The organism is Streptomyces sp. BV286, from assembly GCF_019090165.1.
Taxonomy (GTDB): Bacteria; Actinomycetota; Actinomycetes; order Streptomycetales; family Streptomycetaceae; genus Streptomyces.
In genome coordinates this window covers 1-89,082 of sequence record NZ_JAHRIB010000095.1, presented here as the reverse complement: position 1 = coordinate 89,082, position 89,082 = coordinate 1, and the positions used below count along the sequence as shown (strand labels likewise).

Annotated in this window: 76 protein-coding genes; 28 read left to right on the top strand and 48 right to left on the bottom strand. The window is 71.2% G+C overall.

What is annotated here, in order from left to right; all coding sequences use genetic code 11:
• Positions 1-226, top strand: a 226-nt coding sequence (locus KUF83_RS13065) for a hypothetical protein (protein WP_217454817.1), incomplete at its 5' end; no start/stop codon positions are given.
• A 203-nt stretch (positions 227-429) separates the two neighbouring features.
• Here KUF83_RS13065 and KUF83_RS13060 read toward each other — a convergent pair.
• A complete protein-coding gene (locus KUF83_RS13060; protein ID WP_217454816.1) occupies positions 430-1,437 on the bottom strand; it encodes a stage II sporulation protein M in 1,008 nt (335 codons plus the stop codon).
• 116 nt (positions 1,438-1,553) lie between these two features.
• On the opposite strand from KUF83_RS13060, the gene KUF83_RS13055 reads away from it, so the two are divergent.
• Entirely contained in the window at positions 1,554-2,531 is a 978-nt protein-coding gene (locus KUF83_RS13055) for an RDD family protein (RefSeq protein ID WP_217454815.1), read from the top strand.
• 55 nt (positions 2,532-2,586) lie between these two features.
• Here the strand turns inward: KUF83_RS13055 and KUF83_RS13050 are convergent, their stop codons facing one another.
• Positions 2,587-3,231: a hypothetical protein gene (locus tag KUF83_RS13050; RefSeq protein WP_217454814.1), complete on the bottom strand. Its 645-nt coding sequence runs from the start codon at positions 3,229-3,231 to the stop codon at positions 2,587-2,589.
• Between the two features lie 81 nt (positions 3,232-3,312).
• On the bottom strand, positions 3,313-4,770 hold the full coding sequence (gene ahcY / locus KUF83_RS13045) for an adenosylhomocysteinase (protein WP_217454813.1): 1,458 nt from the start codon (positions 4,768-4,770) through the stop codon (positions 3,313-3,315).
• A 458-nt stretch (positions 4,771-5,228) separates the two neighbouring features.
• Here ahcY and KUF83_RS13040 point away from each other — a divergent pair, with 458 nt between their 5' ends.
• Together KUF83_RS13040 and lepB are read left to right on the top strand one after the other, a co-directional pair.
• Positions 5,229-7,373 carry a fructose-specific PTS transporter subunit EIIC gene (locus KUF83_RS13040; protein ID WP_217454812.1) on the top strand — a complete coding sequence of 715 codons (2,145 nt, stop codon included), beginning with the start codon at positions 5,229-5,231 and terminating at the stop codon, positions 7,371-7,373.
• Between the two features lie 132 nt (positions 7,374-7,505).
• Positions 7,506-8,177 carry a signal peptidase I gene (gene lepB, locus KUF83_RS13035; RefSeq protein ID WP_217454811.1) on the top strand — a complete coding sequence of 224 codons (672 nt, stop codon included), beginning with the start codon at positions 7,506-7,508 and terminating at the stop codon, positions 8,175-8,177.
• A gap of 118 nt (positions 8,178-8,295) precedes the next feature.
• Here the strand turns inward: lepB and KUF83_RS13030 are convergent, their stop codons facing one another.
• The 7 genes from KUF83_RS13030 to KUF83_RS13000 form a co-directional block, all read right to left on the bottom strand.
• Positions 8,296-9,273 carry a cation diffusion facilitator family transporter gene (locus KUF83_RS13030; RefSeq protein ID WP_217454810.1) on the bottom strand — a complete coding sequence of 326 codons (978 nt, stop codon included), beginning with the start codon at positions 9,271-9,273 and terminating at the stop codon, positions 8,296-8,298.
• 144 nt (positions 9,274-9,417) lie between these two features.
• Entirely contained in the window at positions 9,418-10,569 is a 1,152-nt protein-coding gene (gene manA, locus KUF83_RS13025) for a mannose-6-phosphate isomerase, class I (RefSeq protein WP_217454809.1), read from the bottom strand.
• A 75-nt stretch (positions 10,570-10,644) separates the two neighbouring features.
• Complete coding sequence (locus tag KUF83_RS13020; RefSeq protein WP_217454808.1) at positions 10,645-11,772, bottom strand: SIS domain-containing protein; 1,128 nt, start codon at positions 11,770-11,772, stop codon at positions 10,645-10,647.
• Between the two features lie 56 nt (positions 11,773-11,828).
• Positions 11,829-11,999: a Trm112 family protein gene (locus KUF83_RS13015; RefSeq protein ID WP_217454807.1), complete on the bottom strand. Its 171-nt coding sequence runs from the start codon at positions 11,997-11,999 to the stop codon at positions 11,829-11,831.
• Positions 12,000-12,137: 138 nt separating this feature from the next.
• Positions 12,138-13,502 carry a phosphomannomutase/phosphoglucomutase gene (locus KUF83_RS13010; RefSeq protein WP_217454806.1) on the bottom strand — a complete coding sequence of 455 codons (1,365 nt, stop codon included), beginning with the start codon at positions 13,500-13,502 and terminating at the stop codon, positions 12,138-12,140.
• 116 nt (positions 13,503-13,618) lie between these two features.
• A complete protein-coding gene (locus tag KUF83_RS13005; RefSeq protein WP_217454805.1) occupies positions 13,619-15,235 on the bottom strand; it encodes an L-lactate permease in 1,617 nt (538 codons plus the stop codon).
• 191 nt (positions 15,236-15,426) lie between these two features.
• Positions 15,427-15,804, bottom strand: a complete 378-nt coding sequence (locus KUF83_RS13000) for a DUF3499 domain-containing protein (RefSeq protein WP_217454804.1) — start codon at positions 15,802-15,804, stop codon at positions 15,427-15,429.
• Positions 15,805-16,231: 427 nt separating this feature from the next.
• Here KUF83_RS13000 and KUF83_RS12995 point away from each other — a divergent pair, with 427 nt between their 5' ends.
• Positions 16,232-16,684 (top strand): metallopeptidase family protein, encoded by a 453-nt coding sequence (locus KUF83_RS12995; RefSeq protein ID WP_217454824.1) that lies wholly within the window; start codon positions 16,232-16,234, stop codon positions 16,682-16,684.
• 25 nt (positions 16,685-16,709) lie between these two features.
• Here the strand turns inward: KUF83_RS12995 and KUF83_RS12990 are convergent, their stop codons facing one another.
• The 3 genes from KUF83_RS12990 to KUF83_RS12980 form a co-directional block, all read right to left on the bottom strand.
• Positions 16,710-18,221 (bottom strand): DUF5719 family protein, encoded by a 1,512-nt coding sequence (locus KUF83_RS12990; protein WP_217454803.1) that lies wholly within the window; start codon positions 18,219-18,221, stop codon positions 16,710-16,712.
• The gene (locus KUF83_RS12985; RefSeq protein ID WP_217454802.1) at positions 18,218-22,027 is read right to left on the bottom strand and encodes a glycosyltransferase; all 3,810 of its coding nucleotides are present in this window, start codon (positions 22,025-22,027) and stop codon (positions 18,218-18,220) included. The genes KUF83_RS12990 and KUF83_RS12985 overlap by 4 nt, the downstream gene beginning before the upstream one ends.
• 226 nt (positions 22,028-22,253) lie before the next feature.
• The gene (locus KUF83_RS12980; RefSeq protein ID WP_053723761.1) at positions 22,254-22,517 is read right to left on the bottom strand and encodes a WhiB family transcriptional regulator; all 264 of its coding nucleotides are present in this window, start codon (positions 22,515-22,517) and stop codon (positions 22,254-22,256) included.
• A 747-nt stretch (positions 22,518-23,264) separates the two neighbouring features.
• Between KUF83_RS12980 and KUF83_RS12975 the strand changes: the two genes are divergently transcribed.
• The 4 genes from KUF83_RS12975 (at position 23,265) to KUF83_RS12960 (ending at position 27,288) form a co-directional block, all read left to right on the top strand.
• Positions 23,265-23,819, top strand: coding sequence for a cysteine dioxygenase family protein (locus tag KUF83_RS12975; protein ID WP_254643762.1), 555 nt, complete (start codon positions 23,265-23,267; stop codon positions 23,817-23,819).
• 42 nt (positions 23,820-23,861) lie between these two features.
• Positions 23,862-24,821: a 2-phospho-L-lactate transferase gene (gene cofD / locus KUF83_RS12970; RefSeq protein ID WP_217454801.1), complete on the top strand. Its 960-nt coding sequence runs from the start codon at positions 23,862-23,864 to the stop codon at positions 24,819-24,821.
• Positions 24,822-24,847: 26 nt separating this feature from the next.
• Entirely contained in the window at positions 24,848-26,173 is a 1,326-nt protein-coding gene (locus KUF83_RS12965; RefSeq protein ID WP_217454823.1) for a coenzyme F420-0:L-glutamate ligase, read from the top strand.
• 92 nt (positions 26,174-26,265) lie between these two features.
• Complete coding sequence (locus KUF83_RS12960) at positions 26,266-27,288, top strand: DNA-3-methyladenine glycosylase (RefSeq protein ID WP_217454800.1); 1,023 nt, start codon at positions 26,266-26,268, stop codon at positions 27,286-27,288.
• Positions 27,289-27,476: 188 nt separating this feature from the next.
• On the opposite strand, the gene KUF83_RS12955 is transcribed toward KUF83_RS12960, so the two are convergent.
• A complete protein-coding gene (locus KUF83_RS12955; protein ID WP_217454799.1) occupies positions 27,477-28,559 on the bottom strand; it encodes a sugar phosphate nucleotidyltransferase in 1,083 nt (360 codons plus the stop codon).
• Positions 28,560-28,726: 167 nt separating this feature from the next.
• Positions 28,727-30,349 carry an N-acetylmuramoyl-L-alanine amidase gene (locus KUF83_RS12950; protein WP_217454822.1) on the bottom strand — a complete coding sequence of 541 codons (1,623 nt, stop codon included), beginning with the start codon at positions 30,347-30,349 and terminating at the stop codon, positions 28,727-28,729.
• Between the two features lie 110 nt (positions 30,350-30,459).
• Here KUF83_RS12950 and KUF83_RS12945 point away from each other — a divergent pair, with 110 nt between their 5' ends.
• The 4 genes from KUF83_RS12945 to KUF83_RS12930 all read left to right on the top strand — a co-directional run bounded on the left by KUF83_RS12945 (position 30,460) and on the right by KUF83_RS12930 (position 36,493).
• A complete protein-coding gene (locus KUF83_RS12945; protein ID WP_217454798.1) occupies positions 30,460-31,215 on the top strand; it encodes a TIGR03089 family protein in 756 nt (251 codons plus the stop codon).
• Positions 31,216-31,413: 198 nt separating this feature from the next.
• Positions 31,414-32,781 (top strand): LCP family protein, encoded by a 1,368-nt coding sequence (locus tag KUF83_RS12940; RefSeq protein ID WP_374106053.1) that lies wholly within the window; start codon positions 31,414-31,416, stop codon positions 32,779-32,781.
• Between the two features lie 258 nt (positions 32,782-33,039).
• Entirely contained in the window at positions 33,040-34,782 is a 1,743-nt protein-coding gene (locus KUF83_RS12935; protein WP_217454797.1) for an LCP family protein, read from the top strand.
• A 76-nt stretch (positions 34,783-34,858) separates the two neighbouring features.
• Positions 34,859-36,493, top strand: a complete 1,635-nt coding sequence (locus KUF83_RS12930; RefSeq protein WP_217454796.1) for an LCP family protein — start codon at positions 34,859-34,861, stop codon at positions 36,491-36,493.
• A gap of 158 nt (positions 36,494-36,651) precedes the next feature.
• Here the strand turns inward: KUF83_RS12930 and KUF83_RS12925 are convergent, their stop codons facing one another.
• Genes KUF83_RS12925 through KUF83_RS12915 form a run of 3 tightly spaced genes read right to left on the bottom strand, consistent with a single transcriptional unit; the run spans position 36,652 to position 39,979 of the window.
• A complete protein-coding gene (locus tag KUF83_RS12925) occupies positions 36,652-37,920 on the bottom strand; it encodes an ABC transporter permease (protein ID WP_217454795.1) in 1,269 nt (422 codons plus the stop codon).
• A complete protein-coding gene (locus KUF83_RS12920; protein ID WP_217454794.1) occupies positions 37,920-38,615 on the bottom strand; it encodes an ABC transporter ATP-binding protein in 696 nt (231 codons plus the stop codon). Before KUF83_RS12920 ends, KUF83_RS12925 begins: the two co-directional genes overlap by 1 nt.
• Positions 38,612-39,979, bottom strand: coding sequence for a peptidoglycan-binding protein (locus KUF83_RS12915; protein ID WP_308402984.1), 1,368 nt, complete (start codon positions 39,977-39,979; stop codon positions 38,612-38,614). The genes KUF83_RS12920 and KUF83_RS12915 overlap by 4 nt, the downstream gene beginning before the upstream one ends.
• Before the next feature lie 251 nt (positions 39,980-40,230).
• On the opposite strand from KUF83_RS12915, the gene KUF83_RS12910 reads away from it, so the two are divergent.
• Together KUF83_RS12910 and KUF83_RS12905 are read left to right on the top strand one after the other, a co-directional pair.
• Complete coding sequence (locus KUF83_RS12910; RefSeq protein WP_217454793.1) at positions 40,231-40,632, top strand: hypothetical protein; 402 nt, start codon at positions 40,231-40,233, stop codon at positions 40,630-40,632.
• 15 nt (positions 40,633-40,647) lie between these two features.
• Positions 40,648-41,598: a hypothetical protein gene (locus KUF83_RS12905; RefSeq protein WP_217454792.1), complete on the top strand. Its 951-nt coding sequence runs from the start codon at positions 40,648-40,650 to the stop codon at positions 41,596-41,598.
• A gap of 96 nt (positions 41,599-41,694) precedes the next feature.
• Here the strand turns inward: KUF83_RS12905 and KUF83_RS12900 are convergent, their stop codons facing one another.
• Positions 41,695-42,723, bottom strand: a complete 1,029-nt coding sequence (locus tag KUF83_RS12900) for a glycosyltransferase family 2 protein (protein WP_217454791.1) — start codon at positions 42,721-42,723, stop codon at positions 41,695-41,697.
• A 118-nt stretch (positions 42,724-42,841) separates the two neighbouring features.
• On the opposite strand from KUF83_RS12900, the gene KUF83_RS12895 reads away from it, so the two are divergent.
• Positions 42,842-44,299: an LCP family protein gene (locus KUF83_RS12895; protein ID WP_374106052.1), complete on the top strand. Its 1,458-nt coding sequence runs from the start codon at positions 42,842-42,844 to the stop codon at positions 44,297-44,299.
• Positions 44,300-44,580: 281 nt separating this feature from the next.
• On the opposite strand, the gene KUF83_RS12890 is transcribed toward KUF83_RS12895, so the two are convergent.
• Complete coding sequence (locus KUF83_RS12890; RefSeq protein ID WP_217454789.1) at positions 44,581-45,126, bottom strand: acyl-CoA thioesterase; 546 nt, start codon at positions 45,124-45,126, stop codon at positions 44,581-44,583.
• 120 nt (positions 45,127-45,246) lie between these two features.
• On the opposite strand from KUF83_RS12890, the gene KUF83_RS12885 reads away from it, so the two are divergent.
• Both KUF83_RS12885 and KUF83_RS12880 read left to right on the top strand, forming a co-directional pair.
• On the top strand, positions 45,247-46,509 hold the full coding sequence (locus KUF83_RS12885) for an LCP family protein (protein WP_217454788.1): 1,263 nt from the start codon (positions 45,247-45,249) through the stop codon (positions 46,507-46,509).
• 150 nt (positions 46,510-46,659) lie between these two features.
• Complete coding sequence (locus KUF83_RS12880) at positions 46,660-47,115, top strand: hypothetical protein (RefSeq protein ID WP_217454787.1); 456 nt, start codon at positions 46,660-46,662, stop codon at positions 47,113-47,115.
• A gap of 84 nt (positions 47,116-47,199) precedes the next feature.
• Here the strand turns inward: KUF83_RS12880 and KUF83_RS12875 are convergent, their stop codons facing one another.
• Positions 47,200-48,357 (bottom strand): acyl-CoA dehydrogenase family protein, encoded by a 1,158-nt coding sequence (locus KUF83_RS12875; RefSeq protein ID WP_217454786.1) that lies wholly within the window; start codon positions 48,355-48,357, stop codon positions 47,200-47,202.
• Positions 48,358-48,569: 212 nt separating this feature from the next.
• Between KUF83_RS12875 and KUF83_RS12870 the strand changes: the two genes are divergently transcribed.
• Positions 48,570-49,913, top strand: a complete 1,344-nt coding sequence (locus tag KUF83_RS12870) for a UDP-glucose/GDP-mannose dehydrogenase family protein (RefSeq protein ID WP_217454785.1) — start codon at positions 48,570-48,572, stop codon at positions 49,911-49,913.
• Between the two features lie 74 nt (positions 49,914-49,987).
• On the opposite strand, the gene KUF83_RS12865 is transcribed toward KUF83_RS12870, so the two are convergent.
• A complete protein-coding gene (locus tag KUF83_RS12865) occupies positions 49,988-50,494 on the bottom strand; it encodes a CGNR zinc finger domain-containing protein (protein WP_217454784.1) in 507 nt (168 codons plus the stop codon).
• A 140-nt stretch (positions 50,495-50,634) separates the two neighbouring features.
• Here KUF83_RS12865 and KUF83_RS12860 point away from each other — a divergent pair, with 140 nt between their 5' ends.
• Positions 50,635-50,994 (top strand): VOC family protein, encoded by a 360-nt coding sequence (locus KUF83_RS12860; protein ID WP_217454783.1) that lies wholly within the window; start codon positions 50,635-50,637, stop codon positions 50,992-50,994.
• Between the two features lie 47 nt (positions 50,995-51,041).
• Here KUF83_RS12860 and KUF83_RS12855 read toward each other — a convergent pair whose 3' ends face one another.
• From KUF83_RS12855 to KUF83_RS12845, 3 genes are all read right to left on the bottom strand, one after another.
• Entirely contained in the window at positions 51,042-52,193 is a 1,152-nt protein-coding gene (locus KUF83_RS12855) for a dipeptidase (protein WP_217454782.1), read from the bottom strand.
• A 156-nt stretch (positions 52,194-52,349) separates the two neighbouring features.
• Complete coding sequence (locus KUF83_RS12850) at positions 52,350-53,435, bottom strand: LCP family protein (protein WP_217454781.1); 1,086 nt, start codon at positions 53,433-53,435, stop codon at positions 52,350-52,352.
• 153 nt (positions 53,436-53,588) lie between these two features.
• Complete coding sequence (locus tag KUF83_RS12845; RefSeq protein WP_217454780.1) at positions 53,589-54,614, bottom strand: LacI family DNA-binding transcriptional regulator; 1,026 nt, start codon at positions 54,612-54,614, stop codon at positions 53,589-53,591.
• A 233-nt stretch (positions 54,615-54,847) separates the two neighbouring features.
• Between KUF83_RS12845 and KUF83_RS12840 the strand changes: the two genes are divergently transcribed.
• The 4 genes from KUF83_RS12840 to KUF83_RS12825 are packed head-to-tail and all read left to right on the top strand — an operon-like array spanning position 54,848 to position 60,450.
• Positions 54,848-56,212 (top strand): ABC transporter substrate-binding protein, encoded by a 1,365-nt coding sequence (locus tag KUF83_RS12840; RefSeq protein ID WP_217454779.1) that lies wholly within the window; start codon positions 54,848-54,850, stop codon positions 56,210-56,212.
• Positions 56,209-57,153, top strand: coding sequence for a sugar ABC transporter permease (locus tag KUF83_RS12835; protein ID WP_308402982.1), 945 nt, complete (start codon positions 56,209-56,211; stop codon positions 57,151-57,153). Before KUF83_RS12840 ends, KUF83_RS12835 begins: the two co-directional genes overlap by 4 nt.
• A gap of 4 nt (positions 57,154-57,157) precedes the next feature.
• The gene (locus KUF83_RS12830) at positions 57,158-58,063 is read left to right on the top strand and encodes a carbohydrate ABC transporter permease (RefSeq protein ID WP_217454778.1); all 906 of its coding nucleotides are present in this window, start codon (positions 57,158-57,160) and stop codon (positions 58,061-58,063) included.
• A 50-nt stretch (positions 58,064-58,113) separates the two neighbouring features.
• A complete protein-coding gene (locus tag KUF83_RS12825; RefSeq protein ID WP_217454777.1) occupies positions 58,114-60,450 on the top strand; it encodes a glycoside hydrolase family 3 N-terminal domain-containing protein in 2,337 nt (778 codons plus the stop codon).
• A 208-nt stretch (positions 60,451-60,658) separates the two neighbouring features.
• On the opposite strand, the gene KUF83_RS12820 is transcribed toward KUF83_RS12825, so the two are convergent.
• Genes KUF83_RS12820 through tsaB form a run of 4 tightly spaced genes read right to left on the bottom strand, consistent with a single transcriptional unit; the run spans position 60,659 to position 63,162 of the window.
• Complete coding sequence (locus tag KUF83_RS12820) at positions 60,659-60,913, bottom strand: hypothetical protein (RefSeq protein ID WP_217454776.1); 255 nt, start codon at positions 60,911-60,913, stop codon at positions 60,659-60,661.
• The gene (gene tsaD / locus KUF83_RS12815; RefSeq protein ID WP_217454775.1) at positions 60,910-62,019 is read right to left on the bottom strand and encodes a tRNA (adenosine(37)-N6)-threonylcarbamoyltransferase complex transferase subunit TsaD; all 1,110 of its coding nucleotides are present in this window, start codon (positions 62,017-62,019) and stop codon (positions 60,910-60,912) included. Before tsaD ends, KUF83_RS12820 begins: the two co-directional genes overlap by 4 nt.
• The gene (rimI, locus tag KUF83_RS12810) at positions 62,012-62,485 is read right to left on the bottom strand and encodes a ribosomal protein S18-alanine N-acetyltransferase (RefSeq protein ID WP_217454818.1); all 474 of its coding nucleotides are present in this window, start codon (positions 62,483-62,485) and stop codon (positions 62,012-62,014) included. The genes tsaD and rimI overlap by 8 nt, the downstream gene beginning before the upstream one ends.
• A 20-nt stretch (positions 62,486-62,505) precedes the next feature.
• Entirely contained in the window at positions 62,506-63,162 is a 657-nt protein-coding gene (gene tsaB, locus KUF83_RS12805) for a tRNA (adenosine(37)-N6)-threonylcarbamoyltransferase complex dimerization subunit type 1 TsaB (RefSeq protein WP_217454774.1), read from the bottom strand.
• 117 nt (positions 63,163-63,279) lie between these two features.
• On the opposite strand from tsaB, the gene KUF83_RS12800 reads away from it, so the two are divergent.
• Positions 63,280-63,834 carry a hypothetical protein gene (locus KUF83_RS12800; protein ID WP_217454773.1) on the top strand — a complete coding sequence of 185 codons (555 nt, stop codon included), beginning with the start codon at positions 63,280-63,282 and terminating at the stop codon, positions 63,832-63,834.
• 706 nt (positions 63,835-64,540) lie between these two features.
• Here the strand turns inward: KUF83_RS12800 and tsaE are convergent.
• From tsaE to KUF83_RS12760, 8 genes are all read right to left on the bottom strand, one after another.
• On the bottom strand, positions 64,541-65,092 hold the full coding sequence (gene tsaE, locus KUF83_RS12795) for a tRNA (adenosine(37)-N6)-threonylcarbamoyltransferase complex ATPase subunit type 1 TsaE (protein WP_217454772.1): 552 nt from the start codon (positions 65,090-65,092) through the stop codon (positions 64,541-64,543).
• Positions 65,058-66,305 carry an alpha/beta fold hydrolase gene (locus KUF83_RS12790; RefSeq protein ID WP_217454771.1) on the bottom strand — a complete coding sequence of 416 codons (1,248 nt, stop codon included), beginning with the start codon at positions 66,303-66,305 and terminating at the stop codon, positions 65,058-65,060. Before KUF83_RS12790 ends, tsaE begins: the two co-directional genes overlap by 35 nt.
• Before the next feature lie 157 nt (positions 66,306-66,462).
• The gene (gene alr, locus KUF83_RS12785) at positions 66,463-67,602 is read right to left on the bottom strand and encodes an alanine racemase (RefSeq protein ID WP_217454770.1); all 1,140 of its coding nucleotides are present in this window, start codon (positions 67,600-67,602) and stop codon (positions 66,463-66,465) included.
• A gap of 35 nt (positions 67,603-67,637) precedes the next feature.
• Positions 67,638-68,504 (bottom strand): L,D-transpeptidase family protein, encoded by an 867-nt coding sequence (locus KUF83_RS12780; protein ID WP_217454769.1) that lies wholly within the window; start codon positions 68,502-68,504, stop codon positions 67,638-67,640.
• A 146-nt stretch (positions 68,505-68,650) separates the two neighbouring features.
• On the bottom strand, positions 68,651-70,084 hold the full coding sequence (locus KUF83_RS12775) for an NAD(P)H-hydrate dehydratase (RefSeq protein ID WP_217454768.1): 1,434 nt from the start codon (positions 70,082-70,084) through the stop codon (positions 68,651-68,653).
• A gap of 34 nt (positions 70,085-70,118) precedes the next feature.
• A complete protein-coding gene (locus KUF83_RS12770) occupies positions 70,119-70,490 on the bottom strand; it encodes a holo-ACP synthase (RefSeq protein WP_217454767.1) in 372 nt (123 codons plus the stop codon).
• 104 nt (positions 70,491-70,594) lie between these two features.
• Positions 70,595-72,442, bottom strand: a complete 1,848-nt coding sequence (gene glmS / locus KUF83_RS12765) for a glutamine--fructose-6-phosphate transaminase (isomerizing) (RefSeq protein ID WP_217454766.1) — start codon at positions 72,440-72,442, stop codon at positions 70,595-70,597.
• Between the two features lie 121 nt (positions 72,443-72,563).
• Positions 72,564-72,803 (bottom strand): hypothetical protein, encoded by a 240-nt coding sequence (locus KUF83_RS12760; RefSeq protein WP_217454825.1) that lies wholly within the window; start codon positions 72,801-72,803, stop codon positions 72,564-72,566.
• 194 nt (positions 72,804-72,997) lie between these two features.
• On the opposite strand from KUF83_RS12760, the gene coaA reads away from it, so the two are divergent.
• Together coaA and KUF83_RS12750 are read left to right on the top strand one after the other, a co-directional pair.
• Positions 72,998-73,987, top strand: a complete 990-nt coding sequence (gene coaA, locus KUF83_RS12755) for a type I pantothenate kinase (protein ID WP_217454765.1) — start codon at positions 72,998-73,000, stop codon at positions 73,985-73,987.
• Between the two features lie 37 nt (positions 73,988-74,024).
• Positions 74,025-74,960 (top strand): DUF389 domain-containing protein, encoded by a 936-nt coding sequence (locus KUF83_RS12750; protein ID WP_217454764.1) that lies wholly within the window; start codon positions 74,025-74,027, stop codon positions 74,958-74,960.
• A gap of 121 nt (positions 74,961-75,081) precedes the next feature.
• Here KUF83_RS12750 and glmM read toward each other — a convergent pair whose 3' ends face one another.
• The 3 genes from glmM to rplM form a co-directional block, all read right to left on the bottom strand.
• Positions 75,082-76,440 carry a phosphoglucosamine mutase gene (glmM, locus tag KUF83_RS12745; protein ID WP_217454763.1) on the bottom strand — a complete coding sequence of 453 codons (1,359 nt, stop codon included), beginning with the start codon at positions 76,438-76,440 and terminating at the stop codon, positions 75,082-75,084.
• Between the two features lie 329 nt (positions 76,441-76,769).
• The gene (gene rpsI / locus KUF83_RS12740; RefSeq protein ID WP_217454762.1) at positions 76,770-77,297 is read right to left on the bottom strand and encodes a 30S ribosomal protein S9; all 528 of its coding nucleotides are present in this window, start codon (positions 77,295-77,297) and stop codon (positions 76,770-76,772) included.
• 42 nt (positions 77,298-77,339) lie between these two features.
• Positions 77,340-77,783: a 50S ribosomal protein L13 gene (gene rplM / locus KUF83_RS12735; protein ID WP_055614906.1), complete on the bottom strand. Its 444-nt coding sequence runs from the start codon at positions 77,781-77,783 to the stop codon at positions 77,340-77,342.
• Between the two features lie 521 nt (positions 77,784-78,304).
• Between rplM and KUF83_RS12730 the strand changes: the two genes are divergently transcribed.
• Positions 78,305-79,174, top strand: a complete 870-nt coding sequence (locus KUF83_RS12730) for a hypothetical protein (protein ID WP_217454761.1) — start codon at positions 78,305-78,307, stop codon at positions 79,172-79,174.
• A gap of 114 nt (positions 79,175-79,288) precedes the next feature.
• Here the strand turns inward: KUF83_RS12730 and KUF83_RS12725 are convergent, their stop codons facing one another.
• From KUF83_RS12725 to KUF83_RS12690, 8 genes are all read right to left on the bottom strand, one after another.
• The gene (locus tag KUF83_RS12725; protein WP_217454760.1) at positions 79,289-80,041 is read right to left on the bottom strand and encodes a polyprenol monophosphomannose synthase; all 753 of its coding nucleotides are present in this window, start codon (positions 80,039-80,041) and stop codon (positions 79,289-79,291) included.
• A 66-nt stretch (positions 80,042-80,107) separates the two neighbouring features.
• On the bottom strand, positions 80,108-82,006 hold the full coding sequence (locus KUF83_RS12720; RefSeq protein ID WP_217454759.1) for a glycosyltransferase family 39 protein: 1,899 nt from the start codon (positions 82,004-82,006) through the stop codon (positions 80,108-80,110).
• Positions 82,003-84,075 (bottom strand): glycosyltransferase family 39 protein, encoded by a 2,073-nt coding sequence (locus KUF83_RS12715; RefSeq protein ID WP_217454758.1) that lies wholly within the window; start codon positions 84,073-84,075, stop codon positions 82,003-82,005. Before KUF83_RS12715 ends, KUF83_RS12720 begins: the two co-directional genes overlap by 4 nt.
• A complete protein-coding gene (locus tag KUF83_RS12710; protein ID WP_217454757.1) occupies positions 84,072-85,121 on the bottom strand; it encodes a glycoside hydrolase family 26 protein in 1,050 nt (349 codons plus the stop codon). Before KUF83_RS12710 ends, KUF83_RS12715 begins: the two co-directional genes overlap by 4 nt.
• Positions 85,118-86,713: a glycosyltransferase family 2 protein gene (locus tag KUF83_RS12705; RefSeq protein WP_217454756.1), complete on the bottom strand. Its 1,596-nt coding sequence runs from the start codon at positions 86,711-86,713 to the stop codon at positions 85,118-85,120. Before KUF83_RS12705 ends, KUF83_RS12710 begins: the two co-directional genes overlap by 4 nt.
• A gap of 190 nt (positions 86,714-86,903) precedes the next feature.
• Positions 86,904-87,761, bottom strand: a complete 858-nt coding sequence (gene truA, locus KUF83_RS12700; protein WP_217454755.1) for a tRNA pseudouridine(38-40) synthase TruA — start codon at positions 87,759-87,761, stop codon at positions 86,904-86,906.
• Between the two features lie 89 nt (positions 87,762-87,850).
• Entirely contained in the window at positions 87,851-88,384 is a 534-nt protein-coding gene (gene rplQ / locus KUF83_RS12695; RefSeq protein ID WP_217454754.1) for a 50S ribosomal protein L17, read from the bottom strand.
• Between the two features lie 192 nt (positions 88,385-88,576).
• Positions 88,577-89,082: DNA-directed RNA polymerase subunit alpha C-terminal domain-containing protein (locus KUF83_RS12690; protein WP_302828514.1), on the bottom strand; the 506-nt coding region annotated here is incomplete at its 5' end.

Below are 89,082 nucleotides of genomic sequence, written 5' to 3'. Positions count from 1 at the left end.
GATTTTTGGCACGCTGTTGAGTTCTCAAGGAACGGACGCTTCCTTCGTACTCACCCTCTCGGGCTTTCCTCCGGGCGCTTCCCTTCGTGTTTCCAACCTTACCAGATCCGTTTTCCGTTCCGTTTCCGGTCGGAATTCATTTCCAGTGGCCAGTTGGGAGGCCTTTGCCTATTCGATTGCCTTGCGGCTCTCTTTCGGCGAGTCCGACTTTATCAGAAGTTTTTGACCGGACTGACCGGCCACTCGTTCCTGAATTATCGGGAGGTGCTTCTCCGGAATCGAATTCCAGGAAGCTGACAGATGCTAACTGCCGCCGCCGAACTTGTCCAGCTCTAGGCAACTGTTCGAATCTACCTCCCCACACGTCCCGTGTCAACGGTTTTTGTGGGGCGACGAGGAGACTAGCAGCCTTGGCGGGGCGTCTGCACATCAGGCCGCGGTCGGTACGGAGGCACTGCGCTCGGCCTCCTCCACGTCGCCTGTCTCGCCGGCCCGCGCCGCGCGCCCGCCCAGGACGTAGACGTATGCGAGGAAGAGCAGTTCGGCCGCTATCCCTATGCCTATACGGGCCCAGGTCGGCAGGCCGGACGGGGTGACGAAGCCTTCGATGGCGCCGGAGACGAAGAGGACCAGAGCGAGGCCTATCGCCATGCCCAGTGCCGAGCGGCCCTCCTCCGCGAGTGCAGCCCGGCGGGTCCGGGGGCCCGGGTCGATGACGGTCCAGCCGAGGCGCAGCCCTGTTCCCGCCGCCACGAAGACGGCGGTCAGCTCCAGGAGGCCGTGCGGGAGTATCAGGCCGAGGAAGGTGTCGAGGCGGCCTGCCGAGGACATCAGGCCGATCCCCACGCCTACGTTGAGCATGTTCTGGAAGAGGATCCAGATGACCGGCAGGCAGAGGAAGGCGCCCAGTACCAGGCACATCGCGGCGGCCTGGGCGTTGTTCGTCCACACCTGGGCCGCGAACGACGCCGCTGGGTGGCTCGAGTAGTACGTCTCGTACTGGCCGCCGGGGCGGGTGAGCTCGCGCAGGTCGTCGGGGGCCGCGATCGCGGACTGGACCTCGGGGTGGGTTCCGATCCACCACCCCAGGAGGACGGCTACCGCCGTGGACAGGAGCGCCGTGGGAACCCACCAGTGGCGTGACCTGTAGAGCGCGGCGGGGAAGCCCTTCGTAAGGAAGCGGGTGACATCCCTCCAGGATGCGCGGCGCGTACCTGTCACCGCACTGCGCGCGCGGGCCACCAGTTGGCTGAGGCGGCCGGTGAGCTGGGGGTCCGGGGCGCTGGACTGGATCAGGGAGAGATGGGTGGCCGTGCGTTGGTAGAGGGCGACGAGTTCGTCGGCCTCCGCGCCGGTCAGGCGGCGCCGGCGGTGGAGGAGTGCGTCGAGCCGGTCCCATTCGGCGCGGTGGCGGGACACGAAGACGTCGAGGTCCATCAGGTCGGCTGCTCCTCGGCTGCTCGTCGTGTGGTCAGCTTGTCGCACTGCGGCGCGATGTGCCCTCAGCTTGGCAGACTGGCTGTTCTCAGGGCAGTTCGGGAAGGACGGCGGGCGTGAGTGAGCTTGTGACGGGTGAGGCGGTGGCGCTGGAGTTGCGCCCCGCGAAGCTGCCGAGCCGAATACTGGCCGTGCTGCTCGATCTGGTGGTGGCGGTGGCCGCCTATGTCGCGGTGACGATCGCCCTGGTGGCGTCCACGGCCGCTCTCGACGAGGCGGCACAGATGGCGGTGTCGATCGCCGCTTTTCTTCTTCTGCTGGTCGGCGGGCCGATCGCCGTGGAGACGCTCAGTCATGGGCGCTCGCTCGGGAAGCTGGCGTGCGGGCTGCGGGTGGTGCGTGACGACGGCGGGCCCATCCGGTTCCGCCACGCGCTGGTGCGCGGTGCTGTCGGTGTGGTGGAGATCCTGATGACGTTCGGGGTCGTGGCGTGCATCGCGTCGCTGGTGTCGGCGAGGGGGCGGCGGCTCGGTGACGTGTTCGCGGGGACCCTGGTCGTACGGGAGCGGATTCCGGCGGGGCATACGTCCTTTGTGCCTCCACCGCCGCCGTGGTTGTCGGGGCGGTTCTCCGGACTCGACCTGTCCGGGGTTCCGGACGGGCTGTGGCTGGCCGTGCGGCAGTACCTGACGCGGATGCAGCAGCTGGATCCGCAGGTCGGCTGGGCGATGGCGGAGCGCCTCGCGGCCGAGGTCGCCGAGCGCACCGGGGCTCCGGCCCCGCACGGTGTTCCGCCGGCGGCTTTTCTGGCCGCGGTGGTTCAGGAGCGGCAGGCCCGGGAGGCACAGCGGGCGTTCGGTGGTGCGGCTGCCGGTGCAGGCCCCGTCGGGGGCGCGGGTGTGCATCCGGCCGGTGTGCCGGGTGGGGGCGGGCCGGGCATGCCGTACGGGTCGGTTCAGGCCTCGGGCCCGGTTTACCCGGTGGCTCCCCACCTTTCCGCACCTTCGGCGGCCCCGGCGAACGTCCCGGCCCCGCCGCCCCTGCGGGACGCCGATGCTGAGCGCCCCGCCACCGGGTTCGCCCCGCCCGCCTGAAGTCCGGTTCCCTGCCCGGCCCCAGGCCCCCGGCACTGGCCCCTCAGCACTGTCGTCAGGCGAAGACCGACGGCGGCGATTCGAGGTCCTCGAGCTCGATGCCGGGTGCGGACAGCACCACGTCGCCGGAGAGGTGCACGGTGTGCTGTTCACCGGTGTCCAGGGCTGTGACCTGGTACTCCTCCACGGTCAGGGGGCCGTTGTCAGTGGCGTGTGCTTCTCTCGTGATCAGGGCCCAGGACTGGTCGAGGGTGCGCGGGGCGAGGACCGGGTCCGTGAAGGCGACGAGGCGTACACGCGTGGCGGAGGCATCGGGGGTGAGGCGCAGCAGACGTGCGGTGGCGATGAGGAACGCGGGGGACGAGCCGGTGAAGGCGTGGGCGCGGACATTGCCTTCGGTGGCGTGATCTCCCGTGGGGTCGGTGCGGACCCAGGTGACGCCTTCGAGGGCGGCGCCGCGGACCTGCCAGCCCGACGCGTGGAGTTCGAGGCGGATGGGGCGGCCGCGGTCGTCGAGGGCGAGGTCGACGGAACCGGCGGGGGTGCCGGCTCGGGGGGCGTCCCCGGGCGCCGTGCCGGAAGGGGTGGTCAGTTGGGAGACGTAGCGCCAGCCGGAGGGGCCGGGCGCGCAGTGGAACTGTTCTTCGGCGAGGGGGGTGTGGTCGTGCGGGTCATGGAGCGAATATCGGCCGCGGGGCATGGTGGCTCGGGTCCTCGTAGGGGGCAGGCCCCCGCCGATGACGGCGAGGGCCTGCTGACAACCGGCTGGTGAGCGCTGGGCTCAGTAGCGGTAGTGGTCCGACTTGTACGGGCCGTCGACCTCGACACCGATGTACGAGGCCTGCTCGGGGCGGAGCGTCGTGAGCTTCACACCGAGCGCGTCGAGGTGGAGACGGGCGACCTTCTCGTCGAGGTGCTTGGGCAGCACGTAGACCTCGGTCGGGTACTCCTCGGGCTTGGTGAACAGCTCGATCTGGGCCAGCGTCTGGTCCGCGAACGAGTTGGACATCACGAACGACGGGTGGCCGGTCGCGTTGCCCAGGTTCAGCAGGCGGCCCTCGGAGAGGACGATGAGCACCTTGCCGTCGGAGAACTTCCAGGTGTGGACCTGCGGCTTGACCTCGTCCTTGACGATGCCGGGGATCTTCGCGAGGCCGGCCATGTCGATCTCGTTGTCGAAGTGGCCGATGTTGCCCACGATCGCCTGGTGCTTCATCTTGGCCATGTCCGAGGCCATGATGATGTCCTTGTTGCCGGTCGTGGTGATGAAGATGTCGGCCTTGTCGACGACCTCGTCGAGCGTGGTGACCTGGTAGCCGTCCATCGCCGCCTGCAGTGCGCAGATCGGGTCGATCTCGGTGACGATCACGCGGGCGCCCTGACCGCGCAGGGACTCCGCGCAGCCCTTGCCCACGTCGCCGTAGCCGAGGACGACCGCGGTCTTGCCGCCGATGAGGACGTCGGTGGCGCGGTTGATGCCGTCGATCAGGGAGTGGCGGCAGCCGTACTTGTTGTCGAACTTCGACTTGGTGACGGCGTCGTTCACGTTGATCGCCGGGAACAGGAGGGAGCCCTCGCGCTGCATCTCGTACAGGCGGTGGACGCCGGTCGTGGTCTCCTCGGTCACGCCGCGGATCTCCGAGGCGAGCTGGGTCCACTTCTGCGAGCCGTTCGAGATCGTGCGGCTCAGGAGCTCCAGGACGACGCGGTGCTCGTCGGACTCCGCGGTGTCGGCGGAGGGGACCTTGCCGTCCTTCTCGTACTCGACGCCCTTGTGGACGAGCATGGTGGCGTCACCACCGTCGTCCAGGATCATGTTCGGGCCGCCGGTGGGGGTGTTCGGCCAGGTCAGAGCCTGCTCCGTGCACCACCAGTACTCCTCCAGGGTCTCCCCCTTCCAGGCGAAGACCGGGATGCCCTGGGGGTTGTCGGGCGTGCCGTTCGGGCCGACCGCGATGGCCGCGGCGGCGTGGTCCTGGGTCGAGAAGATGTTGCAGGAGGCCCAGCGGACCTCGGCGCCCAGGGCGGCCAGGGTCTCGATGAGCACGGCGGTCTGCACGGTCATGTGCAGCGAGCCGGTGACGCGGGCGCCTGCGAGGGGCTGCGCCTCGGCGTACTCCTCGCGGATCGACATCAGGCCGGGCATCTCGTGCTCGGCGAGGGTGATCTCCTTGCGGCCGAAGTCGGCAAGGGAAAGGTCGGCGACCTTGAAGTCCTGTCGGTTGTCGACAGTGGTCATACGAGCTGCTCCTCGGGTTGGGGCGAGGTCGGGTTCGGCTGGTCTGCGCGGCGGCGGGCACGGAGCGCCCCACGGGGCACACGAATGCCCGGTGCCTTGCGCAGCGCAGTCCGTCGGAGGCCCTCTCTCCCTCGGTCGGCCCGTTGGGACCGCCCGACCGCCATCAGCAGCGACGTCTGGCTCGGTTACGAATCTACACCGATCGGCGCAGTGGGCCCCAGTCCGCCTCCGGACAGATCCAGCGGATTTCGAGGGTCGGCGGGTAAGGGACAAGGAGTAACAGGCCTGGACAACAAGGGACTTTTGGACCTTTGATCCCGGGCGGGGGGCTGTTGCAGGATGCCGGGGATCGGGAACATGTGCGCGACCTCGCGGTCCGTGATCCCCCACACGCGACACCACCACAGACCGCGACGGCAGACCGTGATCCCCCATGACAAAGGCGTTAGGAGATCGACGTGACCAGTCCGGCCGGCCTTCCCCCCACGGGCGGCGGCAGCGACGAGCGGCGGCGACCCAGGCTGCTCGCGGTGACCGCGTGCCCCACCGGCATAGCCCACACCTACATGGCGGCGGAGAAGCTCTCGCAGGCGGCGGAGCGGCTCGGTGTCGACATGAAGGTGGAGACCCAGGGCTCGATCGGGGCCGAGAACGTACTCACTGACAACGATGTCAGCATCGCGGACGGTGTGATCGTCGCGGCCGACAAGGACGTGGACCTGAGCCGGTTCGCCGGAAAGCGGGTCGTGACGGCCGGTGTCGCCGAGGGGATCCACCATCCCGAGCAGCTGATCGAGCGGGTCAGGACCGCGCCCGTCCACGGCGCGGCAGCCGCTTCCGGGGCCGAGTCGGGGGCCGGGGCGGGGGTCGCAGCGACCGTCTCCTCGGGCCGCGGAAGCGCGGGGCGTGGCGGCAGCGAGCGAGGGGTGGCGTACAAGGCGCTGATGAACGGCGTCAGTTACATGATCCCGTTCGTCGTGGTCGGCGGGCTGCTGATCGCGATCTCGCTGTCGCTCGGCGGGCACACCGATCCGTCCGGCGGCCTGGTCATCCCGAAGGACTCCTTCTGGATGGACGTCAACAACATCGGCGTCATCGGCTTCCAGTTGATGGTGCCGATCCTGTCCGGCTATATCGCGTACGCGATCGGGGACCGGCCCGCGTTGGTGCCCGGCATGATCGGCGGGTGGATCGCCAACACCGGTTCGCTGTACGACTCCGAGGCGGGCGCCGGTTTCATCGGGGCGATCGTGACCGGGTTCCTGGCCGGATATCTGGTGCTGTGGATCAAGAAGGTCGAGGTTCCGAAGTTCGTCCGGCCGATCATGCCGATCATCGTGATCCCGATCGTGGCGACGACCGCGCTCGGACTGTTCTTCGTCTACGTGATCGGCCGGCCCATCTCCTGGGTCTTCGAGCATCTGACGGACTGGCTCAGCGGGATGACGGGGACCAGCGCCGTACTGCTCGGCGCGATCCTGGGGCTGATGATCGCGTTCGACATGGGCGGGCCCGTCAACAAGACGGCGTTCCTCTTCGGTACGGGGCTCATCGCGACCGGCAACCAGGACGTCATGGGCATGTGCGCGGCCGCGATTCCCGTGATGCCGCTCGGGCAGGGGCTCGCCACTCTGATCCGCAGGCGGCTCTACACGGAGCAGGAGCGCGAGACGGGTCTTGCCGCGCTGTTCATGGGGCTGTTCGGGATTTCCGAGGGTGCCATTCCGTTCGCCGCGGCACGGCCGGCGCAGGTCATTCCCGCCAACATGCTGGGCGGTGCGGTGGCCGGAGCGGTCGCCGGACTCGCCGGGGTCGAGGACGCGGTCCCGCACGGTGGGCCGATCGTGGCGGTGCTGGGGGCGGTCAGCGGCGTACCGATGTTCTTCGTGGCCGTGGTGATCGGGACCGTGGTGACGGCGGTGACCACGGTCGCGCTCGTCGGCCTCGGTGAGCGGAAGCGGGGCGGCGGGCAGCGGGTGCTGGCCGACGGGTTCCCGTCGCAGGCGGCGCCCGCGTTCGCCGGAGCGGGCGCGGGTGTCGGAGCAGGCGCGGGTACCGGTGCGGGCTCGGGTGTCGTTGCCGTGCGGCGAGCGGGTGGTGCGCGGAGCGACGGGAGCGTACCGACGGCGGCGGTGCCCGCCGCCGATGACGTCCTCTCCGGGTATCTCACTGAGGAGACCGTCAAGGTCCGGCTCGATTCCGTGGACAAGGAGTCCGCGATCCGGGAGATGGCCGGGCTGCTGGCCGCCACCGGGAAGGTCGCGGACGTCGAGGAGTTGGTGCGGTCCGCCCTGCGGCGTGAGGAGCAGGGCACGACCGGGCTCGGCGAGGAGATCGCCGTCCCGCATGCCAAGACGGACGCCGTGACGGCCCCGGTGGTCGGGTTCGCTCGGTCGGCGGACGGGGTCGAGTGGGGTTCGCTCGACGGTACGAAGGCGAAGCTGGTCTTCATGATCTCCGTGCCGGAGGCCGCCGCGGGGGACGAGCATCTGCGCATTCTGGCGTTGCTGTCGCGGAAGCTGGTGGACGCGGGATTCCGGGAGCGGCTGATGACCGCCCCTGATGTGGCGGCGGTTCTCGACGTGCTGCGCGAGATCCGGTAACCGCACGGACCGCAGGGGGCCGCACCTCGTCGAGGCTGCGGCCCCCTGCCGTTCACCGGCGTCTCCTACCCTCCGCACGCGCGCACGCCCCGCAGGACGCGGAAGTGGCGCCAGAAGGGGAGGGGAACAGAGATGCGTGAGGGACACAGACTGGCGCTCACAGCCTGGGTGTTGGTGCCGTTGGGGCTCGTGTTGCTGATCGGCACCGTGCTGTATGTGCGGTCCGCCTATACGAGGGTCACCGTGGTGAGTTCGAGTATGTCGCCCACGTACACCGTCGGGGAGCGGCTGGTCGTGGAGTTGCTGGACGGACACGAGGTGCGCAGGGGCGATGTCGTGCTCGTCGATCAGCCCGGCCCCAACGCCGGGGGGCCTGTGCTCCAGCGGGTGGTGGCCGTCGGCGGTGACCGGGTGGCGTGCTGCGAGGGCAGTGGCACGGGCGAGCGGGTGACGCTCGACGGGCGGCCGCTCCAGGAGTCGTACGTACAGGACGGTGTCGCCGACGGAATCGGGCGGCCGTACGACCTGACGGTTCCGCAAGGGCGGTTGTTCCTGCTCGGCGACCACCGGGTGGACTCGTTGGACTCCCGGTTCTACGGGCCCGGTGACTCGGCGGCCGCGGTGTCGGCCTGGGCCGTGCGGGGGCGGGTGGTGGACGGCCTGGGCGGCGCCGTGTTCGCGTTCTCGGGCGCGGTGCTCGGGCTGGTGCTCGCGCTCGTCGGGCTCGGCTGCGGGATCGCGGCCCGGGTCGTACGGCGGCGGCGGCCGGTGCCTCCGACCCCGCCCAGGCCCGTGCGGGCGTAGGCGGGGGCGAAGGCCGGGACAGACTTAGCGGCAAGCACGCGGAAGGGCCCGCCGAATCGCTCGACGGGCCCTTCGTCGCGGTACGGGAAAGGGGCGCCCTCCCCCGTACCGCCGGAGATCAGTGCTCGGCGGCCGGGGTGGGGCCGCCCGGGGCCGCCTCCGGGTCCGCGCCCTTGGCGGCTTCGGTCTCGCTGTAGATGTCGGGCTCGAGGTAGATGACGCGGGCGATCGGGACGGCCTCGCGGATGCGGGACTCGGCGGCGTCGATCGCGGCGGCCACCTCGGTGGCCGTCTCGTCGTGCCGGACGGCGATCTTCGCCGCGACCAGCAGTTCCTCGGGGCCGAGGTGGAGCGTACGCATGTGGATGATGGCAGGGACCGTGTCGCCGTCGACGATCGCGGCCTCGATCTTCCTGACCTGGTCGATGCCCGCGGCCTCGCCCAGGAGCAGCGACTTGGTCTCCGCGGCCAGGACGATCGCGATGAGGATGAGCAGGATGCCGATGCAGAGGGTGCCGATGCCGTCCCAGACGCCGTCGCCGGTCGCCAGGGCCAGGCTCACGCCGAACAGGGCGAGGATCAGACCGACGAGCGCGCCCAGGTCCTCAAGGAGGACGACCGGCAGCTCGGGCGCCTTGGAGTGACGCACGAACTGCTTCCAGGACTGCTTGCCACGCGTGAGGTTGGACTCCTTGATGGCCGTCCGGAAGGAGAAGGTCTCGGCGATGATCGCGAAGACGAGGACGCCCACCGGCCAGTACCAGTGGTCGATCTCGTGGGGGTGCTTGATCTTCTCGTAGCCCTCGTAGATCGCGAACATGCCGCCGACCGAGAAGAGGACGATCGAGACGAGGAAGGCGTAGATGTACCGCTCGCGGCCGTAGCCGAAGGGGTGTTCCGGAGTCGCCTCGCGCTTGGCCTTCTTGCCGCCGAGGAGCAGCAGGCCCTGGTTGCCGGAGTCGGCGAGCGAGTGCACGGACTCGGCGAGCATCGACGACGAACCACTGAAGACGAACGCCACGAACTTCGCTACCGCGATCGCTAGGTTGGCGGCGAGTGCCGCCACGATCGCCTTGGTGCCGCCTGACGCGCTCATGTGTTCCCGATGTCCCTTCGTCTGCCGTCGGTCGGCCGCCCGGCCGCCGACCGGCTGCCGTCCCGTGCTTTGCCTGGCCTTTGCGGTGGGTCATTGTTGCAGCCTGGACAGGCGGTGGAGTGCCAGGCCGTCACAGTGACCGCTTCAGGTGATGACGGTGGCGCGGAAAACCGTTCCGTTCCCGGACACTTCGAGCTTTTCGCCCGCCGGTACGAAGACCGACTCACCGGGGCCCAGCGGGTGGTCGCCCGTCCGCACGGAGCCCGCGGTGCACAGCAGGATCTGCGGGGTGCGGAGGGTGAGGTCGTGGGCCGGGGCGCCCTCCGGGAGGACGTACCGGGAGAGGCGGAACTCGTCGATGGGGGTCTCGTAGACCTCCTCGCCGTCCCGGGAGGCCTCGGGGCGCAGTACACCCGGGTCGCCGGCCTCGAAGCGGACGATGCGCAGGAGTTCCGGGACGTCGATGTGTTTGGGGGTGAGGCCGCAGCGCAGCACGTTGTCGGAGTTGGCCATGATCTCGACGCCCAGGCCGTTCAGATACGCGTGCGGGACTCCGGCGCCGAGGAACAGGGCTTCGCCGGGCTGCAGTCGCACGTGATGGAGCAGCATCGCGGCGATGACACCCCGATCGCCCGGGTAGTGGTGGGCGATTCCGGCGTACGGCGCGTGGGCGCCGCCGAGCCGGGCGCAGGCCGCGGCGGCCTCGGTGACCGTGGTGGCCATCGCTTCGGGGTCCGCGGTCAGGACGGCGGTCAACACCTCGCGCAGCGCGGCCTCTTCGGGGCGGGCGTGCAGCAGGTCGACGTACGGCTTGAGGGAGTCGACCTCGAGGGCGGAGAGCAGCTCGGCGGCCTCCAGTGGGTCACGGAATCCGCACAGGCCGTCGAACTCCGTGAGCGCGCAGATCAGTTCGGGCTTGTGGTTGGCGTCCTTGTAGTTGCGGTGCGGTGCGTCGATCGGGACACCGCGGCGCTCCTCGTCCTCGTACCCCTCCCTGGCCTGGGTGAGGTCGGGGTGCACCTGGAGGGAGAGGGGAGCGCCCGCGGCGAGGATCTTCAGCAGGAACGGGAGGCGCGGGCCGAACCTGGCGACCGCCTCGGTGCCCAGCTCGCCCTCGGGGTCCGCGTCGATCACCTCGGTGAGGGGACCGCGGGGCGTGCGCGAGGGCGCTCCCGGGTGGGCGCCCATCCACATCTCGGCCTGCGGCTCACCGGTCGGCTCGGCGCCGAGGAGCAGCGGGATGGCCGTGGTGGAGCCCCAGGCGTAGGGGCGGACGGTGTTGTCGAGGCGGTCCATGCTCTGTCTTCTTCTCCGTACGTGCGCTGGTACACGCGCTGATCGGCGGGTCCGGTCAGGAGGCGTGACTCAAGATCAGGCCGTCGAGGCGAGCGCCAGGTAAACGGCGGCGAAATCCGTGATGGCGATCAGTTCGGCGAGGGTTTCCAGGTCGCCGCCCTCCTCCGGGCCGATCTCGCTGATCGCCGTGTCATGGCTGAGGGCGAGCTCGCGGGCGGCGGGGGCCGCGGTGCGGCCGCCGGCCGGGCGGTCCCGCAGCAGCACCACGCGCGCGTGGATGACCTGTGCCTCCTCGACCCGGTCGCGGAAGAAGTCGTCGGGGTCGGCGCCCGCCGCGAGCGCGCCCGCGAGGAGGACGCTGTGCGTGTGGAGCGCTTCGGGCAGCTCGGCGGTGAGCGCGGGTCGCCCCGCGAGCTCGGCCAGGGCGGCGGCGAAGCGACGGCCCGCGGGACCGGCGGAGTCGCCCTCGGTCCAGATCACCGGAAGCGTCTCGGAGAGCTCGGCGGCGAGTGTCTTGGCGGGGTTGCTGTAGGTCGCGATGGCCGGGCCACAGCGCTCGGCCACCCGGTCGAGACGGTCGGCGACCTTCTGCAGGGCCTCGGGAGGAGCGGCCAGGAGGCCGGTGCGGTCGAGAAGGGCGAGCAGCGGGGTGAGCAGCGCCCACAGCGAGCCGGGCGCCGAGGCGGCGGCCGGGGCCTGCGGCTCGTAGGGGGCGGTCGCCATGGGCACGGTGAGGCCGTGGGCGCCGGCGACGGCCTCGGTCAGCGGGGCCCGGGGCGGACAGACGGCGACGACGGTGAGGCCGCGCCGGTAGGCCTGCTCGACGAGGAGCGAGAGGCCGGGCTCGCTGCCGTCGGGCGTGGCGACCAGGAGCAGGTCGACGGGGCCCGCCCAACCCGGCAGTTCCCAGAGCAGTGCGCCGGCCGCGGGGGCCACTCCGCGAGGGGTGAGCCGGGTGACGGGGCAGGCGGCGCCGGCGAGCGAGCCGAGCAGGTCGGCGACGCAGGTGGCGGCCAGGCCGGGGCCGGCGATCAGGATGGCGCGGGGCCGGCCGTCGGGTTTGAGCTCGGCGATCCCGGCCTCGGTGGCGTGCCGGACGGCGGTGCGCACGCGGGCGCCCGCTTCGGCGGCGCCGCGGAGCAGCTCCCGCCGGTCCGCACGGGCCAGCGCCTCCTGGTCGTCGAGAAGTGATTCGTCGAGCATGGTGGGCAGCCTCCGGACACCTGGCGGGGGTCGCTTCCTCGTGGGCGCGACGGGTCTTACGCGGGGCGGCGGGCCTCGTCGACCAGGAGGACCGGGATGCCGTCCCGGACGGGGTAGGCGAGGCCGCAGTCCTGGCCGGTGCAGATCAACTCGGTCTCCCGCTCCTCGAGAGGGGCGTGGCAGGCCGGGCAGGCCAGGATCTCCAGGAGGCCGGCTTCGAGCGGCATGTCAGGTCCCTTCGGGGGCGGAGGAGTGCGAGGTGGTGCGGTGATGTGGCCTGGTCAGGGTACCGCCGCGGGCGGCCGGGCGCCGGGGGTGTCGCACCCTCGCCGCCCGTGCCGTCCCGTCTCTCCTTCGGGGAGGGCTCAGCCTCTGATGATCGCGAGGACCTCGTCGCGGACCTTCGTCATCGTCGTCTCGTCGCGGGCCTCCGCGTTCAGGCGCAGGAGGGGCTCCGTGTTGGAGGGGCGGACGTTGAACCACCAGTCGGCGGCGGCGACCGTGAGGCCGTCGAGTTCGTCGAAGGTGACGTCCTCGCGGCCCTCGTAGGCCGTCCTGATCGCGGCGAGGCGGGCCGTCTGGTCGTCGACCGTGGAGTTGATCTCGCCGGAGCCCGCGTAGCGGTCGTACTGGGCGACGAGGGCGGAGAGCGTGCCCTCCTGGCCGCCGAGGGCCGCGAGGACGTGGAGCGCCGCGAGCATGCCCGTGTCGGCGTTCCAGAAGTCCTTGAAGTAGTAGTGCGCGGAGTGCTCGCCGCCGAAGATCGCGCCGGAGGTGGCCATCTCGGCCTTGATGAAGGAGTGGCCCACGCGGGTGCGTACCGGCGTGCCGCCGTTCTCCCTGACGACCTCCGGTACCGACCAGGACGTGATCAGGTTGTGGATGACCGTGCCCTTGCCGCCGTGCTTGGCCAGCTCGCGGGAGGCGACCAGGGCCGTGATCGCGGACGGGGAGACCGGCTCGCCGCGCTCGTCGACGACGAAGCAGCGGTCGGCGTCGCCGTCGAAGGCGATGCCGAGGTCGGCGGACTCCTCGCGGACGCGCTTCTGGAGGTCGACGATGTTCGCCGGGTCCAGGGGGTTCGCCTCGTGGTTCGGGAACGTGCCGTCCAGCTCGAAGTACATCGGGACGAGGTCGAGGGGCAGGCCCGCGAAGACCGTCGGGACGGTGTGCCCGCCCATGCCGTTGCCCGCGTCGACGACGACCTTCAGGGGGCGGATCGAGGTCAGGTCGACGAGGCCGCGCAGGTAGGCCGCGTAGTCCTCCAGCGTGTCCCGCCGGGTGATCGTGCCCGGTGTCGCGTCCGAGGCGGGGGCCCCCGAGTCGACCCAGGACTCGACGAGCTCGCGGATCTGCGTGAGACCGGTGTCCTGGCCCACGGGGGCCGCGCCCGCCCGGCACATCTTGATGCCGTTGTACTGGGCCGGGTTGTGCGAGGCCGTGAACATCGCGCCGGCGAGGTCGAACGCGCCCGACGCGTAGTACAGCTGGTCCGTCGAGCACAGCCCGATCTCGGTCACGTCGACGCCGCGCGCCGCCGCTCCGCGCGCGAAGGCCCCCGACAGACCCGGTGACGAGGGGCGCATGTCGTGCCCGGTCACGATCGCGTCCGCTCCCGTCACCTGTGCGAAGGCCGCGCCGAACAGCTCGGCCAGCGTCTCGTCCCACTGGTCCGGGACCACCCCTCGCACGTCGTACGCCTTCACGAGCTGTGACAGATCAGCGGTCACGGCCAACCTTCCTGGAGTCCTCAACGGTGACCCCAAACTACCCGTAGGGTCCGACACCCGGCCGTGCGGGATCTGAGCGGTCACATACGGACATCGCACTCGGGCTTCCCAGGGGCTCACGGAAGCATCCATTCCAGGACGGGCGAGCTCTGCGCGACGACGATCAGGCACATGACCAGCAGGAGTCCGAGGCTCCACGGGAGCACCTTGCGCAGCAGGTCGCCCTCGCGGCCCGCGAGCCCGACCGCCGCGCAGGCGATGGTGAGGTTCTGCGGCGAGATCATCTTGCCGAGGACGCCTCCCGAGCTGTTGGCGGCCGCGAGGAGCTCCGGGGACAGGCCGGACTCCCTCGCCGCGGTCACCTGAAGTGCGCCGAACAGCGCGTTGGCCGAGGTGTCCGAGCCGGAGACGGCCACACCGAACCAGCCGAGGACGGGTGACAGGAAGGCGAGTCCGGCGCCGGCCGCCGCCACGAAGTGGCCGATGGTGGCCGCCTGTCCGGACAGGTTCATGACGTAGGCGAGTGCCAGGACGGACGTCACGGTGAGGATCGCGAACCTCAGCTCGTGGACGGTGGCCGCCCACTCCCTGAGGGCCACGCGCGCGTGCACACCGATGACCGCCGCCGTGCACACCCCGGCGAGCAGCACCAGCGTGCCGCCGGTGGACACGACCGGCCAGATGAAGACGTTGCCGCCGACGGGGTCGCCGTCCGGGTTCGCGACGTTCAGGAAGGGCCAGTCGAAGGTGCGGGTCGCCCGCGACAACAGGTCCTTCACCGCCGGGATCTGGGCGACGGAGAAGATCACGACGATCAACGCGTACGGGGCGTACGCCCGCAGCACCTCGGGGCGCGGGTCCTCCTCGTCCAGGTCCTCGCTGCGTACGCCGGTCAGGACCGCGGCCCGTACGGGCTCGGCGGCGGGCCTGCGCGCCTGCGGCACCGCCATCAGGGCGCCCGCGCCGGCCAGGGCGGCGCCGATGTCGGCGAGTTGGGCCGAGACGTAGTTGGAGGCGGCGAACTGGGCGACGGCGAAGGCGAATCCGCACGCCACGGCCGGGATCCAGGTCTCACGCAGGCCACGTCGTCCGTCCACCAGAAAGACGAGCACGAGGGGCACCACGAGGGCGAGCAGCGGGGTCTGGCGGCCCACCACGGAGGCGACGGAATCCAGTGGCAGGCCGGTGACTTGAGCCAGCGTCACGACCGGGGTGCCCATCGCTCCGAAGGCGACCGGCGCGGTGTTGGCGACCAGGGCGACGACCGCGGCACGGACGGGCTCGAAGCCGAGCGCGACCAGCATCACCGAGCAGATCGCGACGGGCGCGCCGAAGCCCGCGAGGGCCTCCAGGAGCGCGCCGAAGCAGAACGCGACGACGAGCGCCTGGATGCGCGGGTCGTCTGAGAGCCGCCCGAAGGAGCGGCGCAGGATGTCGAAGTGCCGCGTGCGGACGGTCATCCGGTACACCCAGAGGGCGTTGACGACGATCCACAGGATGGGGAATAGGCCGAATACGGCTCCCTGCGCGGCGCTGGAGAGCGTCTGGCCGACGGGCATGCCGTACGCGAGCAGGGCGACCAGGGCGGCGGCCGCGAGGCCGGTGAGGCCGGCCAGGTGCGCCTTCATGCGGACCCCGCCGAGCAGGACGAGGACGATGACGAGGGGCAGGGTCGCGACGAGCGCGGAGAGGCCGAGCGAGCCGGCCACGGGCTCGAGCTCCTGGACGTACACGGCGCCTCCCCCGATTCCGCTGTGCGGAAAGTGATGTCTCACGGCGATGACTCACGGGCGGGAAAATGGTCGTGTCCACGCCAAGCGTGCGTCAATGGCCGTGCGTCATCGGGTGAAACGTGCACCGAATGCACACGGAGTGAAGTCCCCGTCGGAGAAAGGGGGTTGCGAAGTCCGGCCCGGAAAGCGGTTCAGGAGTCCGGTGAACGCAGAACCCGCAGGTGGCCGCGTCGGCCGGCTTCCACCGGGTTCGCGGAGCGGGCGCCGGCGCCCCCTGTCTGCGCGGCACGCTCCTGCGGGCGGGCCGCCTCACGGACCGCGTTGGCGAGCGCCTCCAGGTCGTCACCACTGGGACGGGAGGGAGCGGAGCCGTCGGCGAGCCTGACGACCTCCCAGCCACGTGGGGCGGTGAGGCGCGCGGAGTGCTCGGCGCACAGGTCGTAACAGTGGGGTTCGGCGTAGGTGGCGAGCGGGCCGAGGACCGCGGTCGAGTCGGCGTAGACGTACGTCAGCGTCGCGACGGCGGGACGGCCGCAGGCGGTGCGCGAACAGCGACGTACAGGGCTCACGACGTTGGACGGTACCGCACTCTTGAGCGGGCCGCGACGACTCTCCCCCGGGTCACCCCACCGTGTCGTGCTGTGACGCCTGACACAGGGGGTTCCAGGCGGGCCTTATTGACCTGCGGGTACGGGTGTTGACGAGATCCCGGACAGGGCCGGACGCGATCAGGAGTCGACACAAACACTGTCAATTGCCGTGATTCCCGCACCCCGAGAGGGTACGGAAACGAGCCGGACCTTGGCCGGAATGGTCATCCTGCGACATGCCGCCGCACGGGCGCGGGGACGGGGGAGGTCCGGGGTTCGTGCGACCCGTGGCGGTCCGGGTGGCGCGCGCCCGGCGTCACCGCACCGCACAGCCTCCGCGAGCCCCTGGCGGGGCGCGTGCCGTGTGCGGACGGGGGCGGTGGGCGGGGACTACGCTGCGTCAGTGATGGACAACCCCGTACCGCCCCGTCCCGCCGAACCCAGGCCCCGTCGTCGTGATCGACACGGGCGCGGGATGCGTGGTCCGGTGGCGCCACCGCAGGTGCCTCTCTCGGCCAGTCGCGCCGAGGTGTTCGCGGATCTGGTGCAGGACTCCGTGGAGCGACTGGAGCGGCGGTGGCCGCAGCTGGCGGACATCGAGTTCATGGTGCTGGAGGTGCCCCGGTTCGATCCGGCCGACGACGACGGCTGGGGCGACCAGGCCGTGCCCCTGGGGGGCACGACTCCGGCCCACGAGGGCCGTCCCGCCCGGGTCATCGTCTACCGGCGTCCCGTCGAGATCCGCACCAAGGGCCGCGACGAGCGCGCCGCCCTGGTGCACGAGGTCGTGGTGGAACAGGTCGCCGAACTGCTGGGGCTGACTCCGGAGACCGTCGATCCCCGCTACGGGGAGGACTGACCTCCGGGCCGCTCCCGCGCGCCCGTCACCTCTGCAGCACGGACAGGTCCTGCTCCGCGTCCGGTACCTCCACCGTCCCCCGGTCGTCCGGGAGGGTCTGCACGGTGAACATCGGGATGCCGCCCTCGGCCGCTTCGAGCATGCGCGCCGCGTGGACGGGGCCGCCGGACAGCGGCTCGACCGTGAGCGCGTACGTGCCCTTGAGGCCGCTCGGCACGGGCAGCCGCACGTCCTGAGTGGTGCCGCCCTTGATCGTGTACGTCTTCGTGGCGGCCGCTCCGCCGCCGCTGCCCGCGGAGGCCGTGACCCTGACCTTCGCGCTGCGGCCTGGGGCAACCAGGGAGAGCGTGGAGCCCTTGGAGCGGTTGTCGGCGGCCGTCGCACGCGCGCCCACCGGACCCGTGGCCGGGATGAACGCCGTCTCCTGCTTGTCGCCCTTGCCACGTACGACCCGGAGGGCCGCGACGACGGGGGCCGACTTCTCCGTGGGCGTCAGCACCAGGGAGCCCGCTTCCCCGCGCGTGACGTCACCGAGGTCGACGGCGGCCGTCATGCCGGCCTTCACGTGCACCGTCTCGTGCCCGGCGGGAGTGATCAGGCCGGTCGGCGAGGCGAGACGCACCCGCAGATCGGCGTCGGTGTCACCGGGCGCGAAGGCGACCAGACGGACGGAGGTGGCGTCCTTCGGGATGCCCGGCAGCACGAGGCTGCCCGCGGGCGGGGCGGAGGCGGCGAGCCAGTCCCCGCCGAGCGCGTCGTCGACGGCCTGGACGGCGGCGGCCACCCGGCCGCTGCGGACCGTGACGTGCACGGTGAGGTTGGTCTGCGGCTCGTCGATGAGCGTCGACAGGAGCACGGACTCGCTGGAGTGCGGCGGGATCTTGATGCCCTCCCCCACCGTCGACTTGAGGGCGCCGTCCTTGCCGTACAGCTCGATGTCCGCGACGGCGGCGGAGTCGTCGGGGTTGGTCAGGTGCGTGTAGTCCGTGCGCTCCTTGGCCGTGCTGGCGCCCGGGAACCAGAAGTCCGTGTCCGGGGCCGAGCAGGCGGTGCCGAGCAGGCCTCGGCCGCTGCCCGCCTCGACCTCCGTGGTCTGCTGGACGGCCCAGCCGGGCGCGAACCTGCCCTCGGCCGTGCCGACGAGGGCGGGCGACTCGGCGCCGGAGGCCTCGCCCGTGACCGGCTTCCCCGGCTCCTTCGGCGTCAGGACGGGCTTCGCCTTCTTGCCGCCCTCCTTGCCGTCGGCCCCGGATCCGTCGGTCGTGCCCTCGGCCGGTTCCTCGCCCGCGGCCGTCAGTTCGGCCCTGCCGCTCTGGCCGGTGCCCTTGGTGACGGGCGTGAAGGACGTGTACGCGGTCTCGGCGAGGTCCGAGGTGCTCGGAGCCGGGCAGAGCAGGCTGGTGCGCTCCACGGGCAGCTCCGCGGCGGTCTTCGCCGTGTCCCCGCCGGAGGCCTGTGGCTCGGACATCGAGGCGAACCCTGTGACGGCGGCGAGCGCGGCCACGCCGGCGATCAGGGACACGGTGGTGCGGTTCACTGCTGGCTCCCGTCGGGGCGCTCGCTGTCGGTGCCGTGCGGCGGCTGTTGCTGTGGCTGCTGTTGCTGCTGCTGCTGTTGCTGCTGTTGCTGCTGTTGCTGCTGTTGCTGCTGTTGCGCCGGGTCGTACTGCGCGTCGTAGCCCTGGGCGTACGTCTGCGTCGGGTCGTACGCCGCGTTCCCCGTGCCGTAGGCCGCGTACGGGTCGTAGTGGCCCGCTTGGTACGGGTCCGCCTGATAGGGGTCCGCCTGGTACGGCTGCTGCTCGTAGGTGCCCGCCGGGTACTGCGGGGCGCCCTGGTACTGATCGCCGCCGTAGGTGCCGTACTCGGCGCCCGCGTACGTCGTCGTGTCCCTCCCCCAGTCCTGGACGTCCTCACCCGGGACGGCCCCCGTGCCGTACGCCTGCTGCTGCGGGACCGGGACGGCCGCGGGGGCCCCCTCGGGCGCGGGCGGGGAGTCGGGCGGGAACGCGTCGGGCCGGTCCGCTTCCCCGGCCTCCGCCTGGGCGCGCAGACGGCGGGCCCTGCGGCCCTCGCCCGAGGCGGCCTGGACGGGTACGACGGGCTCCTCGGGAAGGTCGTCGTCCACGTCGCGGCGACGGCCGGGCAGGGCGAGCACCACGAGGACGACGGCGAGCGCGCCCTGCGCCCACAGCCAGCCGGTATGGCTCATCGGTGCCTCGAACGTGACGTCCAGCCGGCCCGCGGTGGCGGGCAGTTCGAAGCCCTGCGCCCAGCCGTCGACCGTGGTCCTGGTGAGCGGCTTCCCGTCGAGGGTGGCCGTCCAGCCCTCGTCGGCGGTGTCCGCGAGACGCAGGACACGCCCGGGGGCACCGGCGGGGATCTCGGTGTGCAGTTCGACGGGGCCGGCGGCGATGGGCTGCGGGTCTCCGGACTTCGGGACGACGGCCGCGCGCGCGACCTGCCGGTCGACGCGCCACAGGGCGATGCCGTCCCGCTGGCTCAGCCTGCTCAGGCCGGGGGTGGCGTCCAGGACGCGGCTGACCTCCCGGGGCGCGCCGTCGCGCACGAGGACGTACCGCACGGCAAAGCCGCCGAGCTGGTCGGCCTGGTCGGCGCCGGAACCCGCCACCAGGTTGGCGACGACCTTGTCGAGCAGTCTGTTCTCGCCGTCCGCCGCGGCCAGTTCGGCGTCGCCGAGGCGGGCGCCGGAGCCACGGACGAGCGTGTAACCGACCCTGGCCGCCGAGTCGCTGTCGAGGACGAGCGTGCGGGCCTGGTCGCGGGTGCCGCTCTCCTCGGCGACGAACGCGGGCACCTGGACGGGATCGCGCCGCTCCAGCGGCCCGTCGGCACCGCGGATCATCCATCCGGCGGCGACGAGCAGGGGACCGGCGGCCGCGGCGAAGGCGATGAGCACGGCGACCGGCTGGCGCCAGCCGAAGCTCTGCTCGGCCACGCGCGAGCGGGCCCCGTCGGCGCCGAGCGCGGCGGCGGCGAGGAAGGCGAGGCCGTAGACGAGGGTCGCGGGGCCGGCCCAGGTGGAGCTGTTGGAGAGCGCCGCGAAGACGAGTGCCACCAGTGCCGCGGCCCAGGCCGTCCAGATTCCCAGCTGTCGCTCCGCGCGCATCAGCGCGGCCACGGCGGCGCACACGATGCCGATGAGCATCAGCCCGCTGACCGTGCCGGGACCGCCCGGGCTGGCGCCCAGCAGGTCGAGTGCGGAGGCCGCCCCCGACCCGTACTCCATACCGGCCTCCTGGAAGAAGCCGAACGGGAGCAGGGAGAGCGACCAGGGGGCGAGGACCAGCAGCGGCGTGCCGAGCTGGGCCAGGAAACGCAGCCCGTAGGCAGCGATGTCCCTGCGCAGCACGGCGGGCACGGCGAGCCCGAGCACCAGCGCGATGGGCCACACGATCGGCGTGAACGCGGTGGCGAGGGTCAGCAGCAGCGCGTACGCCCAGGTGGCCCGCCAGCTGCCGCGGCCCGTCTCCGAGGCGAGGCCGCTCGCGGCGATGCCCGCGCGCGCGATGAGGGGCAGCAGGACGGCCAGTACGGCGGTGCCGATGCGGCCGGCCGCGAGCGCGCCGGTGGCTGCGGGCAGGAAGGCGTACGCGACGGACGCCCAGGCGCGCAGCAGGCGGGACTCGACGAGCGGCCGGGAGGCGAAGTAGGCGGCGAGGCCGGCGAGGGGCACCGAGCCGACCAGCAGGACGGTGACCGCGAGCCCGGTGGAACCGAACAGCAGGCTCGCGAGCATCGCGACCAGCGCGAGATAGGGCGGCGCCGACTGCGTACCGCCGGCGCCGACCGGGTGCCAGCCGTCCAGGTAGCGCGCCCACAGCTCGGAGGAGTCCGCGGGGGCGGGCAGCAGCGCGCCGCCCGAGAGGGCGCCGCCGCCGAGGAGTTCACGGCAGGCGACGAGGGAGACGAGGAGGAGCACCACGAAGACCATCGGGCCCGGCTTGCGGGCGATGCGCTTGAGGCGGGCGAACTGCTCGACCTGGAGGAAGTCGGCGTCGTCGTGGCCCGGTCCGGACTCGACGGCGCCGCCGTGCCGGCCGGCCGCGGTCAGCTCGGCGTCGGAGCGGCCCATGAGGCTGCCCGCGGCCTGCTCGACGGTGGCCCGGACCGTGGCTCCGGGGGGCGGGAACAGCGGGCGCAGCTCGCCCTTGTCGACCTGGGGTCTGCCCCGGCCGCGCCGGCCCGCGATGATGCGCTCGGGGCGCAGCAGGGTGCCCAGGAGGCCGCGGATCTCGTCGACCGCCTGTCCGGGGACCTTCCCGACGAGGTACGCGACCGTCCGCAGCAGCGTGCCGAGGACGAGCCGCACGAGGACCCAGGGGAGCGCCGCGCTGCGGGTGTTGACGAGGAGGGTGTAGGTGGCGCCCGCCTTGTCGACCTTGTGCGGGGAGGCGGAGGTGCGGCCCACGCAGTCGACGGTGCGGCGCTCGCGGGAGGACGCCTCGGCGTGCCGGACGACCGCCTCGGGGGCGACCAGGACACGGTGGCCCGCGGACTGGGCGCGCCAGCACAGGTCGATGTCGTCGCGCATGAGGGGCAGCCGCCGGTCGAAGCCGCCGAGCTCCTCGTAGACGTCGCGGCGGATCAGCATGCCCGCGGTGGACACGGCCAGTACGGGCTGTACGTGGTCGTGCTGGCCCTGGTCCTGCTCGCGCCGGTCGAGGCCCGTCCAGCGGCGGCCGCTGTGGGCGATGGTGACACCGACTTCGAGGAGCTGCCGGCGGTCGTACCAGCCGCGGAGCTTGGGGCCGACGACGGCGACGTCCTTGCCGAGCTCCCGCTCGTTCTCCACGACGCGCAGCAGTTGCGCGAGGGCGTCGGGCTCCGGGGCGCAGTCGTCGTGCAGGAGCCACAGCCACTGCTCGGGCTCGCCGTGCGGCAGCTCCGGCATGTCGTAGGCGTCGTCGCGCCAGGTGCGGGTGACCGGGTCCCAGCCGCTGGGGCGCTTCAGGTACGGAAGGTCGTCCGGGGTCAGCACGCCCGCGCTGCGGGTGGCCTCCTCGACGGCCTGGCCGAAGCCCGTGCGCCGGGCGAGGTGCAGCACCCGGTCGGCGCCGAGGGCCTCGGTGACCAGCCGGGCGGAGTCGTCGGCGCTGCCGGTGTCGGCCGCCACGGCGTTCTGCACGGGCCGGTCCTGGCCGAGCAGCCCGGCGAGGGCCTCGGGCAGCCAGCGGGCGCCGTCGTGCGAGACGAGCACGGCGGTGACCACGTGCCTCGGGTACTCGGGCGGGCGCGTGGGGTCGAACACCGCCTGGCCGGCCGGGTCGAACGCTGCGGTGGCAGGGTCGTACCGACCTGCCGAATGGCTGTGCACGGACATCGAGGTACAGGCCCCGGTTCGCTGGACTGCGGTGGACGCCTGTGTCCTCGGGGGACAGCGTGGCGTCTCGGACGGAGGCCCACACTAACGGCTGGACAACAGCGCGGCCCGCCGCCTGTGGACAACCCACATGCGACAGGCCGTTCGTTACGTATCAGTACGTAGGGGTGTGCACCGTCCGGTCGGAGTGCGGCCGGAACGCGATCGGGTCGCGACCGGGCACCGGTCAGACGGCGGCCTTCTTCAGGCGGCGCCGCTCGCGCTCGGACAGGCCGCCCCAGATGCCGAAGCGCTCGTCGTTGGCGAGTGCGTATTCGAGGCACTCGGAGCGGACCTCACAAGCGAGGCAGACCTTCTTCGCCTCGCGGGTGGAGCCGCCCTTCTCGGGGAAGAAGGATTCGGGGTCGGTCTGCGCGCAGAGCGCCCGCTCCTGCCAGCCGAGCTCCTCTTCGGCCTCGTCGACCAGCAGTTCCTGAAACAGCTCGGTCATGTGCGCCCCTCGTCCGTCTCGCGTCCCCGTGATGCTGCCGCTACCGATTTCGGCTGAACGACACGAGTGAAATTACAAGTGTGCCGATCCAGGCCAGTCAAGCCGAGATCTGCTATTGGGCCCCTTATTCACTCTGCGGAACCAAGGCTTTGCGGAAAGTGTTCAAATCGGCATAAACCCTGACAGGCGAAAGAGACCCGGTGAGGCTCCCCCTCCGGCAGGGCCTGTACGGAACAGGACCTGCACAGAAGAGGACGCCCAGGAGTTCGATCTCGTTCCGGCACGGCCGACGAAGCGAACCGGATCACATATGGATCACTGGGATCGCACAGGGATCTCGGGGTCGCTCCACGGTTCGTGCGCCCGGTTGTGCGCCATGTGTCCCGGCAACCTCCTGCACAAACCTTTCACCTTCGAGGAGGCCCGGATGAGGTGAAACATCGCCCACATATCGGACGTGAAGTTGACAGTGCGGGTGTGAGCCGATGTCCTAGTGGGCATGCTCGCGAACTTGGCACTCACCTCGACCCGCACCGCCGGGTCCCCCGGTGCTGCCCACGCTCGCTGTAGCTGTTGCTGTCGCAGCTGTTGAGCCGACCGCGCTCCCGCTGCCGCCGGGTCCACTGAGATCCGGCCGCTGGTCCCCCGCCCGTACCTGGGCACACCTCACGCCCGCGATCCGGGCGGCCGGTACGTGACACCCCAGACCTCCAGCACTCTCTTCCGCCGAGGAAACCACCGCACCCCATGAACAGCGACAGCGACCTCCAGATCGCCGGCGACATCCTCGAAGTACCCCATCTCCTCCAGCCGCCGCGCGAGCACCCGTCCACCGTGGCCGAGTTCGTCGGCCTCGCCCGCTCCATCGCCGCCGATCGCTCCCAGTGGGAGCACCTCGTCCGGTACGACGCCGCCTCCCGCTGGTACCACCGGCTGAGCACCGGACCCGGTTACGAGGTGTGGCTGCTGTCCTGGGTCCCCGGACAGGGCAGCGGACTGCACGACCACGGCCGCTCCTCCGGCGTACTCACCGTCCTGGAGGGCGCCCTGACCGAGCGCACCGAGCGGGGCACGCGCGCGCTCGGCGCGGGCGCTCAGCGGGTGTTCGCGCCCGGCTACGTGCACGAGGTCGTCAACGACTCCCTCGAACCGGCCATAAGCCTGCACGTGTACCACCCGGGACTGACGGAGATGCCGATGCTTCCCCGGACCGGCTCCCAGCCCCAGGCCGAGAGCCTGGCCGGGACCCGGCCGGCCGAGGAGACGCCCCACGCGCGGTGCTCGGGGGCCGACGTCTCGTAACCGGCCGACGCGCGGCCGTGGCCGCCTGCAAGACTGCGTGCCATGCGCATTGTGGTTCTGGCAGGCGGCATCGGCGGTGCCCGGTTCCTGCGTGGTCTCCAGCAGGCCGCGCCGGACGCGGACATCACCGTCATCGGCAACACCGGGGACGACATCCACCTCTTCGGGCTGAAGGTCTGCCCCGATCTCGACACGGTGATGTACACGCTCGGCGGCGGTATCAACGAGGAGCAGGGCTGGGGGCGGGCCGACGAGACGTTCCACCTCAAGGAGGAGCTGACCGCGTACGGCGCGGGGCCCTCCTGGTTCGGTCTGGGCGACCGGGACTTCGCGACGCACATCGTGCGGACGCAGATGCTGAGCGCCGGATATCCGCTCAGCGCCGTCACGGAGGCGCTGTGCGACCGGTGGAAGCCGGGTGTCCGGCTGATCCCCATGTCCGACGACCGGGTCGAGACGCATGTGGCCGTCGAGGTGGACGGCGAGCGCAAGGCCGTCCACTTCCAGGAGTACTGGGTGCGGCTGCGGGCCTCCGTGGACGCGCACGCCGTGGTGCCCGTGGGGGCCGAGCAGGCCAAGCCGGCGCCCGGGGTGCTGGAGGCCATCGCCTCCTCCGACGTGATCCTCTTCCCGCCGTCCAACCCCGTGGTGTCCATCGGCACGATCCTCGCCGTGCCGGGCATCCGGGAGGCGATCGCCGAGGCCGGGGTGCCGGTGGTCGGCCTCTCCCCCATCGTCGGGGACGCGCCCGTGCGCGGCATGGCCGACAAGGTCCTGGCGGCCGTCGGTGTCGAGTCCACCGCGGCGGCGGTCGCCGAGCACTACGGCTCGGGGCTCCTCGACGGATGGCTGGTCGACACGGTGGACGCCGGGGTGGTGGAGCGCGTCACGGACGCCGGCATCCGGTGCCGTGCCGTACCGCTGATGATGACCGACCTCGACGCGACGGCCGCGATGGCCCGTGAGGCTCTGACGCTGGCGGAGGAGGTGCGGGGCGCTTGAGCGACGAGACGTCCCGGAGCACGGGGATGCCGGGCGGCGGGTTCGCGCCGGACACTCCCGGTTTCCGGGTCTGGGCGCTGGCCGGGCTGCCCGAGGTGCGCCCGGGCGACGACCTCGCGAAGCTGATCGCCGGTGCCGGGCCCGGGCTGGTGGACGGTGACGTGCTGCTGGTCACCTCGAAGATCGTCTCGAAGGCCGAGGGGCGCGTCGTCGAGGCGGAGGACCGCGAGGCCGCCATCGACGCCGAGACCGTACGGGTCGTGGCCCGGCGCGGGCCGCTGCGGATCGTGGAGAACCGGCAGGGGCTCGTGATGGCCGCGGCCGGGGTCGACGCCTCCAACACGCCCGCCGGGACGGTGCTGCTGCTCCCCGAGGACCCGGACGCCTCGGCGCGGGCGATCCGGGACGGCCTGCGGGACGCGCTCGGCGTGGAGGTCGGCGTCGTGGTCACGGACACGTTCGGGCGGCCGTGGCGGACCGGGCTCACCGATGTCGCCATCGGGGCCGCCGGTGTGCGCGTGCTCGACGATCTGCGGGGCGGCACGGACGCGCACGGCAACCCGCTCGGCGCGACCGTCGTCGCGACCGCCGACGAGCTCGCCGCCGCGGGTGACCTGGTCAAGGGCAAGGCCGCCGGGCTGCCCGTCGCCGTCGTCCGCGGACTGCCCCACCTGGTGGGCACGGACGACGCCGACGAGGGGACCCGCGGGATGGTCCGGGGCGCCCGCGACGACATGTTCCGGCTCGGGACCTCCGAGGCCGTACGGGAGGCCGTCACCCAGCGGCGTACCGTCCGGGACTTCACCGACGAGCCGGTGGACCCGGGCGCCGTGCGGCGCGCGGTGGCCGCGGCCGTGACCGCGCCGGCCCCGCACCACACGACGCCGTGGAGATTCGTCCTCCTGGAGTCGGCCGCGTCGCGCACGCGGCTCCTCGACGCCATGCGGGACGCCTGGATCACCGACCTGGAGCGGGACGGCAAGAGCGCGGAGTCCATCGCCAAGCGGGTGCGACGCGGGGACGTGCTGCGCAGGGCGCCGTACCTCGTCGTCCCGTGTCTCGTCATGGACGGGTCGCACACGTACGGGGACGCCCGGCGTGACGGGGCCGAGCGGGAGATGTTCGTGGTCGCCACGGGCGCCGGTGTGCAGAACTTCCTGGTCGCGCTCGCCGGGGAGCGGCTCGGGTCCGCGTGGGTGTCGTCGACGATGTTCTGCCGGGACGTCGTGCGGGACGTGCTCGGACTGCCGGAGAGCTGGGATCCCATGGGAGCCGTCGCCGTGGGACACGCGGCCGGGGAACCGAAGGCCCGGCCCGAGCGGGATGCCGGGGTTTTCATCGAGGTCCGCTGACGTCGGCCCTACTCTCGTAGGGCACCGCCCCGATCCCTCCCCTCAGCCCGCTCCCCGGGCCTCCCTTCCCGAACACTCCCAGGACCCTCTCCGTGGCCGGACGCTTCGAACAGCGACCCACGCGTACGACCGTGCGCGGCGGGCATGTCGTCGTGCCCGGGCAGACCCAGGCGCGGGCCCGGACGCAGATGCCGACGGAGGCCGCCGCCGGGCGGAGACGGAGCTGGGCGCCGCCCTGGCCGCTCGACCTGGGCCTGGTGCTCGGGCCGCTGCGGCGTGGCCCCGCGGACCCGGCCTTCCGCAGGACCCCGGACGGGGCCGTGTGGCGGGCCAGCCTCACGCCCGTCGGGCCCGGGACCCTGCGGGTGTGCGTACGCGGAGGTGTCGTCGAGGGGGAGGCGTGGGGGCCCGGGGCGCGGTGGCTGCTCGACCAACTCCCCCTGATGCTCGGTGAGGCGGACGACCCCGGGGCCTTCGAACCCCGGCACCGGCTGGTCGCGACGACCCGGCACCGGCGGCCCGGGCTGCGGCTGACACGTACCGGCCTGGTGCTGGAGTCGCTGATTCCGTCGATCCTGGAGCAGAAGGTCACGACCGACGAGGCCTACCGGGCCTGGCGCTCGCTCGTGCGCAAGTACGGGACGCCCGCGCCCGGGCCCGTCGACGGGCGCATGTTCGTCATGCCGGAGCCCCGGGTCTGGTCGCTGATTCCCTCGTGGGAGTGGCATCGGGCCGGGGTCGACAACAAACGGGCGTCGACGATCCTGCGGGCCGTACGGGTGGCCCGGCGGATGGAGGAGGCCGTGGCGCTCGACGCGGAGGCGGCCCGCGAGCGACTGGAGCTGGTGTCCGGGATCGGGCCGTGGACCTCGGCGGAGACCGTGCAGCGCAGCCATGGGGCGCCGGACGCGGTGACGGTCGGGGACCTGCACCTTCCCGGGATCGTCGGATACGCCCTCGCCGGCGACCGGGACGCGGACGACGCCGTGATGCTCTCGCTGCTGGAGCCGTACGCGGGCCAGCGGCATCGGGCCGCCCGGCTCATTCTGCTGAGCGGGCGGACGCCGCCCCGGCGGCATCCGAAGATGCCTCGTGGGGACATCGGACGGCTGTGACTGCGGGCTCCCCCGCGCCGGAGGTGTGAGCCTGCGCCGTGTGGCGCGCAGGCCCGGGCCCCCCTCCTCGGCCCCCGGCGGTACCGGGGTCCCCCCTTGTTGCTGATCCTTGGTTGCTGATCGTTCGTGCCGATCCCTACCAGTACTTACTGGCGCTCACCGGCGGACTGGTCCGACAAGAAGCGGCGCTACTGGTCAGACGAGAAGCGCAGTGCCGCCTGCGGGATGCGGGCGTCGCACCAGACGCGTACGCCCTCGCGGAGTTCGTTGTCCGGGCCCACCGACGCGCCGTCGCCGACGACCACGCCGGTGAGGATCGAGCGGGCGCCCACACGGGCTCCCACGCCGATCAGGGAGTCCGTGACGACCGCGCCCGGTTCGACGACGGCGTCCGCCAGGATCGTGCTGCCGGAGATGCGCGCCCCCTCGCCCACGGTCGCGCCGCTGCCGATGACCGTGCCGCCGGTCAGTTTGGCGTCCGGGGCGACCGTGGCCGTCGGCAGGACCAGGCGGTCGCCGCAGCGCCCCGGGACCGCCGGGGACGGGGCCCTGCCCAGGACCAGGTCGGCGGAGCCGCGCACGAAGGCCTGCGGAGTGCCCAGGTCCAGCCAGTACGTGGAGTCGACCATGCCCTGGAGGTGGGCCCCGGAGGCCAGGAGGTCCGGGAACGTCTCCCGTTCGACCGACACCGGACGGCCGGCGGGGATCGCGTCGATGACCGAGCGGCGGAAGACGTACGCGCCCGCGTTGATCTGGTCGGTGACGATCTCCTCGGGGGTCTGGGGTTTCTCGAGGAACGCCTGTACGCGGCCCGAGGCGTCGGTCGGGACCAGGCCGTAGGCCCTCGGGTCCGCCACCCGCGTCAGGTGCAGCGACACGTCCGCGCCCGACGACCGGTGGGTGTCGACCAGGGCCGGGATGTCCAGGCCGGTCAGGATGTCCCCGTTGAAGATCAGGACCGGATCGTCGGGGGCGGATCTCAGGCGGGAGGCCACGTTCCGGATGGCGCCGCCGGTGCCGAGGGGTTCGTCCTCGGTGACGTACTCGATGTGGAGCCCCAGCGACGAACCGTCGCCGAAGTAGGGCTCGAAGACCTCGGCCAGGTAGGACGTGGCGAGCACTATGTGCTCGACCCCCGCCGCTCTCGCCCGTGCCAGCTGGTGCGTGAGGAACGGTACCCCGGCCGCCGGAACCATCGGCTTCGGCGTGTGCACCGTGAGGGGGCGCAGCCGTGTGCCCTTGCCGCCGACCAGGAGGATCGCTTCTGTCACCTGTCGTCTCTGCTTCCTGCTGGGGCCGGCCGAACTGTCTTTCGACCGGCCAGTGTGTGCAGACCGTTTAGATGGCTGTGGGGCGCCTCTGGGGGAGGATGGCCGTGGGGAGCCGCCGGGTTTGGGGACCCGGCATGCCGAGCTTCAGCGTTCCCGCCGACCGGACCTCATCGTCCCTGGTAGCGGGCCGAAGTGGCACGGGCACTGCCGAGCTTCGCGTACAGCCGGCCGCCCGGGCATTCGGTGGCGAATCCGTCCCGGTGACCGGAGATTACATTGAGTCGTACGTTCTTTCCTTTTCGGTAGAGATTCCCGCCACCCGACGTGAGGTAGGTCTTGCCCTGCGGGTTCGCTCCGAAGAGGCCGAGCTTCCACGCGGTGAGCCGGGCGACGGCCTTCACCGCGGGGGCCGGCGGGTTGATGCCGCCGAAGCTTCCGAGGACCGCGATCCCCATGCTCTTGGTGTTGAAACCGAGAGTGTGCGCGCCCATGACCGGCTTGGCCACGCCACCGGCCCGTCCCTCGTAGATGTTTCCGCACTTGTCGACGAGGAAGTTGTAGCCGATGTCACGCCAGCCGCTGCTCTTCACGTGGTAGCGGTAGATACTGCGGATGACTGAAGAGGCTTGCGCGCAGCGGTAGTTGTTGCCCGACGCGGTGTGGTGGACGAAGGCGGCCTTCACTGTCTTCGTGTAGCTGAAGTTCCGCTCGCGGATCGTCTCGTCGGCGCCCCAGCCCCGGCGGGTGACGATGCGCGGACGTGCGCCGATGTACGGCTTCGCCTGCTGGCCGGCCGCCGAGCCGGCCGTGTCCGTCGTACCGGCCGTACCGGTCGTGCCCGTCGTACCCGTCGTCTCCTCGCCCTCGCCGCGGGTCGCGAGCAGGTCGGCCCGCGTCTGCCGCTGGCTCAGGGCCGGGATCTCGGTGGCTCCGAGGGGGGCGAGGTCGGCGTTGACGGCGGAGGAGGCCGCGGACTCGGCGGTCAGGGCCGTGGCGCGGGGGACGTCCACCTCGGAGCCCTGGGGCGGGGGCTCGGCGCCGGGATCGACCAGTTCGACGTGCAGTCCCCTGGGGAGGGGCTCGCTCGCGGCGGCCCTCCCGTCGGCGCCCGCCCGGCCGTCCGCCTCCGCCTGGACGCGGACCTCGACACCGTCCGAGGCACCCACCCACAGGGGCGCCGTGGAGCCCCGTACCCGGCCGGAGGTGCGTTCCGCGGTGTCGGGGTCGGCCGCGTGCTCGTGGTTGTGCGTGTCCACGTCCTGCCAGGCGGACCATCTGCCGGTGCCGGTGGCGCGGGTACGGACCTGGACCCGGCCGTGGAGTTCGCTGTCGGGGTTGTCCCAGACGACGCCCACGAGGGAGAAGTGCCGCACGTCCCGCCGGGCGAGGCCCTGGACGGGGGCGGACACGGGGGCCAGCGTGCGGTCGCCGGAGGGGGTGGGCGTGACGTGGGAGGCACCGGGGGCGAGGGGGGCGAGCGGGAGGGACTGGGTGCTGCCGGGGACGGCCCGGTCGGCCGACGCCACGGGGGCTGCCGCCGCGCCCGTGCGGGGCCCCGCCGAGGTGGTGGACGGCCTGGCCGTTTCGGGTCGGGCGCGTGCCGTTCGCCCGGATGCCGGTCCGTCCGGGGTCGTCCACCCGGCGACCGGTCTGCCGTCGGCCGGCCTTCCGGAGGCGAGGGGCGTGGCCGCGGCGTCGGAGGCCAGCGCCAGGGGGAAGGCCAGGGCGGCCGCACACGTGACGGCGATCGAGGAAGCAAGATGTCCGCGCATGCCCCTGATCCTGGACATAGTCATACTTATCTGTCCATCCGGGATATGACGGACCGTCGGCCGCACTCGGCCGAACCGGTGGCCCTCGCTCCCCCGCCCGGGCAGGTGCCCGCGTACGCTTGCGTCCCGTGAACGCCACCGACCGCACCCCCGCCGACCTGCTGCGATCCGCGCTCGCCGCGGATCCCGCACGCCCCCTGGTGACCTTCTACGACGACGCCACGGGCGAACGTGTCGAACTGTCCGTGGCCACCTTCGCCAATTGGGTGGCCAAGACCGCGAATCTGCTCCAGGGCGAACTGGGCGCCGAGCCCGGTGAGCGCGTGGCGCTGCTGCTGCCCGCGCACTGGCAGACGGCGGTGTGGCTGCTCGCGTGTTCGTCCGCGGGCGTGGTGGCGGATGTCGGGGGTGACGCGGGCGTTGCCGATCACGTGGTCGCCGGACCGGGCCGGTTCGAGGCCGGGCTCGCCTGTTCCGGGGAGCGGGTGGCGTTGTCGCTCGCGCCGCTGGGACGCCGCTTCGCGCAGCCGCCGGCCGGGTACGCCGACTACGCCGTCGAGGTGCCCGGTCAGGGTGACGTCTTCCGGCCGTACGGCCCGGTGGACCCGGAGAGTGCCGCACTGGTCGTGGCCGGGGCGGAGCTGACGGGGGCGGAGGTCGTCGAGCGGGCGCGGGCCGACGCTCCCGGGCTCGACCTGACGGGGCCCGGGTCCCGGCTGTTGTCCGCGCTTTCGTACGACACGTGGGACGGGCTGAGCGCCGGTCTCTACGCGCCGCTGGCCACCGGCGGGTCCGTGGTGCTGTGCCGGAACCTCGACCAGCTCGGGGGCGACTCCCTGGCCAAGCGGATCGAGAGCGAGCGGGTCACCTCCACGGCTCGCTGAGCGGGTTCGCCGCGCGGGTTCGCCGCGCGGCGTGGGCGGTTTCCCTCGCCCGCGCGGCGGGCCGGGAGACGTCGGCCTCCGGCCCCGCCGCATCCCCGGTCCCGTCCCCCGTTCGGCCCCTCCCCCGAAGCCCCCCGTCCCCCGCCGGGTCATGGTCGTAGGGGCAGGTTCCGAACGGCAGGAGGGGTGGAGCGTGGCGTGAGCGGCAGCGGAGGCACGCACGGCGAGGGGGTGGTCGGGCCCGGCGCGGGCGCGTCCGCCACCGGAGCCGGTGCCGCCCGGCGCCGCCGGCGGTGGCTGCGGTACGCGGGCATCGGCACCGCCGTGGTCCTCGTGGCCGCGGCGGGAGCCGGGTGGGCGGTGTACGAGAAGCTGAACGGCAACATCACGTCGGACGACGACACCGCCGCCGAGCTCGCCCGGTACGAGAAGGAGCGGCCCACCTCGCTGGTGCGGGACGCCCAGAACATCCTGCTGATCGGCTCGGACTCGCGGTCGGGGGACGGGAACGGCAAGTACGGACGGGACTCCGGCACCGAGCGCTCCGACACCACGATCCTGCTGCACCTGGCGGCGAACCGGCGCAGCGCGACCGCCGTCTCGCTCCCCCGCGACCTGATGGTGGACGTACCGAGCTGCCGCCGGCCCGACGGCACCCGCACGGCGCCCCTGTTCGCGATGTTCAACTACGCCTTCCAGAGCGGCGGTTCGGCCTGCACGATCCGTACCGTCGAGAAACTGACCCGCGTTCGGGTCGACCACCACATGGTGGTCGACTTCCATGGGTTCAAGGACATGGTCGACGCGGTGGACGGCGTCGAGGTGTGCCTCAAGGAGCCGATCGACGATCCCGCGGCCAAGCTGCGGCTGCCCGCGGGCAAGGTGCGGCTCAACGGCGAACAGGCCCTCGGCTACGTACGCGCCCGCAAGACCATCGGTGACGGCAGCGACACCGACCGGATGGACCGCCAGCAGCGTTTCCTGGGCGCGCTGGTCAACAAGGTGCGCAGCAACGACGTACTGCTGAATCCGGTGAAGCTCTATCCCGTGCTGGACGCGGCGACGTCGTCGCTCACCACCGACCCCGCACTGGCGAGCCTGCGGGGCCTTTACGACCTGGTGCGCGGCATGCGCAACATCCCCACCGAACGGGTGCAATTCCTCACCGTGCCCAGGGAGTCGTACGCCTACAACGCCAATCGCGACCAGCTCGTGGAACCCGAGGCGGAGAAACTCTTCGAACGGCTGCGTACGGACGCGCCGTTGGAGGTCACCAAGGAACTTCCGGAAAATTCCGGCACACAGTGGAGCCGTACGGCACCGGATGAGACCGAGGGCACCGAGAACACCGAGGACACATCCGGTGATGCGCACGGCGATTCGTACGGCTACGGGCCTTTTCGGCAGGGTGACGAGGGCCAAGAAGGGCGCGACGGACGCCACTCGGGCCCGGCGGAACCACAGAACGGCACATCAGACGGAAAACGGGCCGCCGACCCTTCGCCCGCCACGAGTCCCGCGCCGACTTTCCGGGGGAACACGGCCGCCGAGGACGCGTGCGGTTGACGCCGGAACGGCCCGCTGAGTAAAGGGCACACCAAGAGAGAGAACGTACGTTCAAAGAATTGGGTGGATTGCCCGGTTGTAGGGACGTGGAATTTGTCACCGTCGTCGCTTGACGCCGAACAGGGCGGATAGTGTGAGCGATCCGGTGCACCCGGCCACGAGGTCTGTCCTGAGGTCGCGCACTGGTTGGACCGACTGACCGAGCGTCTTTTGAGGGGGAAAGACGCCGCGTGGCCCCGACGGAGGACTCAAGCAACCGTGGACGCGCAAGGCCGTGGGCGGGCGGACGATATCGACCCCGCAGACCAGTGGGTACTCAACCCGAGCACCGGCGACTACGAACTGCGACTGCAGGCTTCCGCAGCGCAGTCAGCGGTCCCCGGTCCCCGCGCTCGCAGAACGGCGGGCGGTGCCACGCCCCCGCGGGGGCGCTCCGCTCCCGGCCGGGAGCGGCAGCAAACGCCCGAGGAGGCGCCGGAACCGGGCGTGCCCGGACCGCGCAGACGACGCGCGCCGCAGGGCCCGCCGCCCGGCCGCCGCAAGGGCCGGCCCAAACAGTCCAGGGGCAAGAAGATCCTGGTCTGGACGGGCGGCACGATGGCCTTCCTGCTCGTCGGCGCCAGTACGGCCGGGTACCTCTACTGGAAGCACCTGAACGACAACATCACGTCCGTCTCCGACGACGGCGCGGGTACCGGCGGCTTCAGCAAGGACCGGGCGATCAACGTCCTGCTGGTGGGCACGGACAAGCGCACGGGTGCCGGGAACAGCGGCTACGGCGACTCGAACAGCCCGGGGCACGCCGACACCACGGTGTTGCTGCATGTCTCCAAGGACCGTACGAACGCCACCGCGATGAGCATTCCGCGTGACCTGATCACCGACATCCCGGACTGTCCGACGACCCAGGAGGACGGCTCCACCAAGGTCATCCCGGGCACGCTGAGCACGCGCTTCAACAACAGCCTGGGCCAGGAGGGCCGCACGCCGAGCTGCACCATGCGGACCGTCACCGCGATGACCGGCATCAAGCTGGACCACTTCATGATCGCCGACTTCAACGCGGTCAAGACGCTGACCTCGGCGGTCGACGGCGTCGAGGTCTGTCTGGCCAAGGACATCAACGACCCGGACTCCAAGCTCAAGTTGTCCAAGGGTGAGCACAAGATCCAGGGTGAGGAGGCGCTCGCCTTCGTCCGCACCCGTCACTCCGTGGGCTTCGGCGGCGACCTGAGCCGGATCGAGATCCAGCAGCAGTTCCTCAGCTCGCTGATGCGCAAGCTGAAGTCGAACGACACCCTCACCAGTCCGACGAAGCTCGTGAAGCTGGCCGAGGCGGGCACCAAGGCGCTGACCGTCGACTCGAAGATCGGCAGCATCACCAAGCTCCGCGATCTGGGCCTGGAACTGGGCAAGTTCGACATGAAGAACCTGTCCTTCACGACGGTGCCGGTGGTCGACAATCCGACCGAGGACATCAAGGCGACGGTCGTCTTCAAGGAGCCCAACGCCAAGGAGCTGTTCGCCCTGGTGAAGGACGACGTGTCACTCACCGCCGTCAAGCAGGAGAAGAAGAAGGAGAAGGCCGCCGTGGCCGCCCGGCTCAAGGGCAGCAAGGCCGACCCTTCGGAGGTACGCGTCAGGGTCCTCAACGGCGGTGCCCCCGGCGGGTCCGCGCAGGAGACCCTCAACTGGCTGCAGGTCGAAGAGGGTGTGACCAAGTCCGAGAACGCGGGCAACGCCGGAGTGACGCTGAAAAAGACTACTCTTGAGTACGCTCCTGACCAGGCCGATCAGGCACGCAGGCTCGCCGACCTCATGGGTCTGCCCGGGTCGGCGATGAAGCCGGGCAAGAGCGTGACCAACTCCCAGGGCCTGCCTGCGATTTCGCTGACCCTGGGAGAGGACTTCAAGGGGGCCGGGGTTTCACTGACCGCTCCGTCGGCCGGTTCGGCGGACGTCGAGAAATCGACGGCAGACAAGGTTGAGTGCGCCGGGTAACCCAAAGGGTCCGTCGTGCGTCTAACAGGCGTACGACGGATTCTTTGTGTCGGGCGCAGGGGTGGGAGGCAGGGAGATGGTGCAGAGCAGTGTGCGGGGAGAGGGGACCCGACCACATGACCGGTCGGCCACGGGGGAGGGCGGCTCGCACAGTGGTGGGGCACAGCAGGAGGGGGGTGACGCCGGCGGTGGCCGGCATGGCAGATCACCGCGACCCCGCAGCAAACACGGCATACTCCGGTGGTCCGCCGCGACCCTCGCGGTGCTCATACTCGGGACGGCCGGCGCCGGTTACCTCTACTACCAGCACCTGAACAGCAACATCCAGAAGGGCGAGCGCGCCAGCGGAGACTCCAAGGCGGAGAAGTCGAAGCCGAACGCGGCCGGCCAGACACCGCTGAACATCCTGCTGATCGGCTCCGACAGCCGTAACTCCACGGAGAACGTCAAGCTCGGCGGCAGCCGGGACCAGGTCGGCAGCAAACCGCTGGGCGACGTCCAGATGCTCATCCACCTGTCCGCGGACCGCAAGAGCGCCGCCGTCGTGAGCATTCCGCGCGACACCCGGGTCGACATCCCGAAGTGCACGGATCCCGAGACCGACGAGCAGTACCCCGCGACCAACAACATCATCAACGCGTCGTTGGGCCGCGGCGGAGCCGGCTGCACCCTGGCCACCTGGCAGAACCTCACCGGTGTCTACATCGACCACTGGATGACGATCGACTTCGCGGGTGTGGTGAAGATGGCGGACGCCATCGGCGGTGTCGAGGTCTGTGTGGAGCACAAGATGTGGGACCGCCCGCTGCCCGGCGTGCCCGGCGGCTCCAACCTGCGGCTGGATGCCGGCAAGCAGAAGATCACGGGCAAGAAGGCCCTGCAGTGGCTGCGCACCAGGCACGCCTTCTACAGCGACCTGGGCCGGGCCAAGGCCCAGCACATGTACATGAACTCGATGATCCGCACGCTGAAGGACCAGAACGTCTTCACCGACGGCGGGCGGTTGATGGGCCTGGCCGAGGCAGCCACGAAGTCCCTGAAGGTCTCCGAGGAACTCGGCTCGGTCAAGGACCTGTACGACCTGGGCATGCAGCTCAAGACGGTGCCGACCAAGCGGATCACCATGACGACCGTACCGACCGTCGTCGACCCGCAGGACCCCAACCACCTGGTCCCGGCGGGCGCCGACGCCGAGAAGGTGTGGACGATGGTCCGCGACGACATCGCGTTCGACAAGGGCGGGAAAACGGCGAAGAAGAAGGCCGCGGAAAAGGTCTCCAAGGACCCGGCGGCCGCGGACGACGAGATCGCTGTGGCGGTGCGGAACGGCACGCAGTCGGCCACGCTCGGCCCGGTCGGCGGCAGGGCGAGCACGATCGCCGGGCTGCTCACCCAGAAGGGCTTCACCAGGGCGACGGCCGACAGGTCGGCCGCGGTGGCCGAGGACAGGACGGTCGTCCGCTTCCCGAGCGCCGAGCTGGAGGGCGACGCCCAGGCGGTCGCCAAGTCCCTGGGCATCCCGCTGAGTTCGGTGAAGAAGTCGACCGACGTCTCCGGGGTCACCCTGGTCGTGGGCGGCGACTGGCGGAACGGCACGGCCTATCCGAAGCAGTCCGCGCCGAAGGCCGGGGAACTTCCCAAGGATGCCGACGTCGTGAGCGGTTCCGACAGCGGCGCGTGCATGCCGGTGTACAAGCCCTACCGCTTGTGACGGCCTGACGGCCGGCCTGCGCACCTGAACCCGGCCTTCACCCGGTACTGACGAAACGGGCCCCTCCCCCACCGGGGAGGGGCCCGCACAAGGTTCCACAGACTCTGCGAGGTCGGCGCCGGCCGGAGCCGGGCTGAAGAAGCGGGGAGCGCTGTGCCTCAGCGGCGCAACGCCTCCGCGGGCTGGATGCGGCTGGCGCGCCACGCGGGGTAGAGCCCCGCGAGAACCCCGGTGACCAGGCCGATTGCCGGGGCGGCGACGACGGTCGCCGGATGGATGACCGGTGTCCAGTCACGGACGACCGCCATACCGACCACGGTCACCGTGCCGAGGCTGGTGCCGACCAGCCCGCCGAGCGCCCCCAGGGCGCCCGACTCCGCCAGGAACTGCACGGTGACATGGCGGCCGCGAGCGCCGAGCGCCCTGCGCAGGCCGATCTCCCCGGTGCGTTCGAGGACGGCGACGAGTGTGGTGTTGGCGATGCCGACCGCCCCGATCACCAGGCAGATCCCGGCCATCAGCATGAAGAGCTGGTTCAGGTCGGAGGTGACGTCACCGCGCAGGGATCTCGGATCCGGCGGCGGTACGACCTTGAAGTGGTCGGGGTGCGCGGGGTCGAGGGCCAGCGCCGCCTCGGCGGCGATCTGCCGGGCGGCACCCAGCTCGGTGGAGATGAGCATCTTGGCCCGCTGTCCTGCCTCCGGGCCGCCCCATATCTTCTCGGCCGTGGTCCGCGGCACCACCACCGACAACAGCAGGTCCGCCTTGCGCCGCACGTCGTCGACGATGCCGATCACCGTGAAGGCGCGGTCCTCCACGAAGATGGCCGGGGCCGTCTCCAGCGTGGTGATGCCCAGGCGGGAGGCGAGTCCGGCGCCGATCACGGCGACGTTCTCACCCCGCCGGTCGTGGTACTCGTCGAAGATCCGCCCCTGCGCCAGGTGCGGGCCGGCCGCCGCGAGGACGCCGGGAGACGCGGCGACCACCTGCGTCTGCTCCCCTGTCCCCTCCGTACCGACGGGCGCGGCGCTCACGACGGTGCCGGGTCCGAGGCGCACGGGCCAGTACACACCGGCCTCCCGGACCCCGCCCAGCGCGCCGATACGCCGGTCCGCGTCGGCGGGGAAGGCGTTGGAGAGGAACTCGGGCTGTTCGCCGCCGGTGTCCTCGACGGTCACCTCGGTGGCGGTCAACTCGTTGAAGCGGGAGTCGATCTGTGAGGACGTGGTGGCCGTGAGGCCGAGGACCGCGACGAACGTGCCGACGCCCAGCACGGTACCCAGCGCGGTCAGGGCGGAGCGCGCCGGACGCTGGAGGATTCCGGCGACGGACTCAGACAGCAGGTCGCGCGGACTGAACCGCGACCGGTCGGCTGTCGTTCCCCCGGCCCTCCGTCGCCGCACCCACTTCACCTCGGGGATTCGCATCAGACGGACACCTGCTCGCTGAGCACGCCGTCCCGGATGGTGATCGTGCGGCGACCGCGGGCCGCGACGTCCGGCGCGTGGGTGATCACGAGGAGGGTGATGCCGTCCTGGTGCAGTTCGTCGAGGAGTCCGAGGACCGACTCGGCGGTGTGCGTGTCGAGGTTGCCGGTCGGTTCGTCGCACAGCAGCAGTGAGGGCCGGGCGACCAGCGCCCGGGCGATGGCGACGCGCTGGCGCTCACCTCCGGAGAGCCGGGTGGGCAGCGCGTCGGTCCGGTGTTCGAGGCCGACCCGCACGAGGGCCTCGCGGGCCCGTTCCCGGCGGCCCCGGCGCGCCCCGCCGTTGTAGACCATCGCCAGCTCGACGTTCTCCAGCGCGGAGCGGTGCGACAGCAGGTGGAAGCTCTGGAACACGAATCCGATGCGCCGGCCGCGCAGTCCCGTGCGATCGGCGTCGGCCAGCGGGCCGGTGTCGATGCCGTCGAGGAGGTACTGCCCCTCGGTGGGTGCGTCCAGCAGCCCGGCGATGTTGAGGAACGTCGACTTGCCGGAACCGGAGGGCCCGACGATCGTGACGTACTCCCCCTGCCGGATCACCAGGTCACAGGGTCTGAGGGCCGGTACGGGCGGCGGCCCGGGATACGTGAGACCTGTGCCGCGGAACTCGATGACCGGCGGCACCGCGGGTGTGGTCACTTGACGGCCTCGTCACCCTCCGCGGGCCTGACGCCCACGACGACCTTGTCGCCCTCGGCGAGCCTGGCCCCACCCACCGGGGTCACCTCGGTGTATCCGTCACCGGAGGTGCCGGGCCGCACCTCGACGCGGCGCCGCTCGCCGGAGCGCTCCAGCACGGTGACCCTGGTGCGCGAGTCGGCCCCGGCGGACAGCGCGGAGACCGGGACCACCAGGACCTTCCCGCCCGATGAGCCCGCCTCGACGGTGAGCCGGACGTCCTGACCCGCGAGGCGGCCGGGGAGCGCGCGGTCCGGCTTCACGGTGACCGCGTATCCCTGCCCGGCCGGCGCCGCCGCGGCCGCTCCCTCGCCTTCCGCCTCGGGAACCGTGGGGGTGTTCGCGACGGCGCTGACCGTACCGGTCAGCTCGTCGCCGTACACCTCGGACAGCACCTGGACCTTCTGGCCCGGGCGGATCAGGTCCTTCTCCTGGGCGCCGAGGAATCCCGTGACGACGAGCTTCCCCGCGGAGACGGTGGCGAGCTTCTCACCCGCGGCCGCTCCGACCTTCGCGGTCATGCCGTCGACGCGGGCGGGGAAGCCCGAGAGGAACACCACCTCGGAGGCGGGCACCATCGGCCCCGACACCGCCTCGGCGTCGGCCAGTTCGGACCTGGCCTCGGCCAGGTCCTCGCGGGCGTAACGGATCTCGTCGGCGTCGGCCTTGTCACGCACGAGACCGTCGAGCGCGCGCTGGGCGCCCTTCACGTCGTCGCGTGCGCCCTCCAGCGGGTCGCCGCCGTCCTTGCCGCCGCCCGTGGTCACCGGCTCGTAGCCGATGGACGCGTACAACGCGCCGACGGCTGTCTTGGTGCCCGCTCCGAAGGTGCCCGCGGCGTCGCCGCCCGTGGCATGACCGAGGTCGCGCAGCGCCTCCTGGAGCTGGCGTACGTCGTCTCCGTGGGAGCCGGGCTTGAGGTCCCGGTAGACGGGGAGCTTGCCGCGCAGGGCGAACACCGGGCGGCCCGACACCTCGACGAGGACCCGGCCGCTTCGGAAGGTCTGGCCCGAGCGCACCATGACCTTCGTGACCACGGGCTTGGCGGCGTCCTCCGCGGCTGTGCCGCCCGGGGCGATGTCCACCGTCTGCGATGCCCTGACCGAGCCCCGCGTGACGACCGTGTCGGCGAGCACGCGCCGTTCGACGGACGCGGTGAGCACGTCGGGGGCGGGCGGCTGCGCCTCGGCGGCGGCCTGGGCCGGTGACTTCACGTAGACCGAGGTCCAGAGAGCGGCACCGACGAGCACCACGGACCCCACGGCGAGCGCGGTCAGCGACCGCTTGCGCCGGGTCAGGCCGGAGCTCTCCCCCTGTTGCGACACCACACACTCCCCCAGTTGCGGATGACAGGTGGCGAGTGAGGCCGTCACATGTCATGGCCGCCCAAGAGATGACCATTTGGCTTCGATGACTGTCAAGTCACTTTCATTGCAGGCCATTTACTGAACGATCACTTACGGCCACAGTGATCATTTTCGGTCACATGGACCTGACAAACCTCCTACTTGAACAAAAGTCATGCCAAGATCCTTCGCCGTTGGGCACAGGAAGCCCACACCAACGGGAGGACACCATGAGAGTTCGCTCTTTCTTCGCAGCAGCGGCGCTCGCGCTCGGGACCATCGCGCTGACCACGGCGCCGGCCCAGGCCGCCTACGACGACGGCGTGTGCAACAGCGGTGAGCTGTGCATGTACTACCACTCGACCGAGTACGGAGCGTCGTCCTTCAGGGACTTCTACGACGAGGCCCCGAACCACCACCTCGAGGTGTTCCTCTCCAGCGGCGCCGGCAAGGGTCAGGTCGTCGGCAACAACGCGTCGTCCGCCAAGTGCTCCGGCACCCGCTACAACTACGCGATCTTCTTCAACTCGAACTTCAACGGGCAGCGCCACAACCACACCTGTGACGGTGTGCGCCGCAACACGCCGGGCTGGCTGCAGAACAACAACGCGTCCAGCTACGAGCCCTTCTAGGCAGCGGACGACCACATGTCACGCAGTACCACCGTACGACTGCTCGGGGCGGCGCTCGTCTGCGCCGCCCTCGGGCTGACCGGCTGCGCATCGGGCTCGGACAGCGGCGACGAACCGGGCAGCCGCTCCAAAGAGGCTCCTCCGGTCGACTTCAAGAACCCTCCGAAGGTCACGGCCACCCCGTCCATGTCCGGCGCGCGCAATCTGCAACTGCCGCTGGAGGCGTACGCCTGGACCGACGCCGAGGAGCGCACCAAGCGGCAGGGGGAGGATCTGCTCGCCGCCGAGTGCATGCGCGGCTTCGGTTTCGACCTGGAGCCGCGGCCCCTCTACCGGGGCGACAAGGCGCTGCGCGACGCCCACCGCTACGGCGTGACCGACCCGGCCACCGCCTCGCGCTACGGCTACCACCCGGACCCCACCGCTCGCGGCGCCAGACCTCCGAAGGAGAACTACTCGCCCGCCGAGTCCCTCGTGCTGTTCGGACCGCAGGACGGTCAGAAGGCGCAGGAGCAGAACGGCAAGGCGATCCCGAAGGGGGGCTGCTGGGGCAAGTCCCTGCGCGGCCTGGCCTCCGCGGGGCCCAAGGTCCATCCGGACAAGGAGGAGTTCGCGGACCAACTCGCCGGCTTCACCTATCAGGAGTCGCAGAAGGACTCCCGCGTGAAGAAGGTGTTCGCCGCCTGGTCGGCCTGCATGAAGGAAAGCGGCTACTCCTACGCGCACCCCATGGCCGCCGTGGAGGACAAGCGGTTCGCCAAGGCGCCGAACGCGACACCCGGGGAGCTCCGGGTGGCCGAGGCCGATGTCGCGTGCAAGCGCAAGCACAACGTGATCGGCACCTGGTACGCCGTCGAGGTCGCGTACCAGAACCGGGCCGTCGAGAAGAACCAGCAACAGCTGAACACGCTCAAGGACCGCAAGGCAGCGATCCTCAAGGCCGCCGCGGCGGCCGGCGCCCGCTGACACGACCGGTCGGCCGCACACCCCGGTGACACACAACGGCGCCCGGCGATCACCGCCGGGCGCCGTGACCGGTCTCCGCCCGATCCGCCGTCGCGGTCAGTTCCCGCTCAGTACCGCCGGTCGCCGCGACGCGATGACCTTCCGGGCCAGCGCCTTCGGGCTGGTCAGGAAACCCCAGCCCCACGACATGTGCATGGTCGCCAGGGCCACCGGGATCCGCAGCCGTGCCCTGAGGGGCAGGCCCTTGCCCGCGGGCAGTGAACCCACCGCGATGGCGGCGAGGTAGCCGCCGGGGACCAGGAAGCCCCAGGAGGTCACCGCCGCGCCCACCACGAGACCCGCGGCGATCAGGCAGACCGCCGTCGGCGGAGCCAGGTAGCGCAGGTTGATCGAACCCGAGTGGTAGCGGGCGACGACATGACGCCAACGGCCGTAGTCCTTGTACTGCTTGGCCAGAGCCTGCATCGAGGGGCGCGGACGGTACGAGACCCGCAGCTCGGGCGAGAACCAGATGAGGCCCCCCGCCTCCCTGATCCGGAAGTTCAGCTCCCAGTCCTGGGCGCGGACGAACTCCTCGTTGTAGCCGCCCTGTTGCTCCAGCGCCTCCCGGCGGAAGACGCCCAGGTAGACCGTCTCCGCGGGGCCCGCCACGCCGCCGGTGTGGAAGGCGGCGTTGCCCACACCGATCTTCGAGGTCATGGCGGCGGCGACCGCGTGCTCCCAGTCGTTCTCGCCCTCGGCGTGCATGATGCCGCCGACGTTCTGCGCGCCGGTCTCCTCCAGGAGACGCACGGCGGTCGCGATGTAGTTCGGCGAGAGCATGCCGTGCCCGTCGACGCGCACGACGATCGGGTGGCGCGAGGCCTTGATCGCGGCGTTCAGTGCGGCGGGGGTGCGGCCGGTCGGGTTCGGGACCGTGTGCACGCGGGGGTCCTCGCGCACGAGTTCGGCCGCGATCTCGTCGGTTCGGTCCGAGGAGGGACCGATGGCGATCACGACCTCCATCTCGCCCCCGTACTCCTGGGCGAGGATCGCTTGGACGGCTCCGCGCAGATGCCGTTCCTCGTTGAGGACGGGCATGATCACGGACACGGGGGGAAGCTGCGCGTCGGGCTTGGCGTTCATCGCGGATTACGTTACCGCGAATGGGGGACACGGACGCGCGCCGCCCGGTCGCTGCGCCGGGCAGCAGATCGTATGGGCCTACGGTGCTCACGGACCCCCACACCCGGCCGACGCGGAGGTGTCCGCCTTGCCCACCCCGCCCCGCTCCCCCGCCCCACCCCAGCGGCCGCGCCCAGCGCGGCCGCCCGTACGGCGCGGCCGCGCCCGCTGGGCCACCCGGGTGGCGACCTCGCTGTCCGTGGCGGTCCTCGCGGCGGCCGGCATCGGACACGCGGTGGTCACCGGCCTCGACTCCGACATCAACCGGATCGACCCCTTCAAGGACATGAAGAACCGGCCCGAGCGGGGCCACGGCATGAACGTGCTCCTGGTCGGCACCGACGGACGGGACCGGATCACCCCGGAGGAGAAGGAGAAGTACCGGCTCGGCGGCGCCCCCTGCCACTGCACGGACACGGTCATGATCGTGCACCTCTCCGAGGACCGGCGGCGGGCCAGCATCGTGAGCCTGCCGCGCGACTCGTACGCCGAGACGCCCGCGCACGTCGACCAGACCACCGGCAAACGGCACGGACCGCACCCGGTCAAGCTGAACGCCGCGTACGCGGAGGGCGGGCCGCGGCTGACCGTGCGCACCGTCGAGAACATGACCCACGTGAAGATCGACCACTATCTGGAGGTCGACTTCACGAGCTTCATGAAGACCGTGGACGTCATCGGCGGAGTGCGGATCTGCACGGCCCGGCCGCTGAAGGACTCGTACACCGGGCTCGACCTGCCCGCCGGGACCCACGCTCTGAACGGCGGCCAGGCGCTGCAGTACGTGCGCTCGCGGCACATCGACGGGGCCGCGGACCTCGGCCGGATGCAGCGCCAGCAGCGGTTCCTGGCGGCGCTGATCGCCCAGGCCACGTCGTCCGGGGTCCTGCTCAACCCGGTCAGGTTCCGCGACGTGACGCAGGCCGTGCTCGGCTCCGTGCGCGCGGACAAGGGCTTCGGGACGGACGAGCTGATCGACCTGGGGCGGGCGATGCGGGCCTTCTCGCCGTCCTCGTCGGAGTTCACGACGGTCCCGATCGGGAAGATGGGGTACGCCGTGAAGGGCATCGGCTCGACGCTGAAGTGGGACGAGAAGAAGGCGGGGCGGCTCTTCAGGACCCTGCGCGACGACAAGCCGCTCGCACCGCACCGGGTCCGCTCCAGAGCGCTGCGCGTCGATGTCGCCCCGCAGCAGATCCGGGTCCAGGTCGAGAACGGGACGATGACCGCCGGGCTGGGCGGTCGCGTCGACAGCGGGCTGGCCGCCACCGGGTTCCGTACGACGCGGGCGCCGGTGAACGCCCAGGACCGGTCCGCGCGGCGGACCGTCGTCCTGTACGACCCGCGCTGGGACCGCTCCGCGAAGTCCCTCGCGGCGGCCCTGCCGGGCAGTGAGCTGCGGGCCGTGCCGGGGCGGGGGCCCCTGATGAAGGTGATCGCGGGCGCGGACTTCACCGAGGTGCGGAAGGTGCGGGCGGAGGATCCGACGCAGGGGGAGTTCGACGCGGTGACGGGCGACCAGGTGGTCTGCCCGTAGGGGCGTCGGTCGGGCGGGGCGCCCGATGCCCCCCTTTGACCGGCGGGCCGGGGGGGCTGTGCGCCGTTCCCCGCGCCCCTGAGGGGCGGGGCCTGGCTTCTGCGCCGTTCCCCGCGCCCCTGAGTCGCACTTCGTCCGCGGGACGGTGGGGGCTGAGCGCGCAGTTCCCCGCGCCCCTTACGGGGCGGGGCCCAGCCCGGCCTGTGCGCCGTTCCCCGCGCCCCTTGCGGGGCGGGGTCCAGGCTGGCTTGTGCGCAGGTTGCCTTGTCAGGGGTGGCGCGCTAGTCGAGGCCCTCTGCGGAGCGGCGTTCGCGGAGGTCCATGATGGCTCGGCGGCGGGCCAGGCGGTGTGTGCGGCGGATCTGTGCCTCCTGGTAGCGCCGCTCGTCGCGCTCGGTCTCCGGGCATACCGGAGGGACCCGGCGCGGCTTGCCGTCGGCGTCGACCGCGGCGAAGACGAGGTAGGCCGAGCCGACCTGCTGGGGCGGCGTCGACTCGTTCCAGCGCTCGGCGAGGACGCGGACACCGACCTCCATGGACGTGCGGCCGGTCCAGTTCACCTGGGCCTTCACATGGACCAGGTCGCCCACCCGTACCGGCTCCAGGAACGCCATCTCGTCCATCGAGGCCGTGACGGCGGGGCCTCCGGAGTGCCGCCCGGCCACCGCCCCGGCCGCGTCGTCGACCAGTTTCATGATCACTCCGCCGTGCACCGTCCCCAGAAGGTTGGTGTCGCCGTGGGTCATGATGTGGCTGAGGGTGGTTCGGGACGCCGAAGTCGGCTTGCCCGGAATATCGGACTCCGGGGCGTGGGCCTGGTCTGTCATGCCGCCCACCCTATGCCGGGGGCGCGAAAGGGTCGTTTTGCATCAGATCTGCAACAGCCCTGATCCGATATTCCGAAGACTCTTGTATGCCACGCAGTCGAGCACTGCACACTGGGGCGCATGAACGATTGGCCCCAGGGATGGTCCGGAAACAACGGCGGCGACCGCCAAGGCCGTGGCGGCGCGAGCGCCCAGCCTGAGGGCGCCCGTGTGATGCGGCAGGTGCAGCGCGGCCGGGGAGCCGGCTCGGCACCTCCCCACGGGGTCCCGCCGCAGCCCACGTACACCGACGGTCACGGCGAGGGCGGCTACGACAGCGGCTACAACTCGGGCCAGGTCTACGGCGCGCCCGGCGGCGGCGGTCCGCAGGGGCCGGGCGGCCTGCGGGACCGGCCCGCGCCGAACTGGCGGCGGCGGATCAAGTGGATCTCGATCACGGTGGTCACGCTGCTGGTCGTGGTGTCCGTCGGCACGTACTTCTGGGCCGACTCCAAGCTCAACCGGGACGTCGACCTGTCGAAGGTCATCGACCGGCCCGACACCGGCGAGGGCACGAACTACCTGATCGTCGGCTCCGACAGCCGCGCGGGCATGACCGCGGAGGAGAAGAAGAAGCTCCACACCGGTTCCGCCGAGGGCAAGCGCACGGACTCGATGATGATCCTGCACGTCGGCAGCAACGGGAACACCATGATCTCGCTGCCCCGCGACTCGAACGTGACGATCCCCACGTTCAAGGGCTCCGAGTCCGGCAAGACCTTCCCGGGCACCGGCCGCCAGGTGAAGCTGAACGCGGCGTACGCGGAGGACGGGCCCGAGCTGCTCGTCCGGACGGTCGAGGCCAACACCGGACTGCGCATCGACCACTACGCGGAGATCGGCTTCGCCGGCTTCGCGAAGATCGTCGACTCGGTGGGCGGCGTGGAGATCGACATCCCCAAGGGCGGCATGAAGGACTCCAAGTCCGGCGCCGACTTCGAGGCGGGCAAGCAGACCCTGAACGGCGAGCAGTCCCTCGCGTTCGTGCGGACCCGGTACGCGCTCGCGGGCAGCGACCTCGACCGTACGAAGAACCAGCAGAAGTTCCTCTCGGCGCTCGCCAACCAGACGGCGACCCCCTCGACGGTGCTCAACCCCTTCAAGCTCTACCCGACCCTGAGCTCCGGCCTCGACACCCTCACCGTCGACAAGGACATGTCCCTGTGGGACCTCGGCTCCATGTTCTGGGCCATGAAGGGCATCACCAGCGGTGACGGCAAGTCGATGAACATGCCGATCTCGGGCAACTCCGGCAACGGCAACCTCCAGTGGGACACCGCCAAGGTCAAGCAGTTGGTGGAGCAGCTGAAGAACGACGAGAAGGTCACGGTGTCGGGGAACTGACCCCGGGCCGCCTCCACCTCTCCCTCGTGACGGGCCCGCCGAGCGCACAGCGCGTCGGCGGGTCCGGAAATGATCTCCACTCACCCTCCCGAACATGTCAGGATGCGTCAGGTGTCATGACCTGATCACAACTGAAACGGGAGAAACCTGGTGCGAGTACGCAAGCCGTCCAAGTTCACCAAGTGGCTGACCACCGCCACGGTGCTGGCCTCAGTCGCCGTCGTCGCACCGGTCGTCACGGCGGCGCCGGCCGCGGCGGGCGCCTACGGGTGTGACGGCAATCTGGTCTACTCGAAGTCCGTCAACGCCAACAGGAGCGGCTACACCGGCAAGATCGGAACGGTGTACTCGTACTACGACGGGACGTACAACTGTTCCGTGTTCGTGAAGTCGGTGTACGTCGGGACGGCCACCCAGCTGGACCTCTCCATCTACAAGGAGAACGACGGCACCTTCGACCGCGACCACGGCGCGTTCGGCAGCTACGCGGGACCGGTGAAGATCAAGGCACCCGGCTCGTGCGTGAGCGAGATGCTCATCATGGAGACGCCCGGTGGCACCCTGATGTTCTTCGGCCAGGCCGCTCCCCCGCACAACTGCGGCTGACGGCACAGCGCGGCCCCCGGCGTGACGCCGGGGGCCGCGTGGTCGTCGAGCGGGCCGGAACGCCTTGCGGACCGGCCGGGGAACCTACGGCAGGTTCCGTGCCATCACGATCCGCTGGACCTGGTTCGTGCCTTCGTAGATCTGGGTGATCTTGGCGTCGCGCATCATGCGCTCGACCGGGTAGTCGCGGGTGTAGCCGTAGCCGCCGAGGAGCTGGACGGCGTCCGTGGTGACCTCCATGGCGACGTCGGAGGCGAAGCACTTGGCCGCCGCGCCCTGGAAGGTCAGGTCCTTGTCACCGCGCTCGGACTTCGCCGCGGCGGCGTACGTCAGCTGGCGGGCGGCCTCGATCTTCATGGCCATGTCGGCGAGCATGAACTGGATGCCCTGGAAGTCGGCGATCGGCTTGCCGAACTGCTTGCGCTCCTGGACGTAGCCCTTGGCGTAGTCGAGGGCGCCCTGCGCGATGCCGAGCGCCTGCGCGGCGATCGTGATGCGGGTGTGGTCCAGGGTCTTCATCGCGGTGGCGAAGCCCGTGCCCTCGTCGCCGATCATGCGGTCGGCCGGGATGCGGACGTTGTCGAGGTAGACCTCGCGCGTCGGGCTGCCCTTGATGCCGAGCTTGCGCTCGGGGGCGCCGAAGGAGACACCCTCGTCCGACTTCTCGACCACGAACGCCGAGATGCCCTTCGAGCGCTTCGTGGGGTCGGTCACGGCCATCACCGTGTAGTACTCCGACTCGCCCGCGTTGGTGATCCAGCGCTTCACGCCGTTCAGGACGTAGAAGTCGCCGTCCCGGACCGCCCTCGTCTTCATGCCGGCCGCGTCCGAGCCGGCGTCCGGCTCGGAGAGGCAGTACGAGAACATTCCGTCACCCTTGGCCAGCGGCGTCATGTACTTCTTCTTCAGGTCCTCGGAGCCCGAGAGGATGACGGGCAGGGAGCCGAGCTTGTTCACCGCGGGGATCAGGGACGAGGACGCGCAGACCCGCGCCACCTCCTCGATCACGATGACCGTCGCCAGCGCGTCCGCGCCCGCGCCTCCGTACGACTCCGGTACGTGCACGGCGTGCAGATCGGCGGCCACCAGGGCGTCGTGGGCCTCCTGGGGGAACCGGGCTTCCTCGTCCACCGCCGCGGCGTGCGGCGCGATCTTCGCCTCGGCCAGTGAGCGGATCGCGTCCCGGAGCATGTCGTGCTCCTCGGACGGGCGGTACAGGTCGAAATCAGCCGATCCGGCCAAGGTCTCTCACGCTCCAAAGACACAGTGATGCTGACGCTAATTACCGTTAAGTAACTCAAATTTTAAGGGCCTGCCCACGGGAGTGATACGTGAGCTTGGCGACAAGGGAGAAACTGCCCGGTGAAGCGCTCGAACACGCCCCGACTATGCTCGGTCAGCGCACTCGGGACGCGCTGCCGGCGCATGCCTGACCGATACTCACTGGAGCATCCATGGCCCTCAAGATCACCGTGATCGGCACCGGCTATCTCGGCGCCACGCACGCCGCCGCCATGGCCGAGCTCGGTTTCGAGGTGCTGGGCCTGGACGTGGTGCCCGAGAAGATCGAGATGCTCCAGCGGGGCGAGGTCCCGATGTACGAGCCCGGTCTTGAGGAACTGCTGCGCAAGCACGTCGCCGGGATGGAGGGCGCCAGCGGGCGGCTGCGGTTCACCATGGACTACGCGGAGGCCGCGGCGTTCGGCGACATCCACTTCGTCTGTGTGAACACCCCGCAGAAGCACGGCGAGTACGCGTGCGACATGTCGTACGTCGACGCCGCCTTCGCCTCGCTCGCACCCCATCTGACGGGCCCCGCCCTCGTCGTCGGCAAGTCCACCGTGCCCGTGGGCTCGGCCGAGCGGCTGGCCCGTACGCTCGTCGAGCTCTCCCCCGCCGGCGAGGAGGTCGAGCTGGCGTGGAACCCGGAGTTCCTGCGCGAGGGCTTCGCCGTCCAGGACACCCTGCACCCCGACCGGATCGTCGCCGGCATCCGCAGTGAGCGCGCCGAGAAGCTGCTCCGCGAGGTGTACGCGACGCCGCTGGCCGAGGGCACGCCGTTCGTCGTGACCGACTTCCCGACCGCCGAGCTGGTGAAGACCTCCGCGAACTCCTTCCTCGCCACCAAGATCTCCTTCATCAACGCGATGGCCGAGGTCTGCGAGGCCGGGGGCGGCGACGTCGTGAAGCTCGCCGAGGCGATCGGGCACGACGACCGCATCGGGAGGAAGTTCCTGCGCGCGGGCATCGGCTTCGGCGGTGGCTGCCTGCCCAAGGACATCCGTGCCTTCATGGCCCGCGCGGGCGAGCTGGGCGCCGACCAGGCGCTCACGTTCCTGCGCGAGATCGACTCCATCAACATGCGGCGCCGCGGACAGATGGTGGAGATGGCCCGTGAGGCGCTGGGCGGGGGTTCCTTCCTCGGCAAGCGGATCGCCGTCCTCGGCGCGACGTTCAAGCCGGACTCGGACGACGTCCGGGACTCGCCCGCGCTGAACGTCGCCGGGCAGATCCACCTTCAGGGCGGCCAGGTCACGGTCTACGACCCCAAGGGCATGGACAACGCGCGGCGGATCTTCCCCACGCTGGGCTACGCGGAGACGGCGGTGGACGCCGTACGCGGGGCCCACGCCGTGCTGCACCTGACCGAGTGGCGCGAGTTCCGCGAGCTGGACCCGGCGTCGCTCGGCGAGGTGACGACGGACCGCGTCATGCTGGACGGCCGCAACGCCCTCGACCCGGCCGTGTGGCGGGCGGCGGGCTGGACGTACCGGGCGATGGGACGCCCGACGGCCTGAGCGGCCCCCTGAGCGGCACCCGGGCCCGCCTGAACGAGCTTCCGGCCGGGCCCTCTCCCCCTGGTCCCGTCCGGCTACTTGGCGCGGTAGCGGCGCATCTTGGCCCGGGCTCCGCAGACCGACATCGAGCACCAGCGGCCGCGTCCCGCCGGGCTGCGGTCGTAGTACGCCCAGTGGCAGTCCGGGGCCTCGCAGGCCTTGAGCCGCAGCCAGGTCCCGGCGGTGAGGGACTCGGCGACGGCCGCCGCCACCCGGGAGGCCAGCGCCGACGGGTCCGCGGGCCTGAAGGCCGCCGAGCCGTCGCCCGCCGCGACCGTGACGACGAGCGGGGCCGACGCGAGCAGCTCGTCGAGCAGCCGTACCTGCCGGTGGGCCGGGTGGCCCGCGTGGGCGAGGCACGCGACCCGCAGCGACTCGCGCAGTTCGCGCGCGTCCCGCGCCTCGCTCTCGCCCTCGCCGAGCCCGAACCGGGCCCGCCCCTCGGCCGTGTCGAGCGCATCGGCGCCCGTCTCGATGTCGAGGCTGTTGACCAGGGACTGGATGAGGACCAGTCCGCCGGGTGCGGGCACACGCTCACTCATGCCAGCGACGTTACCCCCGGCAGGTAGCAAGCGGTAACTGCGCCCTCGACCCCCTTGTGCCGTTACTCCCCATGGGGCAGCATGCGGTAACGGTTACCTGATGAACCGAGCATGAGGTAACGAACCGAGGAGGAGAAGTCATGGCTCTCGCCAAGCTGGGCGCCGTCGCCCTGGACTGTCCCGACCCGCGCGCGCTCGCCACGTTCTACGCGGACGTGCTCGGCGGCACCGTCGAGGGGGACGGCAACTGGTTCGAACTGCGGCTGCCGGAGGGCGGGACGCTGGCGTTCCAGGCGGCCGCCGGTCACGTACCGCCGAAGTGGCCCGCGCCGGACGACTCGCAGCAGTTCCATCTGGACCTGACTGTCGAGGACCTGGACGCGGCCGAGAAGGAGGTCCTGGCACTGGGCGCGAAGGTGCTCGACGCGGAGGACCGCCGGCGCAACTGGCGGGTCTACGCCGACCCGGCCGGCCACCCCTTCTGCCTCTGCGCCTGCTGAGCCTCCGCGCCCTGCCGGAGTCCCATGAAGCCGCGAGCCCGTGAGCCCTAGCCGTCGAGCTCGGCGATCTTCGCGGTGGACGGCTCGCGTCGCTGCCGTGCGGCGCGGGCCGTGAAGTCCGCGGTGCGCAGGACCCGTTGGACGTTGCCCCAGGTGAGCAGGGCCAGGTCGGCCTCGGACCAGCCGCGGCCGAGGAGTTCGGCGACGAGCCGCGGATAGCCCGAGGCGTCGGACAGGTCCCGCGGATGCGCGGCCCCGGAGTCGTAGGTCCCCGAGAGGCCGACGCACTCCGCCCCCGCGAGCTTCCGTACGTGGTCCAGGTGGTCGGCCACGTCACGGACGGACGGGCCCGTCTGCTCGGCGGTCAGCGGGACCAGGCACAGCCCCTTGGTGGCGCCCAGCTCGACGAGCACGTCGTCGGGGAGGTTCGCCGGGTGGGGGCGCAGCGCGCGGGCGGCTGAGCGGGTGCACATGACGGGCGCCTTGGAGATGGTGAGCGCGCGGCGGACGGTCGCGTCGGAGGCGCCGGAGAGGTCGGCGAGGACACCGATGCGGTTCATCTCGCGCACGACCTCCTCGCCGAACCGGGTCAGCCCCCGCTCGCCGGCCCAGGACGCGCCGGAGAGCGTGAGGGCACGCAGACCGAGGGCGTGCAGTGCGCGCAGGATGCCGAGGGAGTCGTCCAGCGCGGCCGCGCAGGCCGGACCGAGCAGCACGGCGACGCGCCCGCAGTTGCGGGCGTCCGTGGCCTGCGCCGCGCTGTGGGTCATGCGCAGGCCCTCCGGGTGCGCCTCCACCACGGTCTTCACCAGGTCGAGCTGCTCCAGCGTCGCTCCGACCGCCCGTTCGCCGACGAGTCCCTCGGGCAGGTGCAGCGCCCAGAACAACGCCCCCACGTGCCCTTCCCTGAGCCTGGGCACATCGGTGTCGACCGTGCTCTCACCGAGTTCCAGGTCGTACCAGGGGAGGTGCCGCAGCGCCCAGGGCAGACCGCTGTAGCCGTCCGCCACGGGGTGGGCGGCGAGGAGGGCGTGGGCGCGGGCGAGGAGGTCGTCGGCCGTGTCCGCGTCGGGGTCGGCGTCGGATGCGAGCACGGGCCCGGCGTCAGGTCCGACGGGCTCGAACTCCCTCTCCACATCGGGGCGATCCAGCTCGCCGACCTCGGCGGTTGCGTGCAGTTCGTCCTGCAGATCTGCCATGGCGGGGCTCCGGGGTCCGGTGGTGGCGACAGGTGGTCCCACCGTGACACGCCCCCGGGACGGGGTCGCGGCGAGCGAGGCGTTCGGGCTACCGGCCGCGCCCCGCCCGGCACACGGGGCCGCGTGCCGAGGCGCGCCCGCCTCCCGCCGCGGCCCTCACTTCAGCGACTCCCACAGCTCGTTCGCCTCCGGCTCGTCCGCCACCACCCGGTTGCGGTCCGAGGGGGCGGTGACCACCGGCATGGTGACGGTCTCGGTGCCGGCGGAGGACAGGGCCTTGAGGCTCTGGCCCAGACTCATCAGCTCGGTGAGGGAGTTGAGGTCGGTGTCCGTGGTGAGGCTGCTGGTGAGGGCGTCGGCGACCTGGTAGAGGCGGGTGGGGCTGGTGAGGAGGTCGGTGGAGGCGACCTGGTCGAGCAGCGCCTTCACCAGTGTCTGCTGGAGGCCTATGCGGCCGAGGTCGCTGCCGTCGCCTATGCCGTGCCGGGTGCGGGCGAGGGCCAGGGCCTCCTTGCCGTCGAGGTGGTGGGTGCCCGCCTCCAGGTCGAGGTGGCTGTCCTCGTCGGAGATGTCCTCGTCCGTGGTCACCGTGACCCCGCCCAGCGCGTCCACCAGATCGGCGAAACCGGCGAAGTCGATCTCGACGTAGTGGTCCATGCGGACGTCCGTCATGGACTCCACCGTCTTGACGGCACAGACGGGCCCGCCGACCGAGTACGCACTGTTGAACATCGCGCCGTACGCCACCGACGTCGAACCGCCCGAGGACAGCGGGCAGGAGGGGCGCGTGACCAGGGTGTCGCGCGGGATGCTCACGACCGTCGCTTCGGAGCGGCCCTCGTCGACGTGGACGATCATCGCCGTGTCGGAGCGGGCTCCCCCGTCGCTGCTGCCGCCGCCGAGGGCCTTGTTGCGCTTGCCGCTGCGGGTGTCCGAGCCGAGGACCAGGATGTTGAGCGCACCGCTCGGCAGCGGGGTCGCGGAGGCCGACGCCGGGCCGGTCGGGGTCGTCATCGCCCGGGGCGGCCGGTCGTCGCCGAGCGCGCTGTCGATGTCGACGCTCTTGATGTTGTGGTTCAGACGCCAGTACGCCCAGGTCGCCCCGGCCGCCGAGGCGACGAGTACGCAGCCGAGGGCGACTCCCGCCACCTTGAACAGCCGTGACCGGCCTGACCAGTTCGGCCGTCGCCCCGTGCCGCGTCCCGCGGCGTCCCCGTCCCCGTGCTCGTCTTCTGCGCTCACAGACAGGAACGTAAGTCCGAATTATTACAAGGAGGAACCACTTTCCGGCTTTCCTTCGGAAACTCTCATATTTCGTTGAGTTTTCTCAGATGCCGCCCGGTGACGGACGGGCCGCCCCGAAAGTCTTCGAAAGTTTCGACGCCACGGGACCGTTCACGACGGCTCCGCCGTGCTGCTCCGGACCACCAGGCTCGTCGCCAGTTCCACCCGGGTGGCCGTCGAGGGCCGCTCCGCGCGGCCGAGGTCGAGGACGAGCCGGGCCGCCGCCTCGGCCATCTCCGTGAGGGGCTGGCGCACGGTGGTGAGCGGCGGGCCGACCCAGCGGGCCACCGGCAGGTCGTCGAAGCCGACGATGCTGAGGTCCTCCGGCACGCGCAGGCCCAGTTCGCGTGCGGCCTCGTACAGGCCGAGGGCCTGGAGGTCGTTGCCCGCGAACACGGCGGTCGGGCGGTCCGGCAGCTTCAGCAGGGCCAGCCCCTCCCGGTAGCCGCTCTCGTGGTGGAAGTCGCCGGTGCGCACGAGCGCCGGGTCGACCGGCAGTCCGGCCGTGTCCAGGGCCGCCCGGTAGCCGTCGAGCCTGGCCCGGCTGCACATCATCCGCGAGGGCCCGCTGATCACGCCGATGCGCCGGTGGCCGAGGTCCGCCAGATGCCGGGTCGCGGCCAGCCCGCCCTGCCAGTTGGTGGCGCCGACGGACGGCACGTCGTCGCCGGGGTCGCCCGCCGGGTCGACCACCACGAACGGGATGGAGCGGCTGGTCAGCAGCGCCCGCTGGGACTCGTCGAGCCCGTTGAGGACGAGGACGACTCCGTGCGGGCGGCGCGCGGCGACCTGGTCGGCCCAGGTCCGCCCGGGCGTGAGCCGGCCCGCGCTCTCGGACAGGACGACGCTCAGGCCCTCGTCGCGCGCCACGTTCTCCACGCCCCGGATGACCTCCATCGCCCACGCGCTCTCCAGCTCGTGGAAGACCAGGTCTATGAGGGGCGACCGGGACGCCTCGGCCCGGCGGCGCCGGTAGCCGTGGTGGCGCAGCAGGTCCTCGACCCGGGTGCGGGTCGCCGGGGCCACATCGGCACGGCCGTTGAGCACCTTCGAAACAGTCGGGGCCGAGACTCCCGCCTCGCGGGCGATCTCGGCGAGCGTCGCTGACTGGGCTACAGCGGGATTCGGGCGAGTCATGAACGGGATCGTATCCCTGCGCAACCCCTTGACGAAGCCCCTGGACCGCCATACGTTCCCGGAACATTCGAACTACCACCCGAAACATTCGTGACGCGAGCGAGCCGCAGGGGGCGCGTCCGTGTCGGGAGTACGAGCGCGCGCAGGCCCGGGGAGGGCCGGGCGCGGCCGTGCTCCCGGCGCGGGTCGCGGCGCCCCGCCGGCGAGCGAGTCGGAGAAGAAGAGGTGCTGTCATGGAGTCGATCAGCGGGCGGTCCAACGGCGGGCAGCCCACGGGCGGAGGCCTGGGCGGCCGCACGTTCAGCAGGCGCTGGGTCCTCGGCGCCGGTGCCACCACCCTGCTCACCACCGGGCTCACCGCCTGCGGTTCCAGTGACGGTTCCGGCGGGGGCAGCGAGACGATCGACGCCTTCACGTACGGGGACGACGCGGTGAAGGTCCAGGCCGCGGCGGTCGACCGCTTCAACAAGTCCGCGGCCGCCAAGTCGGCCAAGGGCAAGGTGAAGCTGGTCAAGGTCCCGGGCGCGGACTACACGGCCAAGCTCCGTACGGCGATGGGCTCCCCGAGCGCCCCGGACGTCTTCTTCAACTGGGGCGGCGGCTCCATCAGGGCGTACCAGGAGGCGAAGCAGCTCCTCGACCTGACCGACACCATCGAGGGCGATCCGGTCCTCAAGAACGGCTTCCTGCCCGCGGTGCTCGCGGCGGGTGACCTCGGCGGCCGCCACTACGGCGTCCCGATGCGCGGCATGCAGCCGGTGATCCTCTTCTACAACAAGTCCGTCTTCGCCGAGCACAAGCTCCAACCGCCCACCACCTGGGACGAGTTGCAGGGCATCAACGCCAAGCTGAAGGCCGCGGGGATCACCCCGTTCGCGCTCGGCGGGGCGGACACCTGGACCGAGCTGATGTGGCTGGAGTACCTCGTCGACCGCATCGGCGGACCGGAGGTCTTCGCGAAGATCCAGGCCGGCGACTCCTCCGCCTGGGGCGACCCGGCCGTCCTCAAGGCCGCCGAGACGATCAAGGAACTGATCGACGACGACGTCTTCGGCTCCAAGTTCAGCTCGGTGTCGTACGTCAACGGCGGCGCGCCCGCGGTCTTCGCCAAGGGCAAGGCGGCGATGCACCTGATGGGTTCGTGGGAGTACTCGACCCAGCTCGGCAAGTTCCCGTCCTTCGCGAAGAAGAACCTGGGCTGGTGCGCGTTCCCCACGGTCGAGGGCGGCACCGGCGACATCCGCAACGTCGTCGGCAACCCCACCAACTACTGGTCCGTCAACGCCCGTACGCAGAACAAGGACGCGGCGATCGCCTTCCTGAAGGACTGCGCCTCGCAGACGTACGCGAAGGCGCTGGTCGCCAACGGCGACATCCCGACGACCGCCGGCGCGGCCGAGCTGCTCGACGCCTCGCCCAACCCGCAGTTCGCCAGGTTCCAGTACGAGATGGTCGAGAAGGCACCCGCCTTCACGCTCTCCTGGGACCAGGCGCTCGGCGCCGACATCGCGACGCCGATGCTCACCGAGATCAACAAACTGTTCGTCGGACAGTCCTCGCCGAGCGAGTTCGTGTCGGCGCTCAAGGAGCTGAAGTGAGCGCACCGAGCCCCACGAAGGCCCCGGCGAAGGGCCGGGCCAGCGAGCACGGAGGGCCGAAGGAGCCCCTTCGGCCGAAGGGACCCGGCTCCTCCGCGGTCGGCCGCCCGCACGCCGCCTGGGCCCTTCCCGGCGTCCTCTTCTTCACCTTCTTCGCCGTGGTCCCGATGGGCCTGGCCTTCTACCTCTCGTTCACCGCCTGGGACGGCCTCGGCGACCCGCGGCCGGTCGGCCTCGACAACTGGCGGAAGCTGCTCGACGACGACCGGATGGTCCAGTCCCTGTGGCTCACCGTCCTGCTGACGGCGGCGAGCTGGGTCTTCCAGACGGTGATCGCCCTGCTGCTCGGCGTGTGGGCGGCGGGCCGCCAGCGCAACCGGGCGATCCTCTCGGCGGTCTTCTTCGTCCCGTTCCTGCTCTCGTCGACGGCGATCGCACTGCTCTTCTACGCCCTGCTCGACCCGAACTTCGGCATCATCCGGGAGAACATCCTGGGTTCCTCCAACGGCGCGTTCCTCGCGATCGTCTTCATCGGCGCCTGGCAGTTCATCCCCTTCCACACCCTGATCTACCAGGGCGGGGCCCGCCAGATACCCGAGGTGCTCTACCAGGCGGCGGCGATCGACGGCGCGGGCCGCTACCGCCAGTTCTTCTCGATCACGCTCCCGCAGCTGCGCCACACCGTCACGACGTCCACCGTCCTGATGGTCGTCGGCTCGCTCACGTACTTCGAGACCGTGCTGATCCTCACCAAGGGCGGCCCGGGCACGGACACGGCGATCCTGCCGTACCTGATGTACGAGGCGGGCTTCAAGAGTTACGACTTCGGCTACGCCAGCGCCATCGCGTCGTTCCTGGTGCTGACGGCCACGGGTCTGTCCCTGGTCCTCGTGCGCCTGACCGGCTTCGGCCACATGCGCAGCACCCGCGAAGGGATGTGACGGAGTGTCACACGACACGTTGCCGCGCCCCCGCCCCGCGAAGACCGAGGAGCGTCCTCCTGTGCCGCCTTCGCCGCCCCGCCGCCGGCACTGGACGAAACGCGCCAACCCCCTCGCGGGCCTGGGCTCGGTCGTCTGGCTCGCGGTCGTCCTCGTACCGATCTACGCGATGCTGTCGGCCTCGCTCACCAGCCAGGACAAGGCGCTCACCGGCAACCCGCTGAGCCCGCCCACGAGTCCGACGCTCGACAACTACAACACCGTGCTGAACAGCGGCTTCGGCCATCTGCTCAGCAACACCGCGATCGTGGCCGTCTCGGTCGTGGCCATCGTCCTCGGCCTCTCCCTCCCGCTCGCGTACGTCGCCGTCCGCACCCGCAACCGCTGGTCGGGGCTGGCCTTCCGGCTCTTCCTCCTCGGCGTGGCGATCCCGGCCCAGGCGGTCGTCGTGCCGCTGTACCTCCTGATCGCCAAACTCGACCTGTACGACGGCCTGCTGGCGGTCATCCTGCCGACGGCGGCCTTCGCGATGCCGGTCTCGGTGCTCGTCCTCGTGGGGACGCTGCGAGACGTCTCGGAGGAGCTGTACGAGGCGATGGCCCTGGACGGCGCCTCCCCGCAGCGGATGCTGTTCCAGCTCGCCGTCCCGATGGCGAAGGGCGGCATCAGCACGGTCGTCATCTTCTCGGCGCTCCAGGCCTGGAACGGCTTCCTCTTCCCGCTGATCTTCACCCAGTCCGACGGCCCGCGCGTGCTGACCCTCGGACTCTTCAACTACGTCAGCCAGTTCGGCGTGAACATCCCCGCCCTGCTCGCCTCGGTCGTCCTCTCCGGCGTGCCGATCTTCGCCGTCTATCTGGTGGCCCGCCGCGCGCTGATCGGCGGCCTGATGGGCGTGGGCGGAAAGTGAACCCACCCGACTCCGGCTCCGCCTCTGGCTCCGACCCCGACAGGAGTTCCATGACCACCGCCCCCTGGCGTGATCCCGCCCTGCCCGCCGAAGCCCGGGTCGACGACCTGCTCTCGCGGATGACCCTGGAGGAGAAGGCCGCCCAGCTGTACGGCGTGTGGGTGGGCGCCGCCACGGACGGTGACGGAGTCGCCCCGCACCAGGACGAGATGACCGCGGACTTCGACTGGGACGAGGTGATCACCCGCGGGCTGGGCCAGCTCACCCGCTCCTTCGGTACGGCCCCCGTGGACCCGGCGCTGGGCGCGCAGGCCCTCGCCCGCGCCCAGCGCCGGATCAGTGAGGCCGGCCGCTTCGGCATCCCGGCCGTCGCCCACGAGGAGTGCCTCGCCGGCTTCACCGCGTGGGGCGCCACCGCGTATCCCGTGCCGCTGGCCTGGGGCGCCTCGTTCGACCCGGACCTGGTGGAGGAGATGGCCCACCGGATCGGCCGCGACCTCGCCTCCGTCGGCGTCCACCAGGGGCTCGCCCCCGTCCTGGACGTCGTACGGGACCTGCGGTGGGGCAGGGTCGAGGAGACCATCGGCGAGGACCCGTACCTCGTCGGCACGATCGGCGCCGCCTACGTCCGCGGTCTCGAGTCCGCCGGGGTCGTCGCCACGCTCAAGCACTTCGCGGGGTACGCGGCCTCGGCCGGCGCCCGCAACCTGGCCCCCGTACGGGCCGGTGTGCGCGAGTTCGCCGACATCACCCTGCCGCCGTTCGAGTTCGCGCTGCGCGAGGGCGGGGCCCGCTCGGTGATGGCCGCGTACACGGACACCGACGGGGTGCCCGCGTCCGCGGACCCGTACCTGCTGACCGAAGTCCTGCGGGAGCAGTGGAAGTTCGACGGAACGGTCGTCAGCGACTACTTCGGCGTCGGTTTCCTGCAGACCCTGCACCGGGTCGCGGGCACCGAGGCGGGCGCCGCCCACGCGGCCCTGGCCGCCGGGCTGGACGTCGAACTGCCGACGGTCCGCTGCTACGGGGAGCCGCTGGTCGAAGCGGTACGGGCCGGTGACGTCCCGGAGTCCCTGGTGGACCGGGCGGCGGCCCGGGTCCTGCGCCAGAAGTGCGAGCTGGGTCTGCTTGACGAGGACTGGAACCCCGAGCCGGCCGGCCCGATCGACCTGGACTCGGCCGCGAACCGCGCCCTGGCCCGCCGCCTCGCCGAGAAGTCCGTCGTCCTGCTCTCCAACCCGGACGGGCTGCTCCCGCTCGCCCCGGACACCCGGATCGCCGTGGTCGGCCCGCGGGCCGCCGACGCCCTGGCCATGCTGGGCTGCTACTCGTTCCCCTCCCACGTCGGCACGCACCACCCCGACAAGCCGACGGGCATCGAGATCGCCACCCTGCTGGAGTCCCTCCGCGCGGAGCTCCCCGACGCCAAGATCACGTTCACCGAGGGCTGCGACACCACCGGCCCGGACACCTCGGGCTTCGCGGAGGCCGTCGCGCGCTCCGCCGAGGCGGACGTCTGCGTGGCCGTGCTCGGCGACCGGGCGGGCCTCTTCGGCCGCGGCACCTCGGGCGAGGGCTGCGATGTCGGCGATCTGCAACTCCCTGGCGTGCAGGCCCAGTTGCTCGACACCCTGACCGCCACCGGCACGCCCGTCGTGCTGGTCCTGCTGACCGGCCGCCCGTACGCGCTGGGCCGCTGGCGCGACCAACTGGCCGGCACGGTCCAGGCGTTCTTCCCCGGCGAGGAGGGCGGCCCGGCGGTGGCGGGTGTCCTGGCGGGCCGGGTGAACCCGTCGGGCAGGCTCCCCGTCAGCGTCCCGCAGGACCCCGGTGGCCAGCCGTGGACCTATCTCCAGCCCCCGTTGGGCCTGGCCGGCGCGGTCAGCAGCCTCGACCCGACCCCGCTCCACCCCTTCGGCCACGGCCTCGGCTACACGGACCTCACCTGGGAGGACACCGAGGACCGGCACGCGGAGATCACCACGGACGAGTCGTACGACGTGTCGGTCACGGTCCGCAACACGGGCTCCCGGGAGGGCACGGAGGTCGTCCAGCTCTACCTCCACGACCCGGTGGCCAGGGTGACCCGCCCCGACGTCCGCCTCATCGGCTACCACCGCCTCACCCTGGCCCCGGGCGAGGCCCGCCGGGTCTCGTTCCGCTTCCACCCGGACCTGTCGGCGTTCACCGACCGCGCGGGCCGGCGCGTCGTGGAACCGGGCGCCCTGGAACTGCGCCTGTCCAGGTCCAGCACGGACACCCGCCACACGACCCACATCACCCTGACGGGCCCGGAACGCCACCCGGGCCCGGACCGCCACCTGCGCTGCGACTCGACGGAAACGGAACCGCAGACCAGGGGCGCGGAGAACGACGCAGCCTTCTAGGAGCGCGGGGAACGACGCGTTCTCTTACGGGCGCGGAGAACGGCGCAGCCTTCTAGGGGCGCGGGGAACGGCGCGTTCTCTTAGGGGGCGCGGAGAACGGCGCAATCTTTTAGGGGCGCGGGGAACTGCGCGACCGGCCACAGCGAACCCGCACCCGACCAACGCCCCCGGGACGCACCCGGGACGCACACGGGACGCACCCGGACCCCTACCCGTCGACGGACTCGAACCGCCACCGATGAACGGCCCGCGCAACCAACCCCCCAGCCGGCTCCGGCAACTCGGGCAGCTCAGCCTCATACGCGGCATCCCACCACGTGATGACGAGCACCCGGTCCCCCGGAGCCCGCAGGACCTCCCGACGCAGGGGCCGCGCCGGGAGGTCCTGCTCCCGCACCCACGCGAGCAGCTCGTCCCCCCGCCCCTGTGCGGCGCGGGCCTCCCACATCAACGCGACGGTCATGAGTACAGGTTGTCCTTGCTGACCTCGTGCACATGGTCATGACCATGGCTGTGGTCGTGCGACCGCCCGGGGACATGCGGGTCCGTGACGGGCAGCGAGGAGTCCGCCGACAGGTCCCAGTCGGAGGCGGCCCGCCCCCGGGCCACCATCTCCGCGCCGAGCGCGGCGACCATCGCCCCGTTGTCGGTGCACAGCTTCGGCCGCGGCACCCGCAGCCGGATGCCCGCGGCCTCGCAGCGCTCCTGGGCGAGCACCCGCAGCCGCGAGTTCGCGGCGACTCCCCCACCGATCATCAGGTGGTCGACGCCTTCGTCACGACAGGCCCGTACGGCCTTGCGGGTCAGCACGTCGACGACGGCCTCCTGGAAGGACGCGGCCACATCCCGCACCGGCACCTCCTCGCCCGCCGCCCGCCTGGCCTCGATCCACCGCGCCACGGCCGTCTTCAGCCCGGAGAAGGAGAAGTCGTACGCGGCGTCACGCGGCCCGGTGAGCCCGCGCGGGAACGAGATCGCGTTCGGGTCGCCCTCCTTGGCGTACCGGTCGATGACCGGCCCGCCGGGGAACCCGAGGTTGAGCACCCTCGCGATCTTGTCGAAGGCCTCGCCCGCCGCGTCGTCGATGGTCGCGCCCATGGGCCGTACGTCGCTCGTGATGTCGGAGGACAGCAGCAGCGAGGAGTGCCCGCCGGAGACGAGGAGAGCCATCGTCGGTTCGGGCAGCGCGCCGTGCTCCAGCTGGTCCACGCAGATGTGCGAGGCGAGGTGGTTGACGCCGTACAGCGGCTTCCCCAGCGCGTACGCGTACGCCTTCGCCGCCGACACCCCGACGAGCAGCGCGCCCGCGAGCCCGGGCCCGGCGGTGACGGCGATCCCGTCCAGGTCCCTGGCGCTCACCCCCGCCTCCTTGAGCGCCCGTTCGATGGTCGGCACCATCGCCTCCAGGTGCGCGCGGGACGCGACCTCCGGCACCACACCGCCGAAGCGCGCGTGCTCGTCGACGCTGGACGCGATGGCGTCCGCGAGCAGTGTCGTGCCCCGGACGATGCCGACGCCGGTCTCGTCGCAGGAGGTCTCGATGCCGAGGACGAGAGGTTCGTCAGCCATTGATCTCGGTTCCTTGTACGGAAGTTGACGGGTCGTTGAGGCGCATCACGAGGGCGTCCACGTTCCCCGGCTGGTAGTAGCCGCGCCGGAAACCGATCGCCTCGAAGCCGAAGCGCTCGTACAGCTTCTGGGCGCGGACGTTGTCGACACGGCATTCGAGCAGCACCTCGGCGCACTCGAAGGCGGTGGCGGCCCGCAGCAGTTCGGTCAGGATCAGCCCGCCGAGGCCGGTGCCCCAGTGCTCCCGGGCGACGGCGATGGTCTGTACGTCGCCGGTGTCCCCGGCGGAGGCGAGGCCCCCGTATCCGACGATCCGCCCGGCGTTCTCGGCAACGACGTACCGCCGTGTCGCCCCCGGCCCGCGCGCGTGGGCCAGGTCGGACCAGAACATGCCCCGCGACCAGGCGTCCTCGGGGAAGAGGTCCTTCTCCAGTTCCAGCACGGGCTCGATGTCCCACCAGCGCATCTCGCGCAGCACCGCGGTCGTCACTTGGGGGTGACCACCTTGTAGTTCTTGGGCACCTGGGCGTCGGGCCGGCGCAGGTAGAGGGGCCGGGGCGCCTCCAGTTCCTCGCCCGCGGCCAGCCGCTCGGCCGCCAGGGACGCGAGGGCGGCCGCCGAGACGTACTCGGGTCCGCGGGCGTCCTTGAAGGTGTCGGGGTAGAGCAGCGCTCCCGCGCCCACGGCGGGCAGCCCTCCGATGTCCAGGTCCCCCGGCCGGTCCACGGCGGGCTCGGTGAGGCGCGTGCGGGAGTCGGCGTACCGCGCCCAGTAGACCTCCTTGCGCCGGGCGTCGGTCGCCACGACGAAGGGGCCGTCGGCCAGGGCGTCGCCGGCGGCGTACGCGAGTCCGTCCAGGGTGCACAGGCCGTACACGGGGACTCCGAGCACGAGCCCGAACGTGTCGGCGGTCATCAGGCCGACCCTCAGCCCGGTGTACGGGCCGGGGCCCACGCCGACGACGATGCCGGTGACGGCGTCGAGCCGCAGCCCGGCCTCGGCGAGCACCCGGTCGACGGCCGGCAGAAGCAGTTCCCCGTGCCGGCGCGCGTCCACCTGGCTGGAGGCGGCGACGACGGACGTCCCGTCATGCAGGGCGACGGTGACTGCGGGGGTGGCGGTATCCAGAGCTAGCAAGAGCACGCGAACAGCCTACGGCGCCCGGACCCGGAGCACGGCCGCCTCAATCCGGCACCCACCTGCTGATAACGTCATACCGGCACAGCACGGACAAATGCCGTACGAGAGGTGGCACTCAAGGTGGTTCGGAGCAGCTCGGGAATCGTCACCGGGCTCACCGCGGCGGCGCTCGCCACGATCGGCTTCCTCGCCTACCAGGCGTCGGCGCACGTACCGGGCGGACCGGACTCGCCGCAGGCCTCCGGCTCCTCCCCGGCCACCGCGCCGAAGGCCCCCCGGGACAGGGCGCACCCCACGGCGCTGCCCGCCGGGTCGGGCAGTGGCCGGCGGGTCGTCTACTCGGTGGACGACGACCGGGTGTGGCTGGTCGGTCGGGGCGATCAGGTCAGGGGGACGTTCGCGGTCACGCCCGGCACGGTGGATCCGCCGCCCGACACGTACGTCGTCACCTCGCGCTCCGGCGTCATCACCGGCACGGACGGTGTGGCCGTCGAGCACGTCGTCCGCTTCGCGAACGTGGACGGCGTCGCGGTCGGCTTCAGCGCCGCGGTGGACGGCTCGGCCGCCACCCCCGACCCCACCAAGAAGCTCGGCGGAATCCGAGAGTCCCGCCCCAACGGCAGAGCAATGTGGGAATTCGCAACTATCGGCACAAAAATCACAGTGATCAAGTAACCCCACCCACCCCTCACCCCACCCGACCGCCTTCGGGCACGGGGAACGGCGCAGTCTTTGGGGGTCACGGGGAACGGCGCGATCGCCTGGCGGGCGCGGGGAACGGCGCAGTCTTTTCAGGGGCGCGGGGAACTGCGCAGTCCTTTAGGGGCGCGGGGAACTGCGCGGTCTTTTGGGGGCGCGGGGAACTGCGCGGTCTTTTGGGGGCGCGGGGAACTGCGCAATCCCTGACCGGCACGTTCGAACCGGCGCGCAACCCCCTCCAGGGGCGCGGGGAACGGCGCAGTCTTTTAGGGGCGCGGGGAACTGCGCGACCAGCCACAGCGAACCCGCAGAACACCAACGGCCGTCGCCACCAACCCCTACGCCGCCCGCCGAGGCCCAACGAACCCAACCGCCTCCACCGCCGGAGGCACCGGCGGGGGCGTGGAAACGACCCGAGCAAACTCCCCGGCCGCAAGCAACGTCGCCATCGACACCCCACGAGGCTTCACAGACCCCCGTCGCGGCACTTCACGTTCCGGCGGCGTCGGCATGGCGGCCTCCTGGGGCTCCGGGAACAGACGTGGTTAGGTAGCCCTAACCAACTCCTCCGCCCATGTGAACACGCCGGAGCCACCAGGCGCAACATCTTCCCGACGCCATGTCGGAACGTTGGGCGAACGTACGGTCCACAGGTGTGCCGAAGCCGTGAAAGGACCCGCCGTCAGGCGGAGAGGACGCCCGGATCGACCGTCGCCCAGCGCTCCCCGACCCCGGTCAGCGTGACGTGCCGTACCTCGTCCGTCGTGTCGCCGACGGCCCGGTGGATCAGGACGTGCAGCCGGTCGTCGGTCAGCTCCTCGACCTTGCCCTCGCCCCACTCCACGACGATCACGGAGTCGGACAGCGACACGTCGAGGTCGAGGTCCTCCATCTCGTCGAGCCCGCCACCCAGGCGGTACGCGTCCACGTGGACCAGCGGCGGACCCTCACCGAGAGGGGGGTGCACACGGGCGATCACGAAGGTCGGGGAGGTGACCGCGCCCCGGACGCCGAGCCCCTCGCCGAGCCCGCGCGTCAGCGTGGTCTTGCCCGCGCCGAGCTCGCCGGTGAGCATCACGAGGTCACCGGCCCGCAACAGCCCGGCGAGCCTGCGACCCAACTCCTTCATGTGTTCGGGGGAGTTGACGATGATCTCGGTCCTGACGCCGGCCTGGGGACGCTCCAGGGGTCCCGAGGGGTCAGCCGGGTTGTGCGCTGCTGCTGGTGCTTCCATAGCCACCCACGGTAGCCCCTGCCGGGACCGCGCCGACGCGGGTCAGGAGGTCCGCGAGGCGGTCTGTGACGACCTCCGGGTGCTCCATCATCACCAGGTGCCCGGCGTCCGGCACGAGCACCAGCTCGGCGTCCGGCAGCAGGTCGGCGATGGCCTCGCTGTGCTCGCTCGGCGTCACCAGGTCCTTGACCCCGGCCAGCACGAGCACGGGCAGCTCGGCGAAACGGGCGAGCGCCTCGGTCTTGTCGTGGTCGGTGAAGGCCGGGTAGAACTCGGCGACCACGTCGATCGGAGTGGCCTCGATGAGCCGCTCGGCGAACCGCGCGACCGCCGGGTCGACGTCCCTGGACGCGAACGAGTACCGCTTGATGATCCCCGCGAAGAGGTCGGCGGTGGCCCGGCGCCCGCGCTCCACCAGCTCGGCCCGCTGCCCGAGCGCCTTCAGCACACCGGGCAGTATCCGCCGCACCGCGTTGACGCCCGCGACGGGCAGTCCGAAGTTGACCTCGCCGAGCCTGCCGGACGACGTCCCGACCAGGGCCACCCCGACCACACGCTCACGGATCAGGGCGGGGTACTGGTCGGCGAGGGCCATCACCGTCATGCCGCCCATCGAGTGGCCGACGAGCACGAGCGGGCCCTCGGGCGCGGCCGCGTCGATGACGGCCTTCAGGTCCTGGCCCAGCTGGTCGATGGTGACCGGCCGGTCGTCACGGACCTGGGCCACGCCCCGGCCCGAACGGCCGTGGCTGCGCTGGTCCCAGTGGACGGTCCGCACGACACCGCGCAGGGCGGCCCGCTGGAAGTGCCAGGAGTCCTGGCTGAGGCAGTAGCCGTGGCTGAAGACGACGGTGACGGGGGCGGGTGCCTTGCGGCCGAAGAGCCTGCGGCGGCGCGGGGCGAGGGTGGAGTCGGCCTCCACCTCGTCGACCTCGTAGTACAGCTCGGTGCCGTCGTCCGCGGAGGCCTTGCCCGGCATGCCGCGCAGCGCCCCGTACGGGCCGGCCGAGTCCAGGGCGAGCCTCGCCTTCATGCGCATGCCGCGGCCGACCGTGAGCCGCTCGATCGCGACTCCGGCGGCGGCGCCCGCGGCGACCACGCCTATCGCGGCGCCGGCGAAACCCGCCCTGCGCCAGCTCGCGGTCCCCGCGGAGACGGCCGAGGCCGCGGCCGTGACCGCGTCCGCCGCTGCCTCCGCACTGCTCTCGCTCACGCACCGCTCCTCTTCGTCTTCACCCAGGTCCTGCCGATGTCGGTTGTCGCCGCCGTTGCCACTGGTGCCCGCTGTGCCGTGTCCGGCACGTCCGCGGACGCCCGCTTGTTCGTCGGTGTGGTCGTCCCGCTGTTCCTCGGTGCGGCTACCCCGCTTGTTACTCGTTCACGTAGACGCGCGGGACCCGGGTTCCGATGCGGGTGACGATTTCGTACGCGATCGTGCCCGCGGCCTTGGCCCAGTCCTCCGCGGTCGGCTCCCCGTGGTCGCCGGGCCCGAACAGGACCACCCGGTCGCCGACCGGCGGCTCGTCCCCGCCGAGGTCGACGGCGAACTGGTCCATCGCGATGCGTCCCGCGACCGTCCGCCACTTGCCGCCGAGCAGGACGGGGCCGGCGCCGGAGGCATGACGGGGGATGCCGTCCGCGTATCCGACGGGCACGAGCCCGAGGGTCGTGTCGCCGGCCGTGACGTAGTGGTGTCCGTAACTGACGCCGTGCCCCGCCGGCACGCGCTTGACCAGCGCGAGCGACGCCCAGAGCGTCATCGCCGGGCGCAGCCCGAGGTCGGCGGGGGTGCCCAGCTCGGGGCTGGGCGAGATGCCGTACGTCGCGATCCCGGTCCGTACGAGGTCGAAGTGGCTCTCGGGCAGCGTGAGCGTGGCGGGCGAGTTGGCGATGTGCCGCACCTCGGGTCTCAGGCCCTGTCCCTCGGCGTGGGCCAGCATCTCGCGGAAGCGGGTGAGCTGGGCCGCGATGGAGGGGTGGCCCGGTTCGTCGGCGCAGGCGAGGTGCGACCACAGGCCGGTGACGGTGACCAGGCCCTCGGCCTCGGCGCGCCGTGCCTCGGCGACGAGCCCGGGCCAGTCGGCGGGCTGGCAGCCGTTGCGGCCCAGGCCGGTGTCGGCCTTGAGCTGGACGCGGGCGGTACGGCCCGCCGCCCGCGCTGCCCGCGCCGCCTCCCGCAGGGACCACAGCCCGCTGACGCCCAGGTCCAGATCGGCCTCGACGGCTTCCCGCCACGGCCCGCCCGGGGTCCACAGCCAGCACATGATCCGGCCCGGCAGGCCGGCCGCGCGCAGGGCGAGGGCCTCCTCGGGGGTGGCCGTGCCCAGCCAGGTCGCGCCCGCGTCCAGGGCCGCGCGGGCGCACGGGACCGCCCCGTGTCCGTACGCGTCGGACTTGACCACCGCCATGAGGGCGGCGGCCGGCGCCTGGGCGCGCAGGGTCCGCACGTTGGCCCTCAGGGCGGCCAGGTCGATCTCGGCGCGGGCACGCGCGGAAGCTGTCTCAGTCATCGCGCCCAGTCTCTCAGAGGGCCCCGGCAGCACCCTCAGGTACCGCGCTTGCGGCCCCACACGTAGACGCGGTCGCCCGTGTGGAGCACGTTCCACATCCTGCGGGCGTCGGCGATCCGCATGTTCACGCAGCCCATCGAGCCCGGCGGGTTGTACACGCTGCCGTAGATGCCGTGGAAGGCCTGGCCGCCGCTGAAGAACTGGCTGTACGGCATGGGGGTGTTGTAGAGCGTCGACCAGTGGTTCTTGTGCTTCCAGTAGACCTTGTGCCAGCCGCCCCTGGTCCGGTAGCCGGCCTTGCCGCTGCGGATCGGCACGGGCCCGAACACGACCCTGCTCCCCTTCTGCACCCAGGTCAGCTGCCGGGTGAGGTCGACACAAGCGGTGCGGCCGGCCCGTACGGGGCACTTCCCGGCCGCGTTCGGCCTCTTCGCGGCGGACAGGAGCTGCATCCGGGCCCAGGTCACGGGCCCGGTGAAGCCGCTGTCGGGCCGGATCCCCTGCCTGTTCTGGAAGGCGCGGACGGCCTGGCAGTCCGCCGCCGACTGCTTCCCGTCCACCCTGAGCCGCAGCCACCGCTCGACCTGCCGCTGGTGCGGCCCGGTCTGCCTGCTGCACGCCACCGCCCCGGCCTGCCGCGCCACGGCGTCGCTCAGCGGTACGTACTCGATCAGCGCGTCGCTCCCGTCGGCGGCGTCGCGCGGTTCGAGGGCGTCCTCCTCGGCGCTCGGCGTGTACACGTTCGGGGCCAGCGCCTGGTCGGGGGTGTCGAGCTGCCACGGCTGGTACGGGCCCGGGGGCACCCCGGGCACCAGTTCACTCTGCGGTGCGGGGGCGCCGGGTGCCGGTGGCGGAGCCGCGACGGCCCCCGGCACGGCCAGCGCGGCGACGAGGACGGCCATGACGACGACGGTTCTGTGACGGGCGGATCTGTGACGGGCGCTTCTGTGACGGACCATGGGCCCAGCGAAACCCCCGAGGGCGCCGAGCCGTGGTCAGCCGCGCGGCAGGGTCGCCCGTTGTGCGCACGCGCACGGGTGCCACCGGCTCAGTCCGTGACGCTCCGCCAGGCCTCGCGCACCGCCTCGGCGACGTCGTGCGCGCCGATGGGAGCCCCGGCCGCCGCTAGCCGTCCCGCCAGCCCGTGCAGGTACGCTCCCGCGCTGCCGGCGTCCAGCGCGTCGAGCCCGGCGGCGAGCAGCGACCCGGTCAGCCCGGACAGCACGTCCCCGCTCCCGGCGGTGGCCAGCCAGCCGGTGCCGGTGGAGTTCACCCGCACGGGCCCGCCCCCGGGGGAGGCGACCAGCGTCGTCGACCCCTTCAGCAGCACGGTGGCCCCGTACCGCTCGGCGAGCTCCCGCACGGACGTCAGCCGCGCGCCCTCGACCTCGTCCCGGGAGACACCGAGCAGGGCGGCGGCCTCTCCGGCGTGCGGTGTCAGCAGGGTGGGTGCCCGCCTCGCCCGTACGGCGTCACGGTCCGCGAGCCGCAGTCCGTCGGCGTCCACGAGCACGGGCACGTCCGCCTTCAGTACGGCCGCCAAGGCGTCGGCGTCGTCCCCGGCGCCGGGGCCGACCACCCAGGACTGCACCCGCCCGGCCCGCTCCGGCGAACCGGACGACACCAGCGTCTCCGGGAAGCGGGCGATCACCGCGTCCCCGGCGGGCCCCACGTACCGAACGGCTCCGGCGCCGCCCCGCAGGGCTCCGGCGACGGCGAGCACGGCCGCCCCCGGGTAGCGGGCGGATCCGGCCGCGATGCCCACGACCCCGCGCCGGTACTTGTCGCTCTCGGCGCCCGGCACGGGCAGCAGGGCCGCCACGTCGGCGTGCTGCGGCGCCTCCAGCTCGGCCTCGCCGGGCAGCGACAGACCGAGGTCGACGAGCCGCACGGAACCCGCGTACTCCCGTGCGGGATCGACGAGCAGGCCGGGCTTGTGCGTTCCGAAGGTCACGGTCACGTCGGCCCGTACGGCGGCCCCGCGCACCTCGCCGGTGTCGGCCTCGACGCCGCTGGGCAGGTCGACCGCGACGACGGTGGCACGGGTCTCGCCCAGCACCTCGACGAGCGACACGGCGTCCGGGCGCAGGCCTCCCTTGCCGCCGATCCCGACGATGCCGTCCACGACGAGGTCGGCCCGGCGGATCGGTTCACCGGCGGTCTCCGGCCCGCGCACGACCGTGCCACCGGCGCGGCTCAGGGCCGCGAGCCCGCCGGGGTGGGTGCGTTCGGGTGCGAGCAGCACCGCGGTGACGCCCGCTCCCCGCCGGGCCAGCCGGGCCCCGGCGTACAGCGCGTCACCGCCGTTGTCGCCGCTGCCCACGAGCAGCACGACCCGGCTGCCGTACACCCGGCCCAGCAGGTCCGCGCAGGCGGCGGCGAGCCCGGCCGCCGCCCGTTGCATCAGCACCCCTTCGGGAAGCCGTGCCATCAGCTCCCGCTCGGCCGCCCGGACCGTCTCCACGCTGTACGCAGTACGCATGGGACCGAGTGTCCCCCACCGGTCCCGCGCGGCGTCAGCCCTCCGCCACCACCACCGCGGACGCCACCCCCGCGTCATGGCTGAGCGACACGTGCCAGGACCGCACACCGAGCTCCGCCGCCCGCGCCGCCACGGTCCCGGTCACCCGCAGCCGGGGCTGCCCGCTGTCCTCGACGTACACCTCGGCGTCGGTCCAGTGCAGCCCGCCCGGGGCGCCGAGCGCCTTGGCGAGCGCCTCCTTCGCGGCGAACCGCGCGGCGAGCGAGGCGACACCGCGCCGCTTCCCGCTGGGCAGCAGCAACTCGCTCTCGAGGAACAGCCGCTCGGCCATTCCGGGCGTACGCTCCAGCGACACAGCGAACCTGTCGATCTCGGCCACGTCGATGCCGACGCCGATGATGCTCATCCGCGCACTCTACGAGCTGAGCGCCGGCGGCGGCCGCGGGGGACGGACACCACCCTCGCCTTCCGGGCGGAAGCCTTCGCCGTGTTTCCCGGCGGGGTGGAGGGCTACTCCACCGTCACCGACTTCGCCAGGTTCCGGGGCTGATCCACCTCGTTGCCGCGGGCCGTCGCCAGTTCGCACGCGAAGACCTGCAGCGGCACGGTCGCCACCAGCGGCTGAAGCAGCGTCGGGGTCGCCGGGATGCGGATCAGGTGGTCCGCGTACGGGACCACCGTCTCGTCCCCCTCCTCCGCGATCACGATCGTCCGCGCGCCCCGCGCCCGGATCTCCTGGATGTTGGACACGATCTTGTCGTGCAGCACCGACCGTCCCCGGGGCGACGGCACGACCACGACGACCGGCAGGTCCTCCTCGATCAGGGCGATCGGCCCGTGCTTCAGCTCGCCCGCCGCGAAGCCCTCGGCGTGCATGTAGGCGAGCTCCTTGAGCTTGAGCGCACCTTCCAGCGCCACCGGGTATCCCACGTGTCGCCCGAGGAAGAGCACGGTGTTCTTCGAGGCGAGGGAGCGCGCGAGTTCCCGTACCGGCTCCATCGTCTCCAGGACCCGCTCGACCTCGCGGGAGATCCGGGACAGGTCGCGTACGACGTCCTGGATCTCGTCGCCCCACTTGGTGCCGCGCACCTGTCCGAGGTACAGGGCCACGAGATAGCAGGCGACGAGCTGCGTCAGGAACGCCTTGGTCGAGGCGACCGCCACCTCGGGGCCCGCGTGCGTGTAGAGGACGGCGTCCGACTCGCGGGGGATCGTGGAACCGTTCGTGTTGCAGACGGCCAGGACCTTTGCGCCCTGCTCCCGCGCGTGCCGCAGCGCCATCAGCGTGTCCATGGTCTCGCCGGACTGCGAGATGGCGATCACCAGCGTCTGCGCGTCCAGGATCGGGTCCCGGTAGCGGAACTCGCTCGCGAGCTCGACCTCGCAGGGGATCCGGGTCCAGTGCTCGATGGCGTACTTGGCGATCAGCCCGGCGTGGAAGGCCGTACCGCACGCGACGATGACGACCTTGTCGACCTCGCGCAGCTCCGAGTCACTGATCCGCACCTCGTCCAGCGTCAGTGAACCCGCCGCGTCGATGCGCCCCAGCAACGTGTCGGCGACCGCCTTCGGCTGCTCGGCGATCTCCTTGAGCATGAAGTAGTCGTAGCCGCCCTTCTCGGCGGCGGAGGCGTCCCAGTCGACGTGGTACGAGCGCACCTCGGCCGGACGGCCGTCGAAGCCGGTGACGGTCACCCCGTCCCTGCGCAGCTCGACCACCTGGTCCTGCCCCAGCTCGATCGCGGACCGGGTGTGCGCGATGAACGCGGCGACGTCCGAGGCGAGGAAGGCCTCGCCCTCCCCCACGCCCACGACGAGCGGCGAGTTGCGCCGGGCCCCGACGACCACGTCCGGCTCGTCGGCGTGCGCGGCCACCAGTGTGAAGGCCCCCTCCAGCCGCCGGCACACCAGCCGCATGGCCTCGGCGAGGTCGGCGCACGCGGAGAACTCCTCGGCGAGCAGGTGGGCGACCACCTCGGTGTCCGTCTCGGAGGACAGCTCGTGCCCCCGCTCGGCCAGTTCGGCCCGCAGGGCGGCGAAGTTCTCGATGATGCCGTTGTGGACGACCGCGACCCGGCCCGCGTTGTCGAGATGGGGATGCGCGTTCGCGTCCGTGGGTCCGCCGTGCGTGGCCCAGCGGGTGTGCCCGATGCCCGTCGAACCGGCCGGCAGAGGTCTCTCGACCAGCTCCTTCTCCAGGTTGGCGAGCTTGCCGGCCTTCTTCGCGGCGGCCATCCCGCCGTCCGCGAGCACCGCGACGCCCGCCGAGTCGTACCCCCGGTACTCCAGCCGCTTCAGCCCGGCCACGACCACATCGAGCGCCGACTGCGACCCCACGTATCCCACGATTCCGCACATGGCGGCAGCCTAAGGGCCGACGCCCGCCCCTTCGGGGCACCGCGTGCCCGATATCGGAAATCGCCGGGCCCGTACGGCCCGCGTCCGTGGCGGTGCGGAGGTGGCCTGGCGGCTCCCCCGCCTACTCCCCGCGCTCGATCCGGTCGATGGCCTCCTGCACCATCCCCAGGTACTCGACCTCCTCGCAGCGCGGCTTGCTGCCCATCTCGTACAGGTCGATGCAGTCGTAGAGGTACTCCCCCAGGTCCTCGTCCGGCAGGTCGAGGGCCAGCTCGCTGCACACCCGGCCCTCCACATCGGCCGGCCGCCGACGCCCGGGTCTGCGTCCGACGAGGCCACGCACACGGAACCGTACGGTCATGACGACCATCCCCACCCCTGGCGTCCCGGGAGGCGGCTCGCCCCCGGATGGCCGGACGCTATCCCCGTACGACCCGGCGGTCCAGGGCTGCGACGCGGGGAGAACACACCGACGTGACGGACTCCACCCCTCCCCGGGCCCGAAAGGAGCATGGGGAAACCCCCTCTCCGTTCAAACTCCCGTAACAATGAACTGTGATCTCACCGGTCTCCTCGTTGCCGCGGAGCGCCCACCGGCCCAGGCCGGAGGCGACTCCCTACGTCGACCTCACTCGCGCGCAGTGGAGCGCGCTGCGTGAGAAGACGCCGCTCCCGCTGACCGCCGAGGAGGTGGAGAAGCTGCGCGGTCTGGGCGATGTCATCGACCTCGACGAGGTACGGGACATCTACCTGCCGCTGTCCCGGCTCCTCAACCTCTACGTGGGTGCGACCGACGGCCTGCGAGGCGCCCTGAACACCTTCCTCGGCGAGAAGGGCTCCCAGTCCGGTACGCCGTTCGTGATAGGCGTCGCGGGCTCGGTCGCCGTCGGCAAGTCCACCGTCGCGCGTCTGCTGCAGGCCCTGCTGTCCCGCTGGCCCGAGCATCCACGGGTGGAGCTGGTCACCACGGACGGCTTCCTGCTGCCCACCAAGGAGCTCCAGGCCCGCGGCCTGATGTCCAGGAAGGGCTTCCCGGAGTCCTACGACCGCCGGGCGCTGACGCGGTTCGTCGCGGACATCAAGGCGGGCAAGGACGAGGTGACGGCCCCCGTCTACTCGCACCTCATCTACGACCGGGTCCCCGGCAAGCGGCTCACCGTCCGCCGCCCCGACATCCTGATCGTCGAGGGCATCAACGTCCTGCAGCCCGCCCTGCCCGGCAAGGACGGCCGCACCCGTGTCGGCCTCGCCGACTACTTCGACTTCAGCGTGTACGTGGACGCCCGCGCCGAGGACATCGAGCGCTGGTACCTGCACCGCTTCCGCAGGCTGCGCGACACGGCGTTCCAGGACCCGTCCTCGTACTTCCGCAAGTACACCCAGGTCTCCGAGGAGGAGGCCCTCGACTACGCCCGGACGACCTGGCGGACCATCAACAAGGTCAACCTCCTGGAGAACGTGGCCCCGACCCGCGGCCGCGCCACCCTCGTCGTGCGCAAGGGCCCCGACCACAAGGTGCAGAAGCTCAGCCTGCGCAAACTCTGACCCCGGCCCCGTCATCGGGTGCGGCTACCCTGCCCCCATGCTGCACCTGCGCCTGATCACCCCGCCCGACCGGACCGACGCCGTGGTCCGCCTGATCGAGAACACGGTCGGCACCACCCACCTGGCGGTCGTCGCGGGAGCCGCCCGCAACCCCGTCGGCGACATCGTGATGGTCGACGTGGCGCGCGAGGCGGGTGACGAACTGATCGGCGGACTGCGCGAGTTGGAGATCGACGAGTGCGGGTCGATCGCCGTCGAGAACATCGACCTGTCGCTGTCGAAGCGGGCCGACAAGGCGGAGGACGACGCACCCGGCGAGGGCGCGGACGCGGTCCTGTGGGAGCACTTGACGGACGCGACGCACGAGGAGTCGACGCTGTCGGTCACGTACGTCGCCTTCATCACGCTCGCCACGATGCTCGCGGCCTGCGGTGTGGTCCTCGACAACGCGATCCTGATCGTGGGCGCGATGGCGGTGGGCCCGGAGTTCGGTCCGCTCGCGGGATTCAGCACGGCTCTGGTCCGGCGGCGCCCCCGGCTGGCCGTGCGCTCGCTCGTCGCGCTGCTCGTGGGCTTCGCCGTGGCGATGGCGGCGACCGTCGCGTTCAGCGTCCTCATGGACGGCCTGGGGCTGTTCAGCGAGGGGCAGTTGGAGGCGGACCGGCCCAACACGGCCTTCGTCTACGCGCCCGACGCGTTCTCCTTCGTCGTGGCGGTGCTGGCGGGCATCGCCGGCACGCTCTCCCTGACGTCGGCCAAGTCGGGCCTGCTGGTGGGTGTGGCCATCTCCGTCACCACGGTCCCGGCGGCGGCCAACGCGGCCGTCGCCCTCAGCTACGGGGACACCGCCCAGACGATCGGCTCGACCAACCAGCTCCTGCTGAACCTGCTGGGCATCATCCTGGCCGGCACCCTGACCCTGCTCACCCAGAAGTGGCTGTGGTCGACGCAGAAGGCACGTCAACTCCCGTAAGAGGACCGCGCCCCAGGAGGCGCCCCACAGGGGCGCGGGGAACTGCGCGACAAGCCACGACGAACCCGCAGCCCGCAACGAACAGATCCCCCCACCCCCTGGCCGGCTACCGGCCCCGGCATCACCCCAACGCGGACTTCACCGCGTCGGCGAGCCGCCCCGCGACCGACCGGGCCTGGTCGATGTCAGCCGCTTCCACCATGACCCGTACCAGCGGCTCGGTGCCCGACGGCCGGAGCAACACCCGGCCGGTCGCGCCGAGTTCACGCTCGGCCTCGGTGACCGCGGAGGCCAGTTCGGCCGACGTGCCCACCCTGGACCGGTCGACGTCCGGCACGTTGATGAGGACCTGCGGCAGCCGCTCCATGACGGACGCGAGGTCCTGGAGCGTACGGCCGGTCTCGGCGATCCGTGCCGCGAGCAGCAGCCCGGTCAGCGTCCCGTCCCCCGTCGTGGCGTGGTCGAGGATGATGACGTGCCCCGACTGCTCGCCGCCGAGCGCGTAGTCGTGCTCCTTCATCTCCTCCAGCACGTACCGGTCCCCGACGCCGGTCTGCACCAGGGACAGCCCTTCGCGCTCCATGGCCAGTTTGAACCCGAGGTTCGACATGACCGTGGCGACGACGGTGTCGGACCGCAGCTCCGAGCGCTCCCGCATCGCGAGGGCGAGTACGGCCAGGATCTGGTCCCCGTCGACCTCCGCACCGGTGTGGTCCACGGCGAGGCACCGGTCGGCGTCACCGTCGTGCGCGATGCCGAGGTCGGCGCCGTGCTCGACGACGGCCGCCTTCAGCAGGCCGAGGTGGGTCGAGCCGCAGCCGTCGTTGATGTTCAGCCCGTCCGGCTCGGCGCCGATCGTGACGATCTCGGCGCCCGCACGCGTGAAGGCCTCCGGCGAGACCCGCGCGGCCGCGCCGTGCGCCTCGTCGAGGACGACCTTCAGACCGTCCAGACGGTTCGGAACGGCCGCGATGAGGTGGGAGACGTACCGCTCGAAGCCCTCCTCGTACGACCGGACGCGGCCGACACCGGAGCCCGTCGGCCGGTCCCAGGGAGCGCCGGTGCGGTGCTCCTCGTAGACGGACTCGATCCGGTCCTCCAGCTCGTCGGCGAGCTTGTGTCCGCCGCGGGCGAAGAACTTGACGCCGTTGTCCGGCATGGCGTTGTGGCTCGCGGAGAGCATCACGCCGAGGTCCGCACCGAGCGCACCGGTGAGGAACGCCACCGCGGGGGTCGGCAGGACGCCGACGCGCAGCACGTCCACGCCGGCGCTGGCGAGGCCCGCGACCACGGCGGCCTCCAGGAACTCCCCGGACGCACGCGGATCCCGTCCGACCACCGCCGTCGGCCGGTGGCCCTCGAACGTTCCCGCCTCGGCCAGTACGTGCGCCGCCGCCACGGAGAGACCGAGCGTGAGCTCGGCCGTCAGATCCGCGTTGGCGACACCGCGTACGCCGTCCGTCCCGAAGAGTCGTCCCACTGGTGTCCTCCGAACTTGCTCAGGCTTACTCAGAATGTGCGGCTCGGGCCGAGGGTCCGGCCACGGCTCTTGTCGGGGTGCGGCTGCTCCCCTTGCCCGGAGTGCGACTGCGGCCCCCCGGCCAGGGTCCGGCTCCGACCCCTGTCAGGTATATCCCCCGGGCCTGTATATCTCCCAGGTCTGTTCCAGGGCTGTGGCCAAAAGGCCGTGGTGCGCGGCTCACGCACACGGCCTGTGGTAAACGGCTCACACACAGCTCGTGGTAAACGAACGCCCCGGCGGCACAGAACGTGCCGCCGGGGCGTTTCGTGCAGAACAGCGAGCGATGTTTAGCGCTTGCTGTACTGCGGGGCCTTACGGGCCTTCTTGAGACCGGCCTTCTTGCGCTCGACCGCACGGTCGTCGCGCTTGAGGAAGCCGGCCTTCTTCAGGGCGCCGCGGTTGTTGTCCACGTCCGCCTCGTTCAGGGCGCGGGCCACACCGAGACGCAGGGCGCCGGCCTGACCGGAGACACCGCCACCCGAGATGCGGGCGACGACGTCGTAGCGGTCGTCGAGCTCGAGCACCTTGAAGGGCTCGTTGACTTCCTGCTGGTGCACCTTGTTGGGGAAGTAGTCCTCAAGGGTGCGACCGTTGATCTTCCACTTGCCGGAGCCCGGGACGATCCGGACGCGGGCGATGGCGTTCTTGCGACGGCCCAGGCCGGCGGCCGGCTGCGGGTCGCCGAAGCGGCCGGCGAGGGACTCCGAGGTGTACTCGCCCTCGACGGGCACCTCGGACTCGGTGGTGTAGCTCTCGGTGTCGACAAGCTCGGTCTCAGTCTCTTCGACCGGCTGCTCAACGGTGGTCTCGGCCACGATTCTCCTCAGATTCTTTTTCGTCTTAGGGGGTGGCCGGAACTACTGCGCGACCTGGGTGATCTCGAACGGCACCGGCTGCTGGGCAGCGTGCGGGTGCTGGTCGCCCGAGTAGACCTTCAGCTTCGAGAGCACCTGACGGCCCAGGGTGTTCTTGGGGATCATGCCCTTGATGGCCTTCTCGACGGCCTTCTCGGGGTTCTTCGCCAGCAGCTCGTCGTAACGGACGGAGCGCAGACCACCCGGGTAACCGGAGTGGCGGTACGCCAGCTTCTGGGTCTTCTTGTTGCCGGAGAGGTGCACCTTGTCGGCGTTGATGATGATGACGAAGTCACCAGCATCGACGTGAGGCGCGTAAATCGGCTTGTGCTTGCCCCGCAGAATGTTCGCGGCAGTGGTCGCCAGACGACCCAGGACGACATCCTGGGCGTCGATGACGTACCACTGGCGAGTGATGTCGCCGGGCTTGGGGCTGAACGTACGCACGGTCGTAGCCTTCGCTTCTTCAGTGAGTGGGTCCTGACATGGACCACCACGGACGATGTACGACAGCCCTGGCGGACCTCGGTGACGCAACCGAGTCCTGCCGCTGGTCATCGGCCCGGTGGACCGGTGTAAGGGCCCCTCACGTGAGAATGAGCAAGCCAATACACATAACGAACCGCAAGAATACCTGCGGTGGCCCGTACGGGTCAAAACGCGGGATCACCCCCCGGCGCCCACCGGGTTTCAGGGCGGCCCGCCGCGGGCACGCGGGGCCCGGCCGGCCGCCGCACGACGGCGGTGGAGCCGCGTTCGTACACCTCCTCGCACCCGGCGTACGCAGGGCGTCCGCGCGCCACCCGCACGCGACGCACCTCCGGTCAAGGCCCGCTCATCGCGGCGCGTCGGCCGCACCAAGCACCCTGAGATGCCCCGTTTGGCCTCATTCACGCTTGACACGTCAGGACTTCGAGTGCTGAGGGACACGGACCAGCACACCCCCTGTCCCGTCTAAGATGCGCCCCATGAGCTTTGGGCAGGGGGGACCCCAGTGGGGTTCCGGGGGATCGGGTTCTCAGCAGCCGCAGTGGAGCAATCAGTCTCCGGACTGGGCGGCGCTGGCAGAGGCGTCCGAAACACGCAACCGGCGCCGCAGATGGCTGCTGGTCGGCGGCGGAGCCCTGGCCACCATCGCCGTGGGCGCGGCCGTCGCCGTGGCCGTGGTCTCGGCGGACGGCAACGAACAGGCCTCGAACAGGCCTGCCTCCGAGCTGCCCGCCTCCGCGGACATCCCGTCGGACACCACCGGCCCCGGCCCGTCCTTCGAGGAGACCTCGGCGCCGCCGCCGCTGGACCCGAAGGACTTCATATCCGACGTGAAGAAGGACACAGCGCCGCTCGCGCCGGACACCTTCTTCCCGGGCACCCAGCTGACGATGGGCGAGACCGTCTACAAGAAGGGCGCGATCGCGTCCACGAAGAACTGCGCGTCGGCCGCCCAGGGCACGCTCGGCGCGGTTCTCACCAAGAACGACTGCACGCGCCTCATGCGTGTCACCTACGAGAAGGACGGCGTCGCGGTGACGGTCGGCGTGGCCGTCTTCGACACCGAGGCCAAGGCGCTCAAGGCGAAGACCGACGCCGACGACAAAAGCGTCGTCGAGTCCCTCTCCGGTGAGGGCGTCGCCGTCTTCTGCCGCTCCGCGATCTGCCGCTCGACCACCAACTCGTACGGCCGCTACGCCTACTTCACGGTCGCCGGCTTCACCAGCGGCAAGGACGTGACCCAGAAGGACGCCGCGGTCTTCACCACCGGCGACGACCTGGCCGAGTTCACGTTCCGCCAGATCCGCCGCCGCGGCGAGGCCCAGGCCTCGGAGGCCGCCAACCAGTAGCCGCACCGGCCCGTCCGGTACAGCGGCCGGTAGGACCCCGGACGACCGGAAGAGCGGCGGCCCGCCTGAAATCGGGCCGCCGCTCTTTACGTCACCCGCGCCCGGGCAGCGGCACTACTTGTGCTTGAGCCGCAGCTTCACCGGCACCATGGCCGACTCCAGCTGCGTACGCAGGGTCATCTTCGAGACGCCCTCGGTCCGCTCCTCGAAGCGGATCGGGATCTCGACCGCGGAGTGACCGGCTCGTACGGCCTTGTACTTGAGCTCGACCTGGAAGCTGTAACCGGCGCTGTCCAGGGAGTGCAGGTCGACATCGCGCAGGGTCTGCGCGGACCACAGGTTGAAGCCCGCGGTGATGTCACGGATCTTCGTGCCGAGCACGGTACGCGCGTAGCGGTTCGCGAAACGGGACAGCAGCACGCGGTGCGCGCCCCAGTCGTCGTCGAGCTGGCCGCCCTCGACGTAACGGCTGCCTATGACCAGGCCGACACCCGACGCCACGGCCGTGCCGAGCATCCGTGGGACCGCTTCCACGGGGTGGCTGCCATCGGCGTCCATCTGCACGACGTACTGCGCGCCCTCGTCCACCGCGGCGCTCATGCCCGCGACGTACGCGCGCCCGAGGCCGTCCTTCTCGGTGCGGTGCAGCACGCTCATCCGGCGCCGCCCGTCCCAGTTGAACTTCTCCGCCAGATCCTCGGCGATCTGTCCTGTACCATCCGGACTGGAGTCATCCACTACCTTCAAGTGGAGCCCGTTCAGCGGCAGTTGAAGCACAGCCTCGGCCATTCTCGGCAGATTGGCGGCTTCGTTGTACGTAGGCATCACCACGGTGACAGCCACGTCCGCCCCCACGTCGTACGTCATCTCTTTTCCCTCCCCATTCGATTGCCCCCCAACCGGGCACGGGGTCTCCCGCGCCCGGATCCCAACTCAGGTGTGCACCTTGCGCTTGGCGGCGTCGTCCTTGTCCACGGACGTGTCGTCCGTCGCGGCGCGTGTCCTTTCGAGGAGCACGAGCTGGAGGTATTTCAGCTTCTTGGTCTTCACGACCTTGAAGCTCTTCTGGATCACGGTGGCCGAGGTCTTCGGCATCCCGCTGAACGGCTTCCCGTCGAGCGTCGTCGACACGAGCCACAGCCGGTCGGCCTTGGCCAGGCACTTGGCGGGGTGCGGGCACTCGGCCGCGTCGAACGAGCCCCGCTCCTGCGGTGTGCGGTACATGAGCCAGTCCTTCGGACGGCCCGCGTCGTCGCGCAGCTCGTAGGCCATGGCCCGGCGCTCGGTCATCACACCGCTGAAGACGATGCCGTCGCCCTTCTTCTGCCCGGCCTCGATGAGCTGCGCGGCACCCCGGAAGTCCGGCTCGCCCAGCGCGTTCTGGCGGGTCTCCCGGATGCCCGGCAGCGACTGGAAGGCGATCCCGGCGACCATGGCGGCCACGAGCACCCAGCCGAAGCCCCGCCTGGCGGCCGCGCCCTTCCCCGCCTTCGCCCCGGCCACGGGCCCTGCGATCCGGACCACGGCTACGGCCGCGAGCAGCACCCAGGCGGGCGCCGTGAACAGCAGGTAGCGCGGCAGGAAGAGGTGCAGCTGCGCGGCGGTGACGTAGGTCGCCACCGGCGGCAGCACGATCCACACGGCCAGCGGCAGGGCCAGCCGGCCCGCGAAGAACAGCCCGATCGCGCCGAGCACCATGACCGGCACGGCCACCGCCCAGGAACCGAAGAGGTTCTTGGGGAAGTCCATCAGGTCGTCGAAGCCGGGGTTGTTCCAGGCGATCTGCCCGCTCTGCCCCGAGCCCGAGACGGCCATCGGGACGACGAAGCACATGCCCAGGGTGAAGGCGGCGGCGTAGGCCCAGCCCACGATCTTGTCGCCCGCGCGCCGCGCCATCACGATCATCACGAGATGCGCGCCGAGCACCGCCATCGAGGCCAGGTGGCTCCAGCCGATCAGCGGCACCGACAGCGTGTAGGCGACCCACACCTTGAACGACGGCTTGTCCAGCGCCCGCGCGAGCAGAAGCGTCGACAGCAGGACCGCCGCCACGGCGAAGGCGTACGGCCGGATCTCCTGGCCGTACCGGGTCGTGATCGGCACGACGGCGAAGGCGAGTCCCGCGAGGATGCCCGCTTGTGTGGTGAACAGCCGTCGCCCGAGCAGGGCGAGCAGGCCGGCGGACGCCGCCATGGCCACCGCGCCCGGGATGCGCAGCGCCGTCGGGGAGTCCCCGGCGACGGCGACCCAGGCGTGCATGAACACGTAGTACGGCGTGAACACGACGTCGATCGAGCGGATCAGCAGGCTCAGGTCGTGCAGGGACAGCGAGGCCGCCCACCAGGTGGCGTGCTCGTCCCGCCACAGCTGTCGGTCGCCGATGCCGCGCAGGATCAGCGCGAAAGCGACCACCGTGGGCAGAAGAAAGGTCACTGCAGTGGCGAACCGTCCGCCCTTCGGGTCTTCGGGCTCCTCGTCGCCGGACGCGTCCGCGGGCGGCTCCGGGTCGACCGGATCCGGCGTGACGGGCTCGGCCACGTGCGCTTCCTGCTGCCCCGGGGCGGCATGGGCGCCCGGGTCGGCGTACTGCCCGGGCGCCGCGTACCCGCCGGAGCCGCCGTACGCGCCCTGCCCGGGATCGGCGTACGTGCCGTGTCCGGGCCCGGTGTAGGGCACCTGACCGGGGCCGGCGTAACCGCCCTGGTCCGTATAACCGCCCTGGCCGGTGTACGTGTCCTGCCCGGGGTAGGCGCCCTGACCCGCGTACGGGTCCTGGCCCCCCTGGGCGTCGGGGTATCCGCCGCCGTACGGCGGAGAGGCATTGACACTCATCGCTTCACCCAAATCCGGAACGCGCCGTCGCCCTTGCTCGTGGTGAAGCGCGACACGGCTGCCAGGCGGTAGTGGGAATTTCCGCGCAGCGCGTCGGTCACGGCCTGGTCGACCTCGGGCGTGACCGTCCCGCGCAGCACGATGATGTCGAACTTGGCGTCCTTGACCGCGGCACGGTAGGCGTCGGGGCCGGAGTACTGCTTGCCCTTCTTGTCCTTGTAGTCCATGCCGAACGTGCTCTGCCACTGGTCGTAGTCGGTCTTGTCCCGCAGGTAGTACGCGGGGACCTCGTGCTCCTCGGCGAGATAGCTGCCCTTGCGGTCGACCATGGTGCGCAGGATCGCCGTCATCTCCTTGGAGTCCGGGAAGCTGTACGCCTGCTGCGACTGCACCATGCCGAACACCAGCGTCAGCACGTACAGGATGATCCCGAGCTGCGGGTGCCGGAAGTGCGGTCCGACGAGCCGCGACATGCCGAGGCCCGCCATCGGTCCGGCGAAGAGCAGGCCGAAGCCCACGTGCTTGAAGAGCGAGATCTCCGTCTGGAGGTGGATCTGGTAGGCCGGGGCCAGCAGCGCCGTCCCGGTCAGCACCACTCCGAGCGAGATCCGCCGGAACCTCCCGGGCCCCTTCTGGTCGACCCACGGCATCTCGCCCATGTTCGGGCGGAGCACATAGGCGATGGAGCCGCCGAGCGCGGCAAGGAACATCAGCCCGCCCCACTCGGAGCTGTGCTGCAGGATCGTCATCGCCGTGTCGGCGCCCTTGGCACGGTCGGTGGTGGTCTGGCTGATACCGCCGAGCGACCCGGCGAAGACGTAGGCGACACCCAGCATGAGGGCCATCGCCCCGCCGAGCACCGCACCGCGGACCAGCGCCAGCATCCCGCGGTGGCGGTAGGCGGTCAGCACCGCGAGGACCACCAGGGTCGGCAGGTACAGGCCCGCCGCGTACTTCGTACCGAAGGCCAGGAACGCCGGGGGCGCCGCGAGCGCGACCGCCAGGATGTGCGACCGGCCGGTCCGTACGACGATCCAGAAGGCCAGGGCCAGCAGGAAGATCGCCGCGGCGTCGAAGGTGGCGAAGTTGCCGAGGAACACCGTCGACTGGATGACGGAGAAGAGGGCCGCCGCGCCGAGCGCCGCCCGGACGTTGAACATCCGGCGGGTCGTCGCGTACAGCAGCGCGGTCGCGCCGAGCATGAAGAAGAGGCTGACGATGCGCACTCCGGCGAGCCCGGCCACGCTGTCGGCCATGGCCGCGAGCACCGGGTACAGCTTCGGGTAGCCCGAGAAGTAGCCCTCGAAGTCACCCGGGACGGGCGTGCCGTGCAGGATGTTGCCGACCTCGTAGTGGCCGGCCGCGATGTAGAGCGCCTCGTCCTGGAAGGCGGTGCCGCGCAGCCGCAGCGAGAGCCCCGTCTGGATGAACAGCACGCAGAGCAGCACCCAGCGTCCCAGCAGCTTGCTGCGCCCGCCGTCCACCGCCCACGCCGACTCCTGCACGGGCGGCAGCGTGTAACCCGGCTTCTCCGGCTCCGGCGCCACGGGCGCGGCGACCGGCTCCGGCTCGACCGCGGTGTACGAGGCGTACGGGTCGAAGGGCGCGTACGTGTCGTAGGTCTGCTGGTCGGGGTACGACGTCGTCCGGCCGTGGACGTCGAAGCGCCAGCTGCCGGTCTCGGTGAAGTAGCCGGGCTGGTAGGCCTGCTCCTGCTGCGGAGGGTAGGCAGGCTGCGCCCGGGACGGCGCCTGGGCCTGCTGCGCGTACTGCCGCAGGCTCTCCTGCTGCTGGTACCGCTGCTGGTCCTCGCCGCCGCGGCCGTACTGCTGCTGCTGTCCCTGGCCGTACTGCTGGTGCTGCCCGTCCTGCTGGTGCCGGCCGTTCTGCTGCGGGTAGCCGTTACCACCGTTGTCGTACTGCTGGTGGTTCTGGTGGTTCTGGTGGTTCTGGTGCTGCTGGTCCTGGCCGCCGTGGCCGTACTGCTGCTGACCCTGTTGCTGTCCGTATCCGTACTCGTCGTACAGCTCGGAGTCGTCCGCCCACGTGGGCGTGCGTCGGTCGGTCATGGCTTCGTCACATCGAAACCGAAGCGCGGGTCCGCGGCCTCCTGCTTGAAGGTCTTCTCGGAGAGCGGGCCGCTGTTGATGCGCCAGTCCGTCTCCTTGTCGAAGTTGAACCAGACGAACCCGATGACGTCGTCGCGCTCGGCGGTCCCCGCGAAGAGGGACTTGATGTCGGCGGGCTTGCGCTCACCGGCCTGCGCGGCCGTCTCCGCGATGATGAACGGTTTCTTCGTGAAGCCGCGGATCTGGGTCATCGTCGGCCCGTACAGCGACTGGTAGGTGTTGGGCCCGGTGGCCGCGTAGTAGCCGATGACACCGACCCAGTCGACGTAGTCGTCGCCCGGCCAGTACGGCTTGAGCTTCACCTTCGGCATCGGGTGGGTGACGTTCGGACTCCACACCCAGATGACCTGGGTGGCGCCCTCGTCGTCGAAGAGGTCGTGGATGTGCTTGTACGCGGCGGTGAAGTCGGCCGCGCTCGTCTTCTTGGTGCCCCACGGGTACCAGAAGCCGTTCATCTCGTGCGCGAAGCTGATCGCGACCGGCAGGTTCAGCTCCTTGACGGACTTCGCGTACTCACGGATGTACGCGTCCTCCTTGCCGGAGGCGATGTCCTTCATGCTCGTCTCGAAGGGCTCCCAGGCGATGAACGCGACAGCGCCGTAGTCCCACGAGTTCGTCACGAGCTCCTGCTCGTACTGGTCGCCCCACGCGGAGTAGAACTCCATCAGGTTGGGCTTCTTGCCGGCTCGCTTCGCGAAGTCCTGGACGGCCTTCATCTTGGCGGGAGCGCCGTCGGCGGCCACGCCCAGGTACTTCTTCTTCGGGTCAAGCAGCGGCCGCACGTCGTACGGCGGCTCCGGCTTCGTGGACTCACTGGCCTCACCGGTGCCCTCGGGACCCGGCTGCTCGCCCTGGCCGCGCTCGTACTGGTCGCGGCCCTCCTCGGAGAACGTGCTGCACCCGGCGAGCAGCGCACCGGCGAGGAGCGTGGCGACGAGCGCCCGCACGGGCCGTGATGCCCGCACTCGGCGTACGGAGAAACTCATGCGGTCGCTTCCTGCACTTCCTGGGCACGCGGCTGCACGAGAACGCGGCCGACGACCATGGCGTAGAAGAGGCCGGCGGACAGCATCAGCGCGAAGTCCGGCGGATAGAGGGTGAGCATGCGCCAGGCGGCGACGACGATCCAGACCACGGCCGTGCCGCCGGTCCAGAAGATCATGCAGTTCCAGTAGCGGCGCATGCCGTTCTTCTTGGCGCCCGCCGAGCCCGTGGGCTTCCAGCCCATCGGACGGCCCCGCATCACGTCCCAGACGGCGAAGACGTGCGACCAGCCGTACATGATCCGCACGGCCCAGGCCTCCAGCCGGTACGGCGCCCGGTGCCACAGCGGCAGCACCAGCGTCACGTACGCGATGCTCGGCAGCACCCACATGGCGGCCTCGGCACGCAGCAGGTCGGGCCGCAGGATCATCAGGGCGAGCGGGATGACCGGCGCGATGAACGTGGCGAGCGCGGTCTGCAGGTAGTACAGGAACCCCGACACGTAGCAGAGCCGGGTCTTGAACTTGAGGTCCATCTCCCAGAACCGCTTGCTGGTGAGGAGCTCCAGCGAGCCCATGCACCAGCGGTACTGCTGATTGTGGAAGGCACCGGCCGTGTCCGGGCACACTCCGGCGGACAGCGCGACGGGCACGTAGCGCAGCTTCCAGCCGAGGGCCCGCAGGTCGAAGCCGGTGTACATGTCCTCGGAGTGCTCGATCAGCGTGATGCCGTTGGTCTGCTCCAGGGCCGCGCGCCGGTAGATCGCGCACGAGCCGACGCAGATCGAGCCGTCCTTGTCCTCACGGGAGGTCTGCACGGACCGGTAGAACTGCTCCTGCACGGCGCCCGCGCCGCGCTCGATCCAGTTCTGCCGGTCGACGATGCGGAAGAACTGCGGCGACTGCACGATGGCGACCTTGTCGTCGTCGTCCATGTGCGGCAGCAGTTCGTCCAGCAGGTCTGCACGCGGCGCGAAGTCCGCGTCGAGGATCAGGATGTGGTCGCCGTCGGTCTTCTCGAAGGCGTGGTTGAGGTTGCCGGCCTTCTTGAACCAGCCGCGGTTCTCACGCACCACGTAGTTGAACCCGAAGTCGCGGGCCATCGCCCCGACCTCGTCCTCGTCGGCGTCGTCCAGGACGTACGTGTTGACGACGCCCTGGTAGCTGCCGGCGAGCCGGTTCACATGGACCCACGTGTTGTGCAGAACCTCCAGGGGCTCACCGCACACCGGCAGGAAGATGTCCACGCTCGGGTACACCGCGGGCTGCCACTTGCGCACGAGGCGCTTGTGGCCCTTGATGTCGAAGTCCTTGCTGAGCCCGTCGAGGTACAACGAGATCAGGTAGTCCGCGATGATGAACGCCAGCAACGGCAGCGTCAGCCAGAACCACGGGCTCGACGCCGTGAACAGGAACTGGCTCATCGCCAGACACGCGAAGCTGATCAGCGAACCGAACGTCAGCACCCACAGGTACCGACGGCTGTACGAGTACTTCTCCACGTCGTCCGGCGGCGTCGGCAGCAGCCCATGACTCTGTGGCGTTTTCTTGCGTTTCCTGTTCTGCGGAACACGAGCAGTCCCCACTGCACTCATGCACAACCCCCGGGGCCGATCCGGCCCGTTACCCCCACCCGAACTCGGCCAACCCCTAATCGAACTCTCAGCCGAGCAGCGAAATCATAACTGAGTTTCAGAGGTTACGTCCGAACGTACGTGTTACGCAGGGGTTTCGTCACACACCACAGCGGGCATATGTACCCACTTACGTACCGTCGGGGGCCTGTCAGCAGCAGCCGGCGCCGGGCAGCGTGCGCCGGTTCCTGGCCGCCTTGTTGCGGGCGGCGAGCAGCTCGTCGGCCGGATACCCGACCTCTTCGAGGGTCAGCCCGTGCGGCCGCACGACGTGCACGGCGGAGTCCCGGACCCCGGCGGCGAGCACCTTCCCGGGCCAGTCGGGCCCCCGGTGCCCGTCCCCCACGAACAGCAGCGCCCCGATCAGCGACCGCACCATGTTGTGGCAGAAGGCGTCGGCCCGCACGGTGGCGGTGACGATCCCGTCACTCCCCCGCTCCAGCCGCAGCTCCTGGAGCGTACGGATGGTCGTGGCACCCTCGCGCTTCTTGCAGTAGGCGGCGAAGTCGTGCTCCCCGAGGAGGCTCTTCGCGGCCTCGTTCATGGCGTCGACGTCGAGCGGCCAGTCGTGCCACAGGACGTGACCGCGCAGCAGGGGGTCGACCCCGCCCTGGTTGTCGGTGACGCGGTAGGCGTACCGCCGCCAGATCGCCGAGAACCGCGCGTTGAAGCCGCTCGGCGCCTCCGTGAGCGCCCACACCCGCACGTCCTTCGGCAAGCGCCCGGCCAGCCGCTTCAGCAGCTTCTCCCGGTGCTCGCCCCACAGCTCCTCGGGCAGGTCGACATGGGCGACCTGCCCCCGGGCGTGCACCCCGGCGTCGGTCCGCCCGGCCACGGTCAGCTCGTACGTGGTGTCCCCCGACCGCGTCACGGTCCGCAGGGCGTCCTCGATCTCCCCCTGCACGGTCCGCCGTCCCGCGGCCTGCTTGGCCCACCCGGAGAACTCCTTCCCGTCGTAGGAAAGGTCCAGCCGTACCCGTACGAACCCGGGCTCCACTTCGTCACTCACACACAGATCCTCTCAGGGCCCGCTCCTGCGGGAACGCGAGAGCGGGCCCGCCCCGTAGGGGGCGGACCCGCTCACTGTCAGGCAGAGCCTCAGGCGTCCTTGGACTCGTCCTTGGCGTCGGCCGGAGCCGCGTCCTCGACGACCTCGTCGGACTTGGCCTCGGCGGCCTCGTCCTTCTTGGGGGCGTCGTCCTTCTTCAGGGTGTCTTCCTTGACGGCACGCTTGGTCGCCGCCTCGGCCTCACCGGTGGCCTCCTGGGCCACGGTCAGGGCCTCCACCAGCTCGATGACAGCCATGGGCGCGTTGTCGCCACGGCGGTTACCGATCTTGGTGATACGGGTGTAGCCACCCGGGCGGTTCTCGTAGCGCGGGCCGATCTCGGTGAAGAGCGTGTGCACGATGCTCTTGTCCGTGATGACCGACAGCACCTGACGGCGGTTGTGAAGGTCGCCCTTCTTCGCCTTGGTGACCAGACGCTCGGCGTACGGCCGCAGGCGGCGGGCCTTCGCCTCGGTGGTCGTGATCTTGCCGTGCTCGAAGAGCGACTTCGCGAGGTTCGCGAGAAGCAGCTTCTCGTGCGCGGCGCTGCCACCCATACGGGCACCCTTGGTGGGCTTCGGCATGATGTTTCTCCTAGGTGTCTGCCCCGGCCGTATCAGGTACCGAGGTCAGTGTCCGAGCAGGCGATCGCCTGTCGAAGATCCGAAACCTCTTTCAAGGCTCCGGAGGACCCGCGCCCCGTCAGGGGCGCGGGGAACTGCGCGACCGGCCACGAACCGGGCCGCAGCCAGGAACCGGCAGTCGGTCCCGAGCTCTTAGTACTGCTCGGTCTCGACGAAGCCCGCGTCCGCGTCGTCGTCGGCGCCGAAGGCGTCAGCGGCGGCGGTCGGGTCGAAGCCGGGAGGCGAGTCCTTGAGCGCGAGGCCCATGCCGGCCAGCTTCGCCTTGACCTCGTCGATCGACTTCGCACCGAAGTTGCGGATGTCGAGCAGGTCGGCCTCGGAACGGGCCACGAGCTCACCCACGGAGTGGATGCCCTCGCGCTTGAGGCAGTTGTACGACCGAACGGTGAGCTCGAGCTCCTCGATCGGCAGGGCGAGATCGGCGGCGAGGGCGGCGTCCGTCGGGGACGGACCCATGTCGATGCCCTCGGCGTCGATGTTGAGCTCACGCGCCAGACCGAACAGCTCGACCAGGGTCTTACCGGCCGACGCCATGGCGTCACGGGGACGCATGGCCTGCTTGGTCTCGACGTCGACGATCAGCTTGTCGAAGTCGGTGCGCTGCTCGACACGAGTCGCCTCGACCTTGTACGTGACCT

What these genes read in the sequence shown, in the direction of transcription:
- KUF83_RS13060 (WP_217454816.1), bottom strand. Translation starts at nt 1,437, where the DNA reads ATGGACCTCGACGTCTTCGTGTCCCGCCACCGCGCCGAATGGGACCGG.
- KUF83_RS13050 (WP_217454814.1), bottom strand. Translation starts at nt 3,231, where the DNA reads ATGCCCCGCGGCCGATATTCGCTCCATGACCCGCACGACCACACCCCC.
- ahcY (WP_217454813.1), bottom strand. Translation starts at nt 4,770, where the DNA reads ATGACCACTGTCGACAACCGACAGGACTTCAAGGTCGCCGACCTTTCC.
- lepB (WP_217454811.1), top strand. Translation starts at nt 7,506, where the DNA reads ATGCGTGAGGGACACAGACTGGCGCTCACAGCCTGGGTGTTGGTGCCG.
- KUF83_RS13030 (WP_217454810.1), bottom strand. Translation starts at nt 9,273, where the DNA reads ATGAGCGCGTCAGGCGGCACCAAGGCGATCGTGGCGGCACTCGCCGCC.
- manA (WP_217454809.1), bottom strand. Translation starts at nt 10,569, where the DNA reads ATGGACCGCCTCGACAACACCGTCCGCCCCTACGCCTGGGGCTCCACC.
- KUF83_RS13020 (WP_217454808.1), bottom strand. Translation starts at nt 11,772, where the DNA reads ATGCTCGACGAATCACTTCTCGACGACCAGGAGGCGCTGGCCCGTGCG.
- KUF83_RS13015 (WP_217454807.1), bottom strand. Translation starts at nt 11,999, where the DNA reads ATGCCGCTCGAAGCCGGCCTCCTGGAGATCCTGGCCTGCCCGGCCTGC.
- KUF83_RS12995 (WP_217454824.1), top strand. Translation starts at nt 16,232, where the DNA reads ATGGACAACCCCGTACCGCCCCGTCCCGCCGAACCCAGGCCCCGTCGT.
- KUF83_RS12985 (WP_217454802.1), bottom strand. Translation starts at nt 22,027, where the DNA reads ATGTCCGTGCACAGCCATTCGGCAGGTCGGTACGACCCTGCCACCGCA.
- KUF83_RS12980 (WP_053723761.1), bottom strand. Translation starts at nt 22,517, where the DNA reads ATGACCGAGCTGTTTCAGGAACTGCTGGTCGACGAGGCCGAAGAGGAG.
- KUF83_RS12975 (WP_254643762.1), top strand. Translation starts at nt 23,265, where the DNA reads ATGAACAGCGACAGCGACCTCCAGATCGCCGGCGACATCCTCGAAGTA.
- cofD (WP_217454801.1), top strand. Translation starts at nt 23,862, where the DNA reads ATGCGCATTGTGGTTCTGGCAGGCGGCATCGGCGGTGCCCGGTTCCTG.
- KUF83_RS12965 (WP_217454823.1), top strand. Translation starts at nt 24,848, where the DNA reads ATGCCGGGCGGCGGGTTCGCGCCGGACACTCCCGGTTTCCGGGTCTGG.
- KUF83_RS12950 (WP_217454822.1), bottom strand. Translation starts at nt 30,349, where the DNA reads ATGTCCAGGATCAGGGGCATGCGCGGACATCTTGCTTCCTCGATCGCC.
- KUF83_RS12930 (WP_217454796.1), top strand. Translation starts at nt 34,859, where the DNA reads ATGGTGCAGAGCAGTGTGCGGGGAGAGGGGACCCGACCACATGACCGG.
- KUF83_RS12925 (WP_217454795.1), bottom strand. Translation starts at nt 37,920, where the DNA reads ATGCGAATCCCCGAGGTGAAGTGGGTGCGGCGACGGAGGGCCGGGGGA.
- KUF83_RS12910 (WP_217454793.1), top strand. Translation starts at nt 40,231, where the DNA reads ATGAGAGTTCGCTCTTTCTTCGCAGCAGCGGCGCTCGCGCTCGGGACC.
- KUF83_RS12905 (WP_217454792.1), top strand. Translation starts at nt 40,648, where the DNA reads ATGTCACGCAGTACCACCGTACGACTGCTCGGGGCGGCGCTCGTCTGC.
- KUF83_RS12900 (WP_217454791.1), bottom strand. Translation starts at nt 42,723, where the DNA reads ATGAACGCCAAGCCCGACGCGCAGCTTCCCCCCGTGTCCGTGATCATG.
- KUF83_RS12890 (WP_217454789.1), bottom strand. Translation starts at nt 45,126, where the DNA reads ATGACAGACCAGGCCCACGCCCCGGAGTCCGATATTCCGGGCAAGCCG.
- KUF83_RS12885 (WP_217454788.1), top strand. Translation starts at nt 45,247, where the DNA reads ATGAACGATTGGCCCCAGGGATGGTCCGGAAACAACGGCGGCGACCGC.
- KUF83_RS12870 (WP_217454785.1), top strand. Translation starts at nt 48,570, where the DNA reads ATGGCCCTCAAGATCACCGTGATCGGCACCGGCTATCTCGGCGCCACG.
- KUF83_RS12865 (WP_217454784.1), bottom strand. Translation starts at nt 50,494, where the DNA reads ATGAGTGAGCGTGTGCCCGCACCCGGCGGACTGGTCCTCATCCAGTCC.
- KUF83_RS12860 (WP_217454783.1), top strand. Translation starts at nt 50,635, where the DNA reads ATGGCTCTCGCCAAGCTGGGCGCCGTCGCCCTGGACTGTCCCGACCCG.
- KUF83_RS12855 (WP_217454782.1), bottom strand. Translation starts at nt 52,193, where the DNA reads ATGGCAGATCTGCAGGACGAACTGCACGCAACCGCCGAGGTCGGCGAG.
- KUF83_RS12845 (WP_217454780.1), bottom strand. Translation starts at nt 54,614, where the DNA reads ATGACTCGCCCGAATCCCGCTGTAGCCCAGTCAGCGACGCTCGCCGAG.
- KUF83_RS12840 (WP_217454779.1), top strand. Translation starts at nt 54,848, where the DNA reads ATGGAGTCGATCAGCGGGCGGTCCAACGGCGGGCAGCCCACGGGCGGA.
- KUF83_RS12825 (WP_217454777.1), top strand. Translation starts at nt 58,114, where the DNA reads ATGACCACCGCCCCCTGGCGTGATCCCGCCCTGCCCGCCGAAGCCCGG.
- KUF83_RS12820 (WP_217454776.1), bottom strand. Translation starts at nt 60,913, where the DNA reads ATGACCGTCGCGTTGATGTGGGAGGCCCGCGCCGCACAGGGGCGGGGG.
- tsaD (WP_217454775.1), bottom strand. Translation starts at nt 62,019, where the DNA reads ATGGCTGACGAACCTCTCGTCCTCGGCATCGAGACCTCCTGCGACGAG.
- rimI (WP_217454818.1), bottom strand. Translation starts at nt 62,485, where the DNA reads ATGCGCTGGTGGGACATCGAGCCCGTGCTGGAACTGGAGAAGGACCTC.
- tsaE (WP_217454772.1), bottom strand. Translation starts at nt 65,092, where the DNA reads ATGGAAGCACCAGCAGCAGCGCACAACCCGGCTGACCCCTCGGGACCC.
- alr (WP_217454770.1), bottom strand. Translation starts at nt 67,602, where the DNA reads ATGACTGAGACAGCTTCCGCGCGTGCCCGCGCCGAGATCGACCTGGCC.
- KUF83_RS12780 (WP_217454769.1), bottom strand. Translation starts at nt 68,504, where the DNA reads ATGGCCGTCCTCGTCGCCGCGCTGGCCGTGCCGGGGGCCGTCGCGGCT.
- KUF83_RS12775 (WP_217454768.1), bottom strand. Translation starts at nt 70,084, where the DNA reads ATGCGTACTGCGTACAGCGTGGAGACGGTCCGGGCGGCCGAGCGGGAG.
- KUF83_RS12770 (WP_217454767.1), bottom strand. Translation starts at nt 70,490, where the DNA reads ATGAGCATCATCGGCGTCGGCATCGACGTGGCCGAGATCGACAGGTTC.
- glmS (WP_217454766.1), bottom strand. Translation starts at nt 72,442, where the DNA reads ATGTGCGGAATCGTGGGATACGTGGGGTCGCAGTCGGCGCTCGATGTG.
- KUF83_RS12760 (WP_217454825.1), bottom strand. Translation starts at nt 72,803, where the DNA reads ATGACCGTACGGTTCCGTGTGCGTGGCCTCGTCGGACGCAGACCCGGG.
- KUF83_RS12750 (WP_217454764.1), top strand. Translation starts at nt 74,025, where the DNA reads ATGCTGCACCTGCGCCTGATCACCCCGCCCGACCGGACCGACGCCGTG.
- KUF83_RS12730 (WP_217454761.1), top strand. Translation starts at nt 78,305, where the DNA reads ATGAGCTTTGGGCAGGGGGGACCCCAGTGGGGTTCCGGGGGATCGGGT.
- KUF83_RS12725 (WP_217454760.1), bottom strand. Translation starts at nt 80,041, where the DNA reads ATGACGTACGACGTGGGGGCGGACGTGGCTGTCACCGTGGTGATGCCT.
- KUF83_RS12720 (WP_217454759.1), bottom strand. Translation starts at nt 82,006, where the DNA reads ATGAGTGTCAATGCCTCTCCGCCGTACGGCGGCGGATACCCCGACGCC.
- KUF83_RS12715 (WP_217454758.1), bottom strand. Translation starts at nt 84,075, where the DNA reads ATGACCGACCGACGCACGCCCACGTGGGCGGACGACTCCGAGCTGTAC.
- KUF83_RS12710 (WP_217454757.1), bottom strand. Translation starts at nt 85,121, where the DNA reads ATGAGTTTCTCCGTACGCCGAGTGCGGGCATCACGGCCCGTGCGGGCG.
- KUF83_RS12705 (WP_217454756.1), bottom strand. Translation starts at nt 86,713, where the DNA reads ATGAGTGCAGTGGGGACTGCTCGTGTTCCGCAGAACAGGAAACGCAAG.
- rplQ (WP_217454754.1), bottom strand. Translation starts at nt 88,384, where the DNA reads ATGCCGAAGCCCACCAAGGGTGCCCGTATGGGTGGCAGCGCCGCGCAC.